The organism is Idiomarina sp. PL1-037 (genome assembly GCF_034422975.1).
Classification (GTDB): domain Bacteria; phylum Pseudomonadota; class Gammaproteobacteria; order Enterobacterales; family Alteromonadaceae; genus Idiomarina.
The window spans coordinates 2,290,758-2,406,100 of record NZ_CP139873.1 but is presented as its reverse complement, the minus strand read 5'-3'; the positions used below and the strand labels follow the sequence as shown (position 1 = coordinate 2,406,100).

Genomic DNA, 115,343 nt, shown 5'->3' with positions numbered 1-115,343 from the left:
TTGTGTGTTGTTACGACGGTGACCGCGCAGGCCGCGACGCCGCCTGGCGTGCATTAGAAAATGCCTTGCCACTGTTGCGCGACGGCCTGGATATGGCGTTTCTGTTCTTGCCGGAAGGCGAAGACCCTGATTCAGTTGTGCGCGAGCACGGTGCCGAAGCCTTTGAGCGTGAATTAAAAAAGGCGACACCATTCACTGAATATTTCTTCGAGCACTTGCAGGCCGACATTGATGTTAGTAGCGACGCCGGGCGTTCTCAATTACTGAATATTGCTAAACCCTTAATTGAGAAAGTGGCAAGTGAATATTATCGCGACACTTTAATGCAGCGGTTAGCAGAAAAGCTTCGCCGAGAAACGTCGCAACTGGAACGTCAGTTTGAAAAGCCGCAACGTCAGTCGCGACCAAAAGAAAGCGTAAAAATGACGCCATTACGCAAAGCCATTGCTTTGTTACTGCAATACCCGCAATTGGCGCAGTCGGTTCCGGTTCGTGAAGAACTAAGAGAACTTCGGGTTAGCGGCATTGATTTACTAATTTCTTTGCACAAGCAGTGTGCAGAACGTCAAATGACTACGGCGCAAGTGTTGGAAGGCTGGCGCGATACTGAATATTATCAGCCTTTGCAGAAACTCGCGTTATGGCAACATCAGCTTGACGAAGACAACGTTGAGCAAGAATTTAACGATATATTTATTTATCTAATTGACCAATATTTTGAGCAGCGTGCGAACGCACTTTTAAAGAAAGAACAGGAAAGCGCATTAACACGAGTTGAGCGTCAGGAATATCAGACGTTGGTTCAGTATTTGAGTAAGGCAAGATAGTACATCTGGGTACGCCTTACGCTAGCTTCAAAATCAGTATTCTGATATACTATTCGGTCATTTTGGATACTCTACATTCACAGTCACAGGTGGAACGTCTGTATGCAGCAGAATCGGCAATCGCAACTTAAGGTCCTTATTGCGAAAGGCAAAGAACAAGGGTTTTTGACATTTGCTGAGGTCAATGACCATTTACCGCAGGAAATTGTTGATTCCGATCAGGTTGAAGACATTATTCGCATGATCAACGACATGGGTATACGCGTGTTTGAAAGCGCTCCCGATGCCGATGATCTGATGATGGCAGAAAGTGCTGCAGATGAAGACGCTGCCGAAGAAGCCGCGCAAGCATTAGCTTCTGTTGATGGCGAAATCGGCCGTACAACTGACCCAGTGCGCATGTACATGCGTGAAATGGGTACCGTTGAGCTACTGACTCGTGAAGGCGAAATTGACATTGCCAAGCGTATTGAAGAAGGCATTAACCAGGTTCAGTGCTCTGTTGCTGAATACCCGGAAGCCATTAACTTCTTGCTTGAGCAGTGGGACTCCTACGAAGCCGAAGAACTGCGCTTAACCGACATTATTTCCGGATTCATCGACCCAGACGAAGTAGACGAAGCGCCTGTAGCAGCTACTAATATTGGTTCTGAACTTCCTAATGAAGAGCTGGAAAAAGAAGAAAACGATGATGACGAAGACGAGGAAGAAGCGGATACCGGTATCGATCCGGAATTCGCACGCAGCAAATTCAATGCACTTCGTGAACAGTATGAAGCAACACGTCAGGCCATTGCTAAGCATGGTCGTGATGGTGCCGATGCTCGTGTTGAAATCGATAAGTTAAGCGACTTATTCAAACAGTTCCGTTTGGTTCCTAAGCAATTTGACCGTCTGGTTAAAGACATGCGTGCCATGATGCAGCGTGTCCGCGTTCAGGAACGTATTATCATGAAGATAAGCGTTGAACAGGGCGGAATGCCTAAACGCAACTTCATGAAAGCTTTTGCTAGCCATGAAAACAACTTGGCTTGGGTTGATAAAGAGATTGACTCTGGTGCTGGCTATTCCGACACATTGAAAGAAGTACGCGGCGAAATTGAACGCTGCGTTAATAAGCTGGTTGACGTAGAACGCGAAACCGGCTTAACCATTGCTAAAGTGAAAGAAATTAACCGGCGTATGTCCATTGGCGAAGCCAAAGCGCGTCGTGCAAAAAAAGAAATGGTTGAAGCTAACCTGCGTTTGGTTATCTCCATTGCGAAAAAGTACACCAACCGTGGTTTGCAGTTCCTGGACTTAATTCAGGAAGGTAACATTGGCTTGATGAAAGCCGTGGATAAATTCGAATACCGCCGTGGTTATAAGTTCTCAACTTATGCAACCTGGTGGATCCGTCAGGCAATTACCCGTTCAATTGCGGACCAGGCACGTACTATCCGTATCCCGGTTCACATGATTGAAACCATCAATAAGCTGAACCGTATTTCTCGCCAAATGCTGCAGGAAATGGGGCGCGAGCCACTGCCGGAAGAACTGGCAGAGCGCATGATGATGCCTGAAGATAAAATCCGCAAAGTACTGAAAATAGCGAAAGAACCCATTTCAATGGAAACTCCAATTGGTGACGACGAAGATTCTCACCTGGGTGATTTTATTGAGGACGGCACTCTGGATCTGCCAATCGACTCGGCAACCTCGGAGAGCTTGCGTAACTCGGTTCGCGATGTACTTGGTGGTTTAACAGCACGTGAAGCGAAAGTATTGCGTATGCGCTTTGGTATTGATATGAATACCGACCATACTTTAGAAGAAGTGGGTAAGCAGTTTGATGTGACTCGTGAACGAATTCGTCAAATTGAAGCCAAAGCATTAAGAAAACTTCGCCATCCAAGCCGCTCAGAGCAGCTTAAATCGTTCTTGGATGAGTAAGATACTATCTGACAAAGGAGGCAGCATGGGTAACAACCGTGACAATTGGCCGAAACGTATAATTGACTCGCATTTGCACATTTATGATGACGAGTTTCCGCTAATTGAAAACCAAGGTCATATCCCTGAGCCTTTTTACATTGATGACTATCGTAACCTGGTACGTGGCATGCCTATTGAAGGTGGAGTCATTGTGTCAGGTTCGTTCCAGGGTTTTGAACAGCGCTACCTGAAAGCTGCGCTGGAAAACCTGGGCAACAATTTTGTGGGTGTTACCCAGTTGCCGGGAACCGTTAGCGATGAGAAAATTCAGCAATTGAAAGAGCACGGCATTCGCGGTGTGCGCGTTAACTTAAAGCGCGGTGTGCATCGTGATATTGAAGGTATTGTTGATTTTGGTAAGCGCATTTGGGACTTAGCCGGATGGCACCTGGAAATCTATGTTGACAGCCGCGAGCTGGACGACATGGTTCCTACTCTGCTTAAACTGCCGAAACTCAGTGTAGACCACTTAGGTATGGCGAAGTCGGGCTTGTCCCAGGTTCGTCGTTTAGCCGAAGGTGGTGTAAAAATTAAAGCCAGCGGGTTTGGTCGTACGGAAGTGAATATTGAAGAGGCCATTAAAACTCTGAATGAAACGAACCCAGACGCGTTGATGTTTGGTACCGATTTACCGGGCACACGCAGTAATCGTTCATTTGAGCCTTCAGACATCACCAATATTGTGAATGCTCTGGATAGCGAAGAGGCAGTTGATAAAGTCTTTTATCAAAACGCCCGCAGCTTTTATAATTTACCTTAAAAATAGAGAGTGAGGTAAGTGCAGTCTCTCTCATCTCACACTAAACATAACCGCTGGTTAGCTATTGCCATAATTGCAGTAGCTGTCGGCGGTTTGTTAGTTGCGTTCTGGTTTTCTGCAGGCGAAACCCTGCAGCGCAATCAAAACGCCATGAGCAGCTCTTGCCAGAAGGTGCAGTTAGCGGTAAACAGCCTTTTCCCTGCTTCTGAATCATCGCAACAACAAGTGAGTAACCCCGACTTGATGCATCAGGCACTCAGTGACGCTATAGCCGACACTCAGGGTGTTAAAGGTGGCTTCTGGCACACAGCACAAGGCTTTATGGGCTTTGCATTCCCTACCAGCAATAACAACAGCTCGGAAATTGGCATTAGTAATGACGATGTTCCTATTGTTCGTTCTGCAGTGCAGCGCTCGTTAGAGCAGCAACGCGAGGTGGTTTCTGTACAGTCGAATGACCGTGTGGCAACAGTGGTCGCCGCTTGCCCAGAGACAAACCATTACAACCTGGGTATTTGGCTAAAAAAAGACGTGCAGCTGGTACCGGCAGACTTCTCTATTATTGTCAGCGTACTGTTTGTGCTGCTGGCTATTATTGGCGGCATACTGGTGGTGTGCGAGTCGGTATTTAACCGCAATTGGCACTCTGAGCGTGACCGCATGGTGGCGCAAGCTGAAGACAACTCTCAGGCCGTTACCGTTACCACGGAAATACCAGAAATTCAGCCATTGTTGTTGTTGTTATACCAGGCGCGTCAAAAAATTCAGGCCAAAGAACGTGAGCTTAGCCACCAGATGAACAAAGTCATTATGGCTAACCAAAAAACGTTGGTAGGGCGCATAGCGCGCTCAATGACAGCGCTTGCATTAGCTGACCTGGAAGACATGCAGCGCAAGCTCTCAAAAATGAGCGAAGACGACATTAAGCGTAAGCTTTCGCAGCTAACTGAATTGTTTAGTTCATTTGGGGAAGTCACCTCAGAAATGGGCAGTGGGAAAGCCGTTTCAATTGACGTAGGAGATTTTCTACAGAGCTTATCTGACTACCATGAAGGCCATGGTAACGAGAAAGACATAACTCTAACCGCCATAGCGGAGGATGGGTTAAAACTAGAGGCTGATCCGTTACTTGTTCGCTTTGCAATGGACTATTTAATACGCCATATCATGAGTTTTGTGCCGGTAAATTCCGAAATTATGCTGCAGGCAAACGCAGAAGAAAACTTTATAAAAATTGCTGTTAGCGACGAAAGTTCGGGTATAGAAGAGAAAAACAAGCATTTGCTCTTCCACGCCGACGAATTGGCACCAACTCAGTATGGCATAGGGCTTAAAGTAGTGCGGGATACGCTTCACAGCCAGGGCGGCGACATAAATTATGAAAAACTTGAAAAAACATCGCGATTTAACGTGCTGATACCCATGACAAAAGGGTAAAAAGTTCGTATAATTTGCGCCGCTTTCAAGCATTCCAACCAGAAATGGCCCCTTAGCTCAGTGGTTAGAGCACCCGACTCATAATCGGTTGGTCCGCAGTTCAAATCTGCGAGGGGCCACCATATTTTTCAAAGACTTAGCGATTATTTAAGTCGTGAAAAGTAAGGTGTCATTTCAAAAAGCGGTAGTTAGAGCGGTAGTTAGCTTTAACGAGCGATCAGCTCCGTTATTTACGATCAAAAATTATTTAAGAGCCGTAATAGCAAAAAGCCACCCCGGCGGATGGCTTTTCGTAAGTTTTATTATCAAGCTAATTTCCTCTTAGGACGATGTTCTGCCAGAGTAGGATGGCGATACACAGGAAATCTTAAATAATTGTTTATCGTATCGACATGCCAAAACTCTCCTTCAGTCATAGCGGCTTTCACTCCCTGAGGAAAAGCCTTTGCTGCTATCCACTTGCGAATGACACGTTCTTCACGGTTAAACAAGCAGCAAAGGTCGTCAATTGTTAAGAATGCTTTATACATAGCTACCTCCTATTTGCAGTTAGCGTAACCTTTTCGGTTGTTATCTGAACTATGTAGTGACGCGAAAAAGTTGATCACATCAATCAGTCGCCATTTTCGGTGACAGCCGTCCCGCTGTAATGCGGGTGCAGGAGCGAAGCCAGACTTGTACCAGTCGTACCAGGTGCTGCTTGGTACGTTGAAGGTAGTCACTATTTGTTTTTTAGTAATCAAAACGGTAGTCAGTAAAGTATGAGCAAGGGCCGGGTGTTCTAAGATCTCGTTAGTATTTTTCATTTTGAAATACCTCTAAATCAATTAAAAAATTAAGGTTTGAACCGGTATCGTTCGGGAACAATTATCGCTGCAAAAAAGCATGAGATTTTGAACAGAACCCTCAAATTCGGCATGTCTGTTCAGCACACTTCATTAATTTTTGACCGGATTTGGCTGTTATCAACAAAATTCTTAGCGAGATCTTCCTAAGTATTAGATGGTTATACTTAGTTTGGACTGGTCGAGGGAAAATATGCAGGGCTATGTCACAAAAAGCTTTTGTGACATAGCTAGAAAAAACTATTTGCTTGCCGATGGTGATGAAATTAACCGTATAGGGAGAGATGATAAATCTTCGAATTGTTCGACTTCAGACTCATGCTCCGCATCTCGAATGTAGGTAAAAAAATCGAAGCGCGCATTGCCCTCAGGAATCCTGTATTCGCGGAGGCGTCGCTTAGTATGTATAAACTGTTGATATTCAGCATAATGCTCAACGCCCAAAGACCGCGTGCGGTTTAGAATACGCTGCTCTAAGCGAAACGCAGCATCCTCAGATGAACATATATAATAGAAAACAAGATCGACACTACTCGCTCTGTGAATCACATTATGGCTGTAGCTTAACGCCCGTTTTCGAGCCGCACGTTTCAACGCATTGTTCACTGATTCTTGAGCTCGACAATTTAATGCGACCTTAGTTTTTCCTGTTTTATAGACAAACCTTGGACCGCTCGACGATTCAAACATCACGCGATATACATAGACTACGCCAAACTCTTGGTAACGCTCGGCCGTTAAGGTTCGTACCGAAAATTTCTTCGGAAATGGGCTTTTTACGTTTCTATGAACGTAGCGATTTACGATAACGCTGCCATCCGAGAATTCTGAGGTAACATTGAACCGTATCTTGGCGCTACCATCTTCTCGCACTCCACTCTCAACACGCTCTAAGCTGACAAAAGAGGGCTCCTCGAGAGGATATACTGGCACCTCTGACATCGCGAGAGCGAGCTTGCGAGTGTATGCCGGAATAATGTCGGTGATGTTTTTAATATTACGCAAATGACGAATTGTTGTCGTAACAACAGTCGTTAGAAATACGACAGCGATCGGGTAACGATCATACTGCTTGAAATAGTTTTTAAATACTTCGCGGTCGGTATCGATGACATCGTCTGCGAAAACGACTTTAAAGTTCTTAACGTCTCTTTCGGGATCCCGCGCAGCAATAATTTCTCTCACAAGTAAAGTGAACAGCGCTTTGCCAGCCGCTGTCGAAAAAGGCACGATATCAAACGAGTACTTGGTTACAGCCTTGTTTTTTCGCTTCGCTAGCTCATTTTGGTGCACCTGCCGTAGTTCGATTGCCTTATGAAAAAGCGCTGAGTAGCGACTAGAATTCCCAATATTGTTCAGAAAACTCAAGTCGTTGACGTCAAGGTCGTTATCAGTAGATGCTAAAAATTTGTGCAGGTTCATTGTGCAAACTCCTTATTCTCAAACGCCCAAAGTGGGTTCTCCCATGTAACCCAAACCTCATCTAACTTTTTCTGTAAGAATTCAGTTGAAGATGAGCTGAAGGGTAAACCGTAAAAATACAGCGCTTTACGCACCCAGGTTTTTATTGCCTCGCGGTTGTTCTTTTCATGTCCGTCGCCTACTAGCATCACTGCGTCGTCACTGTCTAACTCCATATACGTTTTACACAAACAGCGGGCAATCTTATCTGCCATCGCCTGTTCATCGTCACTTAGCAAAACTTGATGACGTTTGAAAACATAAGCTTCTTCAAGTCGTGGTTTCATACAAAATTCCTCGTAAACTTCTGGTGTGATGGTACCTGGGAAAGATCTCGGGTAACGTAAGCGGTGGAAAATGCCAGCTTCTGACAGTTCGTACTTGGCTGTATCGAATTCATAGCTACGCTTAAAATGTTTGTACAAATCAATAGCCATTGAGGGAAATTCCAGCGTGGAACGCACTTCGCTTTGCTGTGCAAGCTGCGCCTGCCACCAGCCTTGTGCAAACGCAACGGCATTAATTGACTTGTCGTTAAACATATATTGAATAATGCGCGACTTAACCAGTAACGCTGAAATAAGTCGGCGGTTTTTAATCTCAAAATTAATAACTGCCATGTTTCTCTCTCTTTACCGTGTAATAACAAAACACTGTAAATTTGATCAGTGAGGATCTTGAGAGTCAATAGTCTGAGTAACCGACTTGATCCGTTTTGATCCGACATCGGTTCAAAACGATCAAAATAATTAAATCTATTCTCCGTACACATGTTTACGCACCTCAGGTCGACTGTTTTTCGGACTTCGTATTTCGCAAATACTGAGCAAATTAGGCAGATATGTTTTTGAAGTACAAAGTTCTACATCATTGACGAGAACGATATGGTTAAACCGACCCGTTTCACTATGCGCGTAATTTATAAACACCACATTGACAATAGTGCGGCGGGAGATTCGAATGAATGAACTAAGGTTTGCCTGCTCAACTTGTTTCAACGTCATCCTGCTTAAAAAGCGCTTGCCAGTAACAAGGTGAAACTCGACATAGTTACCACAGGAAGTAATGTGAGTAATATCGCCTAACCTTAGAAACTTGATTTTTCCCGGTTGTGTTACAGCAATGATCCCGCTCATCGGGCACCTCCCAACTCGTCAAGAAGCTTTGACCAACTCTCTAAGATCTCGAGCTTTTCGTCGCGGTAGTCATAACGGTTATAGTGTCGGTTGGATACGTCCGAAAAAGCGTGGTTGTGGAGCCGGTTCAGATGATTTTCGGTACCCATTTTATGTCGTAGCATTAATGTTTTAGCGGTACGCCGGAGGTCGCGAGGCTGGAAGTCTGCAATGCCGTAACGCTTCTGAATCTTTTTGTAAGCGTGCGCCAAGCTGCTGGAAGGGGCTGCTTCGGTAAAAATATTTCGTTTCGGCATAACCAAATCACTGACCCCTGCAAAGCTTTTGAGTTGCTCTAAGTAATTTGTTAGTTGCTGGGTGAGTGGAATAATGTGGTCCCGGCCATTTTTCGTAATATCACCGCGCATTAGCCAATCACCAGTTTCAAAATCGATGTCACTCCACTTAGAGTTCATAACCTCAAAAGGACGCTGCCCACCAGAATAAAGGTGAACCTTAATTAGCAGTCTGAAATCCGCACTGACACCGTTTTTCTGCGAGTCGTTAACCGCTTCGAAAATTTTTTCGAGTTCATTTTCGGTTAATAGTCGATCGCGAGGAACTTCCGCATGGCGTTGGGTAGGAATTACTGTCACGGGATTCTTTTCTAAACGAAACAAAAACGACGAACTTTGATCCGCTGGGTTGTTGTCGTGCTTCAGACCGGCTGAAAATGCAGCATGCAAATAAGCTCTGACCCGGTTCGAATGAGCGACAGCGCCACGGCGTATCATTACCGCGAGCACTCGCTTTATTTGTTCTGGCGATACCTGGTTCGCAGGCTGGCCAGCAGGAATAATTGGCAGGGCATTGCGCTCAAGATCCGCTTTTACTTCATCCGCTGTGCGCCTTCCTTTGCGACGCATATCACTGACATAGTATTCAATTAATTCACCAAAAGTCCCGGTAGTGACACTTTGCACTTTTGCTGAAATTACCGTTGGTCCCAAAGTTTTAGGATCAACACAGTTTGCTACCGACTGGGATAGCAGAGTTGCTTTTTCGCGAGCCTTTGTTAGTGAAAGGTCAGGGAATGCGCCCAGTGTGATATAGCTGCGCTTACCACTAGCGTAGTAGCGAAAGACAAACGTCTTGGTCCCGCTAGGGTAGACAACAACCCCCAATCGCCCGGTGTTGCGTTGCGACGATGTTTCCCACTCTTCATATTTTTTGGAGCGAGGCTCCAGCCCTTTCAGGTGCTTAACTGTGAATTGAGCGTACTTCATTTATTCCAACCGTGATAAAACGAACACGGAGCGAGATATATAAAACTTTGCAAGGGGTGGACAAGAACTTCGGATCAAAATGGACCAAGTCGGTGCAAAATTGCCGGTTTTTCTTTTTTCAACGGCAGTTGATTAAGGCGTTTTTTGTCTTTTCTAGACTCTAGGTATTCAGGGAATGAATTTACTTCGTGAAAGTCATAAAGGGAAAAAATTTTATTCCGCATAGTTGAAACTAGCTAGTAACATAATCAAACTAAAGATATTGTTTTTTATAGAAATTTTAGGTTTTATTAAAGTTGAGTATGCTCGATTCTATTTCTATCGCAAAAGGTTTAGTGCAGCTCGGATTCACATTAGCCAAAGATAATGTTCGAGCTCAAAAATTTACTCGTCATGATCTTACTCACCCGGTCTACGTTAAAACCGCATCACAGCGGGGAAAGCCAATGTATAGGATGCCATTGGTTTTACATCCCGCTCTCCAGGGCAGTGTGCTTCCAGTGGTCAGAGATAAAGTGAACTTTAATAGTAATTGGAACAATTCGAATTTAGTGGAGTTTCCCAAGGCAGTTAATAAGAATGGAAAATTTCAACACTATGGGTTTGCGTTAGATGTAGTGGATCACGAGATGTTACGGCGGATTATATCTTCGCTTCAAGCCAACATACCGCCAGTTGAAAGTGAAGCAAACTCTTCATACGAGACGGAGATTGAAGCTTTATATCAAGCCAGAAGAGGTCAAGGCACCTTTAGGGAGAAGTTACTGAAATATTGGCAACATACTTGTTCAGTAAGTGCTATTTCTTTGTCTGGAATATTAAAAGCCTCACATATTAAGCCTTGGAGTGAATCGGATGACACGGAGAGACTAGATCTTTATAACGGCTTACTTTTAAACCCTACCCTTGATGCACTGTTTGACAAGGGATTGATAAGTTTTTCTAATGATGGTGGACTCCTCCACGGAAAGGCTCTTGAAGAGCAATTAGGAGCTCTTGGCATTAATGAGACTATGCGATTAAAGCGTATAGAAGAAAAGCATTTAAAGTACCTATCGTGGCACAGAGCTAATGTTTTCGTAGGCTAGGGCTCTCACTAAGTCTTGAACTCACCCTGTCCAACTACTAGACAGCACTTCTGCCTGCTTTAAAATGAGCTCCACTGCGGCTGGTGCGCGGTCGGGTGGGTATTTGTATCGGCGCAAGGTTCTGCGTACCAGGATACGAAGTTTAGCCCGAACACTTTCCCGGACTTGCCAGTCCACAGTAGTGGACTTTCGTAGTTTGTCCGTAATTTCGACGGCAATTTTCTTCAGTGTGTCGTCGCCTAGTTCTCGAACAGCGCTTTCATTTTCGGCAAGGGCGTCATAGAAGGCAACTTCATCGGGGTTTAGACCCAAGGCTTCGTCGCGGGCAAGTTCTTCCTGGAATTGCTTGGCCATGGCAATTAGCTCTTCGATAACCTGGGCGGTTTCAATGCCGCGGTTGTTGTATTTACGCAACGTCTCTTGCAGACGCTCAGCGTATTTTTTCTCTTGTACCACGTTGTTGCGTGTCTTGGCCTTAATATCGTCTTTAAGCAGCTTCTCAAGTAGCTCTACGGCAAAGTTCTTGTAAGGCATCTGCCTTACGTCCTCTAAGAACTCCTCAGACAATAACCCGATGTTAGGTTTATCCAGTCCGCACAACGCAAATACATCAGAGACACCTTCAGCACGAACAGCATTATCTAGTATCTGCTTCAACGCCGAATTTTTCTCTTCCTGCGTTAGCTTTTTATCAACACTGGTGAACTTGGTAATTGCGGTCTTCACAGACGTTAAAAACGCCACTTCCTTTTGATAGTTCTGCGCTTCGTCCAACGTGCTGCACAACGAAAATGCCTTGTTCATGGCGAGCACGGTGTCCAAAAAGCGCTTTTTACCGTCCTCCAGGCTGAGTACGTAGTTGGCCGTTGCTAACAGCAACTCATTAGGATTGTCCTCGTAACTTTTACCGTTGTAGTTGGTGTAATCAAACCCTTCTGCATTCGGACCTTTGGCAAACATGCCGTGAATGACATCCAGCTTCTCCAGTAGCAGCGCAAATGCCTCTTCCGCGCTATGCGTCGGCTGACCTTTACCTTGCGAGTCGGTATACGTCTTCAGTGCTTGTTTCAGTTCGTTAGCAATCCCGATGTAATCAACAACCAGGCCACCGGGTTTGTTTTTAAACACACGGTTTACCCGGGCAATCGCCTGCATCAGGTTATGGCCTTTCATAGGTTTGTCGACGTACATGGTATGGCAGCAGGGGGCATCAAAGCCGGTCAACCACATATCTCGCACAATAACAAGCTTCAGTGGGTCGTTAATGTCTTTAAACCGCTTTTCCAGCCGCTTCTTGGTTTGCTTATTGTAGATGTGCGGCTGTAACAAGGGCTTGTCTGATGCAGAGCCGGTCATCACAATTTTAATTGCGCCTTTTTCCGGATCCGGGTCATGCCAGTCGGGGCGTAACTTCACAATTTCATTGTACAGGTGCGCACAAATATCGCGGCTCATCGCCACAATCATGGCCTTACCTTCAATGCTTTTTGCGCGCGTTTCGTAGTGGTTTATCAGGTCTTCTGCGACTTGCGCTAACCGAGGCCCAGAACCAACTAACTTTTCTAACCGGCTCCACTCGCTTTTCGTTTTTTCACGGGCGCCGACATCTTCCTCGTCTTCGACGACTTCATCGACCTGGTCGGAGAGCTCCTCAATAATATCCTGATTGATATCCAGTTTGGCGAGCCGTGACTCATAGTAAATGGGTACCGTGGCACCGTCTTCCACTGCATCTTGAATGTCGTAAATGGATACGTAGTCACCGAAAACGGCACGAGTGTCTTTGTCTTCGCTGGCAATAGGCGTACCAGTAAAACCAATAAATGACGCGTTGGGTAGGGCGTCGCGCATGTGCTTGGCGTAGCCAAACTTATATTTGCCGTCTTTTTTCAACGTGGCTTTTAAACCATACTGGCTGCGGTGCGCCTCGTCCGAAATCACAACAATGTTGTGACGGTCATTTAAAATAGGGTGGCCGTTCTCGTCTTCCAACAATGCAAACTTCTGCACCGTGGTAAAAATAATGCCGCCCGACTCGCGTTCGGCCAATAACTGACGAAGTTTGTCCCGATTATCTGCCTGCACCGGCTCTTGTTTCAGCAAATCTTTAGCGGCGCTAAAGGTTGCAAAAAGCTGGCCGTCTAGGTCATTGCGGTCGGTAACGACAATTAAGGTCGGGTTATTCATTGCCGGTTGTTGCAATAGTTTTCCGGCGTAACAACACATTGAAATGCTTTTGCCTGAGCCTTGTGTGTGCCAGACAACACCGGCCTTTTTGCTGCCAGGAACAACTTCGTCGGCATAGGTTGCGCGTTTCTCCGCAACTTCGCTTAAGCTTTGCTGTTCTGCCGCAACAACAGTGGCACGAACGGCTTCGCGCACCGCATGAAATTGATGGTAACCTGCTATTTTTTTAATCAGGTTATCTGCGTCGTTTTCAAAAATCACGAAATAGCGAATGTAATCTAAAAACAGTTCGCGCTTAAAAAAGCCGCGCACCATGGTTTCCATTTCTTGCTCTAACGGGCGCTTATCGTCTTCGTTTAAGACAACGCGCCAAGGCATGTACCGTTCCTGGTTTGCGGTGAGTGAGCCTACACGGGCATTAAACCCATCACTAATAATCGACGCTTCGTTATAGGCAAACAGTTCCGGAATTTCGTCTTTATAAGTTTGTATCTGGTTAAACGCGTCCCAGATATCGACGTTTTCGGCGCTGGGGCTTTTAAGCTCGATAACCGCTACCGGTAAGCCGTTAATAAAACAGATAATGTCCGGCCGACGCAGTTGTTTAGAGCCTTCAATAGTAAATTGGTTAATTGCACGAAAGCGGTTGGCATCGATATCGCCAAAATCCATTAAAAACGCGCGGTCGTGGACAACTTTATCCTGCTTTTTGTACTCAACCGGTACGCCGTCAATCAATAACCGGTGGAATTCACGGTTATTAGCCACACAGTCCAAGCTCTCGGGTTTACGAACCACAGCAATGACTTGTTCAATGGCGCTATCGGGCAGGTGAGGATTAATGCGGCGGAGTGCGGCTTCAAGATCAGCGAACAACAGAATTTGCTTATAATCGATCCGTTCTGGAAAAGGACCGTCATGGGCAATGTCGGGACCGTTGGCAATTTCCCAGCCATCCTCGGCAAACCATTCCAGGCATTGTTGTTCTAACTGGTCTTCGGTCATTCCATTAGTCCTTTAACTATACTCTGCCTAAATTACCTTAAAGTAATTGACAGGTAAAACATCTTGTTTATACTTATCCGTAATACGCCCGGCGCCTCTTCGCAACTTTGTTGTGTACGCGTCGGCTCTCATTTCAGGCCCCACACTGGCCAAGACTCCCAGTCATCAACTATCCCAAACTCGCTAATTCTTATTGCGTTATTTTCCGGTTCGGGGAAGCTTTCAACAATAGCCTCAAAGCGCTTATTCCATGTTGAATTAGGGCTTATTACTGCGAGCAGTTTTTGCATAAGGCAAAAGTAGAAGAATGGTCGTGAGTTATTTATCTTTTGCCAATGTTCGTAATGAGGAATTGGAGCGCGCTCGAGAACGTTGATGTTCCAAAGCCTACTATGGTGAGCGGAAACGTTACGTATAAAGTTTAAACTTCTTAACCATTTACTAAAATCGTGGCCGCTTGGCGCGCCATACTTTTCAGCTATTTTATCTTGATGCTTTACCTTCATGCCTGAGTAAAGCATCGACATCATGCCGAAGTCCCACACTTCAATAGCAACCCAAATTGGTATTCCTTCATAGTTTTTCTTATAGTGTTCAATAAATGGCTCTCGTCTAGCTCGCCATATGGCTCTTTCGTACTTTTCTAACCAGACTTGGTGCTCCGTTTTCCCTTTTGCAGGCCCTTTCTTTTTAGCCTGTTTACTAAAGCGGCCATGCAGACATTCTGGATTCTCATGCGCATAACAGTCTATTTCGCCTAGTAAGTGAGCAATATCAACTCGGACAGCCATTTCTATTCGCTCTAAGGCATCTAGCGCGTGAAGCCGGAGTCGCTTATCGAAAATGTATAAATCAACAATATCTCGAAAATGCGAACCGTTAATAAACTCATCATGACGGATAGGTATATCCAACTCTGGGTTGAAGTGCGCTGATATTTTGCGAAAGGGATACCAATACCCGCTTAACCGGTAGTAACCTAGTTTTTCCAAGTAACTTCTTGCGATTTCAGGTTCATCAATCGTCATACCACGATCGGTAAGAAGCCCTAACTGCTGGTCTAATGATATCCATGGTTTTTGCTGTCGAGGCATATTTAGCAATCTCTGTGTGAGTCAAGTATGGACAACAGGAACGGTGACAAAAACCACGTGGTAAGCAGGTGTTCTGCCTTGTAACAAACTACCGAGAAATCCTCGATACTTGACCTTTTTCCTCGTTTGACGCCGATCATCACGGGTTTTCCTCCTTGAATCTGTTCTGGTCTGCCAATCGCTCCAGCAGAGTCAACATAGCATCTTTCGGCCATAACACCGTCTTTTGACCTTTTACTGAGCGTGGCGTGTCTGCGAGCCAGGCGCCGGCATTATAGCCGGTCATGTCGGCTATATTCAGTCGGTCGTAATAGAGCTGATGCTCGAACTCGTCTCTCATGCGGTTCAGTGTGCCCTGAACAGAGCGGCTACAGTCGCTATCAACTTGCAATGGACGCAGGTATTTATCAGCTGTTTCAAGGTGAGCTTCATTAGCGCCGCATTTAAGCAACGTATTCATAAAGGTATCGACAAAGCGGTCGTTCAGCTCAGCGAAGTCGGCTTTTTTCAGTGCCGGTAACACCAACGGAAAGCGCGTACTATCGTGTGCCATTAACACGCAATTTCGGCGTTGCAGCGTAACCAGATGACCATGCCATCCGCTTAAAGGGTTGATATCAAGGTTGGGCTTTTCATACAGCCATTCGCTCATCGGTGTAACGGGTAGTGCATCGTCGCTGGTAAGCGTTAGTTTGTCGAAGAGTTTGCGGGTGGCGTGGAGTTTTAGCATTAATGGCACCAACAACCTTTGCTATCGGCGTCAAAGAAGTAAATATTCTCCTCTGAGACGAGATTCGATAACTTATCGGTAATGTATCCCAGTTCTTTCGAAATTGATTGCTCTGAGCGATCTTTGCGAACAATTGATACTGCAACTTTACTGATAGATTCACGCTTCAGTTGACGAATGATGTGCTCATCTTCTTCTCCCATACTCCAACCGTAAATGACGAATGAATTCTTAAGACGAGGAATGACTTTTTGGTAAACGGTTGTCAGGTAGTTAGAGCCGCTTATAGACGCTAGTTTTTCGTCAGATGAACCTTCGCAAACGAAAAGTGGTTGGTTGTCGTTTTTTGCCCAAAACTCAGTAATGATGTCTAGCATATCATCGCCCGCTAAACCTAACTTTCGCTCCTCATGCTTTGCTCTAGTTTGGTATAGCATAAGACTACCATGCGGATAGAAAATTGCGGTTGAGGCCGAATTACCATTATAGGGTTCCCAAATTTTTTCGAGATCATCTGAAAACTTTAAACGGCTTATACTTGTTCGCTTATTAGATGCCTTGCTTGAAAAGCCGTCTTTACAGCGATGTTTTTCCTTAGAATTCACCTTTAGGCTGGCCCAGTAAAGAATCAGGTCGTAGTTAAGGTATAGGACGTTAGAAAAGTTACATATGAAACGACCGATTTGTTGTAGCTTTGACTCAATTTGTGCTTGCTTGGGATGGATATCCTTTACGGTATTAATTAATGCTCGTCGTACAAGCGTATATCCCTCACGCACGCGCTCACGCTCTGACTTTTCAACGTCAAATTTTTTATTTATGAAGTCAGCTAGCCACAGTTGATAAAGCACTTTTTCAAAGTCGGGATTACGAGGAGTCGCCTTTTTAAAGACGTCTATGACGTTACTTTTTAATAATTCGTTGTTTACAGCATAAGCGTGCAAATCTTTGTAGCGAAAACGGTCAGGACAAACCGCTATTGAGCCTCCATTGCCGACTATTAGGTTATCAGTAAAGTGAGTAGCAATTTCTCGCCACTTATGGACTTTCTTAATCATCAGCAAGAACTACCGACCAAACTCTTTTAAGTGGTAATTGAGCTTTGAGTTCGTCGTCCAATTTGTCGTAGACAGCGAATAACTCATCGAGGAAATCATCTTGAGACCACAAACGTAACCTGAAAAAACTGCTTGCCATATCCTTTTGAACATTTTGTTTAAAGCCGCCCCATGATACGAATAAACCTTGCTCTGCATTAAATTTCGACATAGCTCCTAAAAGCTTATCGACAGTTGGTCTGTCAACGGTTCCTGAACCTGATTTAACCTCTACGCAAATAGATTGGTCACCAAACCCCATCATCCCGTTCGATGCTAATATATCAGCACCGCCATCGGCACCCTCCGGGCTCTGCCATATACTATATCCTTTGGCTTTTAAAACGGCCGCCACTAGTCTTGTGAGATCGTGACCTTTAAATTTTTGCTCAATTAGGTTAACAACCTGTTGTTTCGCGAGATCGACTAAATTAAATTCGAAACTATCATCGTTAGAAACGTCGTTTATGTCAGTCCCGTTTATTTGCCCAGAATGTTGAACAGCTGACTTTACATTTTCCGGTTGCCAACCACTTTTAGACATTGATTTTAAACGTTCTAAAGCATTATTCCGGCGCACTCGACAAATCGTCATAAAAGCGCCAAAGCTGTATAGAAGATCCTGCCCGAAATTCGAACGGGGTATTTCTTGTCCGAACCATTTTACTTTTCTTGAATGATAAAAAGGGTCTTCAGCATTTTTATCGTGTCGGTATTCACTAGTAATTTCTCCCACGTATATGACTGGTTGCTTTTTTGAAGGCAAAACTACCCAATCTCCGACTTGCATTGTCTTGGCAAAAGGCCAAATTTGACTGCTATGATTTTGTAGCCGCTTGAGCTTTTCATTGGGGTAATTGTTTTCGAGTAGATCAAGTAAGAACTCTCGACTTTCAAGAGTCGAAAGATCTTGGTTTAGTCCGTCCCAGGTTAAAAAAATTCTTCCCTCATCGAGAAACTTTTGCTCATACTCTCCGTGAGACCCTGCTCGCGTTAACCAAAGCTCCATTGTTACGACTCCTTATTAAATTCATCTGTAGACTGGTTGTTAGACTCCTCGGCAATATTTATCTCACCAGACAACAACTTAGGGAGTAGGGCATCCCGCAATGCACCCAGCAGCGTCGATTCATTGGCGTAAATACGCTCAATCAATGGATTAACCATTTTAAAAAATGCTTCTTGTACTGGAGAGGGGGGAACAGTAACAATCTCTTTAGATAAAAATGTCTTTGTTTGGAAGTTACTAATTCCGGTACTTTGGTTTTGATAAAGCCATGTTTTCCCGTCTGCGTAAATTTTTTGAAGGTGAAGTGCTAGGAGTAAACTCACATTTTCGTTAATTGGTCTAAACATCCTACAAAAACTTGCAGGTTCAGATCGGCCGAGTCGCTCAAGTAAGCGATCTGTAATTAGTAAAGATCTCCCTGTCGGTTGTCCTTTACTACCTCCTGATACTTCAATCACAATATCCCATGGCTTCAATTGACGGTTTTTTAGCTTTTTCGCTTCCACATAGCGGGTTGGTACTTTACCGTCGTTGCCTGAGTACACGTTAGGAAGGTCAGTGCCACGCAGTATTTTTACTTCTTCCTTGTGCTTTTCGTCGGGCTTTTCTTTACCCCAGTCTCCTCCAATGGTTTTCTCAAGCAGATTTTCAAATGGGTTCGCTTCCCACCCCTCAGGAATCTCACCCAGCTCGCTGTCTTGCATGGCGGAGGGGAAGAGTTCGGCGGTGGTGCGGAGTTCGTTGTAGCGCTCTGGGTTTTCGGTTCGGAGCTGGGTTAGTTGTGCTTTGTCTTTGCCGGATATGGCTTGCATGGCGGCGAGTAGGGCGTCTTCTTCGCTGCCGCCGGCTGCTAGTGCGCTTATTTTGGCTTTAACGGGCTCGAAATCGACAAACCAGCTTTTGAAGATGGCTTGCGCGATTTGTTCTAGGGTTTGGTTTAGCTTTTTATTAGCTTGAATTTTTTTATCGAGGCTAGCCAGAATATTAGCCACGTAATCTTGGTACTTTCTAGGTGGTAAACTGAGTTCTAAGTCGTTTAATGCCTTGCCAGTTAAATGTTTGATTGTTGTTCCGGTAAAATAAGGTTCAAGTGAACCGTTTTTTCCGGCATGAAGGAACCAGTAATATAGAAAATGATTATTTAAAGTCGAGTTAGTTCGCACCCTGTGTAATGCTTTTTGGATCTTCATATTTGGGAGTGCATCGTTCCAAATAGCACATCTACCAGGCTCTCCTCCTTCACAGACAATAAGATCCCCAGGTTCAATTCCATAACGTTCAGCTTCATGTTCCTCGAATTTCATTTTCGATAGCTGTGAGAGGTCGAATTCACCCCAGCGAACATTGCTGTTGCCAAGATATGGTTGGTTAACCCCTTTATTCTTTTTTTTATCGAGCATTTTGCCAAGGCAAGAATTAACATGATCACCTAAACGCACAACTGGCCAATCACAGCCCATACCCAAGCCCCCCAAGATTACGCTTAATCTCAGCTTCTAATCGCTCGCTTTCCGCAAACTGTTCGCTTAATTGCGCGGTTAGTCGAGCCATCTTTTCGTTAAAAGGTTCGCCGTCGTCTTCCTGTTCTTTTGCGCCAACGTAGCGGCCTGGGGTAAGCACAAAGTCATGCTTTTTAATATCGTCTAAATTAACGGATTTACAGAAGCCGGCGATGTCTTCGTAGCTCTCACCCTGTTGCCATTGGTGAAAGGTGTCGGCAACTTTGGCAATGTCGTCGTTGGTAAAGTCACGTAATACACGGTCTTTCATGTAACCGAGTTCGCGAGCATCAATAAACAAGAACTCTCCGCGGCGGTCGCGCTTTTTCTCGTTGCGAACCATGCCGTTGGCTTTGTCCTTGGTTAAAAACCAGATACACGCCGGTATTTGGGTATTGGTAAATAGTTGGCCGGGCAGGGCAACCATGCATTCCACTAAGTCTTCTTCAATGAGCCGCTTACGAATTTCGCCTTCATTGTTGGTGTTTGAGCTCATTGAGCCATTAGCCAGCAAAATACCCATGCTGCCGGTTGGTGCCAGGTGGTGCAGCATATGCTGTACCCAGGCAAAGTTGGCGTTGCCTTTGGGTGGCGTGCCGTATTTCCAGCGCGCATCATCGGCCAACGATTCGTTCCACCAGTCTTTTACGTTGAACGGTGGGTTCGCCATGACAAAGTCGGCGCGAAGATCAGCGTGTTGATCGTTTAAAAAGCTGTCGGCGTTTTTCTTACCAAAATTAAAGTCGATACCGCGTATGGCCATGTTCATGGCCGCTAAGCGCCAAGTGGTCGGGTTGGACTCCTGGCCGTAGACCGAAATATGCTTTCGTTGCTCGGTGGCATCGTAGTGCTGCTCTTTGGCGTGCTCTTCAATGAATTTATCGCTGGACACAAAGAATCCACCAGAGCCCATAGCAGGGTCATACACACGACCGGAATAGGGCTGTAACATTTCGACAATCAGCGTCACGATGCTTTTCGGCGTGTAGTACTGGCCGCCTTGCTTGCCTTCAGCCAGTGCGAATTGTCCCAGGAAATACTCGTAAACATGACCGAGAATATCCTTGCTTTGCAAGTTAAGCCGTTCTCCACCAAGCACAGGCTTTGTGAATGAAGTGTCCGAGAAAGCGTTAATAAGACCAATGAGCTTCTCGTTTTCTAACTGATATTGGCTGATGCGGTTAAGAATGCCTTTGAGCTTGCTGTTACTTTTCTCGATTTCTTCTAAGGCATTGTCGATAAGCCAGGACACCGAGCGCAATTTTACGTCGTTACCGGTATCGTCCTGCCATAAAACACTACCAATGGGCAGTACGGCTTTTTCTTTTAATGTGCTCCATCGTGCCGCTTTGGGTACCCAAAACACGTTTGCTTCGCGGTAATAATCGAGCACTTCCAGCTCTTCGCTTAGCGCTTCTTGGTACTCTTCGTCACTGTCAAAATCATCGCGCGGTAGGTAGTAAAGATTGTCTTCGTCGTTGGTTTTGAAAAGCGCAAGTAATTGCTCCTGACGCTCTTCAAAGGCATCCGATACGTACTTTAAGAAAATAAGCCCCAGCACGACGTGTTTGTAGTTGGCGGCATCTAAATTGGCCCGCAATTTATCGGCAGCTTTCCAGAGCTTGTCATCGAGTTGTTTTAAGAATTTTTGCTCGGTGTTGTCCATGTTTTACGGCTTCCTTTTAATTAGTGTGAGCGACCGGACGAATTGTTTTCGTAACCCGGCGCTATTGCTAAATTACTGGTGTTCATTAAGCTTGTGCGGTTACGCAACCACAATTGATATTCGGGGCCATTTAATGCGGCTCCTTCGGTGCAATCGACATTCCAACGACGCAATAAATAACCGGCCATGGCAGCGCGAACGTCGATGGTGAGCAATTCGTTTTGCATACCGTAATCCATTTCAATGGCTTTTGGGAATTTAACGTTGTTAGGGTGAGGTGTTAATTGCAGAGAAATCATCCGTTGCCATTCGGTATCGGAGTCGCTGTCTTCGCCAAATTCGTAATTGCCGATGAGCTTCACATTACTAATTCGGGTTAATACAAAATCGCGAAAACTTTCGGTTTTTCGGTCAAACGCACGAACGTGCCAACGCATGCCATTATCAACAATTGAATGCGGTACAATTTCTCGTTTCCCGGAGCCGCTGCTAAGCGATGTGTAATTAATTTCGAGTGCCTGTTCATTAAGAATGCCTTGTACGGTTTTAGCCACAACAAAAATGTCAGGAACGTTCAAACTGGAAGGTGCTTCCACCGGAAAATGTAAATCGCCAATAGCATCGAAACCATCGGAAATATCATTCGCTAATTTAATTAAACTGCGTCTGGCGTCATGGTCGAATAGCGGTTTGAATTCACCAGTCTGGAAATAACGTTTTTGCTTAGCGTCGTATTCGAGATTTTGCGGTGCTAATTCTTTGTAGAGATTAAAGTCACGGGAGCCTGCCGATAACCCAACTTCGAATCGTTTAATTAAGTCCTGGCGGTAAATCGAGCCTTTAAACAGCAAACAAAAATCGATGTACGCTAAGCGCTGTTTTTGCGAAAAGGCGAGTTTTTCCAGCATCATCCATGGCCATTTTTTATCATTATTTTGCGGTTAGTGTGGTTCATTTTGGTGTGCATGTAAAGTGGCTAAGTGGCGGCGCCTAAAAATGTATCAGGGCGGGGGTTTGTACAACAAAGTGGTGACAGAAGCTGGATTTCGAACACATCCACTGACATAAACTTGTCCAAAACCAGGATCAGTTACCACTTTGTTGTACAGATGGTTTCATTGGCAAATTACGGTAACCAGGTGTTTTGCCAACACATACTAGGTTCCGTACAACAGATAGTATTTATTACTAAACATAGTCACTGATACTGGCTAGCAAGGGTAGGCTCATGCCGCTTTTGAGAATCACATATACGAAACAACCAGGAACAAGTGCCTTACTAATAGTCTGGTGTACGCCAAGTTGCGCTGGCCATATAAGTCGGAGGTATTTTGCGAACCATCACAATGTGCCGTACACCAAATGGTATTTAGTACGTAATACCGTTATCACTGATACTGGCTGGCAATGACAGGCTCCTGTCGCTTTAGCAGTCATAAATACGCAAGCAAACAGGAATAAGTGCAGTACTAATAGTCTGGTGTACGGCAAGTTGCGCTGCCCATATAAGCCGAAAGTATTTCGCGAGCCAGCACAATGTGCCGTACACCAGATGGTATTTAGTACGAAATACAGTTAACGTGAGCATTGCTTTGCGGCGCTTAAGCGAGGGGTGATTTTGAAGCAGGAGGGTTGAAATGGATGTTAACTCAGTTGCCAATAGAGGTGTCTTACTGGCGGGTATGCCAGATGAACTTCTGTTTGAATCAGGTTGGTTTGAAAGTTTCAGCGATTTGGTGATGCAGTTTCTGCGAACGCAAAATAAAGATGGTGCTGGGGGAATTACTTCTGACCGACAACTTTTTAAAGAGCTTCGCTCGAATCCAGAAGCGGTAACGCCTGAAAAATTTAAAGCGTTGAGTTTGAAGTATGCACCGGAATTGCAAAATACCTGGAGTGATTTTGAGATGCCCGACGAAAAGGATGGCCTTGGTGCCTGGTTGCTTTTAGAGATTGTTCTGAATATATTTTTATCGAAACAGCCAAAGCTGCAATTTGAAAAACTCAATGAATTTTTAGCCGAGGAGAAACAGGCGGTTGCGGTTTATCTGCAACAAAAAGATTCGCGTAGCGTTTTGCCTTATATCGAAAAATGGATTGGTGGCAATTGGGGAGGCAGCACTGAATTCGAAACCAGAAAAATACTTGTGTGGCTCGCCTTTTTTGAAAAGTTTCTTCGTGTAACCACGGAAGGTTTTGATGAGCGCTTTCCAGAGCCGGGCATGATGAAAACGTTTTTGCCTGTTGCCGAAAACAATGAATTGATATGGAGTAATGAGCGATATGTATCAGCGATTAAACAAAAATGGGTTGGCACTGAAGGTAGTTGGGTCTCGTTTTATGAAAAAATAACGGAAGCGAGAGATTCTGTTTATTCGAGCGAGGGTAAAGACCCGAAAGCTGCTGTCGAAAAAGCGGTAAAAAGAATTCGTGCTGGTAAGACCCGGTTAAACAGAGCAAATTATGCGAGTAGCTTCCGCGTCCTGGACACCGAATTCAGGCAAGTCCCCATGCAGCCGGTTGAGCTGATTCCACTGTTCTGTGAAGTCATGACGAAAAAGCAAATGGCGATGCTCAAGGATAGTTGTACGCCTGCCGACATTGAAAAAGTGTTTGCCGTTTACCCCAGGATTTATGAGCAATTCACTGACTGATTCGGCGAATTTTTAAAATTCCATTCAGATGTCCTCCTCATCGACGAGCTGGCGTGAAAACATCCTCTTTGCTGTTTCAGCAAGTTAATTAACTTAAAGCTTAGAGGATAGAAAAATGGCTAAAACGTCAACTGCTAATCGTCCAAATTCAAAGAATCCTAATAATCCGGCGTATCATCACAACCAAAGGAACCGTGGTAACCAATTAAACCCTAACAACCCTGAATACAAAGGGGGAAAAGGAAAGGGAAAATGAGTTAGCGAAGATTATCTGTTCTGAAATAGATGATGAGCGGGCTGGCATGATGTTAGTCCGCAACTTTAACGTTTGCCGCTAGTTGAAAACACCGCACTCCAGGCGATGAATTAGGGCGAGTACCTGTTGAAGCTCTATGAATGAGTTCAGGTTTTCGATAGGTGAGCGCCCACCGAGTCCTCTACAACGCTTTTTAAGCCAGTTAATAGCAGCGCATGCTTCACCCTCAAAAAGCGCCTCAGCGGCCGTTACGGCTTCAATTAACGCATAAATACGGTTGCTTTCTACCCTGGTAAAGCGGCTGCGCTTTCTTTTTTGTACCTTATTCCAGTCAGGAAGGTTAAGCGCATTCAAAATTTCGGTTTCTGACAGCTCCGTCTCGTGCGCTATCGAATCGACGACGTCGAACTTGAAACCTTGTCCGATGGCACTGTTCATCGTTGGGTAGTCTTCAGGCAGCCCTAGCTTTTCCTTTAAAGTCAGCTTCAAAGGCTGTTGCGCAGTCTTGGGGATGTAGTGTTCGTGGTGCATTGGAGTGCCTCAGAGTGAAAGCTCACTCAGAGCCTTTCTTCTTGCTTTGAATATAGGTGACAAGCAAGTGAATACCCAGCATCACGACCGGCATCACCGCTACCCAAATTAATAATGACTCGTCGCCCATCAAATACTCCAATCAGGTAACCAGGTACTTAGAATAGCATTTTCTGTTGGTTTAACAGCCACTATGAGGTCGAGAACTCGGACGCGTGTGACACAGAAACAAAAAAGCCACCGGTGACGGTGGCTAGGAAGTATCGCGTAGCATGACATTGCGGCTCCGATTGCCAAGTGTGAGAGGCTAGCGATGTGAGCATATTAACAGAGCAACATGGTAAGCGGAAGAAAAAGACACTAACGGACTCAAAATACGCAATGTTTGTTAGCCATGTTGAAAGGTCTTATACAGCGTGTAACTTTCAACTTGGCTTAATTTTTAACCATGTTATAAAGAGTCTTTCCTGATTAACCGCTAAAGGGACAAAGTTGCGATGGATAGCATAGTAGCGTACTTACCGTTAGGCCTTGTTGCCGCCACGATCATCATAGTTTTTTATGGTATCTCCCAAAATAAAAAATACCGAGCACGCCTGGAATATATCTCGCAGCGAGAGTCGATGTTATCGGAGCAATCAGTTGATGAGCTTCTTTCTAAACAGCGCCAGGAAAAAGCAGACTTTGAGGAGAAGCAGCGTGTGGGTCGGGATTACTTGGATAAACTTGATAAAGCCATTGAGCCCACAACAGCGCAACTAAAGCGGATTGAAGTGGGTTTGGTGCCTCCTATTTTTCGATTCGATGATAGTGAAGAGTTAAAAAGAATATTCGCAAGTGTCGAGAAGAGCAGTTTGAGTGTATTAGCGCGGGCTTGGCTACTAATTCTTTTACTCAATGGGACTGGATGGGAAGCCGCAAGGACGGGGACCGGATGATAAAAGATTATCGTCAGTTACTGCTCGATGCGTTTAATGCAGAGTTTGAAGTGATAAGACGACAAATGCGAGCGGCGACGTTCGATAAAGCCGTGGACAAGCTTGAACGGTTGGTTGACCAGCTTTCCAAACTCGGTGAGACAACGGGCGTTCAGGTATCGCGGCGTTATGCATTGCTCAAAGAAGATGAGCTTAGGTGCTGGCATGCAGAGCTTGAGCATCGTGAAGAGCTGAAGCAGGAGCGTAAGCGGCAGAGAGAATTATTGCGCTCTCAGCAAAGTTCGGGGGATGATTCTGAGGAATTGTCTGAAGAGATTGCATCACGGGATAGTGAGTTACTTAAAGCGCAGAAAAAAGCAGAGGAACTGGCTGGCGCTGAGCGGGCACGACTAGAGCGGATGATTGAAGATATCAAGGCGGAGAAAGCGCGGTTAGAAGAAAAGCAAACTCGGGCGATGTCACAAGCGCAGATCACGCGAGCCGGTTATATCTATGTCATATCAAATGAAGGTAGCTTTGGTGAAGGTGTGGTTAAGATTGGTATGACGCGACGTTTAGAGCCAATGGATAGGGTGAGAGAGCTTGGAGATGCATCAGTGCCGTTCCGATTTGACGTTCATGCGCTGGCTTTTGTTGAGGATGCTCCAGCATTAGAAAAGACATTACATGATGTCTTTAATGACCAACGGGTAAACACGGAGAATTTCCGTAAAGAGTTTTTCCGGGTGTCACCGGAAGTGGTGCGAGCAGTCATAGAGGAAAAGGGAATTGATACGGACTGGTACCTGACAGCAGAGGCTAAGGAATACCATGAGTCGGAGTTGATGCGAAACGCTATGAAGCAAGCTAAGCGTGCACGTAAAGAACGTGAAGACTCAGCTTTACCGGAGGCAATATGATGACAGCGCTAATTATTTGGGGTGTCACCATACTGGCACTTGGTTTAAGTGCCTATTTTGTGATTAAAGCTCATCGTCGGGCGGCATCGGTTGCGAAAGACTATGAGCGGCTGTCTGCGGTCTTTTCTGAGGTTGATAAAGGTCAGGCTGAGCTTGATGAGGTTGAGCGCGAATACCGAGATTTACAAACACAGTATGCCCGCCGAAAGCAAGAGTTAGAGTCAAACCGCCGAGTAATAGCGCAATATGACATTGGCGCAGGTACGGTTGATGACTCGCTAATACAAGTAACGCATAGCACGGACGATATTGACGACTTACAGAGCCAGCTATCAAGTGTGAAAGACTCGATAAAAGCGATGGTGAAAGCCAAACGCGCGTGTGTTTGCTACATGGGGGATAACATAACCATAAATGGTCGCAAGGCCGGTGTTAAGACGCTTTTTAATCGTGAGATACGGCTGCGGCTAAGGTGTTTTGATAATGAGGTGAAATCAGCCATTGCGTTGGCTAATTGGAATAATATCGGACGGCTGAATGAACGAGTGAGACGAGCGTTCAAAGAGATTAATGACCGCGGGCAATTGATTAAAACATTCATAGACAAAAAATATCTAGAGCTTCGCCTTAAAGAGCTTAATTTGAGTTTCGAAATATCCGAGCTAAAGACCTTGAAGAAGGAAGAAGAGCGCGAAGAACGCCGTTTAGAGCGTGAAGCTGAGCGAGAAGAGCAAAAGATAAAGGCGGCAGCTGAGAAGGCCAAAAAAGACAGAGAGCGCATGGAAAAGCTTGTCGCAAAAGAGCTGGCTAAGTTAGACGGTATGACCGAGGCACAACGGCAAGAGCTGGAAATTCATCAGAAAGAGCTTGAGGAGCTAAAAAGTCGTGAGCAAAGAGCGGTATCGATGGCGCAGCAAACCAGAGCTGGTTTTGTTTATGTTATAACGAACGTTAATTCATTCGGTGAGGGGGTTGTGAAGGTCGGAATGACCCGTCGTGCCGACCCGAATGAGCGAGTCCGCGAATTGGGGGATGCTTCAGTACCAGACACTTTCGATGTGCATGGTTTCTTCTATTGTGAGGACGCACCAAGATTAGAGTCTGACGTTCATAAAGTGTTTGACGACAAGCGGGTTAATCTCATCAATAAACGCAAAGAATTCTTCTATATCGATGCTAACGAAGCGTTAAAGCAAATTGAGTCCCATGAGATTGAGGCAACACCAGTAGCGGTTGGTTAAATTTCGTTGAGTCCGGCAAATTGATTCTTAGGCGATAATGTAAGGTCTGCTATGAGGGCGGAACGGACCATCCGACTTTTTGGACTAATTCAACGAGTAACTAGCCTCGCTGTTATTAATGAGTCTGGGTGGCGCGAACCAAACACGGCACATTTATCTCAGCAATAGTTCACGTTTTGTTATTGTTTTGTGTGTTTTAGTCGTTTACTGTCAATGACATAACGAAAACTTAAAGTTAGATATTGTGCGCACATTAGAATGTAATTGAGCATGCTCATATTGCCTTTGCTAACTCGGAGCCTTTCAAGTCAGGAATGCCTAATTGATCAGTAAGTTAAGAACCGAAAACTATTAATTGGACGAGTTTCTAAATGCGCACGCACAATATACAAATGTTATGTTTCTTTTCAATTAACCGAGATTCTTGGATGAACTCATATTTAGTTTCGGATAAGCCAATAATTTATGCAGATATGAATGTATTCCGGTACTTGGCTTGTGGAGACATTTCTATTCTGGAACCAGAAAGATTCGAGTGGGTTTATTCTCATGTCCACCTTGATGAAATTCACCGGAATGGAAACCAAGATTCACTCGAAGGAATGAAATTGCTGAAAGCAGTCGAGATTTGTGATGTTCTGAATCAAGACTTTCAATCTGAAGGTAATATTGTAATAAGGGATTATATAGATCCTTATTCGAGGTATGAGCAACACTTAGAGGCAATTTCTGGTTATGAGGGGGCGGCAGATCACATGGTGGAGCACCTCATACGCTCTTTTGGAGCAGACAACTTTAAAGAGCTAAGTGAAACGCCAGAGCAAATGCGAAATGAAATAGAACGAATAACTAGTATTATTCCTGATGAAAGGCGCGAAGATCTAGTCGAGAAAGCATCTAAAGTGTCGAATGAAATGGAAGTCACAATTGAAAAGCACCTAAAGAACAGGATGCCAATTGATAAAACAAGAAGCGCGTTAGGCGTTACAAGCGAAAATCGGAAAGCTATCGAGAGGTCTGAATCAGCAATTGATGAAGTTTGGGATTTAATTTCACCTTCAATACCAAATGTCACAAAAAATCAGTTCTTTGGCTTTGAGCCAATTCCGGGTATTGAGGGAGTTCAGCATACTCAGCACAGTGCAATATCAGGGGCATATATTGTGCTCAATATGTTAGGAATAAGCCCCGACAAAGGTCTCGCGAAAAGGGACAAGATCAAGAATATAATGTCAGATGGGCAGCACGCTGGAATGGCATCTTATTGTAATGCCTTAGTTTCCGCTGATAGAGGAATAATTAACAAGTCATCGTGTATATTTTCGCACCTGAATAATGTTACCAATGCTTTGCATTTTGAGTATCAAAAAGGGTACCAGCTTAGCCTTGGCGTAAGCAAAACATAACAAGCGCATGTTGTCGGACTGGTTTTCCGCTGCGCTCCAAACCAGCCGCAAATGCGGGCGTTATATTTTCAAGAAAGGAATAAAGAGTGCCGTACACTGTTGCAGTCTCATTTGACACTTTTTATAAAAATATAAATCTATCTGGCGATCACAGAGATACAGCTAATCGCCGTAGAGATGATATTGTAAGCACGCTAAAGAAGAAGCTTCATGTTGTAGAGTCTTTTTCGTCTGGCTCCATCCCTCGGTTTACAGCTTTAAAAGATCATGCTGATTTGGATGTAATGGTAGCGCTCCATTATACGAAGCATATCAAGGGCAAAAAACCTTCTGAAGTGTTGCAAGAAGTAAGAGATACGCTATCTGAATATAGAACTAATGTCAGAAAGAATGGGCAGGCGGTAACTCTCTATTACAAGACTTGGCCTAACGTTGACATAGTGCCGTGTAGTCGAGTTGTTAATGATGACGGGATTGTTACTTCATATTCCATACCTGATATGAACACAGAGCAATGGATTACAAGCAAGCCAAAGAATCATACAGCCAACATGACATCGAGGGCAGGAACGTGCGGCTCAAATTTCAGAAAATCTATTACCATGATCAAGCATTGGAATCGGACGCACAGTTCTTATTTGCAGTCTTATCATATTGAGGCAATGGCCTTAAGGATATTTGATTCTTCGATGAATGATATTCCATGGGACATTTTTAAATTTTTTGAAGAGGCGGCTAATCTAGTAGATAGCCCCCTTTGGTATGAAGGCGCCTTTGCCGATGACTATTTAACCTATTTGACAAGATCTGAAGCCAAAAAGCGGCTAGAAACCGCACGAGACAAAGCTAGGTCTGCCTGGGCTAAGACTTATGGTGATGACAATGACCACGAAGGTGCAATAGCTATATGGCGCCAAATATTTGGAGACAAGTTCCCTGCTTATGGATGATATTAAATTACTAGGACTACAAAGGTCTGAATTTCAAAGAGCTGAAAAGCTTCAAATCTGGGCGGGTAGGGTTCAGGTTATCATTGTTCTTGTGTCGATTTTATGCATAGTGATTCAAGAAATTAATATTGTTCATTCCCTATCGATTGTGAGCATCTTACTAGCTCTCGCTTGGTTATATATTTCCGAGGAATCGAAAACCTCTCATAGCACTGCGGAGCGTGCACGGCGGGCAATTGTCATCAGAAATGGCTTAGGCATACAGTTAAGTGCCAAGTCCTACAGTGATTTAATGTTGTGTTTCAAAGCAAGCAGTAATAGTGCAAAACAATGGGAAGATGAAGAGTATTTCAAATCAGATTCGGAATATGGAAATCAAAAATTAGCCGAGATTATAGAAGAGAGTGCATTTTGGTCGAAATTTCTTCTTAGAGAGTATGCCAAGAAAACATGGCTCATTTTTGCTTGCGTGTTAGCAATATCGGTTTTTTCCCTCTTTTTAATAACGTTTTTTGATTCTTCTGAGCTTGGTAAAACTGTTGGTCAGATATTGTGCCTCGTATTAATGTGGTTAATCACGGGCAGTCTTTTTTCTAAGTCAATAAAGTTGACCTCTTCATCCAATGCAGTCGACTCCATAGAGGAGAGGCTCAATAGTATTATTCAGAGCGGAAATATAAAAGAGGACATACTTATATATATGTGCGATTACAATTCGATTATCGAGGGAACCCCTGTCACTCCTTCGAAAATATACCTAAAAAACAAGGACAGGCTAAATGCTCTTTGGAGAGAACGTGCTGAACGATAGACCTGCATATAACAAAGCGCTGCTGTCAGACAAATTTTCCGCAGAGCGCGGCGTTATGGCGAAAGTATCCAATGGCTGAACAAGTAGACGACAGTAGCGAAGATACCTGTGCAGGCCGACCAATTAGGGCGGCAATGCATCCGTTTTCGGTTGAATTTTTGGCGGGCTGTCGAAAGTTCTCTGATTTAGCCGAAGAGACCGAAGATGGGCAAGAGGTTATGATTTACACCACATCTTGCATCGTGAATGCCGTGTGTTTCATGGAGGCCAAGCTAAATGAAGAGGTTGCGATAGCGAGGATTTGTTTCGATGAGGACCCGGATGAGCGAAAGCGCTGGGATGAGGTTAAGGAAGGCGAGCGACGCTATTCGGTTCCTCAAAAATGGAATCAAGTAGCCGCACTCACCGGCGGCTGTCGTTGGAACTCTGGTGAAGAGCCGTTTCAGTCCTTTGAAACCATCTCATCATTGCGAAACGAGCTTGTACATTTTAAGGGGGAGCTACTTGGTAAAGACGAAGCTCCATCAAGAAGAATAGCCGGTCTTATGCAGCAGCTAGGTGTTAAAAGTAAAGCTACATGGGTCGAAGACGACTGCTCCAGCTGGGTTACAGATCTTCTCTCAGAAAAATCTGTTATCAGGTGGGTATCGGAAAAAATCACATTATTTGACCAACAGTACTATGCGCTTATGCATGGACGGTCATAACAAGTGGCTGTTGTCGGACGCACTCCGCTGGCGATCCGGCGCGCCGCAAAGTAAAGCGTTATGCAAGAGGCATTAATACAGACCGTATGGGATAAATAAGAAAATTTGATATGACAGTCTCACAGCAAGTAATACATTCGATGAAAGTTCAAAACTTAAAGAACCTTATCGACCTAGAAATTTCTTTTGATTCTTCACCAATAACTGCGATTCTTGGCCCAAATGGCAATGGAAAATCCACGATATTACACGCTTTAGCATGCGCATTTTCACCAAGTCAAGAAGGTGAGAACTATAAGTTTAGTTGGTTTTTTTTGCCAAACACTGATGCGCTATGGAATGGCAGTGAGATGAGTATCGTACACAGCTATAGGGACGGTCAAAACGAACATAATAACGTCACAAGGGAATATAAAAAGACTCAAGTTCGGTGGACTCCAAGATACGCGAACAGGCCCGTTAGGGATGTATTCTATATTGGAATTGACAAGTGTGTACCAATGATTGAGGCAGAGAAAAAGCAGGCAAAGATTAACTACTCTACTCAAGTTGTAAATGAAGAAGTAATAAATACTATTTTAGAAAAAGCATCTATCGTTCTGAATAGAAGATATGCCAGCTATCATGTTCATGAAGCTTCCGGCAAGGAGTTTATTGGTGTAGAGGTGGATGGACTTCGTTACTCTGCATTGAGTATGAGCGCGGGTGAACAAAAAGTGTTCTACATACTCGAAAAAGTCTTTAGAGCAAAAAAGTACTCACTGATTCTCATTGATGAACTTGATCTACTTCTCCATGACCAAGCAATGAAAAAACTGATCGAAGTTATTCTTGAAAGAGCTGCAGATAAAAATTTACAAGTAATATTTACAACACACAGAGAGAGTGTTTTAGAGCTTGAAAATAAAATCAACATTAGACATATAGTTTGTCGGCCTGGGAAAACCCTATGTTTCAATGAGTCGAAGCCCGACGCCATAAATAGATTAACAGGTGTACAGCCCCGTCCTATAGAGGTTTTTGTCGAGGACGACTTGGCCTCAACTATAGTAAAAAAAGTTGCTTCTCGGCTTAGGCTTGCTAAATATGTCACTACAAGCAGGTATGGAGCCGCTGTAAATTGTTTTACAGCTGTTGGTGGGCTATTACTTGGTGGTGAGCCGTGTAAAAACTCTCTCTTCATATTAGATGGTGATGTGTATCGAACTGATGATGAAAAAAGAACATTAATTAATAGAGTGCTGACTGGGCACGATGAGAATGTTGTTATAGCACGAGAAACTGCGCTGTCAGCAATTAAACAGTTTACCCTACCTGTAGATACCAAGCCTGAGAAATATCTTCACTCTCTAATCATTGCTATTGATGAGACAGAAGATGAAGAAAAAAACGAGATTATTGAAGCGGCGAAGGAAATAGTTGTTGTTGATGAAGATCATAAATATGTAAATGACATAATACATAGGTTGGGCTGGGAGCGGGAAACTGGTCTTTCAAAAATCATTGATTTGGTTGCAACGACAGATGAGTGGTCTGCTTATACAAATGATCTGAATGAATGGCTTGAATCAAAGTCAGCTGAACTACGTGAAGATCGACAAGTTGCATAACTATGTAGCGTCAATTACCTTGGCTGGTTTTCCGCTATGCTCCAAATTAGCCGCAAATGCAGGCGTTAGCTTTCAAGGACCCAGCGTGAGTATTTACGAAGCAGTTCCTAACTTTTAGACAAGAAGAGCTGAAGAAGTCGATGTAATTCCCTCACGGAAAGCCAATTAGTTGCGTAATTGGCGGGCTAGTGCGTCCGTACACACGTGTACGGATGTTCGAGATATCGACCTAAAAATAACTTATGTCGAAAAAACAATAAAATGTCGACACATTAAATTGATATGTCGATCGGAACGACATAAACTGAACTCATAGTTTATTTATGTCGATTTAAGCTGGAAATTTAAACATGACTTGGCAAGCAGATCAGCCGTACAATCAATTACCGACATTACCACCCAACCTAGATGTCATAGAAACTAGGGCTGTGCTGAAGGCCTGTATTTCTGCACGTGCTGCTGTAGCGGAGTTAAAAATGGCTGGAGAGCTCATTCCCAACCAAAGCATGTTAATTAACCTGCTGCCTTTGCTTGAAGCAAAAGATAGTTCAGAAATTGAAAATATTGTTACCACGACCGATAAGCTTTTTCAGTATGCGCAAGGGGGTAAAGGTGCTGATCATGCAACCAAGGAAGCATTACGTTACCGAACCGCGTTATACCAAGGCTTTATACAACTTGAGAAAAAGCCGCTATGCACAGCGACGGCTATTGAGGTATGCAGTACCTTAAAGCACTCTGAAATGGATATTCGTAAAGTACCGGGGACTTTTATAAGGAACCAAACGACAGGCGAAATTATCTATACGCCGCCAACCGGTGAAGATGTGATTCGCGACTTGTTAACCAACTGGGAGCGATTTCTTCATAATGACGACGATCTGGATCCACTGATAAAGATGGCGATTAGCCATTATCAATTTGAAGCTATACACCCTTTCTATGACGGGAATGGCAGAACAGGTCGTATTTTAAACGTTTTATACCTTATTGAATCGGGTCTTCTAACACTGCCTATTTTGTATTTGAGTCGCTTCATCGTTCATAATAAGCAAGACTATTATCGCCTCTTGAACCAAGTCACTAAAGATCAGAGCTGGGAAGAGTGGTTGTTATTTATGCTAAAAGGTGTCGAGCAAACCGCAACATGGACCTGTGAAAAAATCACAGCGATTAGAACGCTCATGGAAAACACCACCGATTATGTAAAGGCTCAGCTACCAAAAATATACAGCTACGAGCTTGTTCAGCTTATTTTTGAACAGCCTTATTGCCGTATTAGCAATCTGGTTGAGCGTGATATTGCAAAACGTCAGACCGCTTCAACCTATTTAAAGCAGTTAGCCGATATTGGCGTGCTGCAAGAGGTCGATTCAGGAAAGGAAAAATTATTTGTGCATCCGCGATTGATGACGCTAATGACAAAAGACAGTAATAGTATTAAACCTTTTTGAAGCAAACTAATCTCAAGCGGTAGTTACAGCGGAAGTTAAGATCAAAATCGTCAAAACCGGTGTCGGATCAAAAACATCGATAAAATACATAACCACATGAAAAAATGAGAGTTTTTAACCGAAACTAAATGTTAAAAAACTCACCAATGCAGGACTCATAATCGGTTGGTCCCCAGTTCAAATCTGGGAGGGGCCACCATTTTTAAAGGCTTTCAGCCGAAGTTTCCACTAACTTAAATCCTTTCTTGTGTAGCATGTCGCTTATGTGTCGCAAATTGTAACTTGAAAAGGAGTTTTATAAGTTTATCTGCTTTTGTAATAGTGATGAGCTTGTAGATTAAAAGAAGTATTATGGAACGCTTGGCTAACGCCTTCCGTAGCGTTGGGGAGCCCCTTTGTCGATACTTCCAAAAATAGCTTTAGCCAACGGGGGGAGCTTTGAAGTCCAGAGCGACTGCTTCGCCGGCTTCCGTCACAAGTCCCTGGTTGCTAAGCGTTCTGCTTAATAGACTGAGTGCTTGTTCAAACTCAATACCGCGCTCTTGCAAGCGGCGCTCATTGAGGGTGTAGCCTTGGATCAAGTGATCTTTAAGTGTTTTTGTTGCCCATTGTCTAAATTGAGTAGCGCGCTTGGAACTGATCCGATAGCCGACAGATATAATGGCGTCGAGGTTGTAGTGCTTGATTTGACGACGCACTGCGCGCTTACCTTCTTGGCGAACTACCGAGAAATCCTCGGTAGTTGAATTTTCTGCTAGTTCAGCTTCCCGATAGATGTTTTTTAAGTGTAAGCTAATGTTGTCGGTCGATGTATCGAACAATTCGGCCATTTGAGATTGACTTAACCAGACGGTATCCTCCTGTAACGCGACTTCGATTTGCGCTTGACCATCCTGGCTTTCGAAGATTTGGACTTGCTTATTTTCTTCCATTAGCTTTGTTCCTTAAACACGCTTTTAGCGTGCGCTGAACCATTCAGCTGCTGTCTGTATCAATTTTCAGCGCTATCAACGACTTCAAGGTGCACTTCATTTGTCGATATAATTTTTCATCTCATCGATTTGTGATAGTAGTTTGTCGAAACATTGCTCGCAAAAGTCAAAGTTGAACTTTTGGCCATCTTTATTTTAGCCATAGCCAAACTGCGCCTGCAATTGCGCGTGGCTTGAATTTTCGTCTAGACTGTCCGAGTACGCTTTCGAAGTCGTTTATGACGTTATTCTGGCAGATATCGCAAATAACATCGCTGATAACCGCTACTTTTTGCACTGTTTTTTTGTTCATTATTTTTATATTACTGAAATGCTCTTAAGGAGCCCTGTAGATCACTCTAAGCTGTTAAATATAGAAAACCAAGTTGTTTTTAGGGTAGGTCGGTATAGCGGCACCTGAGCCTTTTGCTTCGGTTGTTTTGGCTGGTCGCGCCGATTTTGTATAACGTTGCTTATTTCAATTTTGTGACGGCAACTCCCAACATCTTAACGAGGTGATAGTCGCACCGAAAATATGCATGAGGGTTCTACTCCGTTATCACGGACGGTTTAAAATCGCACTTATTATGCTGACGAAACCATTCAACAGCCCCGAATAATCAACGGTATTTTTACAAGCGTAGGTTCGCTTTTGCGATGTGTGAAATGATTGGTATTGCACTTGAGCGTCGTCTTCTCAATAAGTAAGTTATGAGATACTGAGTTGTGATAATCTCAGATAAAACAGAATGAACAGGAAACAATCCGTGAAACCATCAAATCATTTTATCAATTTAGCAGCCTTGCTACTGTTAGCACCTTTATCGCTAAACGCACTGGCACAAACCACTGAATCAGAAAGTGACGAAAAACCTGTTCCTGATCCAACCGAGTTTGTTTCCGAGCATACCGGCTCTTTTAACGGAGAACGCATTGATTATCGGGTGACTGCCGGCGAGACGTATCTGCAAAATGCTGAGGGCGAGCCGACGGCTAGCATTTTCTCTTTTGATTATGTTGCCGAGGATGAAGAAAATCGTCCGGTGACGTTTGTCTGGAACGGCGGTCCGGGTTCGTCTTCAAACTGGTTGCATATGGGCGGTTATGGTCCAAAACGTATTGTCGTGCCCAGTGATGCAGAGCACCCAGGCGTTGCGCCTTATACCATTAAAGATGCACCTGAAACCATTCTTGATGTTACCGACATGGTGTTTGTGGATCCGGTAGGCACGGGCTTCTCACGCGCTGTTGGCAAGGGTGAAAAAGAAGACTTTTGGGGGCTGACGGAAGATGCAGATTCCATGGCTGCTTTTATTGCCCAGTGGCTAACCGAAAACAACCGCTGGAACTCGCCGGTGTTTTTGTTGGGTGAGAGTTTTGGTACTACCCGGGCTGCTGCTGTTGCTAAGGTACTGCTCGATGACTACGTGATTAATGTTAACGGTATTGTGTTTGTGTCTCAGGCGCTCGATTATCAGGGCTCTACACCTTATGTCGATGACAATATCATTTCCTACATTACTTATATTCCGACCATGGCTGCCACGGCGTGGTATCACGGCAAAGTAGATAACTCGGGTGACTTTGAGGCTTTTATCCAGCAAAGCCGTGAGTTCGCATCACAAGAACTACTACCTGCGTTGTTTGAAGGGAATTTGCTAAGCGAAGAGAAAAGAGCAGAGTTAGTTAGCGAACTGCAACGCTTTACCGGCTTGAGCAAAGAGTATATTGAACGCGTTGACTTGCGCATTAATGCGTTTCGTTTTGCTAAAGAGCTGCGGCGCGACGAAAGTATAGCCGTAGGCCTGCTCGATAGCCGTTACACCAAAGACGAACGCGACGATGTTGCCGCAAGCCCGCGTGAAGATGCTGCTCGTGCTATTTCGCCGGCCTATAAGGCATCGCTGATGCACTACATGCGCAGTGAATTAGGAATTGATTGGAACCGGAAATATTTGAACCCGGCTGATCCTGAACTCTCTGGGAAATGGCGCTGGAGCCTTCGGCCTGAAGGCCAAACATGGGAGCCTCATTACGTGAATACGGCTCCTGATTTAGCCGCAGTTCTGCGCAGTAACCCCGCATTAAAAGTTATGGTGGGCTCGGGCTATTATGACCTGGTTACTCCGTTTTTTGATGCTGAGTACACACTTAATCGCCACGGCATCGCACCTGACGATATTATCTATCACTACTATCACGGCGGCCACATGATGTATGTGCATGAACCAGCGCGAAAGGCCTTGCTGGAAGATACTCGAAGGTTTATTCAGACGCAGACCGGGAACAACTGATTAATGATACTACTGGCGCGAAGCTCATGTAAGTTTCGCGCCACCGCAGTTTGCTCACTTAACCAACGTGAATGTGTTTGTTTTACCGAGTGTCTGCATGGTGAAATGCCGGAGCTCCATCTATGAGATGTTATGCCCATGGAAACGGCTGTTGGGCTGCTGTTCATTTATATAAGGCTATTTGAAGGGATTCGTATTAGCAGCAACAACCCTATTCCGCCCAGTATTTTTCCCCTGATACAGCGCATCATCAGCGGCTTTAATCCAGACCGCTAAATTGTCCTCTTCTGCATTGAAGCTGCTAATGCCTATCGTAGCGGTAATCGCTACCGGAATACCTTCGCAGTCGAACTCTTGGTTAGCAATTGCCAGGCGAAGCCTGTTCGCAGTCTCTTCAGCTTTTTTAATGTCGAGGTTCGGGAGCGCTAATGCAAATTCTTCCCCACCCCAGCGAGCAACAATATCCTGCTCTCTTACTCCGTCTGAAAGCGTTCTACTAACGGTTTTTAATGCACTATCGCCGGCATTGTGTCCATATTTATCGTTAAATTTTTTGAAGTGATCGACATCAATAAGCAGAATACTTAGAGGTTTTCCGCTTTTTTGGTGTTCCTGTATTAGCTGGCAGAAATTAGTTTCAAAGCCTCTGCGGTTCAACAGCCCCGTAAGAGGGTCTGTTTCCGATAGCTTCTGAAGTTTTTCGTTTGCGAATTTCAATTCATTCGTACGCTGCGCTATTTCTGCTTCAAGTTTAAGGTTAGCCCGTTCCAACGTCTTAGTCCGTAGTCGAATGGCAACATAAATACCTACTATGAACACTGAGGTGCCAACAAAAAATGTCCAAAAGTTGTACCACCAGGGAGCCTCGATAACGAGTGACAAGGTCAGTGGTTTTTTACTCTCTATGCCTTGACTGTTTCTGCCTTGAACAGTGAGCTGGTACTTGCCCGGCGATAGACCACTAAAGTCGAGTGAAAGATCGGTTGTCCATTCGCTCCACTGATCATTTACTCCCGATAACTGATAGCGAATTGAGTTCTTTTCGGGGGCCCGAAAATCAGTAATAGCAAATGACAAACTAAAGCTTTGGTAATCTTCTGGCAAAATGAAACGTTTTGATGTTAAAGCATATCGGTCGGTAATATTTTCATCATTCACCTCAATAGAGATCAATGCAGTATTAGCAACCACCTCTTTAATTTTAACCTGCTCGGGCGAAAATGAACTTGCTCCCGCTGTGCTACCAATGGTTACTTCTCCGTTAGAGGAACTGTCAATTGCGTGTTCTATTAAGTTACTTGATGGCAAGCCATCGGCTTCGTTTAGTGTAATAATTTTATGAGAGGTTAAATCTAATCGAGCCAAGCCCAGTGACGTGATTACCCAGAGGTTACCGGTCTTATCCGCCGTTATGCCCAATATCCGGTTAGACGGCAATCCGTCAGATTCAGTGAAATGTTGGGTTGCTTTGCTTTGAGTGTTGTACTCCCATAAGCCATTGTCGCTGCATAACCAAATGGTGTTTGGCCTGAATGAGTATGCGCAGAGTAGAGTTTCATTGTTGAAAGGACCCTCTACCAGTGACTGGTTCGTTAGGTCAAGTAGACCTGAGTAGCGGGTCGCGCTATAAATTCCCGAGCCTTCAACGGTTACAATGGAGTAAGCCTGATCGCCCCGAAGGTCGCCAAATGTCTGGTTGTGCCAGGAGAACATTCCCGAGGCCCGATCGAATTTGACGATTCCCTGGCCCCATAAGCCCAGTAAAACTGTGTCATCGTCTGATTCATGTATCGCTGTGACTGTATTTTCTTCAAGCCCAAGTTGAGTCTTTATGGCATCTACCGGATCGAGTTTTGGATTATCGCTCGGTGTCCTAAAAAGCTCTTCGTTGGTGCCCACCCATAAGTCGCCATGGCTGTCGGTAAAAAGCACATTAACTTCTCTTACGGGGTACTCGTCGTTAAAAGGAAAAAACTGCCATAACTGGGTTATGGCATCGCGTTTATAGAGGCCTGCGCTGTTTCCTAGCCAGAGATCGTTGTTATTGGCGTAATGTACAGCTTGTACGGGATTATCCGTGGCGGGTAAATTAGTAAGAGTCTTTATTTTGGCTAAGGGGTCGGTAAAGTTTTTGACTGTGGTGACACCTTTAAACAGGCCCTGAGACCGTGTGCCAATCCATAAAGTATCGGTGTTGTCGAAGTGAAGGTAGCGGATATCTATGTTTTTCAGGGCTGACCAGCCATTGTCTTGTTTTACAAAGGTCTTATCTTCGATATTGACTTGGTAGAGCCCTTCGCTGGCACCCGCCCATAAAGCGGAATGCTCGTGATCATTATTTTCACTTACAATGTCATTAACACGCAAACTTGCCGGAGCGTTATCGCCTTTAAATACTATTCGGTTGAATGTATCGGTTTCGTTGTCGAGATAAAACAGCCCTTGAGCGGTACCTATCCAGATGGTGTCATTGATGAACTCAATTGTTCTGACTTCATTTGCCCTGTTTTCGCCAACATTGTCCGGATCGACAAAGTACTGCTCCCAAGTTTTTAAGTCGAGTGAGACTTTAAAAACGCCCTGAGAACTGGCTACCCACAAAGCAGAACTTGATTCCGTAATCCACCATATTCGAAGGTTATTAAGGGGGTGCTGCTCTGCTAAAAACTTAAAGGTTAGATCCTCTTGAATCGTCTGGCCGGGCTTAATGTATTGCAGGCCCCCCAGTGAGCCAACCCAAAGGCGGTTTTGACTGTCTTTAAACAGGGTTTGCACACGATTGTTTTTAAGGCTGCTGCTGTGTTTGGTTTGTTTAAACTGATGAGCTTTTTGTGTTTTTGAATTCCAGGCAGCTAAACCATGACCCCAGGTAGCAGCCCAAATAATGTCGTCGTCAATGAGTAGCTTAGAGAAATCAGCCGTTTTAACTGAGGGTAAAACAGCCTCTGTCCAGTGAGAAAACTGATAGCCGTCGTAACGCAGAATTCCGTCGGTATCTGTCGCTAACCACAATAATCCGCTTGTATCCTGTGTTACTTGATATACAGAGGACTGTCTCGCGGCCATATTTTGAGCAACCCGCGAGAACTCTTTATGTTGCTGTATTGGGCGAGCGTTCGCCGTTAGACTGACAGCGACAATAATAGTGAAGACAAATAAATACGTCGTTGCCTCACTGACATACTTCCTCATAACATCATGCTTTATAGTTACTCATGGTTGTGAGCTTACGCTAGCCAGTCTATTTTAACAATATAGACTTCCATTCGCGCAAAACATTGCTGTCGCCAACGAGTCAGTCGGGGCGTTTACTGATTTTATGCTACAGCGTTTCAAAAGTAATGGTGGTGTGATGTAAATAGCCGCAATCAGCCAGCTTCCCCGCAGAAACTTCACATTTACAGTTTATTTACATTCAGGAATATAATAACCTTTACTTATTAATGCTCAGCAATGTCCCTCAAGTTATTTTATAGGTTCCTGCCGTGGATAAAGTCAGTTCATCACTCGTTAACTTTTTTGCATACGCGCCCGTGTGTTTTCTGGCGGTGCTTTGCTTAGGCAATGGTGTGGCTGAAGCACAGGAAAAAAGCTATTCCGATTGCGCCTACATAGAGTTTGACGACGTAGACCCAAGCAGTCTCACTTTACAAGAACGTATTGCTCTTGAGGAAGCTGCACTGTTTGCCTCTTTAGATGACTCGGCAGAGTGTATGGAAGAGGCGACCGCGTCGGCTTCCGGTAGCCTTGCGGATGCTGCCAGCGGCAGCGGGTCTGGTGCCGCGGGCGGTGTTTCGGGCTCTGCTGGTAGCTCGGGTAATAGCGAAGCAAACTCGAGTGAGCAACAACAATCTGCATCTACGGCGCCGGAAAGTGCGGTAGAGACAAAAGATCACCAGCGTGGCAACACGGGCAGTGGCAGTTCAGCCGTGTGCGACGCAGTGAAAGAAGGTATGGCTTCGGCGACAACTGAAGCTGAGAAAGAGCATTTTAAAGGCTTAATGGCCGAGTACGGATGTTAATAATTAACGGAAGAAGAACAATGAATACACTAGCTCAACTAAAGAAACTAAAACGATTTTCAGTCGTTATGACGCTTTCTGCAATGTTTACATTAGCCGGCTGCCAGTCAACCCAAACGAATGTTACCAGCGTAGGCCCAAGCATGAGCGGGCCAGGAACCTCTAAAGCCCTAGGAAAAGAAGAGCGTAGCTACAGTTACAATTCCAATGTTTACCTTAACGTGGCTATTCCGGTGTTTGACCCCGGCCTGCCGAAAGACAGTTCCGGCAATATTGATGATGAAGCCATCGTTGAAGAAGACATTTGGCCACAGGTACGTCGTTTAGAGGCGAATCGTTTCGCCGTAAACACCCGCGAAGCGCTCTCTGACACGAAAGCCTTTGGAGCGGTTAATGTCACTCCCAATGCTAACGCCAGTGCCGATGTATACGTACTGGGCAAAATTAATTACTCAGATACCGAAACCGTTGAAATTGGTGTTCGTGTCATGGACGCCAGTAACCAAATTTGGGGCGAGGAAGAGTTTGAGTATCAGGTAGGCGCAGGCTTTTACCGTGACGCTCTAAGAAAAGGGGAGAATCCTTACGGCCCAGTGTTTAAAAACATTGCAGGTTATGTTTATGACTTGCTAATTCAAAAGTCTGAAGAAGAGAAGAAAACCATTCAGGCGGTTTCAGATATGCGCTACGCCTCTATGTACAGTCCTGAAGCCTTCGGGGGCTACCTTGGTGAGTCCAGCAGTTTCTTCTCTCAGCGCTCAACGATTACGCTGAACGGAGCACCGGCTGAATCAGACCCAATGTATCAGCGGGTAAATGTGATTCAAGCGAAAGACCAGCAGTTTGTTGACTCCTTGCAGGACAGCTACGACACGTTTTATGCAACCACTCATGACGCGTACCGCGCTTATCAGGAAGAGACCTTGCCGGTTGCTATTGATATCCGCCGTAAGAAAGAGGAAAGAACGCGAGCGCAAGTGAGTGCCGGGATTTTAGCGACTGCCGCTATCTTGCTGGGTAAGAACTCAGGCTCTAGTGCTGGCCAGGTGGCGAGCGCGGCGGCAGGCCTGGGGGCGGTTTACAGCTTAAACGAAGCAATAAAAACCAACCGTGAATTAGGGACTCAACGCGCATTGCTTGATGAAATGGGACAAAATCTGGACATAAAAGTAACGCCGCAGGTGGTTGAGCTTAATGAACAGAACGTTGAATTGACAGGTACTGCTGGTGAGCAATACGCGCAGTTACGTGAGAAGTTAAAAGAGATTTATGAGCTCGAGTCAACGCCGTTAACTCAGCTTTAATTCACCCAGGGAAAGGTAACGATGTCGTCTGTTGATCAGCAAATAGCAGAAAACCGTGCTAAAAAGAAAAAAGTCATAGTAACTGGCGTAATTGCCTCTGTCTTTGTTTGTTTGCTGATTGGCGTCGTCGTTACTTTGCTCGCTTATTTTCCGGTTTCGGGTAACACGCCGGTAGCCGTGGAAAAACAAGAGGAAAGCGAGCAGAAGACAAGTTCGGCTAATCAGGCCGTAGATAGAAAAGCGCTGCAAACGGTCTTAAACGAGACCAATCAGCGCGTTTCTGAGCTTGTTGCTACCCCGTATTTATCAAAGTGGCAGTCCGCCAAAGTTGAAGGTTTTCAGGCCGACATAGATCAGGCTTTTAATGACTATGGCGCCAGTAATTACAGCCAGGCGAAAACCACTATCGAGCAACTTAATACTGATATTACAGAGTACCAAAACGCGTTTGAAAAGGCTTATAAACAGGCTTACGAAAACGCCGCAAAAGCCTTTGCTGCCGACGACATTGATGACGCCGCTCAGTTGAATGCTCAGGCTATAAACGTAAAAGGCGACTATAGCGATGCGCTGGCGTTGCAGAAACGTATAGACACCTACCATGAAGTTGCCGACCTGTATGAACAGGTAAGAGTGGGTGGTGTAGAAGGCAACATAGAGAAGCAGCGTGCTGCTTATCAACAAATTCTTAAGCTTGATCCGCAACAGCAGGAAGCAAAGGCAGCCTTAGCGAAAGTGGAACAGCAAATTAAACAACAACGTTTTGCCCGTGCCTTGGCAACGGCGGTCAATGCCATTGATAACAAGGACTTTGATCGCGCCCAGGAGGCATTAGCCAAAGCTTCGGCTATAGACAATAACCGGCCGGAGCTGGTAACCCTGCAGGCACAAATTGACGCCGAGTTAAAAAGTCAGGGTGTGAAGTCGTTAGAAAAACGCATTCAGGTATTTGCCGGAGCCGATGAATGGCAGACGGTACAGATGCTGGCAGAAAAAGGTCTGGCTGATTATCCGGACAGCCAGGTTGTGCAGCAGGCGAAACAAAGCGCAAGTGAAATATTAGCCGCCAGCAGTGCGCTGGATGTGTATATTGACAGACCGGGGCGCCTTGCCGACAACAACATTCGCCAGAATGCCGTGAATGCGGTGTCCAAATACAGTGATCTCACGCAATTGAGCGCAAAGCTGGGTAAGAAAGTAGACCAGGTTGAGCAGCTCATTGAAAAGGAAAATCAGCCTATAGATGTGACCATTCGTTCTGACAACCGAACTTATATAAAAGTATTGGGTGTTGGTGTTGTGGGTGAGGTAAGAGAGAAAACCATTCAGTTAAAGCCGGGTAAATACCAATTAGAAGGCCGCCGCGAAGGCTACCGCTCAACCATTGTCGATGTTGTGGTGGAGAAGTCGGGCACGCCAATTGTTATTAACGTTCAGTGTAACGAACGCGTTTAGAATAATTAAAAAAACAGGAGAGACTTCGTGGCCACACTTGACGAAGCCATTGAGAAAGGACGACGTAAACGACGGCTAATGGCTATTGGCTTCTCGGTCAGTATTCTTGCACTGCTGATTATTTACTTTGGCTGGTTGTTTTTAACAAAAGGCTACAGTTTTACCGTAAAACCAGCAGAAGCTGCGCAAACTCAGCGCTTTGCGGTTAATTCCGGTATTGGTTTTTTCATCGACAATAAATATTACGCGGTAGGCTCTGGTGGCCTTGTGACGGTGTCTGCCGACAAGTACCAAACCAAAGAAGTGCAGGTAAACGACAACAGCCCTTCTACCATTGAAGTTGAGCTGGAGCCTAAACCGGCAAAAGTGACAATAACAACAGAGCCGGGCGCAAATGATATTGTCTGGTCAGTTAACGGTGAGCAGAGAGAAACCGCTTCTACCTTTGAGGGGGAATTTGCTCCCGGAACTTATACGGTGTCGGCCTCGCATCCGGCTTACGAGCCTGCTTCAGTGGCAATTGAGGCGTTAATAGACGGTAAGGTTGAAGAGCAAATTCGGCTAACCCCTATTAGTGGCACTATCTCTATTAATTCCAGCCCGGCTGGCGCGTCGGTTACCCTTGATGGCGAAGAGGTGGGTTCAACGCCGGTAACCGTTGCTAAAGTGGGTGGCGACTACCCTGTGGTGGTGAATTATCCGGGGTATGAACCGGTAACGGACACGGTGTCGTTAACGGTGCGCAACAAACAACCTAAGCGTAATTATCGTCTTCAACCGGTACAGGCTACTGTTAATGTTTCGGTGAACCCGAAGGGTGGGGCGTTGTTGGTTAACGGCGCGCCGGCAAAAAATCCAATTAGCGTTGATGCCAATAAAGAACATGTGATTCGTTACGAAAAGGCCGGCTACGTTAAGCAAAGCCGGATAGTTAAGCTGGGACCAGCCGAAAACCAGCAGCTGACCTTTAACTTAGACCCGGAAATGGGTGACGTAGCTTTTACCGCCAACGAACCCAGCGACGTGTATATTAACGGACAAAAGCAGGGCGTTACTCCGCTTCGCACCAAGCTACAGGCTTTACCGTCAGAAGTTGAGTTTCGTAAAACCGGTTACCGTACGGTTAAGCAAGAGTTTCAGCCAAGCAGCGAGCGGCTGGTGAACGTAAAAGCCGAGATGCTGCGCGAGTTTGATGCCAGAAGAAAAGAAGGCAAGCCGTTGTTTGTCAGTACTTTGGGCATTGAAATGAACCGTCTGTCGCCGAAAAAATTTACTATGGGCTCGCCGGTTAATGAACCTAGTCGCGGGCGCAATGAGCACCAGGTGAAAGTGGATTTCTCGCGTGATGTATGGATATCGCGCCATGAAATTACCGAAGCGCAGTTCGCCGCGTTTAAAGGCTCGGGCAGCAAAACTAAAATGCCGGTCACCAATGTGTCCTGGGACGAAGCTGCTTTATTTACTAACTGGCTGAGTGAACAGGAAGGCTTGCAGCCTTTTTATAAAATCAGTAATGGTAAAGTGGTAGGAACCGATGCGGGCTCGCGTGGTTACCGCTTGCCGACCGAAGCCGAATGGGAATACATAGCCAAAATTAATCGCAGGGCCGACTCCACTATTTATGTATGGGGCAGTCAGGATCACCTGCGTGACAAGCAGGGCAACTTTGCCGATGAGTCTGCAAAAGGTCAGCAAACTTTCATTTTACGCGGTTACAATGACGGTTTTGCCGGTAAAGCACCGGTAGGCAGTTTTAAAGCAGAGCGCGGCGGTTTTTTTGACTTAGACGGTAACGTCAAAGAATGGGTGCACGACAGCTACACTTTAAACCCGCCAAACCTGGATCGGGTTTACACCGATTACCTGGGTGCGGCTCGCGGCAATGGGAATGTGGTCAAAGGTGCGTCTTATAAAACCGGACGCATGAAGAGTATTCGTGCCAGCGTTCGCGACGGCGAAAGTGTTTCGGCAGAGGATATCGGCTTTAGAATAGCCCGGTATCATGAGTGATGAGGAGAAACATCATGAAAAAACGCGTGATTTTGGGCGTCATACTGCTGGCTTTGGCCAGCAGCGCGACGGCTTACTTTGTGTCTTTGGATGCACCACAAGACTTCCCCACCAACATTTAACGCCCGGAATGCATAATGTCTAAAAATAATACGCTTTCAATGAGCCCTAACTTCTTTGTCAGTGGTGGTGTGCTACTGGCTATTTTTACCCTGATACATTTGCTGTATGCAGGACTTATTCGCCCGGCGGCCGAAGCGGCAATGGCAGAGCAAGGGACAGAAGCTTTAACTGCATTTTCGGTTATCTTCAAAGATGTTGAACAGCAGGTGTGTATTTCGCTTATGTTGTTCTGCTTATTCCTTATGCTGTACAAGCTGTGGCGGTTAATTGACGAAGAAGAAATTTATTCGCGCGACTTACTGGAAAGCTACGACAAGTCTGAAGCGCTGGACGTTGATGCGGCATTAAATGATTTAGAAAGCTCGGCTTATAAAGAAACCCCCGCATACAGCACCTGGATTAACTGTATTCGTCGTTTTAAGAATACCAAAAACGTTCAGCATGCGGCTGACACCATCGAGTCGTCGGTAGACAATATTGCCATTCAGTTAGAAAGCGGCAACAACATGATCCGCTACATTATCTGGGCTATTCCGTCTATTGGTTTCGTGGGTACGGTTCGCGGTATTGGCTCGGCGCTGGCGCAGGCGGACAAAGCTCTGGATGGTGACATTGCCGGTATGACTGCATCGCTGGGTGTGGCTTTTAACTCAACGCTGGTTGCGCTGTTTATTTCTTTGATTCTGATGTTGTTTATGCACTTGCTGAACAGCCGTCAGGACAAGATGGTGATCCGCACGCAAGAGTCCTGTGAGAAACACTTGCTGTCTCATTTACACAGTTAATTGAGCGACTCAGATGCGACGAACACGCCAGGCTGGCGACGGCTTTAACTTATCTTTTCTGGATGTCATGGCATGCGGACTGGGCGCCGTTATTCTTATTTTTATCCTGATAGATTTTAAAGCTTTTACGCCCGACCCTTCAGAAGAAAAAGAAAAGCTTGAGCAGGAGCTGGCGGCGTCAATGGATGAGCAGCAGCGTCTGAAAAAATCCATTGACGAAATTAATGACAAAATTGCGCTGGAGTCAGCTAAGCAGGAAGACTCCGAAGAAGCAAAAAACGACACCACCCAGGATCAAACCAAAGCGTTGCAGGACTTGTCGACTCAGTTGGCTGTTGTCGCCGATCTGGAAAACCAGTTAGCGGCCTTGTCCAAAGAAGTTGAGAAGTCAGCAAACGTTGAGCTTTCGGGTACGGGTGAGCAGAACTTTATCACCGGCATGAAAGTGGAAGGCGAGCAAATAGGCATTCTGGTGGACAAGAGCGCCTCCATGATGGGCGACAACTTAATTGACGTGCTGAGCAAACTGGCTTTAAGCGACAGCAAAAAAGTCTCTACTGCTAAATGGATAAGGACACGGCGGGTTGCACAATGGTTGCTGGCACGACTGCCGCAAACCTCAAAAGTGAGCGTGGTGACTTTTTCCGATACCGCCAAACGACTGGGCATGCGTAATGTGAGTACAGCATCAGTCAGTGGCTCTATGAATTCTATTGTGAAGGACTTAGGCGCGGTTGTGCCAGAGGGCGGAACCAATCTTCAGCTGGGCATTAGTACGTTATTTGAGACAAACCCGGATATTACCGACGTGTATATTGTAACGGATGGCCTGCCAACATTGGGAGACGGTCTGCCGATTTCCTGTCGTAACTTTATTTCGACGAAAAAGTCCATTTCCTCAGACTGCCGCCAGGCATTGATGGTTGAGACCATCAAACGCGCGCCTAAGGGCGTTCGTTACAATATTATTCTTCTGCCGATAGAAGGTGACCCTTACGCTTCACCACTTTACTGGAACTGGTCGCGGGTAAGTGGCGGCACATTCTTATCACCCGCTCCGGAGTGGCCATAATGAGAAAAATTCAGCGTGCGCCAGTAGAGGTTTTCAACCTCTCGTTTCTGGATATTATTTCCTGTGCTTTTGGTGCGGTGATTATGCTGGTGTTGTTAGCGAAAAACGGTACCGAGGATACCGAACGCGGACCGGCTAACCTCAGTACCTTAGTTGCAGAAGTACTGCAGGCGCAGCAGTCGGTGGAGGAACTTCAGGGAGCTCTATCAGACAAACAGGATCAACTGTCTGCTGCCGAGCAAAAGACCGCATCAGTCACTGAGCAGGAAAAGAATTTAGAAAGCTCTATTCCGCGGGCACAGAAAACCCTGCAACAATTGCAGGATAAAGCTTCGTCGTTAAGGGCTGAAATACGCCAAGCCACCGCAATGCTAAACACGCCGAACAGCACTGACACACCGGATGATGACGTCGGTGGTATTCCAACCGACGCTGAATACGTCATTTTTGTTATTGATAATTCCGGGTCTATGTCCGGAGGCCGGGGCTGGAACCGGGTCATTAGCGTTGTTAACGACATTATAGAAAGCCACCCGAAAATGAAGGGCTTTCAAATTATGGCCGCCGACGGTGACTTTATGTTCAGCAGTAAAGCGGGTGACTGGTTACCTGACAGCAAACGGTTCAGACAAATGGCTATGCAACAAATGCCAAACTTTACCGGCGGTAAAAGTGCACCAGAGCTGGGCATTTTGAAAGCCATTAACCTTTATAAAAAAACCAGGGGCACAACCAGCTTGTACGTTTTTGGTGACGACTACCGCGCCAGTGACTTAGATGCCGTAGTACGGCAGATAACCAGCCAGAATCAGGGTACCGATGGTAAGCCGGTAATGCGTATTCATGGAGTAGGCTTTAGCCGTGCACAAGGTAACGCGGAAACCTTCGCTGCCTTTATGCAGGCTGTTGCTAAGCGTAACCGCGGCGCCTTTGTCGGGCTGAACTTTTAGTTCTGAACCTGCCGTTCAGCCCGTGCCGCATGCAGCTTTTTGTAGCTTTCTATTAAGCGTAAATGTCTGTCCAGACCTTCAAGCTGCATATTGGTTGGCGTTAGACCGTGGAAGCGTGTAGTGCCTTTAACAGAGCTTATAACGGCTTCAATGGTCTCTTCGCCGTACATACGGCCTAAGTTGTAGCGGTAGTCTTCTAATTCCAGCTCTTCGTCCAGAGTAATTTCCAGCACGGCTTCAATGGCACGGTAAAACAGTGTGCGCTCAACGGTGTTGTCGTTGAATTGCAAGAACATTTCTACATACTCGAAAGCGTCGTCATGGCGTTGCAATGCAAGATAAATAAGCAGCTTCAATTCAAGAATAGTGAGCTGACCCCAAACCGTGTTTTCATCAAACTCAATGCCAATCAAGGTGATAATATCCATGTAGTTATCAAGCTGACTGTCTTCTAAGCGCTCAACTAAGTCTTCTAGCTGATCGTCGGTTAAGCGGTGCAGGTTGAGAATGTCTTCACGGTATTGCAAAGCTATATTGGTGTTGTCCCAAATGAGGTCTTCGACGGGGTAGACTTCCGAATAGCCCGGGACCAGAATACGACACACCGGCGCGCCAAGGTCTTCATGCACGGCTATGTAAGCTTCTTTGCCCATGTCCTGCAAAATACCAAACAGCGTATCGGCTTCTTCCTGGTTAGAGCCGCTGAAGTCCCATTCAACGAAATCAATGTCAGACTTAGCACTAAAGAAGCGCCAGGACACAACGCCCGATGAATCAATAAAGTGCTCAACAAAGTTATTTGGCTCGGTTACAGCCATTGAGTTAAAGGTTGGTGCCGGCAGATCGTTCAGACCTTCAAAGCTACGGCCTTGTAATAACTCGGTTAAGCTGCGCTCCAGCGCCACTTCAAAGCTTGGGTGCGCACCAAAAGAAGCAAAGACACCGCCGGTGCGCGGGTTCATTAAGGTGACACAAGCTACCGGGAACTGACCGCCGAGTGATGCGTCCTTAACTAACACTGGGTAGCCTTGTCCTTCTAAGGCTTTTATACCTTCCAGAATATTCGGGTACTTGTTAAGCACCTCTTGCGGTACATCCGGAAGGGCAATTTCTTCTTCAATAATCTGCTTTTTAACCGCGCGTTCAAAAATTTCCGATAAACACTGAACCTGAGCTTCTGGCAGAGTATTACCCGCGCTCATGCCGTTACTTAAATACAGGTTTTCAATTAAGTTTGACGGGAAATAGACTGTCTCGCCGTCGGAATGACGTGTGAACGGCAAGGACACAATACCGCGGTCAGCACGGCCTGAGTTAGTATCAATTAAGTGTGAACCACGCAGTTCGCCTTCCGGGTCGTAAAGCTCACGACAGTATTCGTCCAGAATTTCAGTGGGTAGCTCGTCGTTTGCGCCGGGTTTAAACCATTTTTCGTTGGGGTAGTGCACAAACTCGGTGTTTGCTATTTCTTCGCCAAAGTATTGGTCGTTATAAAAGAAGTTACAGCTTAAGCGCTCAATAAACTCGCCCAGTGCCGAGCATAAGGCACTTTCTTTGGTGGCACCTTTGCCGTTGGTAAAGCACATAGGAGAGGCGGCATCGCGAATGTGTAAAGACCACACGTGCGGGACAATATTGCGCCAGGAGGATATTTCTATCTTCATGCCTAAGTCCGCCAGTATGGCGGTCATGTTGGCAATGGTTTGCTCCAACGGTAAGTCTTTGCCTTCAATAAAGGTTCTGCTGTCGCTGTCCGGGCGTATGGTCAGTAACGCCTGAGCGTCTTGAGTAATGCTTTCAACCGCTTCAACGTCAAACTCCAGATCATTTTCTATAACGCGCTTAACGGCACAACGCTCAGCGGCCCGAATAATGGCTTTGCGGTCTTTCTCGGAAATATCGGCCGGTAACTCAACCTGAATTTTAAACAGCTGCTTGTAGCGGTCTTCCGGGTCAACAACGTTGTTTTGTGAAATGCGGATATTCTCGGTTGGAATGTCGCGGGTGTCGCAATACAGGCGAATGAAGTGTGCCGCGCACATAACGGAAGACGCCAGAAAGTAGTCAAAAGGACCGGGAGCAGAGCCATCGCCTTTGTATCGAATAGGCTGATCCGAAATAACCGTGAAGTCATCGAATTTCGCCTCAAGGCGCATATTGTCGAGAAAGTTTACATTGATTTCCATTTAGGGGGCACCGCGGTTGATAAGTTGACTGCTGTCAGCGAGCAATAGTTACCATTATCCCATTTTTTTACTTATTGATCATTAGCCGCGTGGGGTTCATTAACGCTCCTTTACATTCTAAAGTTTTGCCGTTGTAAGAAAAATTCTGTATCATTTACAACAATATAATTACAACCCAATCCTATAAATGAAAGGTATAATATGAATAAGAAAGGACTCCTTGGCGGCGTCGGTATCGTCATTGTTGCTGCTGCTCTAATCGCCCCCAAATTCGTTGGCCCTCAAGTTGAAGACACGTTAAAACAGCATGTTCAAGTTATAAATGAATTACCTGCTTATAAAGCCAGCGTGGTTTCATTTAATAGTGGTTGGTTCAGCTCCACCGCAACGATATCGCTGGGCGCAGATTTCAGCTCTTTGTATCCGGATGCGTCAGCCCCAGATGACTTATCTTTTGAAGTTGTTGTTAATGTTCAGCATGGACCTGTTTTGGCTCAGTTTTCTCCAGGGTTGGGTATGGCCTCTTTCGAAGCTTTCGCTAAAGACGACGGATTGCGCGAGTATCTTGACTGGGAAGAAAACACGCCTTTTTATCACCTGACTGGCTCAGCTGGGTTCTCTGGCGGTATCAGCTATAACGATTCAATTGCTCCATTCAGTTCTAAATCAGATGAAGAACAGACCGAACTGACCTCTTTGGGTTATGAAGGTGAGGGCGAAATATCTTCAGATGAGTTCAGTTATGAAGGGAAGCTGGAAGGCGCGGAAGTTCTTCTTTCAGGTCAGGCTATTAGCATTGGCAAGCTGGAACTGGAAACCGAAGCCAAAGGCGACATGCTGGAAATTATGAAAGGCGAGCTTTATGAAGGCGACATGTCTATGAAGCTTAATGAAATCATTGTGCGTCAGCCAGATGATGTCGACCTGTTCGAGTTGAAAGACCTTGGTGTTGAGTTCGTTAATTACTTTAGCGACGATAAAGAGCGCATGAATATTGATATGGACTATTCTGTGGCGTCGTTGAAAGCCGAAGACTTTGATCTTGAAGATCTTAAGTTAAAAATGGCGTTTAATAATATTGATTCCGAGTTCTTGTTTGCTTATAACCAAATGATGAAAAAGGTTTATGACCAGAATCCTGACGAAATAGAAGTCGCAACACAAAAACTGGTTAAAGAAAACTTACCTCAACTGCTGCAGGCAGAGCCAGAGTTCGTTATTAGTGAATTTAGCGGTGAAATGGAACCGGGTAAATTCAAAGGCGATCTAAGCGCTAAACTAGTCGGTATCAGTCAGGTGCCGGACAGTATCGAGAATATTGACTTCTGGCTTTCCAGCCTGATTGTCGATTCATCTATTGCTATCGATAAGCCACTATTGAAATGGGTTGCTGAACAACAGATGTTGTCAACAATGCGTATGCAAATGCCAGGCGCTGATGAAGCTGAACTGCAAGAAATGGCAGAGCAACAGGCACCAACGATGATAAACATGTACATTCAACAAGGCTTGCTTCAGGAAGAAGATGACGTGTACCGCAGCGAATTCCAGATGGAAGACGGCTGGGGAATACTTAATGGTCACAGAATGCCACTAACTAAAATGCTGTGATTGATTGGTGGTAAATGTATAGTAATGAAAAGCCTCAGCGGATGTACTCGGCTGAGGCTTTTTCGTTTCAGGTTACGGTATTACGGCTTTGCCAGCGTGGATCGAGATGTTCTTTGGCTTCAATAACTTGCCGCAACTGCTCAATGGCCTTCCAGATATCTTCAAAGCTGTTATAAAGAGGGGTAAACCCAAAGCGGATATAATTTGGGGCACGAAAGTCGGCGATTACACCTCTTTGAATAAGCGCCTGACATAAGCCGTAGGCGTGCTCATAACGATACGACAACTGGCTGCCTCGCTGTTCCCGTTGCTGTGGCGAAATAAGCTGTAGGCTGCTACTTAGTGCAGCTCTTTCTAACAATTGGTGAAAAACCTCGGCCAGTTGTAAGGACTTTTCTCTTAAATTTTCCAGGTCGACATTCTCGAAAGCTTCGAGCGCCGAATCGACCGCTGCCATAGCGATAATGGAAGGGGTGCCGGTCAGCATCTGTTGAATACCGGCAGCGGGTTCGTAGTCTGGAGTGAAGTCAAACGGACGGGCATGTCCGAACCAGCCACTTAAAGGCTGGCTCATATTCTGGTGATGGCGTGTTGCGGCATAAATAAATGCTGGCGCCCCGGGGCCGCCATTTAAGTATTTATAGGTACAGCCAACCGCAAAGTCCGCTTCCCAGTCGTCCAGGTGCACGGGCATTGCCCCGGCGCTGTGGGCTAAATCCAGAATTACCAGCGCACCCTGCTTGTGCGCGCTGGTAATAAGTTGTTTAGCGTTAAGTCGCTTTCCGGTTCTGAAGTTAACTTCGGTAGCTAAAACTACCGCGGTTTTATCGTCAACCTGTTGCTCCAGCTCACTCTCTTCAACCAGTTTTAGCTGGCAACGGTGCTCACCCACAAACTGCGAAATTCCCTGTACCATATATAAGTCAGTCGGAAAGTTGTCTTTTGTGGATAACACAATATTACGCCCTGAGTCCTGTCTCTGTGAAATGGAAAGCGCTGCTGCCAGCGCCTTAAATAAATTCACCGAAATTGAGTCACAGCAAATGGTCTGCTCCGGCTGTGCTCCAATAAGGCGTGCAATTTTTTCGCCGACACGTTGCGGTAGGTTAATCCAGTTATGCTCGTTCCAACTACTGATAAGATCTTGCGACCACTGCTGCTGAATAACTTGCTGCAAACGGGTTGCTGTTGCTTTGGTCATTGCCCCCAGCGAGTTACCATCCAGATAGATTTTATTAACCGGCAACTGAAATTGTTCGCGATGCCCGACAAATGGGTCAATGCTGTCGAGTTCTTTTATGTCAGTGAAGTTCATGGTTTTAACTCTTTGTTCAGTCGCTGAATAATGGCTTCCCACGCAGTTGAGTTCGGGTGTATCAAGTCAAAATGACCTGCGCCTTCAAGTTGTTCTAGTTTTACGTCGAGATCCGCGGTTTGGCTCATAGGCACAATCTTGTCTTCGGTGCCTTGTATTAGCCAGGTATTAACGTGTAACTTCTGTGCTTTGGGGCTGGCAATCTGGTAGTCAGCTTCGCTGGTGTAAGCTGTTCTCATTAAGTTGCTGGCAGCCTGGTTACAACTGCCTTGTTCCTCAGTGTAGCTGACCATATCAGTAATGGCCGCCAGGCCAATTACCGTGTTTATATTTTTAGCCGAAGGCGTTTCTTGAGTCGTTGCCAGAAGTGCGAGATGACCACCGGCAGAGTGCCCCATAACTGCCACCGGCTGGTTATTGAGCTTTTGCTGTATAGAGTGAATAGCGGTTTTTACGTCATTCAGACTCGCTGGCCATTCTCCGCCTGGCTCGCCCAGACGCCGGTATTCAATAGACCAGACATTAAAGCCCGCCTTTCTCAATGCGCTGCTTGCGGGGTTGGTGTGAGTCATGTCGTATTCTTTTAGCCAGCAGCCACCGTGAATAAAAATGACATTAGCAGCCGAGTCGGACTTTTTTGACGCATTCCAGTATTGAATAAACTGAGAGGAGTGAGAGCCGTAATTGTAGCTGTTATCGGGGCTGCCAGAAGGCAGCTCGAGCACTGACTGGAAAGACACTTGTTGCAACGAATTGTCATCGGCAGAGGCATGGGAAAAAGCCAGACTGAAAATAACAAGCCCGTAGGCTGCCAGTTTTGGAGAAAGCTTTATCAAGTAATACCACCTGTCTTAATGTTTTAAAATATAAAGTGTTGGAGACCATACAAGCATTTAAAGGGCGGCTCAACAAAATTGACGGATTAGCAACAAATGCGTCATCTATTCGTCATCGTATCGTCAACTGACCTAAGTACATTAGCCCGGCGTTAACGCGTTAATCACTCAAATTAAGGTTTTAAGGGTTATGACTACTCATAAGAAAACACCGGTATTACCGTTCCCAACAAATAAAGTATTAAACTCTGTTGTTGCAGCGCTTTGTGCGTTAAGTGTGCCCGTTGCTTTTGCGCAACAGGACACATCAGGTGAACTTGAGCGAATTGAAGTTACTGCACAAAAACGTGTGCAGTCTATTAACGATGTGCCTGCCAGTATCAGTGCGTTTGAAGGAAGTCGTCTGGACGAACTGGGCTTAAACGAACTGGATATGGTTTCAGACCTGACGCCGGGTTTGGTTATTCAGGAACAAAGCCCCAACAACCCTGGTTTTGTTATTCGCGGCATTACCTCAGACAGCGGCTCTGCTCAGGCATCTCCGCGGGTGTCAGTTTATTACAACGGAGTGGATGTCTCACGCTCACGTGGCTCCTACTTTGAATTGTTCGATATAGAACGTGTAGAGGTAGTTAAAGGCCCTCAAGCGACTTTATTTGGTACGGCTGCATCGGTTGGTGCTATCAGTGTTATAACCCGTAAGCCAGAGCCTGTTTTCTCTGCCGAGCTAAGCGCTGGTGCAGGAAACGAATCTCAGCAACGGCTGGGTGGTTTTATTAACGGCGGCAGCGACTTAGTTAGCGGACGCCTGGCGTTCAGTTACCGTGAACGTGACGGGTTCATTGAGAACATTGCGCCGGGCCAGGACGACATGAATGGCGTTGACAGACAAGCCTTGCGTGGCTCACTTCGTTTTCAGCCCAGCGATGCGGTGACCGCTGACTTAATTTACAGTTACGAGAAAAACGAAGATACCGGAACCTCATTTAAGAACGGTATTTTCGCACCAACCGGCGGCGACACCAGCCCGTACAGTTTTGTTGAAATGACCGGTAGTCCTTACTCGGCTTCGGTATTAGGCCGTGAAAAGCTGGGTCTGGACAGAACCGTCGATGACATTAACTTAACCGTAGACTGGACTATGAGTCCGCGTCTGAGCTTTACCTCGGTGACTGGTTACCGCAGCTTCGATTCACTGGAAGTGTTTGACGCAGACGGCACCCAGGCCTGGTTCCTGGAGTTTGGTGAAGATGCCGAAGGTGACCAGTTCAGTCAGGAATTTCGCTTTAACTATGCTGGCGATGATCTCTTAACGCTGTGGGGCATCAATTACTTCACAGAAGACGGCAGCCAGCGTGTACCCTTTAGCACAGAAGAATCTATTTTCCTGAACTGCGTCGGTGCTTTGCCAAGTGGCTTACCTTGTATTAATGCTGATGGTTCGGTTAATCAGTTAACGCCGGTATTAACAAGTGGCGCTTTGCAGGAAATTCCATACGCAGCCGAGTTTGCAAACTTTGGCGACAACGAATCCTGGTCTGCTTTTGTCGACTTAACTTACCAAATAAACGATAAGACCGAAGTAGCGGCGGGCTTGCGTTATGTTTCAGAAGATCGTGAAAGTGGTTTTGCTGCGACCATGCCTGACAGTCAGTTGTTGCCTCTACTTGGAGAGCCAACCCAAACGCTGCTGCCGACCGTTTCAACGGACGGACAGGTTTTCACTGCGAGCAACAGTTCAGACGCCTGGTTGCCTCGCTTCAATATTATTTACAAGCTGAATGACGACAACAACTGGTTTGCGACGGTTTCAAAGGGGCGTTGCTCAGAAGTAGTTGATGTGAGCTCGACGCTTGATGCCGACGGTGAAGCAGCAGGTGATTTTGGTTTGATTCCGGCTGAAATCATCTGGAACTACGAAACCGGCCTTAAAGGAAACTTAACGGAAAACCGTGTGCGTTATTCTGCGTCAGTGTTTTATCAGGACTATTCGGACTTTCAGGTTTCTTTGCAGGACGAGTCGGGTAACTTTTACACCGCAAATGCAGGCTCTGCGACCAATTTTGGTGTCGAAACTGAAATTAATGCGAATTTAGGCGCAGGCATTGAGCTGTTTGGTCATTTGGCTTATTTGGATGCAAAAATTGATGACGACAGCACCAACGGCAGTTTAGCCGGAAACCGTTTCCGCCTTCAGCCTGAGTGGACTTCAAGCCTTGGGGTAATATACGAAGCGGCGCTTTCCAGTCAATACGCCTTGCGCGGCTCTGTGGTCGGAACCTACCGGTCTGAAGTGTTCTTTGAACCGGAAAATGCGCCAGTAGCTGGTCTGGATATTAGCCAGGACTCTGTCACTTTAGTGAATGCGTCGCTAGGTCTTTATAATGATTCAGCCGACTGGAGTCTGGCGTTGAAAGCAACCAACTTATTCGATAAAGAATACCTGGTTGATGCTGGGAATACGGGCGGAAGCTTTGGTAACCCAACCTTTATTTCTGGTCCACCGCGTTTATTCTATTTAGAGTTTACTAAGAAGTTTGGCATGTAAATTTACGCTAAACGAGAAAAGGGAACCTGTGTCACGGTTCCCTTTTTTATTTTACGAAATAGAGATTAGCTTCCCGTATAACGCGCTTTGTGTGTATTCACTACCCGATAGTCTTTGCTACGAATCGTGTCCACGAACACCCACTCTGCTTCTACCGCGTCCTCGGATGCAAACAGATTCATATAACCGCGCTGATGCAGGTTCGTATATTTTAGATCGTCAATAAGGGTAGGCAGTGCTTTGGCCAGCTGGCCTGCGGTTTTTGCATCAAGGCTTAAATAAGCTTCCATTCCCGGAGACGAGACCGAAGACGTCGCAAATTCCACGCCAATGTGGGCACCATCTGAACTGCGCAGTTCGCTGTGCCAGGCGTTGTGAGTGTCACCGGCAATAACCACCAGTTGTTTGTTGGCTTTTTGCGCTGCCCGGTACAGCATTTCACGTTCAATAGGGTAGCCGTCCCATGCATCGAGATTATAAGGGGTAACCTGAGTGACCATCGCTTGTTGCTGCGGTGTTAACTCCTCGCCTTTCTGCAGGCGCTTCTTAAGCTCTGCTATTTGCAACAACAGTGGTGCGACTTTACTGCGGTCACCGGCTTCAAACGCAGCTGCAGGAAAGTTCATTTTCCCCATTAGCAGTTGTTGACCCAAAACTTGCCAGCGCGCTGAGCTGTTATTCAGTTTATCAACTAGCCACTGTAACTGCTTCTTGCCCATGATACTGCGGTCGGAAGACATGTCCTGCTGGAATTTTTTAGTGTTGAACTGGCCGCTTTCTGCGTCGCGGTAATCATCGTAATTCAGTTGCTTGTCACGTCCAATAATGCGGGTATCCAGCATGATCAAATCAACTAAGTCACCGAATTTGAAATCACGATAAATAGTGAGGTTGGCTTCGCCCCGCGGCGGACGAATAGGCAGCCATTCATAGTACGCCTGAACCGCGGCTGCGCGTCTTTCAATAAAGCTGCCTTCATCTTCCTGATGGTTTTCTGCGCCGTTTTTCCAGGTGTCATTGCTAATTTCATGGTCATCCCAAACGGCAATGAAAGGGGCGTGTGCGTGCAGTGCCTGTAACCCTTCGTCGGTGCGGTAAAGCGCGTAGCGGCGGCGGTAGTCAGTCAGGGTAAAGAGTTCGGTATTGTTGTTGTCGGGTAAACCTCTGCCGATTTCTTTTGAACCTTCGGTGGCGTAGCCGTCTGCGCCATACTCGTAAATGTAGTCACCTAAATGAATGACTGCATCAATTGAGTCGTCCTTTGCCGCTTCGGAGTATGGGTTAAAGTAACCGGCTGGGTAATTAGAGCAGGAAAAAACCGCAAACTTTACTGGTCTTAAGCCAGATTCAGGAAGCGTTTGTGTCTTACCGGTAAGGCTGTGGTTGCTCTTACCTAAAAAACGGTAGTAGTAGCGTTGGTTTGGCGATAATTGAGTAACGTCGACCTTGACTGTGTAGTCGCGACTGGCGCTTGTTGTGGCCGTTCCAGAGCGAATGATATTTGAAAAGTTTTCATCTGAGGCCAGCTCCCAGCCCAGCGTTACTTGTTGTTCTGCGCTATTTTCCGGCACGGCGCGAGTCCACAACAAAATAGCGTTAGAAGTCGGGTTGCCACTGGCTACGCCGTGGTCAAACCTGACGGAGCTGCGCTCACTGGCTTTGCCAATACTTGCACAGCCCTGTAATGCTGTTGATACGGTGACTGCTGCGCCCGTTGCTGCAAATAGCTTTAAAAAGTCACGTCGATTAAATTGCTTCACTGTTTTACTCCATGCATTTTCCCAGAGTAAAAGAAACTACTCCGCAAACATGAAAACTTAATGACAATAACGTTTTAGTTTAGTGTTAAATTATTCATCACCACTTTTGGGTTTAAGCTCTAGTGTTTGTACAGCTGAGCGCACGTCTTGCCCTGAGGTTTCCTGAAAAACCTGTAAATCAAACTGTGGCAGTATGGCAAACAAGTGATCAAAAATGTCCGACTGAATACCTTCGTAAATTTCCCATGCTGTGTCATTGCTAAAGCAGTAGATTTCAATAGGTAAGCCTTGTGGGCCTGGATTCAACTGTCTCACCATTAATGTCAGTCCTTTATGAACGTCTGGTCTGCTAATGAGGTACTGCTTTACGTAGGCGCGAAAGGTACCAATATTAGTGACCTGACGACCATTAATCGGGTCAGCTCCGGTTTGCTCAAGGTTTGAATTCCACTCTGAAATATCTTTTTCTTTTTGCGCTAGGTATTCATTTAGCAACGAGAAGCGTTTGAGCTTTTTCTTCTGTTCCTCGGACAAAAAATGAATGCTGTTCTGGTCAATATACAAGGCTCGCTTTATGCGGCGACCGCCGCTTTCCTGCATGCCCCGCCAGTTTTTAAACGACTCGGAAATCAGGCGTTTGGTCGGGATGCTGGTGATAGTTTTATCCCAGTTTTGTACCCGAACCGTATGCAGTGCGACATCAATGACATCGCCGTCAGCGTTTAACTGGGGCATCTCAATCCAATCACCTACACGAAGCATGTCATTAGATGAGAGCTGGATACTGGCAACTAATGATAAAATGGTGTCCTGAAATACCAGCATAGCCACTGCACCCATGGCGCCAATTCCCGACAGCAGAATAACCGGAGAGCGGTCCAGCAGTGAGGCAATAATGAGAATGGTCGCCACCACATAGACTACTATTTTCGCTATTTGCAGATAACCCTTTATTGGTTTTGTATGCGCGTCGGGCTGCCGGCTGTATATTTCGTTAACGCTGGTCATGGCTGCGCTAAACGAACGAGCCAGAGTGAGTATTAAGTAAGCAATACTGACATTTCGTATGACGGTAGTAACGTTGTCGGGCAGGTCGGGTACCAGATAGATACCGGCGGATAGCACTAAAGCGGGAACAACCTGAGCTAAACGGTGAACAATAGTCCGTATGCCAATTCCGGGGTCACTGCCTAGCTTTGTCTGTGACAGAAGCCGGGAAACACCCCGCAGCAAAATTTGCTGAGTTATGAGCTGGGATACCCAAACGGCAATTGCCAGGATAACACACGCACTAATGGTATAAGCCCAGGGTTGTGAGCTCGCCCAATCATGAAACCACTGCGGGTAATCCAGTTCCATCATAATTTTTGTTCCACCGCTGCTTTTAAGTCCTTTCTAAAGCCCAACATAAATACGACCTCTGCTACGACGAATAAGGGGCCAATGGCTAACCCTATAATATCATCAACAAAAGCTGGTTTGCGTCCTTCAAAATAATGACCGATAAATTGAAACACCCAGCCAATAACAAATAGACCAATGCTCCAGCTCAGCCACAAGCTGGTTGGTAATGCGGCTATGTCGCGGCCTATCGACAGCGACAGCCATAGCAAAATGGTCATGAGCAAACCTAATGTGATATCCAGACGTATATAAAAAATAACCGCTGCCAGAACAACTAAGTTGGCAGGGGCAATCAAAAAGTAGTCCAAGGGTAGCGCAGGCCGCGATAATAAACTAATGATGCCGACAACAATCAGCGGAATACCGACAAGATGAGTCATGACATTCTTACGGTTCCGATGATAAGCCGCATACTGTGCCAGGTGATCAACGATGGTTTTCATAGTCTGTGCCGCTTGGTAACAAAATAAAGGCTTAGATTGCTACCTACATGGTTTGATGTCAATTTGTGTTTATTTACTGTTTTTTTTGATCTGCGACAAATTGCCTCAGTTAAATATATAGAACTTAAAGGAATAAGCTTATAACATAATACAGTGATTCACCTCAGGAGCTCAACATGTCAGTTAGTAAGCTTATTTTAAAGTCTTTTATTATTTTCATAATGGCTTTTTCTACAAGTAGCTCAGCGTCCGATGACGAAACTTATCAACTTGCAGCCAAAAATCTGCAACAAAGACTGGGTAAAGTACTAATGGGTACTATCCAGAATGAAGGTCATGTCGCTGCTATTAATGTCTGTAATGAACAAGCTCCGGCGATAGCCGATGCAGTTAGTGATGAGCTTGGCGTAACAGTTGGTCGAACAGCGCTGAGAGTTCGCAACCCAGGTAACGAGCCTAATGCAGAACAAGAGCGAGTGCTGAGAGAGTTTGAACAGCTCTGGAGCCAGGCTAAAGGTAAGCCACCGACCGCGAGCTATGTGGATGAGAATGGCCATAAAGTCTGGATGAAAGCCATTGTAATGCAACCACAATGCGCGGCTTGCCATGGTTCATCAGTTGAACCTGAGCTTAAGCAAGCAATTAACGAACGTTACCCAAATGACCAAGCTACGGGGTTCGAAGTCGGGGAAATTCGGGGTGCTTTTGTCGTTAAGTCAAAAAATCAAAAATAATAACCATTGAATTAATATGGTTATTATTTAAGCTTATTGAAAGTCACATAATCAGGAGATCACGCCATGGATCTTGACCCGTTGTTACTCTCGCGAATTCAATTCGCGTTTGTTGTTTCTTTTCATGCAATTTTTCCCGTGTTTACCATTGGGCTGGCTTCTTATATTGCGTTAATTTATGGGCTTGCCTTTAAAACGAATGACCCCAAATGGGAACGGTTAGGTGCCTTTTGGACGCAGGTCTTTGCTGTTGTTTTCGGCATGGGCGTAGTGTCTGGCATTGTCATGTCATTTCAGTTTGGTACCAACTGGAGTAACTTTTCTCTCGCGACAGCTAACTTCCTGGGGCCGGTATTAAGTTACGAGGTCGTAACTGCCTTTTTCCTGGAAGCTGCGTTCTTAGGTGTATTACTTTTTGGCCGAGGAAAAGTGCCTAATGGCGTCCACTTTTTTGCTGCGCTAATGGTTTCTATCGGGACTTTTATTTCGTCTTTCTGGATTTTGTCCGCGAATAGTTGGATGCAGACACCCGGAGGGGTAGAAGTTCGCGACGGGATTTATCATGTTGTCAGTTGGGCCGATGCTATTTTTAATGACTCGTTCTGGTATCGGTTCGCGCACATGGGCCTCGCGTCTTTTCTCACAGGCGGATTTGTCGTTGCCGGTGTAAGTGCATGGTTTTTAATACAGAAACGTGACACCGAGCTGCACCGGAAGGCCTTATCTATGACCTTATGGTTGTTGCTGTTCCTGACACCATTACAAGTGTTTATTGGTGATTTGCACGGCCTTAATACTCTTGAGCATCAACCAACCAAAGTGGCTGCTATGGAGGGCAACTGGGAAACGCAAAAAGGCGCTCCGTTGCTACTGTTTGCTATTCCGGATCAAGAACAGCAGACCAATCACTTCGAAGTGGGTATCCCCAAGCTGGCCAGTTATATTCTGACTCATGACTGGGATGGCGAAATACCCGGCGTTAAGGAAAAACCGCCAGAACTGCAACCTAATGTCCCTATTGTATTCTGGTCTTTCCGGATTATGGTTGCTATGGGCCTTCTGATGGTCTTGGTCGCAGTGGTCGGTCTCTTTTTACGGCGCAAACGAGCCTATATGAAGAGTCGCTGGTACTTACAAACATTGCGTTTAATGACTTTGAGTCCTTTTATTGCTGTACTGGCAGGTTGGTTTGTGACTGAAGTGGGTCGGGCGCCTTATGTAATTTATGGTGAAATGACTCATGCAGAAGGCCTTACACCATCACTTACGGGAGGTATGGCACTGTTCACGCTTATTGGTTACTTCCTTGTATACGCCTGTGTATTCGCAGCTGGTGCTTACTACTTAACTCGTGTCATTCGAGGTGGAACCGAAGGTACCGAGCAGCATGAGGACGATAAACATCGCCCCAAACGCCCTATGTCAGCCGCTGAAGCTAGCTTTGATTAAGGATAGTAATGATGAGTGAACCAATTTTTGACTTAACTTATATATGGGCCGGAATCATTGCTTTTGGCGTCATCATGTATGTGTTGATGGATGGTTTTGATTTAGGCCAGGGCATCTTGTTCATGTTCGCTCCAAGTGAACACGATCGGGATATTATGATGAACTCAGTTGCACCCGTCTGGGATGGCAATGAAACCTGGCTGGTATTAGGTGGGGCAGGTCTGTTAGCCGCCTTCCCGTTGGTTTATACCATTTTCCTGCCGGCATTATATATCGGGGTATTCCTATTGCTCGCCGGACTTATTTTCCGCGGTGTTGCTTTTGAATTCCGGTTTAAAGCGCACACGTCAAAATACTTGTGGAACTGGTCCTTTGCAATAGGTTCAACGGTTGCTTCTTTTGCTCAAGGCGCGGTAGTGGGCGCTTACATACAAGGTTTTGAAACAGAGAATATGCGCTACGTTGGCGGCGCTCTTGATTGGCTGACTCCGTTTACCGTATTGACCGGGGTGGGACTGGTTGCGGGCTACGCACTACTGGGTGCAACCTGGTTGATCATGAAGTCTGAAGGTGAAACTCAGGCATGGGCTTACCGATTAGTTAAACCTCTGTTAGCTGCTGTATTAATCATTTTCGGAATTATTAGCGTATGGACGCCCTTTGTTGACCCGTTTGTGGCAGAACGCTGGTTTAGTGGTTTTACACCAATTTGGTTACTGCCCATATTAGGGTTAGCCTGCGCTTACTGGATTTTTAATGCCGTTAATAATAAACGTGAAGGTACGCCATTTGTCGCCACAATGGGCTTGTTTATTTTTACGTATTTGGGGCTATTAGCCAGCAAATGGCCTTACGTAGTTCCACCGAGTTACACCTTAGCTGATGCGGCTTCAGCGCATGAGTCTCAGCTATTCTTACTACTGGGTCTGCTGTTTGTTATTCCCATTGTTTTAGTTTATACAGCTTGGACATACTGGGTATTCCGCGGTAAGGTCAAAGCTGACCAGGGTTATCATTAAGGCTCAAGTTAATGAGTGCGAAACTCAGTCCAGAATTAGAGGCCGCTTCACTTTATTTGAAAAAGTTAGCGGTGAAAGTAAAACGCCCCATTCAGTGGGCGTTTTTGTTTGGTTTGCTAAAAACCTTCGCAATCGTTGTGCAACTTGGATGCATGGCTTATGTCGCGCAGGCGGTATTGGCTGATAACCGGCCAGTAGAAAGCTTAGCCTATGTCTGGGGCGGCTTAATTGTCAGTACCTTAATAAGAGCCAGTGCTCCTTACTGGCAACAAAACTTTCTCCAGCAAGCAACTTTTCAAGCTACTCAAATTGCGCGCAAGCAATTGCTTGAACGCTGGCGCAGACAGACCGATGCAGGTATGCCGCCAAGTGCTGCCGACGGTGCCTTGCAGCTGGAGCCTGTAGAAGCACTTAAAGGCTATTTTAATCGATACTTGGTGCAACAATACCTGGTGGTTTTTTCGCCGCTAGTCATATTAATCACCTGCTTTTATATTAACCCAGTGGTCGGTTTTTTGCTTTTGCTCAGCGGACCGGTTATCCCTTTATTTATGGCTTTGGTAGGAATTGGTGCCGAGCGTTTGAGCCAAAAACACGCGCAGCAAACTCACGCCCTGAGTCGGATATTTACTGATAAATTGCGTAACTTAGCTACCATTCAGCTGTTCGATGCAGGCTCTGAAGCGCTCTCAGATGTTGCAGCTGCAGGCGAGGAGTATAGGCAGGCGACAATGTCGACCTTAAAGATTGCTTTTCTTTCTTCTGCAGTATTGGAGTTTTTCTCTAGTGTGGCTATTGCTGGGGTGGCTCTCTATGTTGGTTTTGGTTTATTGGGCTATATTAGCTGGCTCGGAGCCGACGAGCTGACGTTGTTCAGCGGGTTGTTCGTTTTACTACTAGCGCCTGAATATTTTGCGCCGTTACGGCAGTTTGCGCAGAGTTATCATGATCGAGCAGCTGCGATTGGTGCTGCCAGTATGCTGGCTGAACCTCCTATGTCTGAAACTTTAAAAGAAGCAAAAACCTTACATAAGCCGGGCCGTGCTGAGTCTTCTAAAACGGCAATTCATTGGCAAAATTTGGCGGTTCAGTTAACGCCTGAATTAGTAATTCAGTATCCAGATACTGATATAAATGCCGGAACTTTAACCGTTGTTAGTGGCCCCTCAGGCAGCGGAAAAAGCACTCTAGTTAGAGTTCTTCTTGGCCAACAGCCCTATTTAGGAGTTCTCGAACTGCATGAGAGCTTTGGCAAAGAGCGCGTCGCTTACTTTGCTCAGCAACCTTTTTTAACCGCAAGCTCCATTCGTAACAATGTAAATCAGTATCAAACCTATGCTGACGTCGACATCATTAATGTATTTGGCCAGTTAAACTTGGGTTCCTTGTTAGCTCAACTACCTGACGGGTTAGATACGCGTCTTGGCGAGAAGGGGATGGGCTTGTCCGGAGGCGAGCGTCGCCGCGTTGCGCTGGCTCGTTGTATGCTGTCCGGTCGAAATTTAATTATTGCTGATGAACCGACAGAGAACTTAGATGAGGTTTCAGCAGAAGCAATTCGACAAGCTTTTAAACGTTTGGCCCAAAAGGGCGTAACGGTCATCGCGGCTAGTCACGACCCCAAGTTAAAAAGAGCTGCTGATCAGTGTTTGAACATTGCCATGTCAGGGGAAACGGCATGATAAGAAAAGACGGGCGTCTGCTGAAACCCTGGCTAAAGCAACTTAGTAGCTATCGCGTACAGCTGGTTATAGGTATTACCTTAGCCTTAGCAACAGCGTTATTTGGGATTGGCTTACTGTCGCTATCAGGCTGGTTTATTACAGCTGCTGCGTTATATATCGGGTTCGATATTTATACTCCTGGTGGGGGGATACGTTTTTTCGCTGTAGCCCGCACTGTAAGCCGATACTTCGAGCGCCTTCTGAATCACGATTTAGTACTGAAGCTACAGGCGCGCTGGCGAGTGGCCTTGTTTCGTTTATTGCAGAAAATACCGCTGCATAAAACCTTAGGTTTCCGCGTTTCTGACACTGTTCAGCAATTGACTCGAAATTTAAATGCAATGGATAACTTGCTCATCCGTCTGGTTATGCCGGCACTGGTTTTTGTTCTGGCAACCCTACTATTATCGATTTTCTGGTCTTTCTACAATGCCTGGTTGAGTTTGGTGTTGGTGTCTGCAGCATTTACGACAGGTTTCTTTGTATTGCGATTGGCGATTAAAGGCCGAAAGCTGGCGGTTAAATCTTTAATAAAGCAGCAAAGGTTACGCGATAGCGCCATGAGCTTTGCTGACTCGGTGACAGAGCTGAGTGCCTGGGATTGTTACGACTCGCAAGCAGTAAATGTGTTGAATAAATCACAGGTATTGGAACAGCTGGAAGTAGAGCAGTTACAACTTCAACAACGAACCCAGTGGATTACTGATGTTACCGCTCAATTAGTCGCTTTGCTGGTTTTGGTCTTAGCGCTAGTGCAGTTTGAACAAGGTCAGATAGGCTCTGCAGAAGTCATCATGTTAGCTTTGTCTGCACTTGCCTGGCAGGAACTGGCAAGCGAGCTGCCTATGCAATGGGCGGGTTACGGCAATACATTAGCGGCGGCAAGACGTTTATTAAAGTCAGAAAAAGCCGAGCAGCCGGGTGAATCGCTCCGTTCGGGAAAGCGTAAAAGCAAAGGGCGAGCTAGAGCCGTTACCATTCAACTGAATGAGCTCACGGTCTGGCGTCAACAACGGCCGCTTTTTGAGAACCTGAGCATAAGCTTTGAACCGGGGGTAGTGCATTGGGTTGAGGGTGCATCGGGAATTGGGAAAAGCACTCTGGCTGAAGTTTTAATGGGGCTTTACCCAGACAATTGGATACAAGGTGAGATAACGACAACACCCGACGTTTGCTTGCGAACTGAAGCCAGTTATTTAACTCAGGAAACCGAGATATTCGATGCCTCGGTCCGTGATAACTTAAATCCAAAACGCCTACCTTTGGCAGAGAGTTGGTACTGGAAGGTGCTAAAGCTGGTGCATCTCGATGAAAAAATCGCTTCCTTAGCAGAGAAGCTGGATACCAGGATAGGCCCACGGGGAATACAGCTATCTGGTGGACAATTGCGCCGGTTGGCGCTGGCAAGAGTACTGTTGCAGGATAAACCGGTGGTTGTTCTGGATGAGCCATTTGCAGGTATTGAGCGTCATTTAGTTAAAGACATACTGGAGCGACTGGTGGCGGAAAAAGAAGACAAAACATGGATTATTATTAGTCATGTAAGTACCGACGAAATCAATGCCGAAATTCCGGTAGGGCAACGCCTTATTTTATAGGAAACACTATATAACTGTTGGTAACTACAGGATAGTAGCTACCCCAGTTCAAAACTCGATAGTTACTTTTTCTTTTCTTTAAAATCACAAGCCTCGGGCACAGACTGAGGCTCTGATGTATGAATTAAATGCTTCGGAGCTGCTAGCCACTCTTTTCCTTTAAGCATAAGATCCCAGTAGATCCAGGGCAGCATATTTTCTTTAAGAAACCATGAAACCCTTGAGGGCTGGGTACCATTGACCAACCATTTAGGTAAGGTTGGTTGTAATTTACCACCATAACCGAATTCGGCCAGTACAACTTTTCCACGCTCTACTGTTAGTGGGCATGATCCGTAACCTTCATAAAGTGCCATTGGCGGATTACCTGCGAGCGTTGAGATAATATTCTCGGCTACCACAGGGGCTTGTTTTCGAACGGCGGCAGCAGTTTTTGCATTGGGTGAATTGGACACATCCCCGACAGCAAAGATATTTCTATAGCGTTTGTGTTGAAGAGTTTCGGGGCTTACATCGACCCAGCCTGCAGTATCGGCTATGGAGCTTGAAGCAATAACATCAGGTGCAGCTTGTGGTGGACAGACGTGCAGCATATCAAAGGACTTAACCACTTCTTTGACATTGCCTTCGACGTCGGTAACCTCAAACGTGGCTTGCTGATTCGGTCCATCAACCTTAACCAACTTGTTTTGGAAGGCTAGTTTGATGCCGTACTTTTCTACGTATTTCTCCAGGGCCGGTACATAGTCTTTGACTCCGAAAAGTGCGGCACCTGCGGTACAGAATTCGACAGAAATATCGTTTAGAACACCACCGCGATGCCATTCGTCACAAGACAAATACATAGCTTTTTGCGGTGCCCCTGCACATTTAATGGGCATTGGAGGTTGTGTAAAAAGAGCTTTACCGGACTTTAACGACTGCACTAGTTTCCAAGTGTATGGTGCCAAATCAAAGTGATAATTCGAGGTCACTCCGTTCTTGCCAAGGCTTTCACGCAGTCCGGGTATCGCGTCCCAGTCAAGTTTAAGCCCGGTAGCTACAACTAATGTCTGATATCCAAGGATATCTCCATTTTCCAACACGACTTGCTGTTGCTCTGGAACAAACTGGCTTAACGTCGTTTGATACCATTTGGCTTGCTTTGGCATAACCGAGTTCATTGGGCGTTGCGTTTGCTCTGGCTTAAAAACGCCGCCACCGACCAATGTCCAGCCAGGTTGATAATAATGAGCTTGATTAGGTTCAATAATAGCGATGTCCAGGCTTGGTTGACGTTTCAATAAACTCGCAGCTACGGCTTGTCCCCCAGCACCACCGCCCACTATGACCACGCTGTGGAAAATTGATCGCTTTGAAGTCGAGTGTGGCTGTTGGTTTCTTTCTTCTAGGCGAGAAAGTTGCCCGTTAAGGTCATAACCAGCTTGCTGAGCGATATCAAGAATAGCTTTTGGAGGGGTGAAGTGAGCTTCTGCGAGAGCCCACAAAGTACAAGAACGAGTTCCTGTTCGGCAGTAGGCCAGTATGGGGTCCTGAACTTTTTTTATAAGGGACTGAAACTCTGTAACGTCGCCATCTGTTATTTGCCCGGAAAGGACAGGTAAATGTTCAAACGCGAGTCCATTTTCCTCGGCTGCTAACCTAATTGCCTGGGAGTTTACCTGGCCTTCGCTCTCATTGTCAGGGCGATTGCAAACAATGGTTTTAAAGCCCATTGAAGCAGCTGTATCAACATCTTCTGGGGTAATCTGGGAAGAAACACTGATAAAAGGGCTAAGGTTCCGAATATCCATAAGTAGTCTCCCCTTTAAAAAAGGTTTAAAGGAATTTTTAAATAACGTTGGTTATTCTCTTCGGCGGGTGGTAATTGGCCAGCTCTCATATTAACTTGAACGGAAGGTAAAATAAGACGTGGCATGTTTAACGTTGCATCACGCTCAGTACGCATTTTTACAAAATCCTCTTCTGTTTTACCGGCGCCAACGTGAATATTGTTTTTCTTTTCTTCTCCAACAGTGGTTTCAAAAGCATAGTGTTCGCGATCTGGAGCTTTATAGTCATGGCACATGAATAGTCGGGTTTCATCAGGTAATGCGAATACTTTCTGAATTGAGCGGTATAATGTTTTTGCATCGCCACCTGGGAAGTCACAGCGTGCAGTGCCATAGTCCGGCATAAACAATGTGTCACCCACAAAAGCGGCGTTACCTATAACATAAGTGAGGCAGGCCGGAGTATGACCAGGAGTGTGTATTACGTGAGCGCTCAGGTTTCCGATAGTAAAGTTATCTCCATCGGCAAATAAGTGGTCGAACTGGCTGCCGTCGCGTGCAAATTCAGTGCCTGCATTGAATGCTTTACCAAACGTATCCTGGACGGTCTTTATGTGTTCACCAATACCCAGCTTAGCCCCTGTTTTTTCTTGCAAGTAAGGGGCTGCAGATAAGTGATCTGCATGAACGTGAGTCTCAAGAATCCAGTCAACGGTCAAGTTATTGTCATCAATATAGTTAAGAATACTTTCTGCTGAACGGGTGTCTGTGCGGCCTGATGCGTAGTCAAAGTCAAGTACCGAGTCGATGATGGCGCAGTACTCCGAGTTGGGGTCTCTGACAACGTAACTATAGGTGTTAGTTGGTTCATCGAAAAAGTGTTTAACCAATGGTTTTTGATCCTGTGACATATCTCTAGCCTCTATTAAATGCTTCTTATTCCAATAAGTGATAAGTATATAACTTTTAGTTAAAGGTACTCGTTATGATGATTGCGATCAAATAACAATCAGTTATAAATATTCTTTCCATTAGAACTATTTAATTAATCTAAAATATCGATTAAAGCAATCGTTGCTACGGACTCCCGCTTCCCTTGATATAATAGCTTTTTGTTATATGCTTATAACCAAATTAAAGGAGGTGCATATGACAAGCATTATTCGCAAAAGTCCATCAACCGGCAAAAAGTCCCCTGATGTTTGGGGTATTTATGAAAAAGATACCGGCTCAGTGCAGTATATTGTTGCTGATCCGGCGACCAAGAAAGCCGCTTTAATTGATGTGGTACAAAACTTTGATCCTCGCAGTGCCCGGTCATCCTATGAAAGCGCTGACGAAGTTCTGAAGCTAGCAAAAGATAATGAATTAACCATCGAGTGGGTATTGGATACTCACCCACACGCGGATCATTTGATGGCTTCACATTATTTGAAAGAAAAAACCGGGGCACCGAATGCTATCGGTGAAAAGACTTGTGCTATAGCCAAGCTTTGGAGTGACTATTACAACGTTTCTGGCCTGTTCGATCCTCGCAAAGATTTTGATCACCTTTTTGAGGAAGGGGACAGCTTCAAAATCGGGGACCTGAAGGTGGAAGTTTGGTTATCACCTGGACACACATTAGGTTCAATTACTTATATTGTCGGTGATGCGGCTTTTGTTCACGACACCTTTATGTATCCGGATAGCGGCACATCCCGGGCTGACTTCCCGGGAGGCTCCTCGAAGGAATTATGGGATTCGTTGCAACGGATCTTAAGCTTACCAGGCAATACCCGACTTTTTGTTGGACATGACTATGGTAAAGGTGGGCGCGAAGCACAATGGGAAGCAACTGTTGCACAACACAAAGAATCGAATGTCCATTTGTCAGGTAGCGTGAGAGAAGAGGAATACCGCAAAGTCCGCGATGAGCGTGACGCGACACTCGCATTACCGGACAGAATGCTACATGCGCTGCAGGTTAATCTGCGAGCAGGTAAATTACCACCGGCTGAGAATGATGGAGAGCATTACTTCAAAATTCCAGCGAATAAATTTTAATTGGCAATATTTTTCAAAAAGAGGAAAACATGATGAGTTTACGTATAGGTAGTATTGCACCGAATTTTACTATTGAAACAACAACCGGAACCATTGACTTTCATGAGTGGGCAAAAGGGTCATGGACTTTTTTCTTCAGCCACCCGGCAGATTACACCCCGGTATGCACTACTGAAATGGGACGAACTGCTCAGTTGGCACCCGAGTTTGCTAAGCGTAATGTGAAGCCTCTAGGACTTTCAACGGATACAGTTGATGAGCACCTGGGCTGGATCAAAGACGTTAACGAAACTCAAAATACTGTATTAGAGTTTCCAATTGTCGCAGATAAAGAGAAAAAGGTTGCTGAGCTATACGACATGATTCACCCAGACGAGGATGACAACGCCGCTATTCGTTCAGTATATATTATCGATCCGGATTTAAAGATTCGTTTGACGATGACATATCCGATGACAGTCGGTCGTAATTTTGCGGAAATTTTGCGAGTGATTGATGCTCTGCAGACCACCGATAAACATGAAGTTGCGTGCCCGGCCGATTGGGAGCCAGGTAAGTCAGTAATCATTCGTCCGAGTGTCTCTGATGAAGACGCCAAAGTTAAGTTTCCTCAAGGTTGGGAAACGCTTCGTTCATACTTGCGCTTGACCGATTTGGATAAATAACAGCGACATAAAAAAATGTGACCACAGTTGGAAAGGTCGTGTGTGAACGCGGCCTTTTTTTGTAATTCAAATTAGTTATAATCATATTCTTTTATGGAATATCCAGGGGTGGAAAATGCTAATCGCAATATTGGGAGCTGTAGTTATTGGCCTGAGTTTGGGGTTATTTGGCTCTGGAGGCTCCATTCTGACTGTTCCGGTGCTGATGTATTTAGTGGACATGCCGGCTGGGGAGTCCATTGCATCTTCGTTGTTAATTGTTGCTGGTATCAGCTTATTTGGGTCGATTTCTTACGTTCGTCGTAAGAATGTCAGTTGGCGGCACTTTTGGGTGTTTGGTATTCCAGGCATGGTAGGTACATATGGTGGTGCATGGTTAGGAACTTTGGTCGATAGTCGTTGGCAACTGCTGACCTTCTCTTTATTAATGATTGTAGCAGCTGGATTGATGTGGAGAAGCAGGCCAAAACCGCCGGCGCATGTGTATTCGATGAATTATGCGAAGGTAACTTTAGAAGGCTTTGTCGTCGGTATCATTACTGGTTTTGTCGGTGTCGGCGGCGGGTTTCTGATTGTTCCCGCACTCGTTCTGTTGGCCGGTCTGTCTATGCCGGTTGCTATTGGTACAAGTTTGCTAATTATTGTCATTAAATCTATTGCTGGTTTCTTTAAATATTACGCAGTGATGTCATCAAACGATGTTCAATTCGACTGGTTAATCATTGGAATTATGATCCTCGGTGGTGTCTTTGGCAGTGCTTTTGGCTCAAAAATTGGCCGCAGTTTACCGAAAGAAAAGTTGCAAAGAGGGTTTGCAGTGTTTCTAGTGTTAATGGGAATTTTTGTGATCGTAAAATCAGTGGCTTGAAAAATCGTTTATTTTGAAAGCCAACTATATTTTCGCTTTATGAACCAATTTTTTTCTATTGCTCAGTTACTCGCTAACCGCTAACCTAAAGCCTTTATTTTCAGCAGGCATTGAGTAGGAGAAATCCGGTGGCGTTTGATTACGGTTCGATTGATCTGGGGTTAAAAAACCCGTTTAAAACCGAAGGTTTGGTAACGAGTATTCGTGGGGTTGTGCAATCGCTGTTTGGCGTGTATTTGCTAATAGCGGGTGCTGGTTCTGTAAAGCAAGACCCGATTATGGGTTGGGTACTGGCTATTTTCGGTATTTCACTTCTGGCCGTAGGTATAAAAGTACTGAGCGGCGGCATTATGGCAATGCTGCGCTACTTTGTTGGCCGTAATCACCCTACTTCACTGGCTCCTAACTTTAGTAAATCTGAGCGCAGTACTGCGCAGGAAGAGTCGCGTTATGTTGCTTATAACGATCAGGCTCTGGAAGAAATGCTTATGGGCCGCAAAAACAGCACCTTTATTGAGCCCAAAGGCTTACTGGCTCGAATAGCTCACACGGTATTTCCCAAATTGCTGTTTATGCCTTACCCCATTCGTAACATGGCGCAACGCCTGTTAGGTGCCTGGGTGCGCACTCTTACCGCAATGGTTGCGTTTGGCTTTGCTGCTTTTGTGTCCCTGGCAGGCTTTGCCGGAGACGCAGGTGTGCTGGCTTTTCCTGTCTATACTGTTTTATTAACGCTTTATATCATGCACGTATGGAAGGCTGCTGGTAAGGCGATATCCCGTGGTGCGGAGCAGACTATTGACTCAATGGGCAGTGGCAGTTTGGCCAAGATTATTGCCTTCGCATTATTGCTGCCCGTTGTGGTTGGACTGGTCGTAACTTGGTGGTTGACCGCAACAAACGTTACAGCAGCAACGGTCGAGCAATATTATGCGGCTTTGCCGGACTTTCACGCGGGTTGGTACTTGTTTGCTGTCTTTGTTGGTGCTTTGATTTGTACTGTTGTCACTGTTGTGTTGCTGAAAAGACGTTTAGCTCATGCGAATCCTGTTTCTGAAGTATCTGAATTAAGGGAAAATTGGCAGGAGTCGGTGCATCCTAAAGAGATTTTTATCAACCTGGACAACCTGGTTATGGCGAATCGCCGGTATCGCGAAGTGCCAAACCGGGTTTACCGTGAACTGGACCCTAACTTAAAGGAACACGTTGACGGCAAAGGCGCCTTTAGCGGCGAGATGATTCAGGAAATTCAGCCTCAGGTAAAACCTATGGGACTGGGCGGGTTATTTGATAAGTCGCGTTTGGTCAGTTTGCTGTTGGGTAATAGTCTGTTCATTATTGGCGTGCTTTTTACCTTTTTCTTAGCATATGCCGCGGTCGATTTGGTGAGGGTTCTTGACAGCATGAACTACCGGTTGGGTGAAGACACACCTTATAACGACTTAATGACCCTGGCAGGCGTGTTTATGACTGTCGTCCACTTCTACCTTATCGGCTATGTATTACGTGCTTTTGCGAGCTTATCGGCGAATATCGCGCACCTTTTCTATGCGGAAATTCAGTTTGAATCCATGCTTATCTACTTTAAGTGCGAAGGAACCTTTACTGAGTCTAAAATCTCAACTGGTACCGGTATTCATGACAGTACCCGATCAGAGAATACATTGGTGCGCAGTAGCATTACTCCCTGGGTTATCGTGTCACGCATTGTGTCGACGACTTTTGCTGCTACAGGAATGAAAAACCTGGAGCATCCGCGACACATTCTGGAGATGCACAAATCGGATGACCAAATGGCGTCTATTCGCAAGGATGTTATCGACTTCCTGAAAGACCGCGAGTCTATTGCTTCCATTACCAGTAATCGCGATTTGGGCAATGCTTCTCAAATACATCAGTTAAATGAGCAGACCCGCGCTATTCCGACAGACCAGGAAAGGCTACAGCAGTCACAGGCTAAGACTTCTGACGAAGAAGCCGCTGGTTACCTTCGTCAACAGGAAGAGTTGGGCTCAGACAACGACACTGAAACCGACAAAGAACGTTAGTTTCCTGTGTTAAAGCCGCAGGCGGGTGCTTTGCCCGTCTGCACCTGCTACCAAGGTGGAGGCTAAGCAGTATGTTACACGATACCATTGCAATGAATAAAGAGCGGCAGGACTTAAGTGGCCTGGAGGCTGTCTGGTTATTTGGTTATGGATCACTGATTTATAAAGTCGACTTTCCGTATCTGGAACGGGCGGCTGCTTCAATAGAAGGGTGGTCGCGACGTTTCTGGCAAGGGTCACATGACCATCGGGGTACACCCGAAGCTCCGGGCAGGGTACTGACTTTAATAGAGACTCCGGGCGAAGCGTGCACCGGAATGGCCTACAAAGTTTCACCCGATGTGTTTGAGCATTTAGACCACCGTGAGAAAAACGGCTACTTAAGGTTCACTACGCCTATGACTTTTCGTGACGGTAGCCAACAAGAGGGTCTTGTTTATATTGCAACAGAAGACAACGAAGCGTTTCTTGGCGAGGCTACAGCACCGGAAATTGCCAGCCATATAGCTCGTTCGTCCGGGCCCAGCGGGCCCAATGCCGAATACCTGGTTAAATTACAGTTGGCGCTACAACAACTGGACGTCAATGACCCGCATATTACGCAAGTTTATGAGGCTTTAATGGCAGACCAGTCTAGTCTCTGTCCTGAATAAAGACGGTGTCGGCGGTTTGCGGTAACTTATAGAGCTCACCCTGCCAGTAATGGCAGCCGAATTCGGTGAGTGTAGCTAAAATTGGTCGGGTTTTAATGTACCGAGGTCGGGGTGCTCCCAGCGTAGCAGAGCTTCAACGCCGATCACATGCTTTTCCATGTTAAGCACAGGCTGATAAACCAACTGCATTTGCTCGGTCTGCAAAACACTACGGACATCTTCTTCTAATTGAACCTCATCGCAAGAGCGGGTTTCCAGCTCTTGCTTAAAGTAAGCGTTGTTCTCGTTGTGCTCGTCTTTAGCAGAATTCATGGCCAAATTGGCTTGAGCGAGGAGCTTTTCGGCATCGTAGCCGTCGAGCGGGTAAACACTGACACCAATGCTGGCAGCCAGTTGCACTTGCCGCTCGCTGCCCAACAATATGAATGGGGGTTCTTACGCGGCCTGAATTTGTAAAATGATGTTCTGAATATCGATGTATTCAGCAATATGATTCAAAACGACGGCAAATTCATCACCACCAAGATTATAAAGTTTGGTACCGAGGGGAACCGCTTTTTTAACCTAAGCGCCAGGCGTTGTAAAATTTTATCGCCAATATGATGACCATACCGGTCATTGACCTGATGAAAATTATTAACATTCATCATAATGACGGCAGTCAACCTGCCGCTGTTGCAATTTCATCCGTGTGACATCGTTTAGGGTTGCAATGTAGGCAGCTCTCCCGGGAAAACTCGCCGGGGCTTCACGAATAGTAAAAATAGCGGAGTAACGTTGGTTACCCTTATTATGACCGACAATCAGAATACTCTGGTTGCAGGGGAAGTCTTCGTTAGTTTCATCAATTTCCGTTGCTGCCAGTAGTTCCTCAAGTTTTTAATTCAGACACCCAGATTCGTTTAAGCAGGAAATTTCAGTAAATGGCGTATCAATAGCTATTATTCGGCGGTGCGCATCCAGTAGTGCGATGCCTGAAAACGCAGAGGTTTCTGGCTACTACGACGTACTTCGTCCCGTACCCAAGAATACGTTCGCAGTTTGTGCTTACCCAGTCGACGCAGAAACCTGAATCAATAGCCTTAACCTCGTAGTGCACGGTCGGACTGTTGCCAAGGTAGCTGTGCAATAATTCCCGAGACTTTTTAAACCTTAAAAACCAAATCCGTCGAATAAAGAAAAACAGGAAAACGACGGATAATATGACAAATACCCATGGCTCCCATTGAATTAAGATGGTTTTCGTACCTGCTTCTCGGCGTTCATCTCCGTGAAGTCGACGACACTTTCTTTGAGCCAGCTGGTAAAGCTGTTTGGGTCTTCTGATTTAGGCATTTATTCTTATCAGTTGTGATAAATTAGGCAGTTAGCTATCTTGAGGTTGTTATCAATCTTAACTTCTGTCAAGTATTTGAGCCGAGAATCATTAACATCAAGGAACGAGCTATGCGGGAATCTTTAGAAAGGCGGGCATTTTTACTGACAATGGTTATAGTCAGTATAGCCTTTGCCTGGGTACTTATACCGTTTTGGGGCGCCATTTTTTGGGCTTGTGTGGTGGCTGTTATTTTTTATCCACTACAACAAAAACTGAAAAAGAAATTTGGAAACAAACGCAATAGGGCAGCTCTTGTAACTTTGCTGATTGCATTAGTTATCATGGTGATCCCTGCCTTGGGTATTTCATATTCCTTTGTCCAGGAGGGAGTGGATTTTTACCAGCGGCTGGACGAAGGCAAGATTAACCCGGGTAAGCTCTTTGATGACGTTCAGAAAGCGTTTCCGGTTATTAGTGACTTGCTTTCTCAGTTTGAGATTAAAGCCAGTGATGTGCGGGAAAAATTATCTTCGGGCGCAGCCAGTGGCAGTAAATTCTTAGCCGAAGAGGCCTTAGCCTTTGGCCAAAATACGTTTTCTTTTCTTATCAGTCTAGGGTTGATGATTTATCTAACCTTTTTTCTGCTAAGAGACGGAGAGTCTTTAATTAACCTGATGGTGAAAGCATTACCTTTAGGTGATGAGCGCGAGCGCATGCTTTTTAGCAAGTTTGCTGGTGTTACCCGGGCGACAGTGAAAGGAAACATTGTTGTTGCCATAGTTCAGGGGGCATTAGGTGGTGTAATTTTCGCCTTGCTGGGTATTCCAGGCGCCCTGCTATGGGGTGTCGTCATGGCTTTCTTGTCGTTAATTCCGGCGGTTGGTGCCAGTTTGGTATGGTTACCGGTATCTATTTATTTGTACGCGACAGGCAGCTGGATAGCCGCCACCATACTCGTCGCCTACGGCGCAGTAGTGATAGGTCTGGCCGATAACGTACTGCGCCCAATTTTGGTTGGTCGTGATACGAAATTACCGGATTATCTGGTGCTGTTTTCTACTTTAGGTGGTATGTCGTTGTTTGGTATTACCGGTTTTGTTTTAGGGCCGCTAATTGCAGCCCTCTTCTTGGTCTTCTGGAATATCTTCATGACAGAATTTTAGTGGCAGGGTTAATACGGCCTCTTAAAGTTGAGGCCGTAAATATCCTCCAACCCTTCCTTTAGGAGATAACACCCATTGCCACAACTGAATGTCACGCGCACGGAACGCACCCGCGCAGGACAGTAAATAGTATTTCCACATACGGTAAAATTCGTCATCAAACTGTGACTTAATAGACGGCCAGGCGTCATCGAAATTCTTAAACCAGGCCATTAAGGTTTTATCGTAGTCGGCACCAAAGTTGTGTAAGTCTTCGCAGACAAACTTTTCTTCCAATGCTGTGCCAATTTGCGTAATAGACGGAATTTCTCCATTCGGGAAAATGTACTTGCTTATCCACGGGTCTGCGGCGGTGTCACTGACATTTTTACCAATAGTGTGCAGCAGGAACAGGCCGTCTTCTTTGGTGCAGCGCAGGGCTACATCCATATAGTCGTCGTAGTTTTTCTGACCGACATGCTCAAACATTCCTAAGCTGATAACGCGGTCGAACTGCTCGTCCAGCTCGCGGTAGTCTTGTAGCCGGAATTCTACCGGCAGGCCTTTGCAGCGCTCCTTGCCAAGGGCGACCTGCTCTTTAGAGATAGTGACACCAACACATTCGACACCATAGTTTTCAGCGGCATACTGCATGAAGCTGCCCCAGCCACAACCAATATCAAGAACACGCATGCCAGGCTTCAGTCCCAGCTTTTTGCAGCACAGTTCAAGTTTGTGTCGTTGTGCTTCATCAACGTCTTTGGCTTTTTCCCAGTAACCACAGGTGTACACCATGCGCTCATCGAGCATCGACTGATAAAGGTCATTGCCCATGTCATAATGATGCTGACCAACCTCCCAGGCCTTGGATTTACTTTGTAAGTTGAAAACTCGGCTTTTTAAAGAATGGAAAATAAGGCGGGCGGGGTTAACTTCATCCTGAATGCCGGAGCGCAGTAATTTGAAGAAAAATTGGTCAAGTGATTCGGCGTCCCACAAACGAGCCATATAGGATTCACCCAGGCCGAGGTTACCGCGCGACAGTGCCTGATCATATACGGTTTCATCGTGAACCTGCATGTCCCAGGCCCTGTCACCGTTAATTCGGATATCTGCTTTCGATAAAAGCTCTTCAACATACTCACGTGATGTCGACATATTTGTTCGCCCATTCCGGAAAATGATGGTTAAAAACGTTATCAAGAATGGGCGAAACTGGCAATAAAGAGCCTTTTACCCATCTTTTTTCGATGTAAACTCAGGGTAGGCTTCGACGCCGCAATCGACTTGATCTAAACCGATATACTCCTGCTCTTTAGTCACACGAATGCCCAGTACAAGCTTGAGTATAGCCCAGACAATAAGACTACTGAAAAACACCCAGCAGAAAATGGTACCGACACCGGCTAACTGAATAACAAAGCTGGCACCGTCATCGCTAAGCGGGACCACAAGAGTACCGAAAATACCGACCACACCGTGTACCGAAATAGCACCGACCGGATCGTCAATGTGGAGTTTATCCAGCCCAATAATGGAGAGCACGACAATAAGCCCCGCAATAAAGCCGATAACGCCGGCAAGCCAGGGTTCCGGCGTGACTGGTTGCGCAGTAATGGCTACCAGCCCGGCTAAGGCACCGTTCAAAATCATGGTTAAGTCGGCTTTTTTCCACAGCAACTTAGTAAACAGCAGGGTGGCGACAGTACCAGCTGCGGCTGAGGTATTCGTGTTTACCATGGCTCGAGCTATGGCATTGGCATCGTCAACGCTGCTTAACGCTAACTGCGAGCCGCCGTTAAAACCAAACCAGCCAAACCAGAGAATAAAAGTACCCAGTGCAGCCAGTGGCATATTAGAGCCGGGTAACGCGTTGATACTGCCGTCACTCAGGTATTTACCGGAACGCGGCCCCAGTAAAAGAACCGCGGCAAGCGCCGCTGATGCACCGGTTAAATGCACAATACTGGAACCAGCAAAGTCGACAAAGCCCCATTCAGTCAGCATTCCACCGCCCCAGGTCCATAAGCCCTGCACTGGATAAATAACGGCGCTGAGCACAACGCAGAACAGTAGAAAGCTCATGAGTTTCATACGCTCTGCAACGGCACCAGAAACAATGGACATAGCGGTGGCAACGAACACCATCTGGAAAAAGAAATTGGCGTCAGCCGCGTAAGCTGAGGTTGAAGGATTGGGGTACATCACGGAGTAACCGATAACCAGATAGGTAATACAGGCAATGGCGTAAAGCGCGATATTTTTGGTCAGAATTTCGGTGGTGTTTTTACTTCTGACCAAACCTGCTTCTAGCATGGAAAATCCGGCTGCCATCCACATAACCAGCGCCCCGGATATGAGTAAGTAAAAGGTGTCTACCGCGAAAGTAAGTTGTTGTAAGTTTTGTGCTTCCATGATGGGCTCCTTAAAGGGCGTCTTGGTCGGTTTCGCCGGTGCGTATGCGAACGCATTGCTCCAGCGGCATAACGAATATTTTTCCGTCGCCGATATTGCCGGTATGAGCAGCGGCAATGACCACTTCCAGAGCACGTTCGACGGTTTCGTCGGGTACAGCCAGTTCAATTTTCATTTTGGGCAGGAAGTCGACTTGATATTCGGCGCCCCGGTACAGCTCGGTATGCCCCTTTTGCCGTCCTACTCCACGAACTTCAGACACTGTCAGGCCTTTGCAGCCAATTTCAAACAGCGCTTGCTTCACATCCTCCAGCTTGAAGGGTTTGATTAACGCAACGAGCATTTTCATGGTGCTTTCCTTATTAAAATAGTGTTAAGCAACCCTTTTAATTCATGAAGTGTGCCATAACTTAACTTACTGATATTTATTGATAAATAATCCTCTTGTGATTTTTCTGCACAAAAAACGTGCGCTCCTTTTGTGCACTGCACCAAAAGTGCTATTGAACCAAAAGAGTACAGGGGAGATACTATTTACCTACAGTAGCGAATGATAAAAGGTGCAGTGGCATGAGAGTTGGCGCGCGGCAGAGCGATCTTATCGGGCAGACGGATTTACTTCGTATACCGTCGCTGTCTGATTTAACCGGATGCGATATTTTTATTAAATGCGAGTTCCAGAATCCGGGCGGCTCCATTAAAGATCGGGCGGCTAAGCAACTGATTGATGACGCTATGGAACGCGGCGAATTAAAGCCGGGTATGACGGTGGTTGAAGGTACCGCGGGTAACACCGGTATTGGTCTGGCTGTGGTGGCAAAGTCTTATGGCTTGCGTATGTTAGCGGTTATGCCCAATGACCAGACACCGGAAAAAGAGCGCATGATCCGTTTGCATGGTGGTGAGCTGATGGCGGTTGACCCGGTTCCCTTTAAAAATGAAAACCACTTTTACCATACCGCTCGGCGTTTAGCGGAAGAACGCGATGATTGCTGGTGGGCTAACCAGTTTGAAAACACCAGTAATGCTCGTGCGCATTACCTTCATACCGGCCCCGAAATATGGGAGCAAACCGAAGGAAAAATAGACGTTTTAGTGTCTGTGGCCGGAACCGGCGGCACCATTGGCGGTAACTCACGTTTCTTAAAAGAACAGAATCCGGGGCTGGATGTTTGGGTGGTTGATCCGAATGGCTCCGGTATTTATGAGTTTTTACGCAGTGGCGAGTATGTGTCGAATGGCGGCTCTATGACCGAGGGCATCGGCATTATGCGGTTAGTCGATAACTTCCGCCAGGCACGCATTGATCACGCGGTCAATTTGCCCGATCAAGATTTAGTGACCCTGTCACGTTATATCAGAGACGAAGATGGTATTGTTCTGGGGAGTAGCTCGGCTCTGAACGTTGCTGGCGCATTGGCTGCGGCTTTACGAAAAGGTCCGGGGCACCGCATTGTGACCTTCTCCTGTGACTTAGGTGAACGTTCAGTAAGTAAACTGTACAACCCGGAATATTTGCGCGGACGCGGGTTAAACCCTGATCCGGAATCCATTGACGTATTAATGAAGCGTTATCGCGAGCTAGGCGATAAGGTATTAGAGGTTAACTGGAACAATGACTAAACGTATCTTCGGGTGTTTGTTTTTATTGGTATCAGCAACCGCAGTTCAGGCGCAGGACGAGATGCCGGATGCACCGTTTCATGACCTTAAAGTTCCGCAGTTCCTGGATATTGCGCATCGTGGCGCATCCGGTTATTTACCCGAGCACACTCAGGCCAGCGCCGTTATGGCTCATGGTCTGGGAGCGGATTATATAGAGCAGGACGTGCAACTGAGCCGCGATGGTGTTCCGGTGGTTCTGCACGATGAAATTCTGGATCATGTGACGAATGTGTCGGAGGTGTTCCCGGAAAAACACCGGCCTGATGGCAAATACTATGTGGTCGATTTTTCCTTGGAAGAACTTAAGCAGCTAACCATTGTTGCCCGGCATAAAGATTATGAGCTGGTTTACCCTAAGCGGTTTTCTCACCCTGACGTTCAGTTTCCGATACAAACACTGGATGAGGAAATCAAACTGATTCAGGAGCTGAACCGCGTCCGGAGTATGTCGACAGGCATTTATGTCGAGATCAAATCTCCGCGCTGGTATCAGCAGCAAGGGTACGATGCGACGGCGGCAGTGATGTCTGTTTTAGCCCACAACGGCTACCACGACAAACGCCCGACACCGGTTTATCTGCAGTCTTTTGACCCGGAAGTGCTACGTCGCTTAAAACGTGAATTTAACTGGGACTTTCCGTTAATTCAGCTGGTGGGCGACAATAACTGGGGAGAAACCGATATTGATTACAGTGCGATGCGCACTGGCGCCGGGCTGGAGTCAGTAAAAAGCTACGCTGAAGGTATTGGCTTGTGGGTAAACCACGTATTGACCGGAGTGTCGGAGAACGGTGAGCCTGAATGGGACAGCGTTTTAAAGTCTGCGGAAGAGAAAGGCCTGGATGTTCATGTTTATACCCTGCGGGCCGATAACTTACCAAAAGGTGTGGAGTCTCATGCGCAATTACGCCAGTGGTTAAAACAAGCTGGCGTAGAGGGCGTATTTACTGACTTCCCGGATAAAAAGTAAAACGCATCTTAAAACCGTCGCTGCCGTCATCGTAGTATTCCGGCAGAATATCGATGGTTTCGAAGCCACAGCTTTGATACCAGTGAATTGCGGCCTTGTTGTCGCTTTTCACTTCCAGCGACATGGCATTAGCGCCACCGCTCTTCGCTTCGCTCAGTATCTTGTTCATCAGCAGATTGCCTACTCCTAAACCACGAAAACTCTGAGCTACGGCTATGGAGTATAAGCGCCATACTTTGCTGTTACGCCGGGTAAAGGCAATAGCGTACCCGGCTAGGTCGTTACCTGAACGTGCTACCCAACAGTAATTGTGGCTGGACTCAATTACCCGCTTAAAACTGCGACGGCTAATACAGCTGTAATTAAAAGTCGCACGCTCTAAAGAGATTAATTGTTCAAGGTCATTTTTGTTTGCCCGCTCAATGCAAAACTCAGTATTCATCCAGGCGTCGTCCAAAATCAGCCATAATCAGCCGGTAAAGCTCATAGCCTAAGTGTTTGTCTTCCACACCAGACTCAATTGACGGGTTGTCGTTAATTTCAATAACTACCGGGCCTTGTGGTGTTTGCTTAATATCCACACCGTACAGGCCGTCGCCAATTAAGCGAGTTGCCTGTAATGCCAGACGCACCACATCTTTAGGAGCCTGATGCACGCCTAAAGTGGAAAAAGAACCGCTTTTACCACGGGATGACGATTCGCTGTGATTATAAATTTGCCAATGGTTACGCGCCATAAAGTACTGACACGCATAGATGGGGCGGTTATTCAGCACACCAATACGCCAGTCGTAGTCGGTTCTCATGTACTCTTGCGCCAGCAGTATAGTGGACTGCTTAAAAAGCTCCGTTGCTACTTTTTTAAACTGGGCTAAGTCTTCTGCTTTTTCCACGCCAATAGAAAATGAGCCGTCAGGAATCTTCAGCACCACCGGATAACCCAGGCGCTCGCCTATTGCTTCGTAATCAATTTCTGACTGACTCAACAAGAGTTCTGTTTTTGGTGTCGCCACCTTATGTTTATCCAGTAACTCTTTTAAGAACACCTTATTGGCACACTTAACAATGGATTCCGGGTGATCAATAACGACCATACCATTGGCTTCGGCTTTTTTTGCAAAGTGGTAGGTATAGTGGTTAATGCGGGTGGTTTCCCGTATAAAAAGCGCATCAAACTCCAGCAAACGGTTGAAGTCGTTTGCGGTAATCAGCTCAGCTTCAATGTCGGCCTCTTTCGCGGCTTTAATAAATTGTGCCAGCGCTTTTTTGTCGCTGGTTGGAATGGCCTCGTCCGGGTTATACAAAATGGCCAAATCAAAACGGTATTCTTTGCGGATACGCGCTTTGCGCCACACACGTTTACTGAAATGATCCAGTGAGTTACCAAAAAAGCTTTGTTGTTCGTCCGTTAACTGGTTCAGTGCACCTGAGGTTAGTTTGTTAATGTGCCAGCGGCCATTAAATTCCAGCTCAACTTTTAAAATAGGGCAGGCGTAGCGCTCAAATATTTGGCGAGCAAAAGAAGCGAGCTCAGGCTGTTCGCATAAGCCAAAACAAATCAGTAACGACAGGGATTTTTCGTCACGGCTCTGCAAATATTTAGTGAGTGATCGGTCGGCGGTATTAATCAGTAACTGATAGTGAGAGAAGTTACTCAGATCATTAATGGTCGCAACCGACGGCATAACTTTTTGTCCACGAGCCTCTGCCAGCAGACTAACATAATAGCCGGTTGACAGGTAAGATAGGTCGTTACACAAATTTAAGACATGATAACGACTCTGCAAGTGTGCTGATTGTAAGTATTCACTTGCGGTGAGTAAGCTTTGACTTGGGTAATAAGGCTGCCAGTCGGCGGCATTATCTATGATAAGGTGAACGTGTTGCTGCATGTCGTAAAGTACTCAGAAGCCGTTAAAAATTATATAAGTTATTTGCTTATTATTTGCGTAATAAAAGCAACTCACACTATATTAGAAAGACGACGGATAACAAGCAGATTTGCTGTTTTATCTTTATCAAAGGAGTCAGGTGAATGCTGACAATTCTGGCAAAGCTGTTAAAAGCTTTGAATTCCGAAACCAGTGCCTGGGCACTGGCGTTAGCTGTAGTATTAGGAATGTTTATGGGGATAACACCGCTATGGCGAATTCATAACTTAGTCATTTTATTGGCGGCGCTAATATTTCGCGTAAACCTCAGTCTATTCATTGTGTCTTTTGGTATTTTCTCGGGTATTGCTTACCTGCTGGACCCCTGGTTCCACAGTGTCGGTTTGAGCTTATTAGAAGCGTCAGGCTGGCAGGGCATTTATGAAGCACTGTATGCGACTGCATTAGGACGCCTGTCCATGTTTAATCATACTATTACCATGGGCAGCTTTGTTATCGCGTTGATTGCCGCGCCGGTAGTCGCAGCGTTGAGTTACTGGGTTATTGCCAATTATCGTAAAAGAATTCAGGCTCGAATAATGAAACTACGCGTGGTGCAGGTTATTCGCGGTAGCCGTTTCTGGCAGATTTATACGGACTTGAGGGGGTGAGTATGAAGCGCAGTATCATTCGCTGGCCAGGATTGGCCGTTTTCGCCGGGTTCGTATTGTTGTTGGTCGCTATTTCCTGGTTGTTTCTGGACGCTATTATAAAAGTCACATTAGAGCATACGCTGGGAAGACTGAACGGCGCTGAGGTTAATATTGAGCGTGTCGAGCATACTTGGGTGCCCTTATCCCTTACCATGGCTGGTATTCAGGTGACCGACCCTAACGAACCAAAAAATAACCGCGTTCAGGTTGGTGAAGCTTCAGCTGACATTAGCCCTACAGAAATAGTACTTGGCCGAACATTAATTGAACAGCTGACTATGACCGGCGTGCGTGTTAACCAGCCACGAGAAAGCGAGGGTGACGTTTATGTCATGCCAGACAAAGAAGATGTACAAAATTGGGCTAACCAGTCCTGGGATAAACTGACCACCTCCTTACCTTCTGTGGACGAAATTGTCGGCCAGGTTGATTTACGTACGGAAACGGTGATTGGCGAAGCAAAAGCAGCCTATGAGCAGCAAGAGCAAGAGGTTAAAGCCGCCAGAGAAGCTTTGCCGAGTAAAGATAAGATAAAAGAATACGAAGAGAAAATTAAGCAGATAACCGAAGGCAAAGTGGAAGGTCTGGGGGATATTGCGGCAAGAAAAAAAGCTTTAGATGAGTTAAAAGACTCGATTCGCACAGACAAAGAAGCTGTCAGCAATTTTCGTGATGAAGTGAAGCAGGCGAAAGAGGTGGTGCAACAGCAGATAGCCGAACTTAAGAATGCGCCGGGTAATGATATTGACCGAATAAAGTCGTTTTTCAGTCTGGACGGAAGCGGTTTAGAGAATGTGACTGGCTTGTTATTAGGCGAAAGAGCCCGGGAGTGGAGTAAGTACGTACTTCTGGCCTATGAACAGCTGGGGCCTATGCTGGCGCGTTCAGACAACTCTGCAACGGTAGAGCCGGTTCGCGGCGAGGGGCAGAAAATTTCCTTTGCCGATGAGAATGCACCACCGGAGTTTTTAATTAAGAAGGCGCGTACTGAATTTATGGTTGGCGGTACGGTTATTGATGTCGACTGGCAAAATATTACCCACCAGCATAATTTACTGGGTCAGCCGACGACGTATCAGGCTCGTGCTGATAACAGTGACTTGTGGAATGCGTTTAACCTTAATGGTGAACTGTCGCTGACAGATATGGGTATTGATGCGAAACAGCAATGGCAGTTGAAAGGCGCAAAACTGAATAACCTTGGGCTTAGCAACAGCAGCGAACTCAGTGCCAATATTATATCGTCAATGATGGACAGTGATGGAACCGTGCTAGTTCGTGAGAACAAACTGGACGGCAAAGCCATGGTACGCATGCTGAAGCTTGATTTAGAAGCCGAAGGCAGCAGCAAACTGACCTCTGCGGTTGCGGTTGCGTTAACGCAACTACAGCGTTTAGATATTACCACTAACATTGGCGGTGATATCCAACGGCCGTCGCTGAGTTTTGAATCCGATTTAGATGACCAGCTAGGCGATGCGTTGGCTCAATCTGCGATGGGTGAAGCGGACGAAAAACTGGCTGAAATAAAAGCAGACTTAACTGCAAAAGTGTCTGAGCAATTAGGTGGTCAGCAAGGCCTCCTGGAAAACCTCACTCAATGGGATAATGAGTCTGGTGAACGGAGCAAACAACTGGAAGAGTTGTTAAAAGCTAAAGTTAGAGACAGTCTTAAAGATAAACTTAAGGGCCGCCTGTTTGGCGGCTCTTGAGTCTCGTCCGGGTTACTCTGTAGTTAAAAACTCGCTGAGTAGCCCGGCTTTTTGTTGAATAGAAAACAACCCGTTTAAATGTCCCCAGGGACCACTAATTTCTTCGTATTGAACTTCTTTACCCATTTTCCTGAGCTTGCTTGAAGTTTGTTCTGCCATGTAGGGCATTAACAGCAAGTCGTTACTGGAGGGAAGAAATAGGGTTTTGGCTGAAATATTTTCTAACCCTTGTTCCAGAGTTTCCTGATGACCGGCCACAAACAACTGATTCGCCCGCACTAGGTAAAGAATGTGGTTCGCATCAGCCAAAGGCGCGCGCTCACGGCTGGCTCCGTATAACCATTCTACCGCGGGCAGCTCATTAGTTACCGACTCCAGTCCTTTCTCAGGTAGAGTTTCCTGTTTAGGCACTGCCTGGTTAATGTACTCCGGATGCATAGCACCGTGGGTGATCATCGCCTGTGCCATAGTAATGCCGTCTAAAGGTGCGTCGCCGTCATAGTAATTACCGCCGTTCCAGTTAGGGTCCAGCTTAATGGCTTGTGCCCATTGTTCCAGTCCCATAATGGTCCAGGCGTCCAGTGAGCCTGCGCCGATGACGGACACCATGCGTTCAACCCAGTCCGGATAAGCTGCTGCCCATTCAATGGCCTGCAATGACCCCATGGATGCACCAATCACCGCGTGCAATTTATTAATGCCTAAATCTTCCAGTAGTGCTTTTTGCACGTTCACAAAGTCGCGAATGGTGACTACCGGAAAGTCCAGTCCGTAGGGTTTTCCTGTGTCCGGGTTTATACTGGCTGGGCCTGTAGTAATAACATTGGGAAGATTAGGGTACGCGTTGACCAGCGAATCGACGCTGATAACGTAGTATTTGTCGGTATCAATTGCTTTGCCTGGTCCAATAATGGCATCCCAGTAGCCAGCTTGTGGGTCATCTTCGCTGTACTTGCCGGCAGCGTGGCTGTTCCCGGAAAAGAAGTGAGTAATCAGAATAACGTTGTCTTTAGCTTCATTGAGTTTGCCATAGGCTTCCCAGCCTACTTTTACATCTTTAATTGCTTCTCCTCCATGGGTGGTGTAATTATCCATGGTAAAGCTTTGTTTTTCGACCCACTGGTCAGCGCTTAGCGGTAAGCTGATGAGCAGCACCGTAAGGCTTATAAAAGTTGTCCATAGCCGTTTCATGATTCGTTCTCCTGTAAGTAATTCTGGTACTGCTCACGTAATGTATTTTTTACTAGCTTGCCGGTTCCTGTGTGTGGCAGTTCGTCAACGAACACCACGTCGTCCGGCATCCACCAGCGTGCAATTTTTCCATTTAAAAAGTTTTTAATGTCCTCTTTCGATAAATTTTCGCCTTTATTCAGTACAACCAGCAGCAGCGGGCGCTCATCCCATTTAGGGTGTTTCACACCAATCACGCAGGACTCATTAACGGCCTGGTGCTGACTTACAAAGTTCTCTATATCTAATGAGCTTATCCATTCGCCGCCACTTTTAATCACATCTTTTTTACGGTCGACTACTTTCATAAAGCCTTCTGGGTCGATAACAGCAATATCACCTGTAGCTAACCAAGCATCGGGAAAGCTACTTAAATCGTCATTACGAAAATACTGCGAGGCTATCCAGTGTCCACGAACTTGCAGTTCCCCGCGGGTTTCACCGTCGTTTGGCAAAGGGTTGTCTTCGGCATCGACAATGCGGTGTTCTATACCGAAAACCGGACGTCCTGCCGTCGTTTGTAATTTGTATTGCTCTTCTTTAGAGCGGAGAATAATGTCGGCCTGCGGCGGCACCGAATGAACCAAGGGGCCGGTTTCCGTCATGCCCCAAATAGGTTGCCAGTAAACATCGTATTGCTGATCGTAAGTTTTGACTAATCCTATTGGAGACGCCGCGCCGCCAACACAAACGCGTTGCAGCGAAGGGACACGCAGCTTTTGTTCGGTTAAATAGTTATGTAAGGTTAGCCAAATGGTGGGGACGCCTAAGCCAACAGTGACTTTCTCGCTGCGTATCATATCGGCCATGGCTTCACCTGATGTGCCATCGCCGGTAAATACTAACTTGCAGCCGGATAATGGGCCCGCATATGGAGCACCCCAGGCGGCTACATGATACATAGTGACCATAGGCATCAGTACGGTATCGCAGCGTAAATCCAGCATGTCGGGACTAACGGTTGCCTGCGCGTGTAATACCATAGCACGGTGCGAAGCCAATACGCCTTTAGGGTTACCTGTGGTACCCGAGGTGTAACAAAGCAATGCGGCGTTGTCTTCATCAACATCTGGCCAGTCAAAAGTTGTGGGTTCCGGCGCTAAAAGCTCTTCATAGCAGAGCACGTTTTTCAGTCGGGTCTTTGGCATATGGGCTCTGTCGGTCATAACCACATAGCCTTTGACTTTAGGTAACTCAGCTTTTATTGATTCTAATAGTTCTACGAAACTTAAATCGACAAATACCCAGCCGCTCTCTGCATGGTTCAGAATCCACGCAATTTGCTCGCCGAATAAGCGAGGGTTTACGGTATGCATGACCGCGCCGCTGCCACTTACTGCATAATAAAGTTCCATGTGACGGTAGGTGTTCCAGGCCAGACTGGCTACTCGTTCGCCGGGCTGTACACCCAATTTTTTCAGCGCATGGGCTAATTGTCCGCATCGTTGCCAGCAATCTGAGTAGCCGTAACGGTGAATATCCCCTTCCAACCGTCGTGTGACGATTTCCTGTTTGGGGTGGCGGTTTGCTGCAAATTTCAGTAAATCGATAATCTGCAGCGGTCGTTTCATCATATTTCCTAACATGGTCAAATCCCCTTACTGCCGGGTTACAGCATGAACAGTCCAATGGCCACGGCCAGACCCATTAATGGCACCACAACAGTAACTGCGGCAACCGCCCAATAAGCAGCACTGTGCTTCTCGTTACAAATAGCGCGAATAGTCGTGACCACGTAACCGTTGTGCGGTAGTGAATCCAGCGCACCTGAAGATATCGAAACAATACGGTGCAATTGTTCGGGGTTAACGCCTGCGGCCATATAATGCGGACCGACTTCAGGTAAAGCGATAGCCTGCCCACCAGATGCTGATCCGGTTAATCCGGCAATAACACTGACAGCAACTGCTGCGCCCACCAACTCGTTGCCTGGCAAGCTGGTCATGGCAGTAACGGCGGCATCAAAGGCTGGGGTGATTTTGGCGATACTGCCAAAACCGACTACCGCTGCAGTATTACCGATAGCCACTAAAGCCCCTGTGGTGGCTTCATGAATGGCGGTTTGCGGTTTATGAAAGTGTTTAAAGTTTATGACTGCAATAGCAATTACACCGCCCAGCAAAGCAACAATTAACGCGTTCTGCTGCAAAGTGTCGTGAAAGGTAAAAGAGAGACCCAGCACCACTAACAAAGGAACTAAGCCGCTAATAGGGGACGGCAGCTGGCGCTCCAGCAATACCGGGTCACCTTCACGTGCTTCGAACGTTTCACCATTGGCTATAGCGCGGTTAATAATCTTTCTTAACCACCAGTAACCAAAAGTTGCCATTAATACGGCGACCACCAGACTGACTTCCCACGCAGCATAAGGTGACGTACCGAGGTATTTTACGGGTATCCAGTTTTGGATTTCCGGTGACCCTGCTGAGGTCATAGTAAAAGTAACAGACCCAAACGCCAATGCGGCCGGAATAAAACGACGAGGTAAGTTGGCATCTTTAAATAAACTGAGCGCCATTGGGTAAACAGAAAAAGCGACGACAAAAACGCTGACACCGCCATAGGTTAAAATTGCACAGGCCAATACCACCGCCAAAACTGCCTGTTTACGACCTAGCTTATTGATGATCCAACGCGCGACACTGTCCGCGGCTCCGGTATCCTCCATGAACTTACCAAACATAGAGCCGAGTAAGAACATAAAGAACCAGGCGGCGACAAAGCTGGCAAAACCATCCATATAGGCGCTGACGAAGTTGACCTCGCCGGTCAGTAGCGGCACTCCGCTACACAATGCAACTATAACAGCGCATAGAGGGGCACTGATAAACAGGTTCATCCCTCTTAAAGTGAGTACGATAAGCAACACAAGGCCGCCAACCAAACCAATCATACTTAACATGAGTTACCTCGCAACGAAAAGAAAACGGGCCATGCTCTGAATCGCTGCATGGATGTATTGTGCGTGATAAAGGGATTTGACCCTATAGTACTATGGTACAGATCACAATCTTAACAATTTGCGCTAGGTTAATAAGCAGCCATGACTCTGAAACGCTAAATTGCTGTAAATACAAATAACAAATACAACGACATTATTTGTCAGGGGAACAACAATGAAACAACCCAAATTTCAGAAATCACTCATTGCAGTAGCAGTAACAACGTTGCTTAGTAGTCCTGTGGTTCTGGCGCAGCAGAGTGAAAATGCTGCAGTTGAAGATGGCAAACTAGAGCGAATTGAAGTGACCGCGCGTCGTACCAACGAGAGTTTGCAGGAAGTGCCAGTGTCAGTTAGCGCCTTTGGCGAACAAGAGCTGGAGCAAAGTGGCATTGAAGACATTACCGAGCTGCAGTTCAAAATGCCCAATACTACTTTTCAGGTCAGCCGGGGCACCAACTCTACCTTAACGGCTTATATTAGGGGTATTGGTCAGCAGGATCCACTTTGGGGGTTCGAGCCTGGCGTCGGTATTTACATTGACGATGTTTATGTCGCTCGGCCTCAGGGCGCTGTATTAGAAGTACTGGACGTGCAGCGTGTGGAAGTTTTGCGTGGACCGCAGGGTACTTTGTACGGAAAAAACACCATTGGCGGAGCGATGAAATATGTGACCCGCGAGCTAACTGGTTACAACGAGCTTGAAATTAAAGGCACAGTGGGTACTCATAATCAGCGTGATTTAAAAGTATCAGGTCAGACCGCGTTGGCAGATAATTTCTTTATTGGTGGTGCTTTTGCCACTTTAAACCGTGATGGTTTTGGTGAGTTCGTTAATACTGGCGCTGAAAACTATAATAAAGAGTTAATGACAGGGCGTATAAACGCGAAATGGCTTGCTTCCAAAGATGTTTCCGTGAAGTTTGCGGCAGACTGGACGCAGGATGATTCGAATGCAAGAGGTGGTCATCGCTTACAACCGAGCCTATTAAGCACAGAACCTGCATTGGATGATGTGTTTGATTCTTACACCGCAATGCCAACCGACAACAGCGTTGAAACTGAGGGATACTCAGTAACTGTCGATTGGGATATTGATAGTTCCTGGGCGTTTAAATCGGTGACGGCATATCGTGAAGGCAATACCGATACAAATATTGATTTTGACTCGACGGTGAACCCGGTCTTATTAGTGCCTGCAGTTTATGAAGACGAACAGACTACGCAGGAATTTCAGTTAAATTACAGCAGCGATAGATTTAACTTCATTAGCGGACTTTATTTTTATGAAGGTGAAGCTTGTGGTGCTTTCGGCACCGTACTGGGTTTACTGGATTTAACTATCGATAATGGGGGGTGTGTTGATACCTCAAGTGCCGCTTTGTTTGGACAGGGGACTTATCAGATAGATGAGCAATGGGCTTTAACGCTGGGTGGTCGATACACTCGTGATGAGAAGGATGCTGATGTCTTCCGCTATACGTATGCTGGCGTAAAATTTTTGGATCGGGGTGATTACTCAGCTGATCCTATAGCTGTGAACTCGGACTTCAGTACAAAAGCAGACTGGAGCAAGTTCTCGCCACACGCCAGTATTCGCTATCAAATGGATCCAAACCTGATGTTTTATGCCAGTTACAGCAATGGCTTCAAATCAGGTGGGGTTGATATGCGTGCGGACGTGTCGCTAAACCCTGATGCCCAAAACCCTTATGACCCAGAAGTCGTTGATACTTATGAAATTGGTGTGAAAAGCGAGCTTCTTGATGGTCGTTTGAGACTGAATGCTTCAACCTTTTACTCCGATTATCAGGATATGCAGGTAACGGTTCAGCGCGCTGTTCCCAACGGTGTGGCTTCACAAGTATTGAATGCGGCGGATTCAACTGTGAAGGGGGTAGAGCTAGAAAGTAGTTTTGCTGCAACATCAACACTGAACTTTACGGGTTCCATTGGTTATATTAATGCAGAATTTGATGAAGTCGCGTTCTTCAATCCAAACACTCAGCAAGTCGAAGATGTTTCAAATCGTTGGTCATTCCCCAATACGCCAGAGCTAACAGCCAATCTTGGTTTCAATCAGGAGTTCACTCTATCAGGTGGGGCTCTCGTCTGGTCAGGCGCTGTGTCTTACCGAGATGAAACTCAAATATTTGAAGAGCCGTCTCCGCTGGATGAAGAGTCCTATTCATTGGTAAATACCAGTTTAGTTTGGTACTCAGATTCGTCGAATTGGACGGTTGGTTTGCATGCAAAAAATGTGTTTGATAAAGAGTATCGCTTATCAGGATACAACTTTGGCTCAACCTTTGGAGAAAATATTGTGACTGGCTATTACGGTAATCCTCGTACTGTATCGCTGTCAGTTGGTTATCGCTTCTGATGCTTTTGCCAGCGCTACCGTCTTCATAGGTATCGCTGGCTTTTTTCTTCTAAGTCGATAGCATGGTCATGAAACAACCAATAACGTTAGCAGGAAATATGGCCAGAGCAATTATCGCTGATGATCATCCGCTTTTTCGAGCGGCAATGAAGCAGGCACTCAGCGACAGTTTAAAAAGCGAGATTATTGAAGCTTCCAGCTTTTCTCAGTTGGAGCAATTACTGTTGCAGTTTCCCCAAATTGAATTGGTTTTTCTTGATCTTTCTATGCCGGGTAACAGGGGACTTACCGGACTCACTGTTTTGCGAAGTCAATTTCCTGATATTCTTGTCGTTATTGTTTCTGCTAATGAAGATACTCGGGTTATACGTCAGGCAATGGCATTGGGGGCAAGTGGCTATATTCCCAAATCAGTGCCCTTACCGGAATGGCAAACGGCAGTGGCTACCGTATTAGCCGGAGACAACTGGCTACCTGAGTCAATGCGGGCTATTAACTTATCTGAACCCGATGCCGAGATAAGTGATTTCGCAAATAAGTTAGAACAATTAACTCCGCAGCAGTTCAAGGTTCTACAATGCATCGCAGATGGGTTGCTGAATAAGCAAATCGCCTACGAACTCGGGGTTCAGGAAACCACCATAAAGCAGCATGCTTCTGCAATTCTGCGCAAACTTAAATGCGTTAACCGCACTCAGGCGGGAATCTTATTTCGACAAATGCTAGATACGTCGGATACGTTTGAGTAACCGCTTCAACGCGCCGCTTTTCAAGGGTTTTGGAATAAAATGCGCGTTAATGTCTAACGCTTGTTCCCGCAATAGTTCATCGGGATCGGCAGAGTTTATAATCGCTGGTGTATCGGTACCCCACGCTTTTCTCATTGCAATGACCAATTCAACCCCGGTGTTGCCGTTATCTAAATGATAATCCGCTAAAATAAGATCGCAGGGGGTATGCGTGCTCGCCTGTCTTAAGTCTGCGGCGGTCTGTGTTTCGGCGCCCCAGTCAGTTAATAGACCAGCTGTCGCCGCCAATACCTGAGGGTCGTTATCAATTACCAGAACTCGCATACCTCGGAGTAACTGTTCATCAATTGAATAATTTTGAATAGCCACGGGCTGTGGTTCTTTCTGCCAGCCAGCTACAGGCAGTGTCAGACTAAAAGCGGTTCCTCTCCCGGGGCTGGAGGACAAACTCAAATCTATTTTCAAAAGCCGACACATTCGCTCTACAATTGATAGGCCAAGGCCGAGTCCGGGATTATCACCACTGGACTGCAATTGATGAAATTCCCGGAATATCTCTTTTTGTTTGTGTTCAGGGATACCAGCACCAGTATCGATGATACAGATTGTCAAAGAGTTTTGGTGCCGACGGAAACCCAATACAATTCGGCCCTTCTCAGTGTAACGCAGGGCATTAGAAAGTAAGTTCTGAACAATGCGCGTTAACAACTTTCGGTCAGTGTTTACCAGAGCTGAGCTTTTGTGGTAGCTAAGCTGTAAGTGCTTTTCTTTTGCCATCATCTGGTAACGTTCAGCTAAGGGCTGTAAAGCCTGGTCAACAGAAAAGAGTTGGTGATCCGGCTGTAAGTTCCCTGTGTCCAGTTTGGTCATGTCGAGCAGCATGGTGAGCAGCTCTTCAGCATGTTCTAGCGACCGTTGAATGTTTTGTGCCAATGGCAAATGTTGCTCTGGAAGCCGGGACTGCAGCATCTCGCAAAATAAGCTGGCAGCGTTAAATGGCTGCATTAAGTCGTGACTTACCGCGGTGAAAAACCGAGATTTACTCTCATGGGCTCTTTCTTCGGCCTGCTTTGCTGACAGTAGCTGTTGGGTACGCTCATCAACCCGATTTTCCAGTTCTTGGTTAATTTTCTGCAGCTGTTTCTGTGCCTCAATTCGTTCGGTAATATCGCTGTAGGTGGTGACAAAACCGCCTCCTGGCATCGGATTCCCCTGTAGCTCAACGGTTAGAGCGCCCTGCTGTCGTTGGTAATGATAAGTGCTCCCTGCCCGCAAGTAATTTAGGCGTTTTTGAATTTCACCTTCAACATCGCCGTTTTCAGTGGTGTTTAGAAGGCCGCGTTTGGCGTTATAACGTAATAGCTCTTCAACGGGCATACCTGAGCGGACTAAGCCATCAGGATAAGCAAAAATTTCCAGATAACGTCGGTTCCAGGCAACTAACCTGAGTTTCTGATCGACGACGCTGATACCTTGTGGAATATTTTCAACCGATGCCTGCAGCAGTTCGCGGTTGAACTGATAAAGGCGGGAAGCTTCCGTAGCCCAGTCAACAACCCGGGATACAGGAAACTCCTGTTGTTCAGACACAGTGTCCAGTAGTAACCGGCTGGCTGAAGTGCCAATGACAGCTGACAGTTCACGCTCGATACGAACTAGCATTGGTGCAGGGACCATCGACTGGCCTTCTGGAGTGAGTAAGTCCATTCGTAAGCGCTGTTGAATAGAAGCGAGTTGTTGGTCGTCATAAAATCGTGAAAGAAGAGAACGCAAACGAGCCCAGGTTAGGCTGGGCTGCTGAACATAACTATCGCTGTTGTCCAGTTTAGGTGTTTCAGCCTGAACATTTCGGCTGATAACAGAAAATAGCCAGAAACAGACCAAATTTGCACCAAGGCTTATAAGAACACCATTAGCAATATCGATATCTGAAACTTGCGGCTGGCGCCCGATAGAGGGAATGAGTAGCAGTGTTAACCACAAGGTTGTGCCCACGGCTAATCCGGCTAATACGCCTGTTTGTGTGGCGTTGCGCCATACCACTGTGGCTAAGATAGCCGGAGCCAACTGGGCCAGCAGTGCCAGAGACAGTAGCCCTGAATTGACCAGCGGCATAGATTCGATAGTGGCCTGATAATAGAGGTAGGCCATCAACATAACCACGACCATTGTCATACGGCGAATGTAGAGAATGCGGGTGGGTGTGAAGCTAAATTGTCGGAGCTTTTGTCGTGTCATGCGCAGCCAGACGGGCATGATAACGTCGTTAGAAAGCATAATACTCAGTGCGAGCAGCGCGATAATCACCATGCTGGTGGCTGCTGACAAACCGCCAATAAATGCGACAAGCGTGATGCCGGGGCTATCCATTATTAACGGGATGGCGAGCATAAAGGTATCTTGACTGGCCTGCTCCGGAGCCAGGAGTAGAGCACTTAATGCCAGTGGCAATATAAAAAAATTAATAGCAAAAAGGTATAAAGGAAAAGCCCAGCGCGCAGTTTTTAATTCATCGGAATGGGTGTTCTCGACGTAGCTGACATGAAACTGCCGCGGTAGACAAAACATCGACAATCCGCCAAGCAACATGTGTACGACGAAGACGTAACCTCCGTATTCGCGTCCAGCCAGAACTTCCTGAGTATGTGTGGTTTGAAAACTTGTCTGAAAAAGGTCGGCCAGTCCATCGAATACGGTATAACTGGCAAATAAACCGACAATAATAAATGCAGCAAGCTTTACCAGAGACTCGAAGGCTATGGCGTCCATCAATCCGGAGTGTTGTTCTGCCAGACTCAGGCGGCGCGTACCAAACAGAAAGCCGAATCCGATCATGGTTAAAGCAACCAGAAAAGATAAATCAAACCGCCAGGACGGGTTGTTATCAAAACCTGTAACAGCAGCGAAGCTTGAGGTGACAGCACGAAGCTGTAGAGAAATATAAGGAACAACGGCTATAAAAGCGGTAATGGCAACGACACCGGCCAATACGGGGGATTTACCGTAGCGAGTGCCGATTAGATCGGCAATAGATGTGATGTTTTGGTGTTTGGCGTAATTGAGAAGCTTGAGTTGTAGGCCGTGCAGCAAAATAAAAACAGTAATCGCGCCCGCGTAGGTTGGCGCAAAAGCCCAACCGTAATAGGCAGATTGGGTAATGGTTCCAAAAAAAGCCCATGAGGTGCAATGCACTCCCTGTGCTAAGGCGTAGCGATAGGGTTTTACCCGGTTGGATGCAGCACGGTCACCGCGGTAGGCAATGCTAAACAAAATCGTTAAATAAGCAATTGCAGCAAAAACGGTGACTTCGATGCTCAACATAACTAATGATCCTGATGATCACGAAAAACCGTCAATGACCAGTTAAACTTGATAGCGCCTAAACGAATGAGCAAAGTTGAGGTCATGCCAGCAGCTAGCGCTATTAAAGGTTGGTAGGGCACGAGCGCGACATAGACGGTGGCGCCGATAAGACAGGTGGTTGCGTACAGTTCGCTTTTCAAAACCATGGGGATATCGCGCGCCAGAACATCGCGCAACATACCACCAAAGCAGGCTGATATAGTGCCCATGATGATAGCGATAAAGGGTGGGAAACCGGCTGATAGGGTTTTCTCCGCGCCCATAGTGGCGAAAAAGGCCAGGCCAATAGCATCTGCAACCATGAGTGTGTTCATGGGAATATAGGCTTTAAATCGCAGCCATATGATGGTGAGCAGAGCGGCAACAATTATGGTGTATAGATAGACTGGATCGTGGGTCCAGAATACCGGCAAGCCAAGAATGAGATCGCGCGTTGTACCGCCACCAATCGCTGTCGCTGAGGCTAAAACCAGTACACCAAAACCATCCATCTTTTTGCGAAACGCTAATAACGTACCGGCTACCGCAAAAACCGCGACACCGGCATGGTCCGTCCAGTAAAATATTAATTCCATGAGTCATCAAAAAGTAGCAATGGTATGACTTAGTTTGTCATTAACCTTTATAGATTCCCAGCATAAATTGATTGGCTATTTGGACTTCATAATTTTATGATGGCATGAATTTAAAAGCTGCTATTGAGCTAAGGAACAGCGAGAATGAGTGCAACCGAGTACACGACAAAACATGCAGTTGATGATCTCGTTAGTAGCTACCAACGAGTTCCCATGTTAGTGATCGCAGCGCATCCTGACCGGTCGCGGATAGGTGAACGCGCAGCGTTAATAGATTTACACAGTGAAGGGAGTGACTACCTAAGTAGGGTAAAGCCAGAATTTGCCAAAAATGGTAATGCTGGCAGAGCATTACTTGATGAATTTATCAGCCGCTCGCCAATCATTTTTCAGCGCGAGTCGGGTGGTCGTATTAAGCTAAAAGCGCATAGCACAAAAACAACGGTCACCATTGCCGGGCGTGGTGTTCAGGACGAATATATTCTGAAAGAAAGTGACCTCGATAACGGTGTCGTTATTGGTCTAAACCACCGCATTGTTTTACTTTTAAAATTATTGCCACTGCAAGATTCCTCGGTAGATGACAACGATGTGCTGTTTGGTATTAGCTCTGATATTCGAGCCATTCGGGATCGCGTTTCTCAACTGGCCGGTATGGACCTGCCGGTTATGATTAGAGGTGCTGCCGGAGTGGGTAAGCAACAGGCCGCCTTTGCAATTCATCAGGCCAGCGAACGTCGGGAGCAGCCTTTTATTAGTGTAAACTTGGCTGCAATACACGATGCAGTTGCAGAAGCTGAATTGTTTGGTAGTTATCGTGGCGGTAGCCGACAACCTGGCTATTTTGAGCAAGCTGGCGACGGTACTATTGTACTGGAAGACATCGAGGATGCCTCGCCGAGTTTACACCGTTTGCTTTATACTGTTCTGCAAAGCAAATCTGTTGTACCGGTTGGTGCAGAAGAAACGCAGCCAATTACATGCCGTATTATGCTGACCAGTCATCAGGACTCTGGCGGCTTTGAAGAGAACTCAACGCTGTCCATGTTAATTGAAAAGCTTTCGGCTTATCAGTTATTCATCCCGCCATTAACCGAGCGTCGTGAAGATATCGGTTTGTTATTCGATTATTTTGTACGTGAGCAGTGGCGTAAGCTTTACGCTGACCGCTCTCATGATGTCAAGATTCCCGGTGAATTGATGAGCCAGCTGCTGACCTTCCATTGGCCTGGTAATGTGCGCCAGTTGCGAAATGTAGCGCGTCAGGTCGTTATTGATAGCCGCGAGCAAGAGCAATTGCACCTCGACCCGCAGCTTTTATCTATGCTTAAGCCGAGCAACTCCGGCCATTGGGAAGATGAAACCAGTGTTCATCGCAAACCCAACAGCGTTAGTCGAGATGAGCTACTGGAAACATTGCGCAACTGCCGGTTTGAGCTGCAGGCAACCGCTAAAACTTTGGGTATCTCCCGGGCATCGGTATATCAGCTTATTCAGCGTTTTGAAGGGGTTCACACAGCGCAGGATTTATCCGAAGAAGAGATTAAAAAAAGTTATGAGCAGAACCGTTCTGACACCGAAAAAATGATGTGGGATTTGCAGGTGTCTCAAATAGGTTTACGGCGCAGGCTTAAAAGTTTGGGATATGATATTTGATAATACTGAGCGGCGTTAAACTTTCTGGTAGTATAGCCGCCTTAGAAAAATTGAATTGCATTCTGGAGTAACTGTCCCCATATCGTGAGATGGTTATCCAAAATTTAATAATAAATTTAAATTAACTGAGGGAATTTTATGGACTTTTTTATTAGCTCAGCATACGCGCAAGAGGCCGGCGGCCAGAGCAGTGGCGGTATGGAACTGATTTTCATGCTGGTCATGTTTGCGTTAATTTTTTACTTCATGATTTATCGTCCACAAGCAAAACGTGTCAAGCAGCATAAAGAGCTGATGGGTGCTTTGAGCAAGGGCGACGAAGTGCTGACTCAAGGTGGTTTGGTCGGTAAAATCACTAAAGTAAGCGAAGACAAAGACTTTCTCGTTATCGCTTTGACTGACGAGCTTGAAGTAACCATTCAGAAAGGTTCTGTGACTTCCGTTCTTCCGAAAGGAACAATGAAGTCTCTCTAATCTCTGACATTAGAAACAGGGGCACGACGTGTTAAATAAATACCCGTTGTGGAAAAATCTGCTGGTTATTTTTGTCGTATTGATGGCAGCGCTTTATGCGCTGCCAAACATTTACGGTGAAGATCCAGCAGTTCAAATTTCCGCAAACCGAAATGCGACCATCGATACCAGCACCATGGATCGCGTGAAGAGCAGTCTGGAAAACGTTGGCATACAACCCAAAAGCATTGCTTTAGAAGAAGAGCAACTCTTAGTTCGACTAACCTCCGATGATGAGCAGTTAAAAGCCCGGGAGAGCATCCTGGAGAGTTTAGGTGATGATTATATTGTCGCTTTGAACCTTGCTCCTGCAACTCCTGAGTGGTTGAAGAGCATTGGTGCGCAGCCAATGAAATTAGGGCTGGATTTACGTGGTGGTGTGCATTTCTTAATGGAAATCGACATGGACGAAGCCGTCCGCAAAATTGTCGATGGCATGAAGGACACGATTCGTGCCGAACTGCGTGAGGAGCGTATTCGTTACAGCGCTGTACGCGTTAATGATACGACGGTTGAAATTGAACTTCGTAATGAAGAAGCTTACGCGGAAGCTGCTGAGTATCTGGATGGTCGTTATCAGGGGTATACGCTGCTGGAAGACGATGAAAACCAACTGCTGCAACTACAGATGAGCGAGCAGAAGCTTGCAGAAACGCGTGATTACGCAGTATCTCAGAATATTACCATTATGCGTAACCGGGTTAACGAGCTAGGTGTTGCCGAGCCGCTTATTCAGCGTCAGGGTTCAAATCGCATTGTGGTAGAGCTGCCGGGGGTACAGGATACAGCACGGGCGAAAGAGATTTTAGGAGCTACAGCAACGCTGGAGTTCCGTATGGTTGACTCCGAGAATGATGTGCGTGACGCCCAGAACGGTCGGGTACCTTTCGGTAGCGAGTTAATGCCAATGCGCGACGGTCCGACTCAATTGCTGAAAGAAGACGTTATTCTGACTGGTGACCATATTGTTAACGCAGGCGTTGGTTACGACGAGTACAACCGTCCGCAGGTTAATATTACCCTGGATGGTGCCGGTGGTAATAAAATGTCTATGGCAACTAAAGACAATGTTGGTCAGCCTATGGCAACCGTCTTTATTGAATATAAAGCCACAGACGAGCGCGACGCTGAAGGTAACTTACAGTTCACCAAGAACGCGGAAGTTATTAATGTGGCAACAATCCAGTCTCGCTTAGGTAGCAATTTCCGTATTACTGGAGTGGGCGCTAACGAAGCTCAGAATCTGGCGCTGTTACTTCGCGCCGGTGCACTTATCGCACCGATTCAAATTGTCGAAGAGCGTACTGTAGGTCCAAGCTTAGGTCAGCAGAACATTGATTCTGGTACCCAGGCTATTTTCTGGGGCTTTGTATTAGTTCTGGCCTTTATGGTGCTTTACTACAAAAAGTTTGGCTTAGTTGCAAACTGCGCTTTGGCAGCAAACCTGATTCTTATTATCGGTGTTATGTCGATGATTCCGGGAGCAACACTGACCTTACCGGGTATGGCCGGTATTGTACTGACGGTTGGTATGGCAGTCGATGCTAACGTACTGATTTTTGAGCGTATACGCGAAGAAATAAAAGCAAAACGAAGCCCTCAACAGGCAATTCATCACGGTTATGACAGTGCCTTGTCGACCATTGCCGATGCGAACGTAACCACGCTGATTGCAGCGCTTATCTTGTTCGCTATTGGTAACGGGCCTATTAAAGGCTTTGCCATCACTCTTGCTATCGGGATTATAACGTCCATGTTTACTGCGATAGTCGGAACCCGTGCCATTGTTAACTCAGTTTGGGGCGGCAAAAAGCTGTCTAAACTGTCTATTTAGGGGGAGCCATGCAAGAGATAATTAAAACCGATGAACGACTTCCCTTCATGCGCTTCCGCGGAATTATGGGTCTTATCAGTGCATTACTGGTAGTAGCTTCCATCGTTTCGCTGTCAGTTAACAAGCTCAACTTTGGGTTGGACTTTACTGGTGGAACCTTGCTTGAAGTTGGATTTGAAAGTGCAGCTGATTTAAGTCGTGTTCGTGGTGCATTAGATGAAAGTGATTTCGGTGACGCTGTAGTGCAGAACTACGGGTCGCAGGAAGACATACTGATTCGACCGGAACCTCGTGAAGGGGTTAAAGCTGAGCAATTGGGTACTACAATACTCGAGTCGTTGCGTGCCGAGTTTGATCAGACCGTTGAAATGCGTCGTATCGAATTTGTTGGCCCAAATGTGGGCGACGAATTTATCGAGCAGGGCGGGCTGGCGATGCTAACCGCTCTTATTTGTATTTTACTCTACATTGCGATGCGTTTTGAGTGGCGTTTAGCCGTGGGTGCTGTAGCAGCACTAGCGCACGATGTCATTTTAACCTTAGGGTTATTCTCCATATTGCAGTTAGAGTTTGACCTAACGGTTTTAGCGGCCTTACTGGCGGTTATCGGTTACTCAATTAACGATACGGTGGTGGTTTGTGACCGTATTCGCGAAACCTTCCGTAAGTTTGCTAAATTGACGCCAATTCAAACCGTCAATCGGGCACTAACCGACACATTAAGCCGTACAATAGTGACCTCGTTGACAACGATACTGGTGTTATTGACCTTATTCTTCCTGGGTGGACCATTAATTCATGGTTTTGCTACGGCGCTGTTATTTGGTGTGGTTATTGGTACCTATTCATCCATTTATATCGCCAGTACCGTCGCACTGAAATTTGGTGTGAGTCGTGAAGACTTAATGCCACCAGAAGTGGAAAAAGAAGGCGCGGATCAAGATCCGCTGAACTAGTCTTACGGTATAATTTGAATGGAGTGCATAGACATGTTGGCCGTTGTTTCACCTGCTAAAAACCTGGATTACGAAAGTGACTTGCCGGAACTGAATGCTACTCAGTCACGTTTGCTGGATAACGCGGAGGAACTGGTTGAGGTTTGTCGGCAATTAAGCCCGCAACAACTGGGGTCGCTAATGAAAATTAGCGACAAGCTAGCGGGCTTGAATGCTGCTCGCTTTCAGGAGTGGCAACGGCCTTTTAATGAAGATAATGCACGTCCGGCCATGTTTGCATTTAATGGTGACGTCTATACTGGTTTAGATGCTGCCAGCCTGAATTCAGAGGCCATTGATACGGCACAAAAGCAGTTGCGGATTTTGTCTGGTCTTTATGGTGTTTTACGTCCTCTGGACTTGATGCAGCCGTACCGACTGGAAATGGGGACCAAGCTGGATAACCCTAAAGGCAAAAACCTGTATGAATACTGGGGCGATACCATTACGCAGACGCTCAATGATGACCTGGCTGAGCTGGGTAGCTCAACTTTAGTGAATTTAGCTTCCAATGAGTATTTCTCGGCGGTCAAGCCAAAAGAGCTCAATGCGGACGTGATTACTCCCGTGTTTAAGGATGAAAAAAATGGTCAATATAAGGTCATTAGTTTTTATGCCAAGAAGGCAAGGGGGCTAATGGCGCGATTTATCCTGAACCAAAAGCCAAAATCCGTGTCTGATTTAAAAGAATTTGATGCAAATGGCTATAGTTTTAATGAAGCTATGTCCAGCGATAAACAATTGGTTTTTTGTCGTGCTGAGCAAAAATAAAGGAGCGCACAATGAGTGACGACCAGGTTGAAACATCAACGGCAACAGAAGAAGCAAGTCGAAAAACGACTTGGGTTGTTGTTACGCTTATTGTGTTAGCGGTTATCGCTGCCATAGTATGGTGGTGGCTGCCGGCTTCTGAAGACAAGAAGCAACAAACCGAAACGGTAAAGGTTGATCAACAACAATCAACCGAAGTTCAGGTTGAGGGGTATGAAGAAGCGTCTGAAGAACCTGAGCCTGAAGTTGAGCCAGAACCGGTTCCAACCGAACCAGAGTCTGAACCGGAACAAGAGCAGGCTGAACCTGAGCCGGAACCTATTGCTTTACCGGAGCTGGACAATAGCACACCGACGGTGCTTCAGAATCTAGATTCAACCGACGTCAACATTCGTCCATTAAAAAGCTCTCAGATTATTCGCGACGCAGTTGTGCTGATGGATAACATCAGTAATGGCAGCGTTGTTCGTGAACGCACGATTGTTCAGCGCCCCGACGGTCGCTTTAGTGTGTTGGAGGTTGATGGTGAGCTTTATATTGACGAAAACAGCTATCGTCGATACGACACTCTAGTGGACTGGTTTGTGAGCCTGCAACCTGGTGCGCTGGCGGAAAATTATGACTTGTTTAAGCCATTAGTACAGGAAGCTTACGCCGAAATTGGCTATCCGGAGTCAGATTTTGATGACACCTTATTGGAAGCCATTAATGTCATGCTTGAAACGCCGGTGCCAGAAGGGCTGGTTCAGGTAGAAGATGATAGCGTTATGTATACTTTCGCTAACGATTCTTATGAGTCCTTACCGGCAGCGCAAAAGCAATTACTGCGCATGGGACCTGAAAATATTCAGCGAGTGAAAGAAAAGTTACGCGAAATAAGACAGGTACTAAAGTAATTTTATGACCGATAAACAAGTAATCCCGGAATTCGTTAAAGGCGAATTCCCTGTTACCCAGAACCGCTTTTTACGTTGGGTGGGTCGCTTTGGCTTACGCGTATTGGGCGGTTGGAAAATTAATGGCGAAATGCCTCACGTAAGAAAGGCGATTCTTCCGGTTGCGCCGCACACATCTAACTGGGACTTTCCGGTTGGGGCCTGCGTCATGTTGGCTATGGGCTTAAAGCTTAACTACTTGGCAAAGAGCAGCTTGTTCCGCTTTCCACTGAAAGGTTTGTTAACCAAACTGGGTGGGCTTCCTATAGACAGAAGCAGTGCGAATGGTGTTGTAGGTAATATGGTGAGAGAGTTTCGCGAAAAAAATGAACTGATTTTAGTGATAACTCCGGAAGGCACAAGAAAGCGCGTAAAAGAGTGGAAAAAAGGCTTTTTGCACATGGCACAACAAGCTCGTGTCCCAGTTGTTCCTATTGCTTTTGATTATGCGCGCAAAGCCATTGATATAGGCCCAGCACTAATGATTGGCGACGAACTGGAAAAAGAGCTTGCCAGGGTTAAATCGTATTTCGAGCATGCGCAGGGTAAGCATGGAGAAGCGTGTTGAAAATGCTGCTTCGCATTTTTCTGCTCATGTCGATACTGCCGCTATTTAATGCGGCAGCAGCGGCAGACTTCTGGCAAAAAGAATGGGCTGTTCCTGAATACGCTGAGGGTGACAGCTTAATTATCCGCCCCATTAAACGCTCCGACACTGCTCGTTTCTTCCACAGCTATATGACCTCGCAGAGGTGGCTTTATGAGCGCCTGGGCTGGTCCTGGCCGTCAGAAAAAAGTACATCTCAGCAAAACGAAACCATGGTGAATTACCATCTGGAACAGGCTAAAGCGCAAACGGCTTTTACTTATTTGGTGATTGATAAGGAAGATAAGTCGATTATTGGTGCTGTCTATATGGTACCGGTAGCTGCCAGTAGACAAGAAAAAAATGGCATTTCACGTAATGCGTATAACGCTGAAGTCAGTTGGTGGCTTTTAGAATCGGCCATTGACGATAACTTACATAATGATTTTTTTGTGCTTTTAAAAGACTGGCTGGAAGCAAGTTGGCCCTGGCGGCAAGTGCTGTTTCCGGTATCAGAAAATAACGAAACAGCTTTGCAGCTACTGGAAAGTAGCAGTGCCCGCTCGCTGGGTCGTGACTTAGATGCCCAGGAAAGGTATTTCTCCTACTCAATTTCACGCAAATAGCCCCACATTGTGCTATGATCGCGCGCAATTAACGAACGGTTAATAAGGAAAACTCATGCAGGTAATTGAAGGTGGAATAAACGCGGCTGGTAAAAAGTTTGCCATTATCGTTTCTCGCTTTAACCATTTTATGGTTGAAAGCTTATTAGACGGTGCTGTGCAGACATTAAAGCATTACGGTGAAGTAGCGGACGACGATATAACCGTTGTGCGTGTTCCTGGTGCTTATGAAATGCCGGTAACAGCGAAACGTCTGGCCAGCTCTGGTAAATACGACGCAATTATTGCGGTCGGTGCGGTTATTCGCGGTGGTACACCACACTTCGAGTTTGTTGCCGGTGAATGTAATAGTGGTTTAGGCCGGGTTGCGACCGAGTTTGATTTACCTGTCGCATTTGGCGTTATTACCACAGATACGCTGGAACAAGCCATTGAGCGCAGTGGCTCTAAAGCCGGAAATAAAGGCTCGGAAGCCGCATTAAGCGCGCTTGAAATGGTCAATGTACTGAAACAACTCTGAGATACTTCAAATGAAACCCGCAGCAAGAAGAAAGGCCCGTAAGTTGGCCGTGCAAGCAATTTACTCATGGCAATTATCGCAAAATAGCTTTAGCGATATTGAGGCTCAATTTTTAACAGAAAATGACACCAGCAAAGTGGACGTTGACTACTTTTTAGAGTTACTTCGTGGTGTTGGCGGGCATTGCCGGGCACTGGACGAAGCGCTGGGACCATTTTTAGACAGGCCGATTAAAGAGCTTGACCCGATTGAACTGGCGGTTCTTAGGTTGGCTGCTTATGAATTGCGTGAACGCGTTGATGTTCCTTATAAAGTGGCTATTAACGAAGCAATAGAACTGGCTAAATCTTTTGGTGCCGACGAAAGCCATCGTTTTGTCAACGGTGTACTCGATAAAGCTGTAGACACTCTCCGCCCAACCAGGCAGTAACTTATGCCCCGCGATGAATTTTCGCTCATTAATGAATACTTCACTCATCGCTCCGCAAAACGGGGCGATGTTGCTATGGGCATTGGAGATGACGGCGCTGTTGTCCGGCCAATGCCTGAGCATGACCTGGTCATTGTTACCGATACGTTGGTAGAAGGTGTGCATTTTGATATGACCACACCACCCCGTGCTATTGGTCATAAAAGTGTTGCTGTCAATTTAAGCGACCTGGCAGCTATGGGGGCGCAACCATGCTGGATTAATCTGGCCTTGACGCTTCCTAGTATGGATGAAGACTGGCTTCAGGAATTTAGTGGTGGCCTGGATGAAATTTGCGGTTATTACGACTGCCAGTTAATTGGGGGCGACACAACCAAAGGCCCGCTGACAATAACCATTACAGCTCATGGTCAGCTGCCCTCGGGTAGCGCGATACCGCGTTCCGGGGCAAAGGCGGGCGACTGGATTTACGTCAGCGGCTCTTTGGGTGATGCGGGCCTGGGCTTGCAGGTTACGCAGAATAAAGTGAGCGCGACCGGACGACATTTGCAGCAGGTAATAGAACGACTGCATTACCCCACTCCCAGGGTCGCTTTAGGACAAAGCCTGCGGGGCGTCTCAAGCTCCTGCATTGATGTTTCTGACGGTCTTCTGGCCGACTTAAGACATCTAATGAAAGAAGCCGGCACTCAGGCGCAACTGGAACTGGAAAAGCTGCCCCTGTCGCTGGCGTTAACCGAAACCCTTAAGGTGGATGACGCACTTGCTTTGGCTTTGACCGCCGGAGACGACTACGAGCTTTGCTTTACTTTACCCGAGGAACATCGGGGGCGTATGGAAACATTAACCACGCACCTTAAGACCCGGCCGGTGTGTATCGGTCGCGTAGCGAACGGTGAGCCCGGTGACATTCAGCTGCGCTATAATGGTGAAGACTGGTTGTTGGCTGAAGGTTATAGCAGCTTTAATCATTTTCCACAGAACGAAGCCACTAAATAAGACGCTAAAGGAGCCGCAAGCCCATGTCTCATGCGAAACTTTCATGGTGTAACCCCATACACTGGCTTGCGTTGGGCTTTGGCTCCGGTCTTGCTCCCAAAGCGCCGGGTACTTTTGGAACCCTTATTGGAATTCCGGCCGTTTTTTTATTAGCTTCACTTAACTGGTGGGAATATCTGCTGGCTCTGGTGATAATGACGCTGGCCGGTATTTGGATATGTCAGTATACCGCTAAGGCCATGGGTGAGCACGACCACCCTTCAATAGTTTGGGATGAGATAGTTGGCTATGCTGTCGCTATGTTCGCACTGCCTGTAGAGCCTTTTTGGTTGCTGGCGGCGTTTGTGTTGTTTCGCATTTTTGATATCTGGAAACCCGGCCCAATTGGCTGGGCAGATAAAAAGCTAAGCGGCGGTAACGGTATTATGATGGATGACGTGCTGGCGGGGATTTTCTCGGCAGTAATACTGCATTTAGGCTGGTGGTTGTCAGGTCTGCTTGGCTAAAGCAAACCTGACCTTATCATACTTCAATTTTTCTTAGTAAAGTCATTCACCTGACGTTCAATACCTGCAGCATCCAGGCCCAGTTCGGCACGAACTTCACCTTGCGAACCGTGTTTAATAAATTCGTCCGGTAAGCCTATTGTTAACACTTTCGGGCTTGCTTCCTGACGGGCAATGTATTCGCTCACGGCACTGCCTGCACCGCCTGTTATGACGTTTTCCTCTACGGTTACCAGCACTGAATGGGTTGTCATTAACTGGTCCAGACAAGCAGTGTCCAGAGGTTTTACGAAACGCATATCAACGACGGTGGCATTAAATTTGGTTGCCGCGGCTTCTACCTCAGGCAGCAGGGTACCAAAATTAAGGAAAGCAATATTCTGTCCCTGTGTAAGGGTTTGAGCTTTTCCTATCTCAATAACTTTACCCTGACGAACCTCCAGGCCAACGCCGGCTCCACGAGGGTAACGAACCGCTGCCGGGCCTCTGTGCTGGTAGCCAGTGGTTAGCATGTCCAGACACTCTTGTTCATTACTGGGGGCCATGACTATCATATTGGGTATGCAGCGCAGGTAGCTTAAATCAAAGGCACCCTGGTGGGTTGGTCCATCTGCGCCAACGATACCGGCGCGGTCAATGGCAAAGAGCACATCAAGGTTTTGCAAAGCGACATCGTGAATGAGCTGATCGTAACCGCGCTGTAAAAAGGTGGAGTAAATGGCGACAACAGGCTTAAGTCCTGAAATAGCCAGACCCGCTGCGTAAGTCACACTGTGCTGCTCAGCAATAGCAACATCGAAGTACTGTTGTGGAAATTGCTGTGAAAACGTCACCATACCAGAGCCTTCACGCATGGCTGGTGTTATTGCCATGAGTGACTTGTCATTACGCGCGGTATCGCACAGCCATTGACCAAAAATTTCAGAATAGCTGGGAATGCCTGGTGCTTTCTGAGGCAGGCTAGACTCCGCAGGATCAAACTTTGGCACGCCATGGTAACCAATCGGATCTTTCTCCGCAGGTCGGTAACCTTTGCCTTTTTGCGTCACAATGTGCAGCAATTGCGGACCGCCTAAACTGCGCATGTTCGATAAGGTTTCAACCAGGGTATCGACATCATGACCGTCTATCGGACCGATGTAATTGAATCCCAGCTCTTCAAAAATGGTACCTGGTGCCATCATGCCCTTCATGTGCTCTTCGGCACGGCTGGCAAAATGGCGAATATGAGGGAGCGGGCTGAGTAATTTTTTGCTGCCTTCCCGCAATGAGGTATAAAAGCGACCTGACAATAAGCGGGCAAAATGATGGTTCAGAGCACCAACGTTTTCTGAAATAGACATGTCATTGTCGTTCAGTACGACCAGCATATCCGGTTTTATATCACCAGCATGATTCATGGCTTCAAATGCCATACCGGCGGTCATTGCACCGTCACCGATAATAGAGACAACTTTCTGTCGCAGGCTTTGTCTTTGTGCTGCAACCGCCATTCCTAAAGCTGCTGATATAGACGTACTTGAATGCCCGACTGAGAGGACATCGTATTCACTTTCTTCACGCCAGGGGAAAGGATGAAGCCCGTCTTTTTGACGAATAGAGTGCAACCGCTGTTTACGCCCGGTCAGAATTTTATGTGGGTAAGCCTGATGGCCAACGTCCCAAACCAGCTTATCCTCTGGTGTGTGATATACATAATGCAGGGCAACCGTGAGTTCTACGGTGCCTAAACCTGACGCCAGATGGCCGCTGCTTTGGCTCACTGAGGTTAATAAAAACTGTCTGATTTCTGCGCACAGTTCCGGCAATTGCGTCCGTGGTAAACGGCGCAGGTCAGCGGGGGAATTAATTTTATCAAGTAACGGATATTGTTGAGTCATTCAGTTAGTGGTCCCGCTTTAACAGCAAGTCGGAAAATTGTTCAAGTCTGTCTGTATTGTAAGGGATATCGCTTAACGACTGTAGTGCTTTATGATGTAAGTTTTGCAGGCGTTGCTGAGCACCTTCTATACCAAGCAAACGCACATAAGTTGACTTTTCAGACGCGGTATCTGACCCCTGAGGTTTCCCCAGAGCTTCAGTGTTACCTGTTACGTCGAGGATATCATCCTGTACTTGAAATGCCAGCCCCAGGTAATGAGCGAACTGCTCAAACTTTTCCCGCCATGGTTGTGAATTGTCATTGCCGCACAACACACCCATAGTGGCGGCGGCTGTTATCAATGCACCGGTTTTACTTAAATGCATTTGCTCCAGCGCACTTTCGGTAAGACGTTTTGCTGTTGCCTGTAAGTCGATTGCCTGACCTGCACACATTCCTCGGGCACCGCTGGCTTTAGCCAGTACCTGAACCAATTGCAGTTGCCGTTCACTGGGCAATTGTTCCATACGGCTTTCGGTTAAGACTTCAAAAGCCAGTGTCTGTAGCGCATCTCCGGCTAAAATGGCTGTCGCCTCGTCGTAAGCAATGTGGCAAGTTGGCTGACCACGGCGTAAGTCGTCATCGTCCATTGCTGGCAAATCGTCATGAATTAACGAATACGCGTGTATCAACTCAACTGCGGCAGCGGCTCGCAGAGCATCATTTTTATTGGCGCCACAAATGTCGGCAACGCTCATTAGCAGGTAAGGGCGAATACGTTTTCCGCCCATTAACACACCGTGCTGCATTGCCTGACTCAGACGCGAATTCAGGGTTAACTGCGCAAGCGTTTGCTTTAAGAAGGTATCGACTTGTTCTCGTGTTTCTGCTGTTAACGAGTTAATCGTCACATCAGTTCTCCATTGCTTTCATCATTTCCAGATTGCTGCTCGGCCAGTAAGGTTGTCACTTTTTGCTCGGCTTGCTGCAACTGCTGCTGGCTGGACCGTGACAAGGCAATGGCTTGTTCGAATTTCTTCAGCGATTGTTCAAGCGGCAAGTCGCCTTGTTCCAGTTCATTAACCAGCTGTTCTAACTGCTCCAGAGCTTGTTCAAAGGATTGCTGTTTCTGTTCGTCTGCCATAGCTGAGTCTGCCTTAAAATCTGTAATGAGCTGCATTGCTACTAGAATGAAAGTTAATTATCCGATAAAGAATCCGGAATGTCAGCCGATGATCTCATTATTCCTGTGTAAGATGAACAGATGTCGCTTGTAAGCGCGACGCGATTGTTTAAGAATGAGCACAACAGCATAAATGAAAACTCAAATCGGGGAGGAAGGCTGAGTGGATATAGCAACGCTCTTAGGAATTATAGGGGCCATCGGCTTTGTCATCGTTGCTATGGTTCTGGGTGGGGACATAACCCTGTTTTTAGAGACTCAATCGTTCTTTATCGTCTTCGGCGGTTCATTATTTATAACCTTAGCAAACTTTTCTCTGAGCCAGTTTCTGGGCACGGGAAAGGTGGTCGTTAAAGCGTTTTTCTTTAAGATTGAACATCCACAAGAGCTTATTGATACTGCTGTTGAGATGGCCGACTCTGCGCGTAAAGGGGGGTTTCTGGCGCTTGAAGAAGCAGAAATTCCGAATAAATTCTTTCGTAAAGGCGTAGACATGCTGGTTGACGGCCATGATGCCGAAGTTGTCCGGCAAACCTTGTCGAAAGACATAAAAATGAGTTTTGCCCGCCATGAAGAAGGGGCCCGGGTATTCAAAGTACTGAGCGATGTAGCGCCAGCTATGGGTATGATTGGTACCCTGATTGGTCTGGTGGCTATGCTGTCTAATATGGATGACCCTAAAGCGATAGGGCCAGCGATGGCCGTTGCTTTGTTAACAACGCTTTATGGCGCCTTTTTAGCTAACGTTATTGCCATCCCTATTGCGAATAAACTGTTGTTGCGTGCTGAACAGGAAAAGTTGAACCGACAATTGATACTGGACGCCATTTTAGGCATTCAGGACGGTCAGAACCCTCGAGTCATTGAAGGTATTTTACGTAATTATTTAGCGGAATCTAAGCGTATTGGCAATGAGGATGAGGACGAGTAGTTATGGCCTCAGAGAAAGTCAGAGACGAAGAAGAAGAGGACTGCAACTGTCCGCCCCCGGGACTGCCTATGTGGATGGCAACCTTTGCCGATCTCATGACTTTGCTCATGTGCTTTTTCGTGCTTTTGCTGGCTTTCTCCGAAATGGACGTGCTGAAGTTTAAGCAAATAGCGGGTTCAATGAAATACGCTTTGGGTGTACAAAATAAAATAGAAGTCAAAGACATACCGAAAGGCACCAGTGTTATTGCCCAGGAGTTCCGGCCCGGACGGCCGGAGCCAACGCCCATTGAAACTATCCAGCAGCAGACCGTGGAAATGACGCAGCAGATGCTTGAGTTCCAGGAGGGGGAGTCTGACTTTGCCGGTGGTCAGCAAACTGAGCGTGGCGGACAGGAGTCCGACAGCGCGGAAGACCAAAAAGAGGCCGAAGCGGAAAACACCGAGGCTATGACGCAAGTATCCGAGGAGCTTATGCGTCGTATCGAGCGACAGCTTGAGAATGAGATTAAAGCCGGCACGATTGAGCTTGAGCAGCACGGGCAGCAAATTATTATTCGCATACGCGAACAAGGCTCATTCCCAGAGGGCTCGGCATTTTTACAGCCGCAGTTCCGGCCTATTATTCAGCAAGTTGCCGGGGCACTGAAAGATATTCCCGGTGAGGTGACCATTTCGGGTCACAGCGACAACGAGCGCCTGGTATCTGAAATTTACTCGTCACGCTGGGACCTTTCCAGTAAGCGGGCGGTTGCGGTTGCAGAAGAAATGCTGAAAGTGGATGACTTTAACGAAGAGCGGCTGGTGGTGATGGGGTACTCCGACACAAAACCGCTGGTACCGAATAACTCGGAAGAGAACCGTAAGCGAAACCGTCGCGTTGAAATATCGGTCATGCAGGGTAAGGCGGCAGAATCAGACCCCGTTGATGTTATCGACTGAGCGCTGGTTTCTGCCGGGCAGGACACGTATAATTGCGCACTTTCCTAAAGACTTGACGATTTTGCTATGAAGTTTGTTGTTCGCCTGCACGCTGAAATTACCATAAAAAGCCGTTCTGTTCGTAAGCGTCACGGTAAAGTACTGACCAATAACCTGCGTAAAATTCTGGCTCCGGTCGACGACTCGATATACGTCAAATGGTTGTGGGATCGCATCGAAGTCTCAGCTCGTGGTGATGACGCGGCGGTGCGTAGTGAAATCAATGACATTTTACAAAGCACTCCCGGTATTTCCTGGTTTGCAGAAGTTATAGAGAGGCCACTAACCGATTTTGAGGCGATTGCCGAATTAGTTGGTGAACACTGGTTAAAGCGCTTACCGGGTAAAAGCTTTGCTGTGCGGGTTAAACGTAAAGGTCATCACGAGTTTAATTCACAGCAGTTAGAACGTTATGTGGGTGGCTATTTGCTGGAGCGAGCTCCGGATACTTCTGTAAAACTTTCTAATCCGGACCTGGACATTGCGCTGCAAATTACTAACCAGATTGTGCATTTGGTCGGTGAACGAATTAACGGCTTAGGTGGTTTTCCCATTCCTACTCAGGAAACCGTACTGTCATTGTTAAGTGGTGGTTTCGATTCCGGCGTTGCAACCTATGAGTTTATCCGGCGCGGTGCACGAACTCACTTTTGCTTCTTTAATTTAGGTGGTGACGCCCACGAGCTGGCGGTTCGCCAAATAGCCTATTACTTGTGGAAGCGTTACAGCTCCTCGCACCCCATTAAGTTTATCAGTGTTGATTTTGCC

At 46.3% G+C, this 115,343-nt stretch carries 96 protein-coding genes and 1 tRNA gene (2 of these 97 cut by a window edge); 58 read left to right on the top strand and 39 right to left on the bottom strand.

Annotated features, from left to right (window positions below):
• The 5 genes from dnaG to U0358_RS11300 all read left to right on the top strand — a co-directional run.
• Positions 1 to 827, top strand: the final stretch of a protein-coding gene (gene dnaG, locus U0358_RS11320; protein ID WP_322406346.1) for a DNA primase. It extends 919 nt beyond the left edge of the window; only the last 827 of its 1,746 coding nucleotides appear in the window; the start codon falls outside the window, past its left edge; the stop codon is at positions 825 to 827.
• Between the two features lie 102 nt (positions 828 to 929).
• Complete coding sequence (gene rpoD, locus U0358_RS11315; RefSeq protein ID WP_317497451.1) at positions 930 to 2,759, top strand: RNA polymerase sigma factor RpoD; 1,830 nt, start codon at positions 930 to 932, stop codon at positions 2,757 to 2,759.
• 25 nt (positions 2,760 to 2,784) lie between these two features.
• Complete coding sequence (locus tag U0358_RS11310; RefSeq protein ID WP_011235426.1) at positions 2,785 to 3,561, top strand: amidohydrolase family protein; 777 nt, start codon at positions 2,785 to 2,787, stop codon at positions 3,559 to 3,561.
• Positions 3,562 to 3,579: 18 nt separating this feature from the next.
• Positions 3,580 to 4,998, top strand: a complete 1,419-nt coding sequence (locus U0358_RS11305; protein ID WP_317497449.1) for a sensor histidine kinase — start codon at positions 3,580 to 3,582, stop codon at positions 4,996 to 4,998.
• A 46-nt stretch (positions 4,999 to 5,044) separates the two neighbouring features.
• Positions 5,045 to 5,120 (top strand) — tRNA-Ile (locus U0358_RS11300).
• 183 nt (positions 5,121 to 5,303) lie between these two features.
• Here U0358_RS11300 and U0358_RS11295 read toward each other — a convergent pair.
• From U0358_RS11295 to U0358_RS11275, 5 genes are all read right to left on the bottom strand, one after another.
• Positions 5,304 to 5,528, bottom strand: a complete 225-nt coding sequence (locus U0358_RS11295; RefSeq protein ID WP_322406345.1) for a hypothetical protein — start codon at positions 5,526 to 5,528, stop codon at positions 5,304 to 5,306.
• A gap of 555 nt (positions 5,529 to 6,083) precedes the next feature.
• Positions 6,084 to 7,265 carry a hypothetical protein gene (locus U0358_RS11290; RefSeq protein WP_322406344.1) on the bottom strand — a complete coding sequence of 394 codons (1,182 nt, stop codon included), beginning with the start codon at positions 7,263 to 7,265 and terminating at the stop codon, positions 6,084 to 6,086.
• Positions 7,262 to 7,924: a hypothetical protein gene (locus tag U0358_RS11285; RefSeq protein WP_322406343.1), complete on the bottom strand. Its 663-nt coding sequence runs from the start codon at positions 7,922 to 7,924 to the stop codon at positions 7,262 to 7,264. Before U0358_RS11285 ends, U0358_RS11290 begins: the two co-directional genes overlap by 4 nt.
• Before the next feature lie 135 nt (positions 7,925 to 8,059).
• Positions 8,060 to 8,440: a LytR/AlgR family response regulator transcription factor gene (locus U0358_RS11280; protein WP_322406342.1), complete on the bottom strand. Its 381-nt coding sequence runs from the start codon at positions 8,438 to 8,440 to the stop codon at positions 8,060 to 8,062.
• Entirely contained in the window at positions 8,437 to 9,705 is a 1,269-nt protein-coding gene (locus tag U0358_RS11275) for a tyrosine-type recombinase/integrase (protein ID WP_322406341.1), read from the bottom strand. Before U0358_RS11275 ends, U0358_RS11280 begins: the two co-directional genes overlap by 4 nt.
• A gap of 302 nt (positions 9,706 to 10,007) precedes the next feature.
• Between U0358_RS11275 and U0358_RS11270 the strand changes: the two genes are divergently transcribed.
• Positions 10,008 to 10,793 (top strand): HNH endonuclease, encoded by a 786-nt coding sequence (locus tag U0358_RS11270; RefSeq protein WP_322407479.1) that lies wholly within the window; start codon positions 10,008 to 10,010, stop codon positions 10,791 to 10,793.
• 21 nt (positions 10,794 to 10,814) lie between these two features.
• Here the strand turns inward: U0358_RS11270 and U0358_RS11265 are convergent, their stop codons facing one another.
• The 8 genes from U0358_RS11265 to U0358_RS11230 all read right to left on the bottom strand — a co-directional run bounded on the left by U0358_RS11265 (position 10,815) and on the right by U0358_RS11230 (position 21,988).
• Positions 10,815 to 13,985: a type I restriction endonuclease subunit R gene (locus tag U0358_RS11265; RefSeq protein ID WP_322406340.1), complete on the bottom strand. Its 3,171-nt coding sequence runs from the start codon at positions 13,983 to 13,985 to the stop codon at positions 10,815 to 10,817.
• Positions 13,986 to 14,113: 128 nt separating this feature from the next.
• Positions 14,114 to 15,079: an Abi family protein gene (locus tag U0358_RS11260; protein WP_322406339.1), complete on the bottom strand. Its 966-nt coding sequence runs from the start codon at positions 15,077 to 15,079 to the stop codon at positions 14,114 to 14,116.
• A 139-nt stretch (positions 15,080 to 15,218) separates the two neighbouring features.
• Positions 15,219 to 15,809: a DUF6933 domain-containing protein gene (locus U0358_RS11255; RefSeq protein WP_322406338.1), complete on the bottom strand. Its 591-nt coding sequence runs from the start codon at positions 15,807 to 15,809 to the stop codon at positions 15,219 to 15,221.
• Complete coding sequence (locus U0358_RS11250) at positions 15,809 to 16,867, bottom strand: DUF4917 family protein (RefSeq protein WP_322406337.1); 1,059 nt, start codon at positions 16,865 to 16,867, stop codon at positions 15,809 to 15,811. The genes U0358_RS11255 and U0358_RS11250 overlap by 1 nt, the downstream gene beginning before the upstream one ends.
• Positions 16,860 to 17,915 (bottom strand): restriction endonuclease, encoded by a 1,056-nt coding sequence (locus tag U0358_RS11245; RefSeq protein WP_322406336.1) that lies wholly within the window; start codon positions 17,913 to 17,915, stop codon positions 16,860 to 16,862. The genes U0358_RS11250 and U0358_RS11245 overlap by 8 nt, the downstream gene beginning before the upstream one ends.
• Positions 17,916 to 17,917: 2 nt before the next feature.
• The gene (locus U0358_RS11240) at positions 17,918 to 19,375 is read right to left on the bottom strand and encodes a restriction endonuclease subunit S (RefSeq protein WP_322406335.1); all 1,458 of its coding nucleotides are present in this window, start codon (positions 19,373 to 19,375) and stop codon (positions 17,918 to 17,920) included.
• Entirely contained in the window at positions 19,365 to 21,080 is a 1,716-nt protein-coding gene (locus U0358_RS11235; RefSeq protein WP_322406334.1) for a class I SAM-dependent DNA methyltransferase, read from the bottom strand. Before U0358_RS11235 ends, U0358_RS11240 begins: the two co-directional genes overlap by 11 nt.
• A gap of 20 nt (positions 21,081 to 21,100) precedes the next feature.
• Positions 21,101 to 21,988, bottom strand: a complete 888-nt coding sequence (locus tag U0358_RS11230) for a WYL domain-containing protein (protein WP_322407478.1) — start codon at positions 21,986 to 21,988, stop codon at positions 21,101 to 21,103.
• Between the two features lie 729 nt (positions 21,989 to 22,717).
• Between U0358_RS11230 and U0358_RS11225 the strand changes: the two genes are divergently transcribed.
• On the top strand, positions 22,718 to 23,734 hold the full coding sequence (locus U0358_RS11225; RefSeq protein WP_322406333.1) for a hypothetical protein: 1,017 nt from the start codon (positions 22,718 to 22,720) through the stop codon (positions 23,732 to 23,734).
• Positions 23,735 to 24,068: 334 nt separating this feature from the next.
• Here U0358_RS11225 and U0358_RS11220 read toward each other — a convergent pair whose 3' ends face one another.
• Positions 24,069 to 24,521 carry an antitoxin Xre/MbcA/ParS toxin-binding domain-containing protein gene (locus U0358_RS11220; protein WP_322406332.1) on the bottom strand — a complete coding sequence of 151 codons (453 nt, stop codon included), beginning with the start codon at positions 24,519 to 24,521 and terminating at the stop codon, positions 24,069 to 24,071.
• Positions 24,522 to 25,018: 497 nt separating this feature from the next.
• Between U0358_RS11220 and U0358_RS11215 the strand changes: the two genes are divergently transcribed.
• From U0358_RS11215 to fic, 9 genes are all read left to right on the top strand, one after another.
• Complete coding sequence (locus tag U0358_RS11215) at positions 25,019 to 25,459, top strand: hypothetical protein (RefSeq protein WP_322406331.1); 441 nt, start codon at positions 25,019 to 25,021, stop codon at positions 25,457 to 25,459.
• Complete coding sequence (locus tag U0358_RS11210) at positions 25,456 to 26,358, top strand: SNIPE associated domain-containing protein (protein ID WP_322406330.1); 903 nt, start codon at positions 25,456 to 25,458, stop codon at positions 26,356 to 26,358. The genes U0358_RS11215 and U0358_RS11210 overlap by 4 nt, the downstream gene beginning before the upstream one ends.
• Positions 26,355 to 27,599, top strand: coding sequence for an SNIPE associated domain-containing protein (locus tag U0358_RS11205; RefSeq protein WP_322406329.1), 1,245 nt, complete (start codon positions 26,355 to 26,357; stop codon positions 27,597 to 27,599). The genes U0358_RS11210 and U0358_RS11205 overlap by 4 nt, the downstream gene beginning before the upstream one ends.
• Before the next feature lie 428 nt (positions 27,600 to 28,027).
• Entirely contained in the window at positions 28,028 to 29,005 is a 978-nt protein-coding gene (locus U0358_RS11200) for a hypothetical protein (protein WP_322406328.1), read from the top strand.
• 86 nt (positions 29,006 to 29,091) lie between these two features.
• Positions 29,092 to 29,955 (top strand): SMODS domain-containing nucleotidyltransferase, encoded by an 864-nt coding sequence (locus U0358_RS11195; protein WP_322406326.1) that lies wholly within the window; start codon positions 29,092 to 29,094, stop codon positions 29,953 to 29,955.
• Positions 29,948 to 30,766, top strand: coding sequence for a hypothetical protein (locus tag U0358_RS11190; protein WP_322406325.1), 819 nt, complete (start codon positions 29,948 to 29,950; stop codon positions 30,764 to 30,766). The genes U0358_RS11195 and U0358_RS11190 overlap by 8 nt, the downstream gene beginning before the upstream one ends.
• Before the next feature lie 71 nt (positions 30,767 to 30,837).
• Positions 30,838 to 31,473: a hypothetical protein gene (locus tag U0358_RS11185; protein ID WP_322406324.1), complete on the top strand. Its 636-nt coding sequence runs from the start codon at positions 30,838 to 30,840 to the stop codon at positions 31,471 to 31,473.
• Positions 31,474 to 31,583: 110 nt separating this feature from the next.
• The gene (locus U0358_RS11180; RefSeq protein ID WP_322406323.1) at positions 31,584 to 33,083 is read left to right on the top strand and encodes an AAA family ATPase; all 1,500 of its coding nucleotides are present in this window, start codon (positions 31,584 to 31,586) and stop codon (positions 33,081 to 33,083) included.
• Between the two features lie 350 nt (positions 33,084 to 33,433).
• A complete protein-coding gene (gene fic / locus U0358_RS11175) occupies positions 33,434 to 34,537 on the top strand; it encodes a protein adenylyltransferase Fic (RefSeq protein ID WP_322406322.1) in 1,104 nt (367 codons plus the stop codon).
• A 419-nt stretch (positions 34,538 to 34,956) separates the two neighbouring features.
• On the opposite strand, the gene U0358_RS11170 is transcribed toward fic, so the two are convergent.
• Positions 34,957 to 35,469 (bottom strand): virulence RhuM family protein, encoded by a 513-nt coding sequence (locus U0358_RS11170; RefSeq protein ID WP_322406321.1) that lies wholly within the window; start codon positions 35,467 to 35,469, stop codon positions 34,957 to 34,959.
• 806 nt (positions 35,470 to 36,275) lie between these two features.
• On the opposite strand from U0358_RS11170, the gene U0358_RS11165 reads away from it, so the two are divergent.
• On the top strand, positions 36,276 to 37,802 hold the full coding sequence (locus U0358_RS11165; protein WP_322406320.1) for a S10 family peptidase: 1,527 nt from the start codon (positions 36,276 to 36,278) through the stop codon (positions 37,800 to 37,802).
• Between the two features lie 177 nt (positions 37,803 to 37,979).
• Here U0358_RS11165 and U0358_RS11160 read toward each other — a convergent pair whose 3' ends face one another.
• Positions 37,980 to 40,994, bottom strand: coding sequence for a diguanylate cyclase (locus U0358_RS11160; protein WP_322406319.1), 3,015 nt, complete (start codon positions 40,992 to 40,994; stop codon positions 37,980 to 37,982).
• A 293-nt stretch (positions 40,995 to 41,287) separates the two neighbouring features.
• Between U0358_RS11160 and U0358_RS11155 the strand changes: the two genes are divergently transcribed.
• The 7 genes from U0358_RS11155 to U0358_RS11125 all read left to right on the top strand — a co-directional run bounded on the left by U0358_RS11155 (position 41,288) and on the right by U0358_RS11125 (position 49,523).
• Complete coding sequence (locus tag U0358_RS11155) at positions 41,288 to 41,824, top strand: hypothetical protein (RefSeq protein WP_322406318.1); 537 nt, start codon at positions 41,288 to 41,290, stop codon at positions 41,822 to 41,824.
• A gap of 20 nt (positions 41,825 to 41,844) precedes the next feature.
• Positions 41,845 to 43,128 (top strand): hypothetical protein, encoded by a 1,284-nt coding sequence (locus U0358_RS11150; protein WP_322406316.1) that lies wholly within the window; start codon positions 41,845 to 41,847, stop codon positions 43,126 to 43,128.
• A gap of 21 nt (positions 43,129 to 43,149) precedes the next feature.
• Complete coding sequence (locus U0358_RS11145) at positions 43,150 to 44,583, top strand: tetratricopeptide repeat protein (protein ID WP_322406315.1); 1,434 nt, start codon at positions 43,150 to 43,152, stop codon at positions 44,581 to 44,583.
• Positions 44,584 to 44,610: 27 nt separating this feature from the next.
• Positions 44,611 to 46,593 (top strand): PEGA domain-containing protein, encoded by a 1,983-nt coding sequence (locus tag U0358_RS11140; RefSeq protein WP_322406314.1) that lies wholly within the window; start codon positions 44,611 to 44,613, stop codon positions 46,591 to 46,593.
• Between the two features lie 137 nt (positions 46,594 to 46,730).
• Positions 46,731 to 47,501 carry a MotA/TolQ/ExbB proton channel family protein gene (locus U0358_RS11135; protein WP_322406313.1) on the top strand — a complete coding sequence of 257 codons (771 nt, stop codon included), beginning with the start codon at positions 46,731 to 46,733 and terminating at the stop codon, positions 47,499 to 47,501.
• Between the two features lie 13 nt (positions 47,502 to 47,514).
• Positions 47,515 to 48,573 (top strand): VWA domain-containing protein, encoded by a 1,059-nt coding sequence (locus U0358_RS11130; RefSeq protein WP_322406312.1) that lies wholly within the window; start codon positions 47,515 to 47,517, stop codon positions 48,571 to 48,573.
• A complete protein-coding gene (locus tag U0358_RS11125; protein WP_322406311.1) occupies positions 48,573 to 49,523 on the top strand; it encodes a VWA domain-containing protein in 951 nt (316 codons plus the stop codon). The genes U0358_RS11130 and U0358_RS11125 overlap by 1 nt, the downstream gene beginning before the upstream one ends.
• Here the strand turns inward: U0358_RS11125 and U0358_RS11120 are convergent.
• Positions 49,520 to 51,709 carry an OsmC domain/YcaO domain-containing protein gene (locus U0358_RS11120; RefSeq protein WP_322406310.1) on the bottom strand — a complete coding sequence of 730 codons (2,190 nt, stop codon included), beginning with the start codon at positions 51,707 to 51,709 and terminating at the stop codon, positions 49,520 to 49,522. The two genes, U0358_RS11125 and U0358_RS11120, sit on opposite strands and share 4 nt — an antisense overlap.
• Positions 51,710 to 51,910: 201 nt before the next feature.
• On the opposite strand from U0358_RS11120, the gene U0358_RS11115 reads away from it, so the two are divergent.
• A complete protein-coding gene (locus U0358_RS11115) occupies positions 51,911 to 53,320 on the top strand; it encodes a YdgA family protein (protein ID WP_322406309.1) in 1,410 nt (469 codons plus the stop codon).
• A gap of 67 nt (positions 53,321 to 53,387) precedes the next feature.
• Here the strand turns inward: U0358_RS11115 and kynU are convergent, their stop codons facing one another.
• Both kynU and U0358_RS11105 read right to left on the bottom strand, forming a co-directional pair.
• A complete protein-coding gene (gene kynU / locus U0358_RS11110) occupies positions 53,388 to 54,635 on the bottom strand; it encodes a kynureninase (RefSeq protein WP_322406308.1) in 1,248 nt (415 codons plus the stop codon).
• Positions 54,632 to 55,471 (bottom strand): alpha/beta hydrolase family protein, encoded by an 840-nt coding sequence (locus U0358_RS11105; RefSeq protein WP_322406307.1) that lies wholly within the window; start codon positions 55,469 to 55,471, stop codon positions 54,632 to 54,634. The genes kynU and U0358_RS11105 overlap by 4 nt, the downstream gene beginning before the upstream one ends.
• 190 nt (positions 55,472 to 55,661) lie before the next feature.
• Here U0358_RS11105 and U0358_RS11100 point away from each other — a divergent pair, with 190 nt between their 5' ends.
• A complete protein-coding gene (locus tag U0358_RS11100) occupies positions 55,662 to 58,019 on the top strand; it encodes a TonB-dependent receptor (RefSeq protein ID WP_322406306.1) in 2,358 nt (785 codons plus the stop codon).
• Between the two features lie 65 nt (positions 58,020 to 58,084).
• Here the strand turns inward: U0358_RS11100 and U0358_RS11095 are convergent, their stop codons facing one another.
• The 3 genes from U0358_RS11095 to U0358_RS11085 all read right to left on the bottom strand — a co-directional run bounded on the left by U0358_RS11095 (position 58,085) and on the right by U0358_RS11085 (position 61,626).
• Positions 58,085 to 59,779, bottom strand: a complete 1,695-nt coding sequence (locus U0358_RS11095; RefSeq protein WP_322406305.1) for an alkaline phosphatase D family protein — start codon at positions 59,777 to 59,779, stop codon at positions 58,085 to 58,087.
• 90 nt (positions 59,780 to 59,869) lie between these two features.
• Entirely contained in the window at positions 59,870 to 61,141 is a 1,272-nt protein-coding gene (locus U0358_RS11090) for a mechanosensitive ion channel family protein (RefSeq protein ID WP_322406303.1), read from the bottom strand.
• The gene (locus tag U0358_RS11085) at positions 61,138 to 61,626 is read right to left on the bottom strand and encodes an Mpo1 family 2-hydroxy fatty acid dioxygenase (protein ID WP_322406302.1); all 489 of its coding nucleotides are present in this window, start codon (positions 61,624 to 61,626) and stop codon (positions 61,138 to 61,140) included. Before U0358_RS11085 ends, U0358_RS11090 begins: the two co-directional genes overlap by 4 nt.
• A gap of 176 nt (positions 61,627 to 61,802) precedes the next feature.
• On the opposite strand from U0358_RS11085, the gene U0358_RS11080 reads away from it, so the two are divergent.
• From U0358_RS11080 to U0358_RS11060, 5 genes are all read left to right on the top strand, one after another.
• Positions 61,803 to 62,360, top strand: coding sequence for a Tll0287-like domain-containing protein (locus U0358_RS11080; protein WP_322406301.1), 558 nt, complete (start codon positions 61,803 to 61,805; stop codon positions 62,358 to 62,360).
• Between the two features lie 66 nt (positions 62,361 to 62,426).
• A complete protein-coding gene (locus U0358_RS11075; protein ID WP_322406300.1) occupies positions 62,427 to 63,809 on the top strand; it encodes a cytochrome ubiquinol oxidase subunit I in 1,383 nt (460 codons plus the stop codon).
• Between the two features lie 11 nt (positions 63,810 to 63,820).
• Positions 63,821 to 64,828: a cytochrome d ubiquinol oxidase subunit II gene (gene cydB / locus U0358_RS11070; protein WP_322406299.1), complete on the top strand. Its 1,008-nt coding sequence runs from the start codon at positions 63,821 to 63,823 to the stop codon at positions 64,826 to 64,828.
• 11 nt (positions 64,829 to 64,839) lie between these two features.
• Positions 64,840 to 66,510, top strand: a complete 1,671-nt coding sequence (locus tag U0358_RS11065) for an ABC transporter ATP-binding protein/permease (RefSeq protein ID WP_322406298.1) — start codon at positions 64,840 to 64,842, stop codon at positions 66,508 to 66,510.
• Positions 66,507 to 68,150, top strand: a complete 1,644-nt coding sequence (locus U0358_RS11060) for an amino acid ABC transporter ATP-binding/permease protein (protein ID WP_322406297.1) — start codon at positions 66,507 to 66,509, stop codon at positions 68,148 to 68,150. The genes U0358_RS11065 and U0358_RS11060 overlap by 4 nt, the downstream gene beginning before the upstream one ends.
• A 62-nt stretch (positions 68,151 to 68,212) precedes the next feature.
• Here U0358_RS11060 and U0358_RS11055 read toward each other — a convergent pair whose 3' ends face one another.
• Complete coding sequence (locus tag U0358_RS11055; RefSeq protein ID WP_322406296.1) at positions 68,213 to 69,943, bottom strand: bifunctional protein tyrosine phosphatase family protein/NAD(P)/FAD-dependent oxidoreductase; 1,731 nt, start codon at positions 69,941 to 69,943, stop codon at positions 68,213 to 68,215.
• A gap of 14 nt (positions 69,944 to 69,957) precedes the next feature.
• Positions 69,958 to 70,833: an MBL fold metallo-hydrolase gene (locus U0358_RS11050; protein ID WP_322406295.1), complete on the bottom strand. Its 876-nt coding sequence runs from the start codon at positions 70,831 to 70,833 to the stop codon at positions 69,958 to 69,960.
• 238 nt (positions 70,834 to 71,071) lie between these two features.
• On the opposite strand from U0358_RS11050, the gene U0358_RS11045 reads away from it, so the two are divergent.
• From U0358_RS11045 to U0358_RS11025, 5 genes are all read left to right on the top strand, one after another.
• Positions 71,072 to 71,968: an MBL fold metallo-hydrolase gene (locus U0358_RS11045; protein WP_322406293.1), complete on the top strand. Its 897-nt coding sequence runs from the start codon at positions 71,072 to 71,074 to the stop codon at positions 71,966 to 71,968.
• Positions 71,969 to 72,000: 32 nt separating this feature from the next.
• The gene (locus U0358_RS11040) at positions 72,001 to 72,633 is read left to right on the top strand and encodes a peroxiredoxin (protein WP_322407477.1); all 633 of its coding nucleotides are present in this window, start codon (positions 72,001 to 72,003) and stop codon (positions 72,631 to 72,633) included.
• Between the two features lie 115 nt (positions 72,634 to 72,748).
• Positions 72,749 to 73,501: a sulfite exporter TauE/SafE family protein gene (locus tag U0358_RS11035; protein ID WP_322406292.1), complete on the top strand. Its 753-nt coding sequence runs from the start codon at positions 72,749 to 72,751 to the stop codon at positions 73,499 to 73,501.
• A 128-nt stretch (positions 73,502 to 73,629) separates the two neighbouring features.
• Positions 73,630 to 75,549, top strand: a complete 1,920-nt coding sequence (locus tag U0358_RS11030) for a hypothetical protein (RefSeq protein WP_322406290.1) — start codon at positions 73,630 to 73,632, stop codon at positions 75,547 to 75,549.
• Between the two features lie 71 nt (positions 75,550 to 75,620).
• A complete protein-coding gene (locus tag U0358_RS11025) occupies positions 75,621 to 76,202 on the top strand; it encodes a gamma-glutamylcyclotransferase (RefSeq protein WP_322406289.1) in 582 nt (193 codons plus the stop codon).
• A gap of 75 nt (positions 76,203 to 76,277) precedes the next feature.
• On the opposite strand, the gene U0358_RS11020 is transcribed toward U0358_RS11025, so the two are convergent.
• Both U0358_RS11020 and U0358_RS11015 read right to left on the bottom strand, forming a co-directional pair.
• Positions 76,278 to 76,601 carry an EAL domain-containing protein gene (locus U0358_RS11020; protein ID WP_322406288.1) on the bottom strand — a complete coding sequence of 108 codons (324 nt, stop codon included), beginning with the start codon at positions 76,599 to 76,601 and terminating at the stop codon, positions 76,278 to 76,280.
• A 95-nt stretch (positions 76,602 to 76,696) separates the two neighbouring features.
• Positions 76,697 to 76,849: a diguanylate cyclase domain-containing protein gene (locus U0358_RS11015; RefSeq protein WP_322407476.1), complete on the bottom strand. Its 153-nt coding sequence runs from the start codon at positions 76,847 to 76,849 to the stop codon at positions 76,697 to 76,699.
• Positions 76,850 to 77,648: 799 nt separating this feature from the next.
• Here U0358_RS11015 and U0358_RS11010 point away from each other — a divergent pair.
• Positions 77,649 to 78,683, top strand: coding sequence for an AI-2E family transporter (locus U0358_RS11010; protein ID WP_322406287.1), 1,035 nt, complete (start codon positions 77,649 to 77,651; stop codon positions 78,681 to 78,683).
• A 21-nt stretch (positions 78,684 to 78,704) separates the two neighbouring features.
• Here U0358_RS11010 and cfa read toward each other — a convergent pair whose 3' ends face one another.
• The 3 genes from cfa to U0358_RS10995 form a co-directional block, all read right to left on the bottom strand.
• Positions 78,705 to 79,820: a cyclopropane fatty acyl phospholipid synthase gene (cfa, locus tag U0358_RS11005; protein WP_322406286.1), complete on the bottom strand. Its 1,116-nt coding sequence runs from the start codon at positions 79,818 to 79,820 to the stop codon at positions 78,705 to 78,707.
• 75 nt (positions 79,821 to 79,895) lie between these two features.
• On the bottom strand, positions 79,896 to 81,077 hold the full coding sequence (locus U0358_RS11000) for an ammonium transporter AmtB (protein ID WP_322406285.1): 1,182 nt from the start codon (positions 81,075 to 81,077) through the stop codon (positions 79,896 to 79,898).
• Between the two features lie 10 nt (positions 81,078 to 81,087).
• Positions 81,088 to 81,426: a P-II family nitrogen regulator gene (locus tag U0358_RS10995; protein WP_317497430.1), complete on the bottom strand. Its 339-nt coding sequence runs from the start codon at positions 81,424 to 81,426 to the stop codon at positions 81,088 to 81,090.
• A 221-nt stretch (positions 81,427 to 81,647) separates the two neighbouring features.
• Here U0358_RS10995 and U0358_RS10990 point away from each other — a divergent pair, with 221 nt between their 5' ends.
• Positions 81,648 to 82,700 carry a cysteine synthase A gene (locus U0358_RS10990; protein ID WP_322406284.1) on the top strand — a complete coding sequence of 351 codons (1,053 nt, stop codon included), beginning with the start codon at positions 81,648 to 81,650 and terminating at the stop codon, positions 82,698 to 82,700.
• Positions 82,693 to 83,712, top strand: a complete 1,020-nt coding sequence (gene glpQ, locus U0358_RS10985; RefSeq protein WP_322406283.1) for a glycerophosphodiester phosphodiesterase — start codon at positions 82,693 to 82,695, stop codon at positions 83,710 to 83,712. The genes U0358_RS10990 and glpQ overlap by 8 nt, the downstream gene beginning before the upstream one ends.
• Here the strand turns inward: glpQ and U0358_RS10980 are convergent.
• Together U0358_RS10980 and U0358_RS10975 are read right to left on the bottom strand one after the other, a co-directional pair.
• A complete protein-coding gene (locus tag U0358_RS10980; RefSeq protein ID WP_322406282.1) occupies positions 83,687 to 84,154 on the bottom strand; it encodes a GNAT family N-acetyltransferase in 468 nt (155 codons plus the stop codon). The two genes, glpQ and U0358_RS10980, sit on opposite strands and share 26 nt — an antisense overlap.
• Positions 84,144 to 85,604 (bottom strand): RimK family ATP-grasp domain-containing protein, encoded by a 1,461-nt coding sequence (locus U0358_RS10975; RefSeq protein ID WP_322406281.1) that lies wholly within the window; start codon positions 85,602 to 85,604, stop codon positions 84,144 to 84,146. Before U0358_RS10975 ends, U0358_RS10980 begins: the two co-directional genes overlap by 11 nt.
• 143 nt (positions 85,605 to 85,747) lie before the next feature.
• On the opposite strand from U0358_RS10975, the gene U0358_RS10970 reads away from it, so the two are divergent.
• Both U0358_RS10970 and U0358_RS10965 read left to right on the top strand, forming a co-directional pair.
• Positions 85,748 to 86,254: a DUF2062 domain-containing protein gene (locus U0358_RS10970; protein WP_317497425.1), complete on the top strand. Its 507-nt coding sequence runs from the start codon at positions 85,748 to 85,750 to the stop codon at positions 86,252 to 86,254.
• A 2-nt stretch (positions 86,255 to 86,256) separates the two neighbouring features.
• The gene (locus tag U0358_RS10965; protein WP_322406280.1) at positions 86,257 to 88,008 is read left to right on the top strand and encodes a TIGR03545 family protein; all 1,752 of its coding nucleotides are present in this window, start codon (positions 86,257 to 86,259) and stop codon (positions 88,006 to 88,008) included.
• Positions 88,009 to 88,020: 12 nt separating this feature from the next.
• On the opposite strand, the gene U0358_RS10960 is transcribed toward U0358_RS10965, so the two are convergent.
• From U0358_RS10960 to U0358_RS10950, 3 genes are read right to left on the bottom strand one after another with little or no spacing between them, the layout of a single operon-like run.
• Positions 88,021 to 89,199: an E22 family MetX-like putative esterase gene (locus U0358_RS10960; RefSeq protein WP_322406279.1), complete on the bottom strand. Its 1,179-nt coding sequence runs from the start codon at positions 89,197 to 89,199 to the stop codon at positions 88,021 to 88,023.
• Positions 89,196 to 90,824 (bottom strand): long-chain fatty acid--CoA ligase, encoded by a 1,629-nt coding sequence (locus tag U0358_RS10955; RefSeq protein WP_322406278.1) that lies wholly within the window; start codon positions 90,822 to 90,824, stop codon positions 89,196 to 89,198. Before U0358_RS10955 ends, U0358_RS10960 begins: the two co-directional genes overlap by 4 nt.
• 23 nt (positions 90,825 to 90,847) lie before the next feature.
• Positions 90,848 to 92,140: a GntP family permease gene (locus U0358_RS10950; protein WP_322406277.1), complete on the bottom strand. Its 1,293-nt coding sequence runs from the start codon at positions 92,138 to 92,140 to the stop codon at positions 90,848 to 90,850.
• A 214-nt stretch (positions 92,141 to 92,354) separates the two neighbouring features.
• On the opposite strand from U0358_RS10950, the gene U0358_RS10945 reads away from it, so the two are divergent.
• The gene (locus U0358_RS10945; RefSeq protein ID WP_322406276.1) at positions 92,355 to 94,562 is read left to right on the top strand and encodes a TonB-dependent receptor; all 2,208 of its coding nucleotides are present in this window, start codon (positions 92,355 to 92,357) and stop codon (positions 94,560 to 94,562) included.
• Positions 94,563 to 94,660: 98 nt separating this feature from the next.
• Entirely contained in the window at positions 94,661 to 95,311 is a 651-nt protein-coding gene (locus U0358_RS10940) for a response regulator transcription factor (RefSeq protein WP_317497419.1), read from the top strand.
• On the opposite strand, the gene U0358_RS10935 is transcribed toward U0358_RS10940, so the two are convergent.
• Together U0358_RS10935 and U0358_RS10930 are read right to left on the bottom strand one after the other, a co-directional pair.
• Positions 95,285 to 98,632, bottom strand: a complete 3,348-nt coding sequence (locus U0358_RS10935) for a hybrid sensor histidine kinase/response regulator (protein WP_322406275.1) — start codon at positions 98,630 to 98,632, stop codon at positions 95,285 to 95,287. The genes U0358_RS10940 and U0358_RS10935 overlap by 27 nt on opposite strands.
• A gap of 2 nt (positions 98,633 to 98,634) precedes the next feature.
• The gene (locus tag U0358_RS10930) at positions 98,635 to 99,249 is read right to left on the bottom strand and encodes a trimeric intracellular cation channel family protein (RefSeq protein WP_317497417.1); all 615 of its coding nucleotides are present in this window, start codon (positions 99,247 to 99,249) and stop codon (positions 98,635 to 98,637) included.
• Between the two features lie 144 nt (positions 99,250 to 99,393).
• Here U0358_RS10930 and U0358_RS10925 point away from each other — a divergent pair, with 144 nt between their 5' ends.
• The 12 genes from U0358_RS10925 to U0358_RS10870 all read left to right on the top strand — a co-directional run bounded on the left by U0358_RS10925 (position 99,394) and on the right by U0358_RS10870 (position 109,620).
• Entirely contained in the window at positions 99,394 to 100,905 is a 1,512-nt protein-coding gene (locus U0358_RS10925; protein ID WP_317497416.1) for a sigma-54-dependent transcriptional regulator, read from the top strand.
• Positions 100,906 to 101,043: 138 nt separating this feature from the next.
• A complete protein-coding gene (yajC, locus tag U0358_RS10920) occupies positions 101,044 to 101,379 on the top strand; it encodes a preprotein translocase subunit YajC (protein WP_253619051.1) in 336 nt (111 codons plus the stop codon).
• 28 nt (positions 101,380 to 101,407) lie between these two features.
• Positions 101,408 to 103,252, top strand: a complete 1,845-nt coding sequence (secD, locus tag U0358_RS10915) for a protein translocase subunit SecD (RefSeq protein WP_322406273.1) — start codon at positions 101,408 to 101,410, stop codon at positions 103,250 to 103,252.
• Positions 103,253 to 103,260: 8 nt separating this feature from the next.
• Positions 103,261 to 104,208 (top strand): protein translocase subunit SecF, encoded by a 948-nt coding sequence (gene secF / locus U0358_RS10910; RefSeq protein ID WP_322406272.1) that lies wholly within the window; start codon positions 103,261 to 103,263, stop codon positions 104,206 to 104,208.
• A gap of 33 nt (positions 104,209 to 104,241) precedes the next feature.
• Positions 104,242 to 105,018 (top strand): peroxide stress protein YaaA, encoded by a 777-nt coding sequence (gene yaaA, locus U0358_RS10905; RefSeq protein WP_322406271.1) that lies wholly within the window; start codon positions 104,242 to 104,244, stop codon positions 105,016 to 105,018.
• An 11-nt stretch (positions 105,019 to 105,029) separates the two neighbouring features.
• Complete coding sequence (locus tag U0358_RS10900) at positions 105,030 to 105,914, top strand: DUF3014 domain-containing protein (protein ID WP_322406270.1); 885 nt, start codon at positions 105,030 to 105,032, stop codon at positions 105,912 to 105,914.
• 4 nt (positions 105,915 to 105,918) lie between these two features.
• Positions 105,919 to 106,521, top strand: a complete 603-nt coding sequence (locus U0358_RS10895) for a 1-acyl-sn-glycerol-3-phosphate acyltransferase (protein ID WP_317497412.1) — start codon at positions 105,919 to 105,921, stop codon at positions 106,519 to 106,521.
• Positions 106,522 to 106,523: 2 nt separating this feature from the next.
• Positions 106,524 to 107,165 (top strand): GNAT family N-acetyltransferase, encoded by a 642-nt coding sequence (locus tag U0358_RS10890; protein WP_322406269.1) that lies wholly within the window; start codon positions 106,524 to 106,526, stop codon positions 107,163 to 107,165.
• A 55-nt stretch (positions 107,166 to 107,220) separates the two neighbouring features.
• Positions 107,221 to 107,685 (top strand): 6,7-dimethyl-8-ribityllumazine synthase, encoded by a 465-nt coding sequence (ribE, locus tag U0358_RS10885; RefSeq protein WP_011235370.1) that lies wholly within the window; start codon positions 107,221 to 107,223, stop codon positions 107,683 to 107,685.
• A 10-nt stretch (positions 107,686 to 107,695) separates the two neighbouring features.
• The gene (nusB, locus tag U0358_RS10880) at positions 107,696 to 108,115 is read left to right on the top strand and encodes a transcription antitermination factor NusB (RefSeq protein ID WP_317497410.1); all 420 of its coding nucleotides are present in this window, start codon (positions 107,696 to 107,698) and stop codon (positions 108,113 to 108,115) included.
• Positions 108,116 to 108,118: 3 nt separating this feature from the next.
• A complete protein-coding gene (thiL, locus tag U0358_RS10875; RefSeq protein WP_322406268.1) occupies positions 108,119 to 109,114 on the top strand; it encodes a thiamine-phosphate kinase in 996 nt (331 codons plus the stop codon).
• A gap of 23 nt (positions 109,115 to 109,137) precedes the next feature.
• Positions 109,138 to 109,620, top strand: coding sequence for a phosphatidylglycerophosphatase A family protein (locus tag U0358_RS10870; RefSeq protein WP_322406267.1), 483 nt, complete (start codon positions 109,138 to 109,140; stop codon positions 109,618 to 109,620).
• Between the two features lie 23 nt (positions 109,621 to 109,643).
• Here the strand turns inward: U0358_RS10870 and dxs are convergent, their stop codons facing one another.
• Genes dxs through U0358_RS10855 form a run of 3 tightly spaced genes read right to left on the bottom strand, consistent with a single transcriptional unit; the run spans position 109,644 to position 112,625 of the window.
• On the bottom strand, positions 109,644 to 111,500 hold the full coding sequence (gene dxs / locus U0358_RS10865) for a 1-deoxy-D-xylulose-5-phosphate synthase (RefSeq protein ID WP_317497407.1): 1,857 nt from the start codon (positions 111,498 to 111,500) through the stop codon (positions 109,644 to 109,646).
• A 4-nt stretch (positions 111,501 to 111,504) separates the two neighbouring features.
• Entirely contained in the window at positions 111,505 to 112,392 is an 888-nt protein-coding gene (locus U0358_RS10860) for a polyprenyl synthetase family protein (protein ID WP_322406266.1), read from the bottom strand.
• A complete protein-coding gene (locus U0358_RS10855) occupies positions 112,389 to 112,625 on the bottom strand; it encodes an exodeoxyribonuclease VII small subunit (RefSeq protein ID WP_011235364.1) in 237 nt (78 codons plus the stop codon). Before U0358_RS10855 ends, U0358_RS10860 begins: the two co-directional genes overlap by 4 nt.
• Positions 112,626 to 112,827: 202 nt before the next feature.
• Between U0358_RS10855 and pomA the strand changes: the two genes are divergently transcribed.
• The 3 genes from pomA to thiI form a co-directional block, all read left to right on the top strand.
• A complete protein-coding gene (gene pomA / locus U0358_RS10850; protein WP_322406265.1) occupies positions 112,828 to 113,595 on the top strand; it encodes a flagellar motor protein PomA in 768 nt (255 codons plus the stop codon).
• Between the two features lie 2 nt (positions 113,596 to 113,597).
• Entirely contained in the window at positions 113,598 to 114,536 is a 939-nt protein-coding gene (locus tag U0358_RS10845) for a flagellar motor protein MotB (protein ID WP_322406264.1), read from the top strand.
• 66 nt (positions 114,537 to 114,602) lie between these two features.
• On the top strand, positions 114,603 to 115,343 hold the 5' portion of the coding sequence (gene thiI, locus U0358_RS10840) for a tRNA uracil 4-sulfurtransferase ThiI (protein WP_317497402.1). Its footprint extends 711 nt past the window's final position; only the first 741 of its 1,452 coding nucleotides appear in the window; it begins with the start codon at positions 114,603 to 114,605; the stop codon falls past the right edge of the window.

What these genes read in the sequence shown, in the direction of transcription:
- rpoD (WP_317497451.1), top strand. Translation starts at nt 930, where the DNA reads ATGCAGCAGAATCGGCAATCGCAACTTAAGGTCCTTATTGCGAAAGGC.
- U0358_RS11310 (WP_011235426.1), top strand. Translation starts at nt 2,785, where the DNA reads ATGGGTAACAACCGTGACAATTGGCCGAAACGTATAATTGACTCGCAT.
- U0358_RS11295 (WP_322406345.1), bottom strand. Translation starts at nt 5,528, where the DNA reads ATGTATAAAGCATTCTTAACAATTGACGACCTTTGCTGCTTGTTTAAC.
- U0358_RS11290 (WP_322406344.1), bottom strand. Translation starts at nt 7,265, where the DNA reads ATGAACCTGCACAAATTTTTAGCATCTACTGATAACGACCTTGACGTC.
- U0358_RS11285 (WP_322406343.1), bottom strand. Translation starts at nt 7,924, where the DNA reads ATGGCAGTTATTAATTTTGAGATTAAAAACCGCCGACTTATTTCAGCG.
- U0358_RS11280 (WP_322406342.1), bottom strand. Translation starts at nt 8,440, where the DNA reads ATGAGCGGGATCATTGCTGTAACACAACCGGGAAAAATCAAGTTTCTA.
- U0358_RS11275 (WP_322406341.1), bottom strand. Translation starts at nt 9,705, where the DNA reads ATGAAGTACGCTCAATTCACAGTTAAGCACCTGAAAGGGCTGGAGCCT.
- U0358_RS11270 (WP_322407479.1), top strand. Translation starts at nt 10,008, where the DNA reads ATGCTCGATTCTATTTCTATCGCAAAAGGTTTAGTGCAGCTCGGATTC.
- U0358_RS11265 (WP_322406340.1), bottom strand. Translation starts at nt 13,985, where the DNA reads ATGACCGAAGACCAGTTAGAACAACAATGCCTGGAATGGTTTGCCGAG.
- U0358_RS11260 (WP_322406339.1), bottom strand. Translation starts at nt 15,079, where the DNA reads ATGCCTCGACAGCAAAAACCATGGATATCATTAGACCAGCAGTTAGGG.
- U0358_RS11255 (WP_322406338.1), bottom strand. Translation starts at nt 15,809, where the DNA reads ATGCTAAAACTCCACGCCACCCGCAAACTCTTCGACAAACTAACGCTT.
- U0358_RS11250 (WP_322406337.1), bottom strand. Translation starts at nt 16,867, where the DNA reads ATGATTAAGAAAGTCCATAAGTGGCGAGAAATTGCTACTCACTTTACT.
- U0358_RS11245 (WP_322406336.1), bottom strand. Translation starts at nt 17,915, where the DNA reads ATGGAGCTTTGGTTAACGCGAGCAGGGTCTCACGGAGAGTATGAGCAA.
- U0358_RS11240 (WP_322406335.1), bottom strand. Translation starts at nt 19,375, where the DNA reads ATGGGCTGTGATTGGCCAGTTGTGCGTTTAGGTGATCATGTTAATTCT.
- U0358_RS11235 (WP_322406334.1), bottom strand. Translation starts at nt 21,080, where the DNA reads ATGGACAACACCGAGCAAAAATTCTTAAAACAACTCGATGACAAGCTC.
- U0358_RS11230 (WP_322407478.1), bottom strand. Translation starts at nt 21,988, where the DNA reads ATGCTGGAAAAACTCGCCTTTTCGCAAAAACAGCGCTTAGCGTACATC.
- U0358_RS11225 (WP_322406333.1), top strand. Translation starts at nt 22,718, where the DNA reads ATGGATGTTAACTCAGTTGCCAATAGAGGTGTCTTACTGGCGGGTATG.
- U0358_RS11220 (WP_322406332.1), bottom strand. Translation starts at nt 24,521, where the DNA reads ATGCACCACGAACACTACATCCCCAAGACTGCGCAACAGCCTTTGAAG.
- U0358_RS11215 (WP_322406331.1), top strand. Translation starts at nt 25,019, where the DNA reads ATGGATAGCATAGTAGCGTACTTACCGTTAGGCCTTGTTGCCGCCACG.
- U0358_RS11210 (WP_322406330.1), top strand. Translation starts at nt 25,456, where the DNA reads ATGATAAAAGATTATCGTCAGTTACTGCTCGATGCGTTTAATGCAGAG.
- U0358_RS11205 (WP_322406329.1), top strand. Translation starts at nt 26,355, where the DNA reads ATGATGACAGCGCTAATTATTTGGGGTGTCACCATACTGGCACTTGGT.
- U0358_RS11200 (WP_322406328.1), top strand. Translation starts at nt 28,028, where the DNA reads ATGAACTCATATTTAGTTTCGGATAAGCCAATAATTTATGCAGATATG.
- U0358_RS11190 (WP_322406325.1), top strand. Translation starts at nt 29,948, where the DNA reads ATGGATGATATTAAATTACTAGGACTACAAAGGTCTGAATTTCAAAGA.
- U0358_RS11185 (WP_322406324.1), top strand. Translation starts at nt 30,838, where the DNA reads ATGGCTGAACAAGTAGACGACAGTAGCGAAGATACCTGTGCAGGCCGA.
- U0358_RS11180 (WP_322406323.1), top strand. Translation starts at nt 31,584, where the DNA reads ATGACAGTCTCACAGCAAGTAATACATTCGATGAAAGTTCAAAACTTA.
- fic (WP_322406322.1), top strand. Translation starts at nt 33,434, where the DNA reads ATGACTTGGCAAGCAGATCAGCCGTACAATCAATTACCGACATTACCA.
- U0358_RS11170 (WP_322406321.1), bottom strand. Translation starts at nt 35,469, where the DNA reads ATGGAAGAAAATAAGCAAGTCCAAATCTTCGAAAGCCAGGATGGTCAA.
- U0358_RS11160 (WP_322406319.1), bottom strand. Translation starts at nt 40,994, where the DNA reads ATGAGGAAGTATGTCAGTGAGGCAACGACGTATTTATTTGTCTTCACT.
- U0358_RS11150 (WP_322406316.1), top strand. Translation starts at nt 41,845, where the DNA reads ATGAATACACTAGCTCAACTAAAGAAACTAAAACGATTTTCAGTCGTT.
- U0358_RS11145 (WP_322406315.1), top strand. Translation starts at nt 43,150, where the DNA reads ATGTCGTCTGTTGATCAGCAAATAGCAGAAAACCGTGCTAAAAAGAAA.
- U0358_RS11135 (WP_322406313.1), top strand. Translation starts at nt 46,731, where the DNA reads ATGTCTAAAAATAATACGCTTTCAATGAGCCCTAACTTCTTTGTCAGT.
- U0358_RS11130 (WP_322406312.1), top strand. Translation starts at nt 47,515, where the DNA reads ATGCGACGAACACGCCAGGCTGGCGACGGCTTTAACTTATCTTTTCTG.
- U0358_RS11125 (WP_322406311.1), top strand. Translation starts at nt 48,573, where the DNA reads ATGAGAAAAATTCAGCGTGCGCCAGTAGAGGTTTTCAACCTCTCGTTT.
- U0358_RS11120 (WP_322406310.1), bottom strand. Translation starts at nt 51,709, where the DNA reads ATGGAAATCAATGTAAACTTTCTCGACAATATGCGCCTTGAGGCGAAA.
- U0358_RS11115 (WP_322406309.1), top strand. Translation starts at nt 51,911, where the DNA reads ATGAATAAGAAAGGACTCCTTGGCGGCGTCGGTATCGTCATTGTTGCT.
- kynU (WP_322406308.1), bottom strand. Translation starts at nt 54,635, where the DNA reads ATGAACTTCACTGACATAAAAGAACTCGACAGCATTGACCCATTTGTC.
- U0358_RS11100 (WP_322406306.1), top strand. Translation starts at nt 55,662, where the DNA reads ATGACTACTCATAAGAAAACACCGGTATTACCGTTCCCAACAAATAAA.
- U0358_RS11090 (WP_322406303.1), bottom strand. Translation starts at nt 61,141, where the DNA reads ATGATGGAACTGGATTACCCGCAGTGGTTTCATGATTGGGCGAGCTCA.
- U0358_RS11085 (WP_322406302.1), bottom strand. Translation starts at nt 61,626, where the DNA reads ATGAAAACCATCGTTGATCACCTGGCACAGTATGCGGCTTATCATCGG.
- U0358_RS11080 (WP_322406301.1), top strand. Translation starts at nt 61,803, where the DNA reads ATGTCAGTTAGTAAGCTTATTTTAAAGTCTTTTATTATTTTCATAATG.
- U0358_RS11075 (WP_322406300.1), top strand. Translation starts at nt 62,427, where the DNA reads ATGGATCTTGACCCGTTGTTACTCTCGCGAATTCAATTCGCGTTTGTT.
- cydB (WP_322406299.1), top strand. Translation starts at nt 63,821, where the DNA reads ATGAGTGAACCAATTTTTGACTTAACTTATATATGGGCCGGAATCATT.
- U0358_RS11065 (WP_322406298.1), top strand. Translation starts at nt 64,840, where the DNA reads ATGAGTGCGAAACTCAGTCCAGAATTAGAGGCCGCTTCACTTTATTTG.
- U0358_RS11060 (WP_322406297.1), top strand. Translation starts at nt 66,507, where the DNA reads ATGATAAGAAAAGACGGGCGTCTGCTGAAACCCTGGCTAAAGCAACTT.
- U0358_RS11055 (WP_322406296.1), bottom strand. Translation starts at nt 69,943, where the DNA reads ATGGATATTCGGAACCTTAGCCCTTTTATCAGTGTTTCTTCCCAGATT.
- U0358_RS11050 (WP_322406295.1), bottom strand. Translation starts at nt 70,833, where the DNA reads ATGTCACAGGATCAAAAACCATTGGTTAAACACTTTTTCGATGAACCA.
- U0358_RS11045 (WP_322406293.1), top strand. Translation starts at nt 71,072, where the DNA reads ATGACAAGCATTATTCGCAAAAGTCCATCAACCGGCAAAAAGTCCCCT.
- U0358_RS11040 (WP_322407477.1), top strand. Translation starts at nt 72,001, where the DNA reads ATGAGTTTACGTATAGGTAGTATTGCACCGAATTTTACTATTGAAACA.
- U0358_RS11035 (WP_322406292.1), top strand. Translation starts at nt 72,749, where the DNA reads ATGCTAATCGCAATATTGGGAGCTGTAGTTATTGGCCTGAGTTTGGGG.
- U0358_RS11025 (WP_322406289.1), top strand. Translation starts at nt 75,621, where the DNA reads ATGTTACACGATACCATTGCAATGAATAAAGAGCGGCAGGACTTAAGT.
- U0358_RS11015 (WP_322407476.1), bottom strand. Translation starts at nt 76,849, where the DNA reads ATGAATGTTAATAATTTTCATCAGGTCAATGACCGGTATGGTCATCAT.
- U0358_RS11010 (WP_322406287.1), top strand. Translation starts at nt 77,649, where the DNA reads ATGCGGGAATCTTTAGAAAGGCGGGCATTTTTACTGACAATGGTTATA.
- cfa (WP_322406286.1), bottom strand. Translation starts at nt 79,820, where the DNA reads ATGTCGACATCACGTGAGTATGTTGAAGAGCTTTTATCGAAAGCAGAT.
- U0358_RS11000 (WP_322406285.1), bottom strand. Translation starts at nt 81,077, where the DNA reads ATGGAAGCACAAAACTTACAACAACTTACTTTCGCGGTAGACACCTTT.
- U0358_RS10995 (WP_317497430.1), bottom strand. Translation starts at nt 81,426, where the DNA reads ATGAAAATGCTCGTTGCGTTAATCAAACCCTTCAAGCTGGAGGATGTG.
- U0358_RS10990 (WP_322406284.1), top strand. Translation starts at nt 81,648, where the DNA reads ATGAGAGTTGGCGCGCGGCAGAGCGATCTTATCGGGCAGACGGATTTA.
- glpQ (WP_322406283.1), top strand. Translation starts at nt 82,693, where the DNA reads ATGACTAAACGTATCTTCGGGTGTTTGTTTTTATTGGTATCAGCAACC.
- U0358_RS10980 (WP_322406282.1), bottom strand. Translation starts at nt 84,154, where the DNA reads ATGAATACTGAGTTTTGCATTGAGCGGGCAAACAAAAATGACCTTGAA.
- U0358_RS10975 (WP_322406281.1), bottom strand. Translation starts at nt 85,604, where the DNA reads ATGCAGCAACACGTTCACCTTATCATAGATAATGCCGCCGACTGGCAG.
- U0358_RS10970 (WP_317497425.1), top strand. Translation starts at nt 85,748, where the DNA reads ATGCTGACAATTCTGGCAAAGCTGTTAAAAGCTTTGAATTCCGAAACC.
- U0358_RS10965 (WP_322406280.1), top strand. Translation starts at nt 86,257, where the DNA reads ATGAAGCGCAGTATCATTCGCTGGCCAGGATTGGCCGTTTTCGCCGGG.
- U0358_RS10960 (WP_322406279.1), bottom strand. Translation starts at nt 89,199, where the DNA reads ATGAAACGGCTATGGACAACTTTTATAAGCCTTACGGTGCTGCTCATC.
- U0358_RS10955 (WP_322406278.1), bottom strand. Translation starts at nt 90,824, where the DNA reads ATGTTAGGAAATATGATGAAACGACCGCTGCAGATTATCGATTTACTG.
- U0358_RS10950 (WP_322406277.1), bottom strand. Translation starts at nt 92,140, where the DNA reads ATGTTAAGTATGATTGGTTTGGTTGGCGGCCTTGTGTTGCTTATCGTA.
- U0358_RS10945 (WP_322406276.1), top strand. Translation starts at nt 92,355, where the DNA reads ATGAAACAACCCAAATTTCAGAAATCACTCATTGCAGTAGCAGTAACA.
- U0358_RS10940 (WP_317497419.1), top strand. Translation starts at nt 94,661, where the DNA reads ATGGCCAGAGCAATTATCGCTGATGATCATCCGCTTTTTCGAGCGGCA.
- U0358_RS10935 (WP_322406275.1), bottom strand. Translation starts at nt 98,632, where the DNA reads ATGTTGAGCATCGAAGTCACCGTTTTTGCTGCAATTGCTTATTTAACG.
- U0358_RS10930 (WP_317497417.1), bottom strand. Translation starts at nt 99,249, where the DNA reads ATGGAATTAATATTTTACTGGACGGACCATGCCGGTGTCGCGGTTTTT.
- U0358_RS10925 (WP_317497416.1), top strand. Translation starts at nt 99,394, where the DNA reads ATGAGTGCAACCGAGTACACGACAAAACATGCAGTTGATGATCTCGTT.
- yajC (WP_253619051.1), top strand. Translation starts at nt 101,044, where the DNA reads ATGGACTTTTTTATTAGCTCAGCATACGCGCAAGAGGCCGGCGGCCAG.
- secF (WP_322406272.1), top strand. Translation starts at nt 103,261, where the DNA reads ATGCAAGAGATAATTAAAACCGATGAACGACTTCCCTTCATGCGCTTC.
- yaaA (WP_322406271.1), top strand. Translation starts at nt 104,242, where the DNA reads ATGTTGGCCGTTGTTTCACCTGCTAAAAACCTGGATTACGAAAGTGAC.
- U0358_RS10900 (WP_322406270.1), top strand. Translation starts at nt 105,030, where the DNA reads ATGAGTGACGACCAGGTTGAAACATCAACGGCAACAGAAGAAGCAAGT.
- U0358_RS10895 (WP_317497412.1), top strand. Translation starts at nt 105,919, where the DNA reads ATGACCGATAAACAAGTAATCCCGGAATTCGTTAAAGGCGAATTCCCT.
- U0358_RS10890 (WP_322406269.1), top strand. Translation starts at nt 106,524, where the DNA reads ATGCTGCTTCGCATTTTTCTGCTCATGTCGATACTGCCGCTATTTAAT.
- ribE (WP_011235370.1), top strand. Translation starts at nt 107,221, where the DNA reads ATGCAGGTAATTGAAGGTGGAATAAACGCGGCTGGTAAAAAGTTTGCC.
- nusB (WP_317497410.1), top strand. Translation starts at nt 107,696, where the DNA reads ATGAAACCCGCAGCAAGAAGAAAGGCCCGTAAGTTGGCCGTGCAAGCA.
- thiL (WP_322406268.1), top strand. Translation starts at nt 108,119, where the DNA reads ATGCCCCGCGATGAATTTTCGCTCATTAATGAATACTTCACTCATCGC.
- U0358_RS10870 (WP_322406267.1), top strand. Translation starts at nt 109,138, where the DNA reads ATGTCTCATGCGAAACTTTCATGGTGTAACCCCATACACTGGCTTGCG.
- dxs (WP_317497407.1), bottom strand. Translation starts at nt 111,500, where the DNA reads ATGACTCAACAATATCCGTTACTTGATAAAATTAATTCCCCCGCTGAC.
- U0358_RS10855 (WP_011235364.1), bottom strand. Translation starts at nt 112,625, where the DNA reads ATGGCAGACGAACAGAAACAGCAATCCTTTGAACAAGCTCTGGAGCAG.
- U0358_RS10845 (WP_322406264.1), top strand. Translation starts at nt 113,598, where the DNA reads ATGGCCTCAGAGAAAGTCAGAGACGAAGAAGAAGAGGACTGCAACTGT.